This is a genomic window from Nostoc sp. FACHB-190 (genome assembly GCF_014696905.1).
GTDB lineage: Bacteria > Cyanobacteriota > Cyanobacteriia > Cyanobacteriales > Nostocaceae > Nostoc_B.
The window spans coordinates 115,343-230,685 of record NZ_JACJQW010000003.1; the positions used below are offsets into that span (position 1 = coordinate 115,343).

At 41.6% G+C, this 115,343-nt stretch carries 102 protein-coding genes and 1 pseudogene (2 of these 103 running past the window's edge); 62 read left to right on the plus strand and 41 right to left on the minus strand.

The window, feature by feature from the left end:
- Window positions 1–85 carry the beginning of a hypothetical protein gene (locus H6G28_RS05150; RefSeq protein WP_190589646.1) on the minus strand. The gene continues 530 nt to the left of window position 1, outside the view, so 85 of the gene's 615 nt are visible here — the first part of the coding sequence; its start codon is at window positions 83–85; the stop codon falls past the left edge of the window.
- Between the two features lie 318 nt (window positions 86–403).
- On the opposite strand from H6G28_RS05150, the gene H6G28_RS05155 reads away from it, so the two are divergent.
- Window positions 404–973 (plus strand): Uma2 family endonuclease, encoded by a 570-nt coding sequence (locus tag H6G28_RS05155; protein WP_190669407.1) that lies wholly within the window; start codon window positions 404–406, stop codon window positions 971–973.
- 262 nt (window positions 974–1,235) lie between these two features.
- On the opposite strand, the gene H6G28_RS05160 is transcribed toward H6G28_RS05155, so the two are convergent.
- Together H6G28_RS05160 and H6G28_RS05165 are read right to left on the minus strand one after the other, a co-directional pair.
- The gene (locus H6G28_RS05160; protein ID WP_190669409.1) at window positions 1,236–2,570 is read right to left on the minus strand and encodes a hypothetical protein; all 1,335 of its coding nucleotides are present in this window, start codon (window positions 2,568–2,570) and stop codon (window positions 1,236–1,238) included.
- Window positions 2,571–2,761: 191 nt separating this feature from the next.
- Window positions 2,762–3,604: a methyltransferase domain-containing protein gene (locus H6G28_RS05165; RefSeq protein WP_190669410.1), complete on the minus strand. Its 843-nt coding sequence runs from the start codon at window positions 3,602–3,604 to the stop codon at window positions 2,762–2,764.
- A gap of 150 nt (window positions 3,605–3,754) precedes the next feature.
- Here H6G28_RS05165 and H6G28_RS05170 point away from each other — a divergent pair, with 150 nt between their 5' ends.
- From H6G28_RS05170 to H6G28_RS05180, 3 genes are all read left to right on the plus strand, one after another.
- Window positions 3,755–5,089 carry a TrkH family potassium uptake protein gene (locus H6G28_RS05170; protein ID WP_190589642.1) on the plus strand — a complete coding sequence of 445 codons (1,335 nt, stop codon included), beginning with the start codon at window positions 3,755–3,757 and terminating at the stop codon, window positions 5,087–5,089.
- Between the two features lie 486 nt (window positions 5,090–5,575).
- Window positions 5,576–6,271 carry a potassium channel family protein gene (locus tag H6G28_RS05175; RefSeq protein ID WP_190589641.1) on the plus strand — a complete coding sequence of 232 codons (696 nt, stop codon included), beginning with the start codon at window positions 5,576–5,578 and terminating at the stop codon, window positions 6,269–6,271.
- An 84-nt stretch (window positions 6,272–6,355) separates the two neighbouring features.
- On the plus strand, window positions 6,356–6,739 hold the full coding sequence (locus H6G28_RS05180) for a DUF4346 domain-containing protein (protein WP_190589640.1): 384 nt from the start codon (window positions 6,356–6,358) through the stop codon (window positions 6,737–6,739).
- Between the two features lie 70 nt (window positions 6,740–6,809).
- Here the strand turns inward: H6G28_RS05180 and psb32 are convergent, their stop codons facing one another.
- Entirely contained in the window at window positions 6,810–7,550 is a 741-nt protein-coding gene (gene psb32 / locus H6G28_RS05185; protein ID WP_190589639.1) for a photosystem II repair protein Psb32, read from the minus strand.
- A gap of 719 nt (window positions 7,551–8,269) precedes the next feature.
- Here psb32 and H6G28_RS05190 point away from each other — a divergent pair.
- On the plus strand, window positions 8,270–9,460 hold the full coding sequence (locus H6G28_RS05190) for an MFS transporter (protein ID WP_190669412.1): 1,191 nt from the start codon (window positions 8,270–8,272) through the stop codon (window positions 9,458–9,460).
- A 246-nt stretch (window positions 9,461–9,706) separates the two neighbouring features.
- Here H6G28_RS05190 and H6G28_RS05195 read toward each other — a convergent pair whose 3' ends face one another.
- From H6G28_RS05195 to gyrA, 4 genes are read right to left on the minus strand one after another with little or no spacing between them, the layout of a single operon-like run.
- Window positions 9,707–9,886: a DUF6887 family protein gene (locus H6G28_RS05195; RefSeq protein WP_242054452.1), complete on the minus strand. Its 180-nt coding sequence runs from the start codon at window positions 9,884–9,886 to the stop codon at window positions 9,707–9,709.
- Between the two features lie 5 nt (window positions 9,887–9,891).
- Window positions 9,892–10,068, minus strand: coding sequence for a DUF6888 family protein (locus H6G28_RS05200; RefSeq protein ID WP_190589636.1), 177 nt, complete (start codon window positions 10,066–10,068; stop codon window positions 9,892–9,894).
- A gap of 17 nt (window positions 10,069–10,085) precedes the next feature.
- On the minus strand, window positions 10,086–11,765 hold the full coding sequence (gene lnt / locus H6G28_RS05205; RefSeq protein ID WP_190669414.1) for an apolipoprotein N-acyltransferase: 1,680 nt from the start codon (window positions 11,763–11,765) through the stop codon (window positions 10,086–10,088).
- The gene (gene gyrA, locus H6G28_RS05210) at window positions 11,762–14,350 is read right to left on the minus strand and encodes a DNA gyrase subunit A (protein WP_190589634.1); all 2,589 of its coding nucleotides are present in this window, start codon (window positions 14,348–14,350) and stop codon (window positions 11,762–11,764) included. The genes lnt and gyrA overlap by 4 nt, the downstream gene beginning before the upstream one ends.
- Window positions 14,351–14,878: 528 nt before the next feature.
- Here gyrA and H6G28_RS05215 point away from each other — a divergent pair.
- Window positions 14,879–15,091 (plus strand): hypothetical protein, encoded by a 213-nt coding sequence (locus H6G28_RS05215; RefSeq protein ID WP_190589633.1) that lies wholly within the window; start codon window positions 14,879–14,881, stop codon window positions 15,089–15,091.
- Window positions 15,092–15,306: 215 nt separating this feature from the next.
- Here the strand turns inward: H6G28_RS05215 and H6G28_RS05220 are convergent, their stop codons facing one another.
- Entirely contained in the window at window positions 15,307–16,602 is a 1,296-nt protein-coding gene (locus tag H6G28_RS05220; RefSeq protein WP_313933914.1) for a chloride channel protein, read from the minus strand.
- A gap of 212 nt (window positions 16,603–16,814) precedes the next feature.
- On the opposite strand from H6G28_RS05220, the gene H6G28_RS05225 reads away from it, so the two are divergent.
- Window positions 16,815–17,483: a glycosyltransferase family 2 protein gene (locus H6G28_RS05225; protein WP_190669416.1), complete on the plus strand. Its 669-nt coding sequence runs from the start codon at window positions 16,815–16,817 to the stop codon at window positions 17,481–17,483.
- A 7-nt stretch (window positions 17,484–17,490) separates the two neighbouring features.
- Here H6G28_RS05225 and H6G28_RS05230 read toward each other — a convergent pair whose 3' ends face one another.
- Window positions 17,491–18,288 carry an FkbM family methyltransferase gene (locus H6G28_RS05230; RefSeq protein ID WP_190589631.1) on the minus strand — a complete coding sequence of 266 codons (798 nt, stop codon included), beginning with the start codon at window positions 18,286–18,288 and terminating at the stop codon, window positions 17,491–17,493.
- Window positions 18,289–18,403: 115 nt separating this feature from the next.
- Here H6G28_RS05230 and H6G28_RS05235 point away from each other — a divergent pair, with 115 nt between their 5' ends.
- The 3 genes from H6G28_RS05235 to H6G28_RS05245 all read left to right on the plus strand — a co-directional run bounded on the left by H6G28_RS05235 (window position 18,404) and on the right by H6G28_RS05245 (window position 22,426).
- Window positions 18,404–19,726 carry an ABC transporter substrate-binding protein gene (locus H6G28_RS05235; protein ID WP_190589630.1) on the plus strand — a complete coding sequence of 441 codons (1,323 nt, stop codon included), beginning with the start codon at window positions 18,404–18,406 and terminating at the stop codon, window positions 19,724–19,726.
- A gap of 420 nt (window positions 19,727–20,146) precedes the next feature.
- On the plus strand, window positions 20,147–20,821 hold the full coding sequence (locus tag H6G28_RS05240; protein ID WP_190669418.1) for a PEP-CTERM sorting domain-containing protein: 675 nt from the start codon (window positions 20,147–20,149) through the stop codon (window positions 20,819–20,821).
- A gap of 453 nt (window positions 20,822–21,274) precedes the next feature.
- Window positions 21,275–22,426 (plus strand): pyridoxal-phosphate-dependent aminotransferase family protein, encoded by a 1,152-nt coding sequence (locus H6G28_RS05245; protein ID WP_190589628.1) that lies wholly within the window; start codon window positions 21,275–21,277, stop codon window positions 22,424–22,426.
- A 220-nt stretch (window positions 22,427–22,646) separates the two neighbouring features.
- Here H6G28_RS05245 and H6G28_RS05250 read toward each other — a convergent pair whose 3' ends face one another.
- The 6 genes from H6G28_RS05250 to rpsB all read right to left on the minus strand — a co-directional run bounded on the left by H6G28_RS05250 (window position 22,647) and on the right by rpsB (window position 29,965).
- A complete protein-coding gene (locus H6G28_RS05250) occupies window positions 22,647–22,874 on the minus strand; it encodes a DUF2949 domain-containing protein (RefSeq protein WP_190589627.1) in 228 nt (75 codons plus the stop codon).
- 488 nt (window positions 22,875–23,362) lie between these two features.
- On the minus strand, window positions 23,363–23,863 hold the full coding sequence (locus tag H6G28_RS05255) for a DUF192 domain-containing protein (protein ID WP_190589710.1): 501 nt from the start codon (window positions 23,861–23,863) through the stop codon (window positions 23,363–23,365).
- A 258-nt stretch (window positions 23,864–24,121) separates the two neighbouring features.
- Complete coding sequence (gene recG / locus H6G28_RS05260; RefSeq protein WP_190669420.1) at window positions 24,122–26,596, minus strand: ATP-dependent DNA helicase RecG; 2,475 nt, start codon at window positions 26,594–26,596, stop codon at window positions 24,122–24,124.
- Window positions 26,597–26,856: 260 nt separating this feature from the next.
- Window positions 26,857–27,672: a hypothetical protein gene (locus H6G28_RS05265; protein ID WP_190589625.1), complete on the minus strand. Its 816-nt coding sequence runs from the start codon at window positions 27,670–27,672 to the stop codon at window positions 26,857–26,859.
- A 394-nt stretch (window positions 27,673–28,066) separates the two neighbouring features.
- Window positions 28,067–29,011 (minus strand): translation elongation factor Ts, encoded by a 945-nt coding sequence (gene tsf / locus H6G28_RS05270; protein ID WP_190589624.1) that lies wholly within the window; start codon window positions 29,009–29,011, stop codon window positions 28,067–28,069.
- Window positions 29,012–29,167: 156 nt separating this feature from the next.
- On the minus strand, window positions 29,168–29,965 hold the full coding sequence (gene rpsB / locus H6G28_RS05275; protein WP_190589623.1) for a 30S ribosomal protein S2: 798 nt from the start codon (window positions 29,963–29,965) through the stop codon (window positions 29,168–29,170).
- 166 nt (window positions 29,966–30,131) lie between these two features.
- On the opposite strand from rpsB, the pseudogene H6G28_RS05280 reads away from it, so the two are divergent.
- A pseudogene (locus tag H6G28_RS05280) lies at window positions 30,132–30,305 on the plus strand (Uma2 family endonuclease); the annotation flags it as partial.
- Window positions 30,306–30,428: 123 nt separating this feature from the next.
- Here H6G28_RS05280 and H6G28_RS05285 read toward each other — a convergent pair.
- From H6G28_RS05285 to H6G28_RS05295, 3 genes are all read right to left on the minus strand, one after another.
- Window positions 30,429–31,310: a hypothetical protein gene (locus tag H6G28_RS05285; RefSeq protein ID WP_190669422.1), complete on the minus strand. Its 882-nt coding sequence runs from the start codon at window positions 31,308–31,310 to the stop codon at window positions 30,429–30,431.
- 68 nt (window positions 31,311–31,378) lie between these two features.
- A complete protein-coding gene (locus H6G28_RS05290) occupies window positions 31,379–31,972 on the minus strand; it encodes a DUF1517 domain-containing protein (RefSeq protein WP_190669424.1) in 594 nt (197 codons plus the stop codon).
- Between the two features lie 33 nt (window positions 31,973–32,005).
- A complete protein-coding gene (locus H6G28_RS05295) occupies window positions 32,006–33,571 on the minus strand; it encodes a pentapeptide repeat-containing protein (RefSeq protein WP_190669426.1) in 1,566 nt (521 codons plus the stop codon).
- 178 nt (window positions 33,572–33,749) lie between these two features.
- Here H6G28_RS05295 and H6G28_RS05300 point away from each other — a divergent pair, with 178 nt between their 5' ends.
- From H6G28_RS05300 to H6G28_RS05310, 3 genes are all read left to right on the plus strand, one after another.
- A complete protein-coding gene (locus tag H6G28_RS05300) occupies window positions 33,750–34,589 on the plus strand; it encodes a prephenate/arogenate dehydrogenase (RefSeq protein WP_190669428.1) in 840 nt (279 codons plus the stop codon).
- Between the two features lie 377 nt (window positions 34,590–34,966).
- Window positions 34,967–35,776 (plus strand): TPM domain-containing protein, encoded by an 810-nt coding sequence (locus tag H6G28_RS05305; RefSeq protein WP_190669430.1) that lies wholly within the window; start codon window positions 34,967–34,969, stop codon window positions 35,774–35,776.
- 156 nt (window positions 35,777–35,932) lie between these two features.
- Complete coding sequence (locus H6G28_RS05310) at window positions 35,933–36,562, plus strand: precorrin-8X methylmutase (RefSeq protein ID WP_190589617.1); 630 nt, start codon at window positions 35,933–35,935, stop codon at window positions 36,560–36,562.
- Window positions 36,563–36,611: 49 nt separating this feature from the next.
- Here H6G28_RS05310 and H6G28_RS05315 read toward each other — a convergent pair whose 3' ends face one another.
- Both H6G28_RS05315 and dapB read right to left on the minus strand, forming a co-directional pair.
- A complete protein-coding gene (locus H6G28_RS05315) occupies window positions 36,612–37,295 on the minus strand; it encodes a DUF8619 family protein (protein WP_190589616.1) in 684 nt (227 codons plus the stop codon).
- A gap of 88 nt (window positions 37,296–37,383) precedes the next feature.
- Entirely contained in the window at window positions 37,384–38,220 is an 837-nt protein-coding gene (gene dapB, locus H6G28_RS05320; protein WP_190669432.1) for a 4-hydroxy-tetrahydrodipicolinate reductase, read from the minus strand.
- Between the two features lie 283 nt (window positions 38,221–38,503).
- Here dapB and H6G28_RS05325 point away from each other — a divergent pair, with 283 nt between their 5' ends.
- A complete protein-coding gene (locus H6G28_RS05325; protein WP_190589614.1) occupies window positions 38,504–38,713 on the plus strand; it encodes a capsule biosynthesis protein in 210 nt (69 codons plus the stop codon).
- Between the two features lie 57 nt (window positions 38,714–38,770).
- Here H6G28_RS05325 and H6G28_RS05330 read toward each other — a convergent pair whose 3' ends face one another.
- Window positions 38,771–40,417, minus strand: a complete 1,647-nt coding sequence (locus tag H6G28_RS05330; protein ID WP_190669434.1) for a serine/threonine protein kinase — start codon at window positions 40,415–40,417, stop codon at window positions 38,771–38,773.
- Between the two features lie 245 nt (window positions 40,418–40,662).
- Window positions 40,663–42,429, minus strand: coding sequence for an arginine--tRNA ligase (argS, locus tag H6G28_RS05335; RefSeq protein ID WP_190669436.1), 1,767 nt, complete (start codon window positions 42,427–42,429; stop codon window positions 40,663–40,665).
- A gap of 248 nt (window positions 42,430–42,677) precedes the next feature.
- Here argS and H6G28_RS05340 point away from each other — a divergent pair, with 248 nt between their 5' ends.
- Complete coding sequence (locus H6G28_RS05340) at window positions 42,678–43,364, plus strand: Uma2 family endonuclease (RefSeq protein WP_190669438.1); 687 nt, start codon at window positions 42,678–42,680, stop codon at window positions 43,362–43,364.
- Between the two features lie 131 nt (window positions 43,365–43,495).
- Here H6G28_RS05340 and H6G28_RS05345 read toward each other — a convergent pair whose 3' ends face one another.
- Window positions 43,496–43,702 carry a glycogen debranching protein gene (locus H6G28_RS05345; protein ID WP_190589610.1) on the minus strand — a complete coding sequence of 69 codons (207 nt, stop codon included), beginning with the start codon at window positions 43,700–43,702 and terminating at the stop codon, window positions 43,496–43,498.
- A 481-nt stretch (window positions 43,703–44,183) separates the two neighbouring features.
- On the opposite strand from H6G28_RS05345, the gene H6G28_RS37290 reads away from it, so the two are divergent.
- From H6G28_RS37290 to H6G28_RS05360, 3 genes are all read left to right on the plus strand, one after another.
- Window positions 44,184–44,405, plus strand: a complete 222-nt coding sequence (locus H6G28_RS37290) for a peptidoglycan-binding domain-containing protein (RefSeq protein WP_190669440.1) — start codon at window positions 44,184–44,186, stop codon at window positions 44,403–44,405.
- 249 nt (window positions 44,406–44,654) lie between these two features.
- Window positions 44,655–47,186 carry a hypothetical protein gene (locus H6G28_RS05355; RefSeq protein WP_190669442.1) on the plus strand — a complete coding sequence of 844 codons (2,532 nt, stop codon included), beginning with the start codon at window positions 44,655–44,657 and terminating at the stop codon, window positions 47,184–47,186.
- Window positions 47,187–47,909: 723 nt separating this feature from the next.
- Window positions 47,910–48,371 (plus strand): response regulator, encoded by a 462-nt coding sequence (locus tag H6G28_RS05360; protein ID WP_190669444.1) that lies wholly within the window; start codon window positions 47,910–47,912, stop codon window positions 48,369–48,371.
- Between the two features lie 41 nt (window positions 48,372–48,412).
- Here H6G28_RS05360 and H6G28_RS05365 read toward each other — a convergent pair whose 3' ends face one another.
- The 3 genes from H6G28_RS05365 to H6G28_RS05375 form a co-directional block, all read right to left on the minus strand.
- Entirely contained in the window at window positions 48,413–49,540 is a 1,128-nt protein-coding gene (locus tag H6G28_RS05365) for an ATP-binding response regulator (protein ID WP_190669446.1), read from the minus strand.
- A 26-nt stretch (window positions 49,541–49,566) separates the two neighbouring features.
- On the minus strand, window positions 49,567–50,901 hold the full coding sequence (locus H6G28_RS05370; RefSeq protein WP_190669448.1) for an ATP-binding response regulator: 1,335 nt from the start codon (window positions 50,899–50,901) through the stop codon (window positions 49,567–49,569).
- Between the two features lie 246 nt (window positions 50,902–51,147).
- Window positions 51,148–51,579 (minus strand): response regulator, encoded by a 432-nt coding sequence (locus H6G28_RS05375; protein ID WP_190669449.1) that lies wholly within the window; start codon window positions 51,577–51,579, stop codon window positions 51,148–51,150.
- A gap of 846 nt (window positions 51,580–52,425) precedes the next feature.
- On the opposite strand from H6G28_RS05375, the gene H6G28_RS05380 reads away from it, so the two are divergent.
- On the plus strand, window positions 52,426–53,148 hold the full coding sequence (locus H6G28_RS05380) for a response regulator transcription factor (RefSeq protein ID WP_190589603.1): 723 nt from the start codon (window positions 52,426–52,428) through the stop codon (window positions 53,146–53,148).
- A gap of 109 nt (window positions 53,149–53,257) precedes the next feature.
- Here H6G28_RS05380 and H6G28_RS05385 read toward each other — a convergent pair whose 3' ends face one another.
- The gene (locus H6G28_RS05385; protein ID WP_190669738.1) at window positions 53,258–54,610 is read right to left on the minus strand and encodes a lipid-A-disaccharide synthase-related protein; all 1,353 of its coding nucleotides are present in this window, start codon (window positions 54,608–54,610) and stop codon (window positions 53,258–53,260) included.
- A 322-nt stretch (window positions 54,611–54,932) separates the two neighbouring features.
- On the opposite strand from H6G28_RS05385, the gene H6G28_RS05390 reads away from it, so the two are divergent.
- The 3 genes from H6G28_RS05390 (at window position 54,933) to H6G28_RS05400 (ending at window position 59,901) form a co-directional block, all read left to right on the plus strand.
- Window positions 54,933–56,942, plus strand: coding sequence for a BamA/OMP85 family outer membrane protein (locus H6G28_RS05390; protein ID WP_190669451.1), 2,010 nt, complete (start codon window positions 54,933–54,935; stop codon window positions 56,940–56,942).
- Between the two features lie 376 nt (window positions 56,943–57,318).
- A complete protein-coding gene (locus H6G28_RS36720) occupies window positions 57,319–57,414 on the plus strand; it encodes an SDR family oxidoreductase (protein WP_313933917.1) in 96 nt (31 codons plus the stop codon).
- 192 nt (window positions 57,415–57,606) lie between these two features.
- On the plus strand, window positions 57,607–59,901 hold the full coding sequence (locus tag H6G28_RS05400; protein WP_190669453.1) for an FAD/NAD(P)-binding protein: 2,295 nt from the start codon (window positions 57,607–57,609) through the stop codon (window positions 59,899–59,901).
- A gap of 212 nt (window positions 59,902–60,113) precedes the next feature.
- Here H6G28_RS05400 and H6G28_RS05405 read toward each other — a convergent pair whose 3' ends face one another.
- From H6G28_RS05405 to H6G28_RS05415, 3 genes are all read right to left on the minus strand, one after another.
- On the minus strand, window positions 60,114–60,455 hold the full coding sequence (locus tag H6G28_RS05405) for a 4Fe-4S binding protein (RefSeq protein WP_190669454.1): 342 nt from the start codon (window positions 60,453–60,455) through the stop codon (window positions 60,114–60,116).
- A 13-nt stretch (window positions 60,456–60,468) separates the two neighbouring features.
- A complete protein-coding gene (locus H6G28_RS05410; protein WP_242054453.1) occupies window positions 60,469–62,106 on the minus strand; it encodes an FAD-dependent oxidoreductase in 1,638 nt (545 codons plus the stop codon).
- A 345-nt stretch (window positions 62,107–62,451) separates the two neighbouring features.
- A complete protein-coding gene (locus H6G28_RS05415) occupies window positions 62,452–63,507 on the minus strand; it encodes an LLM class flavin-dependent oxidoreductase (protein ID WP_190589599.1) in 1,056 nt (351 codons plus the stop codon).
- A 370-nt stretch (window positions 63,508–63,877) separates the two neighbouring features.
- Between H6G28_RS05415 and H6G28_RS05420 the strand changes: the two genes are divergently transcribed.
- The 32 genes from H6G28_RS05420 (at window position 63,878) to H6G28_RS05570 (ending at window position 96,584) form a co-directional block, all read left to right on the plus strand.
- A complete protein-coding gene (locus tag H6G28_RS05420; protein ID WP_190669457.1) occupies window positions 63,878–64,990 on the plus strand; it encodes an LLM class flavin-dependent oxidoreductase in 1,113 nt (370 codons plus the stop codon).
- A 125-nt stretch (window positions 64,991–65,115) separates the two neighbouring features.
- Window positions 65,116–65,931, plus strand: coding sequence for a hypothetical protein (locus H6G28_RS05425; protein WP_190669459.1), 816 nt, complete (start codon window positions 65,116–65,118; stop codon window positions 65,929–65,931).
- A 486-nt stretch (window positions 65,932–66,417) separates the two neighbouring features.
- Entirely contained in the window at window positions 66,418–67,503 is a 1,086-nt protein-coding gene (locus H6G28_RS05430; protein WP_190669461.1) for an aliphatic sulfonate ABC transporter substrate-binding protein, read from the plus strand.
- A 148-nt stretch (window positions 67,504–67,651) separates the two neighbouring features.
- Entirely contained in the window at window positions 67,652–68,542 is an 891-nt protein-coding gene (locus tag H6G28_RS05435) for a MetQ/NlpA family ABC transporter substrate-binding protein (RefSeq protein WP_190669463.1), read from the plus strand.
- A 24-nt stretch (window positions 68,543–68,566) separates the two neighbouring features.
- A complete protein-coding gene (locus tag H6G28_RS05440) occupies window positions 68,567–69,460 on the plus strand; it encodes a MetQ/NlpA family ABC transporter substrate-binding protein (RefSeq protein ID WP_190669465.1) in 894 nt (297 codons plus the stop codon).
- 35 nt (window positions 69,461–69,495) lie between these two features.
- A complete protein-coding gene (locus tag H6G28_RS05445; protein WP_190669466.1) occupies window positions 69,496–70,473 on the plus strand; it encodes a methionine ABC transporter ATP-binding protein in 978 nt (325 codons plus the stop codon).
- 95 nt (window positions 70,474–70,568) lie between these two features.
- Complete coding sequence (locus tag H6G28_RS05450; RefSeq protein WP_190669468.1) at window positions 70,569–71,423, plus strand: MetQ/NlpA family ABC transporter substrate-binding protein; 855 nt, start codon at window positions 70,569–70,571, stop codon at window positions 71,421–71,423.
- An 18-nt stretch (window positions 71,424–71,441) separates the two neighbouring features.
- Window positions 71,442–72,791 carry an LLM class flavin-dependent oxidoreductase gene (locus tag H6G28_RS05455; RefSeq protein ID WP_190669470.1) on the plus strand — a complete coding sequence of 450 codons (1,350 nt, stop codon included), beginning with the start codon at window positions 71,442–71,444 and terminating at the stop codon, window positions 72,789–72,791.
- A gap of 32 nt (window positions 72,792–72,823) precedes the next feature.
- Window positions 72,824–73,459 carry a glutathione transferase gene (gene yfcF / locus H6G28_RS05460; protein WP_190669472.1) on the plus strand — a complete coding sequence of 212 codons (636 nt, stop codon included), beginning with the start codon at window positions 72,824–72,826 and terminating at the stop codon, window positions 73,457–73,459.
- A gap of 531 nt (window positions 73,460–73,990) precedes the next feature.
- Complete coding sequence (locus tag H6G28_RS05465; RefSeq protein WP_190669474.1) at window positions 73,991–75,229, plus strand: acyl-CoA dehydrogenase family protein; 1,239 nt, start codon at window positions 73,991–73,993, stop codon at window positions 75,227–75,229.
- Between the two features lie 254 nt (window positions 75,230–75,483).
- Window positions 75,484–76,677: an LLM class flavin-dependent oxidoreductase gene (locus H6G28_RS05470; RefSeq protein WP_190669476.1), complete on the plus strand. Its 1,194-nt coding sequence runs from the start codon at window positions 75,484–75,486 to the stop codon at window positions 76,675–76,677.
- An 85-nt stretch (window positions 76,678–76,762) separates the two neighbouring features.
- On the plus strand, window positions 76,763–77,419 hold the full coding sequence (locus H6G28_RS05475) for a methionine ABC transporter permease (protein WP_190589582.1): 657 nt from the start codon (window positions 76,763–76,765) through the stop codon (window positions 77,417–77,419).
- A gap of 284 nt (window positions 77,420–77,703) precedes the next feature.
- Entirely contained in the window at window positions 77,704–78,552 is an 849-nt protein-coding gene (locus H6G28_RS05480; RefSeq protein WP_190669479.1) for a MetQ/NlpA family ABC transporter substrate-binding protein, read from the plus strand.
- Window positions 78,553–78,748: 196 nt separating this feature from the next.
- Complete coding sequence (locus tag H6G28_RS05485; protein ID WP_313949891.1) at window positions 78,749–79,828, plus strand: aliphatic sulfonate ABC transporter substrate-binding protein; 1,080 nt, start codon at window positions 78,749–78,751, stop codon at window positions 79,826–79,828.
- A gap of 89 nt (window positions 79,829–79,917) precedes the next feature.
- Window positions 79,918–81,003, plus strand: a complete 1,086-nt coding sequence (locus tag H6G28_RS05490) for an LLM class flavin-dependent oxidoreductase (protein WP_190669481.1) — start codon at window positions 79,918–79,920, stop codon at window positions 81,001–81,003.
- Between the two features lie 13 nt (window positions 81,004–81,016).
- Window positions 81,017–81,661: a cysteine dioxygenase family protein gene (locus H6G28_RS05495; RefSeq protein WP_190669483.1), complete on the plus strand. Its 645-nt coding sequence runs from the start codon at window positions 81,017–81,019 to the stop codon at window positions 81,659–81,661.
- 44 nt (window positions 81,662–81,705) lie between these two features.
- Window positions 81,706–82,467, plus strand: coding sequence for a class II aldolase/adducin family protein (locus H6G28_RS05500; RefSeq protein WP_190669485.1), 762 nt, complete (start codon window positions 81,706–81,708; stop codon window positions 82,465–82,467).
- A 138-nt stretch (window positions 82,468–82,605) separates the two neighbouring features.
- Window positions 82,606–83,394, plus strand: a complete 789-nt coding sequence (locus tag H6G28_RS05505; RefSeq protein WP_242054454.1) for an ABC transporter substrate-binding protein — start codon at window positions 82,606–82,608, stop codon at window positions 83,392–83,394.
- A gap of 201 nt (window positions 83,395–83,595) precedes the next feature.
- Window positions 83,596–83,742: a hypothetical protein gene (locus H6G28_RS36725; RefSeq protein ID WP_242054455.1), complete on the plus strand. Its 147-nt coding sequence runs from the start codon at window positions 83,596–83,598 to the stop codon at window positions 83,740–83,742.
- 107 nt (window positions 83,743–83,849) lie between these two features.
- Entirely contained in the window at window positions 83,850–85,082 is a 1,233-nt protein-coding gene (locus tag H6G28_RS05510; protein ID WP_190669487.1) for an acyl-CoA dehydrogenase family protein, read from the plus strand.
- A 207-nt stretch (window positions 85,083–85,289) separates the two neighbouring features.
- Window positions 85,290–85,511 carry a hypothetical protein gene (locus H6G28_RS05515; protein WP_190669489.1) on the plus strand — a complete coding sequence of 74 codons (222 nt, stop codon included), beginning with the start codon at window positions 85,290–85,292 and terminating at the stop codon, window positions 85,509–85,511.
- A gap of 380 nt (window positions 85,512–85,891) precedes the next feature.
- A complete protein-coding gene (locus H6G28_RS05520; protein WP_190669491.1) occupies window positions 85,892–87,334 on the plus strand; it encodes an NAD(P)-binding domain-containing protein in 1,443 nt (480 codons plus the stop codon).
- A 39-nt stretch (window positions 87,335–87,373) separates the two neighbouring features.
- Window positions 87,374–88,267 (plus strand): CmcJ/NvfI family oxidoreductase, encoded by an 894-nt coding sequence (locus tag H6G28_RS05525; RefSeq protein ID WP_190669493.1) that lies wholly within the window; start codon window positions 87,374–87,376, stop codon window positions 88,265–88,267.
- 64 nt (window positions 88,268–88,331) lie between these two features.
- Window positions 88,332–89,300 carry a TauD/TfdA dioxygenase family protein gene (locus tag H6G28_RS05530; RefSeq protein WP_190669494.1) on the plus strand — a complete coding sequence of 323 codons (969 nt, stop codon included), beginning with the start codon at window positions 88,332–88,334 and terminating at the stop codon, window positions 89,298–89,300.
- 273 nt (window positions 89,301–89,573) lie between these two features.
- Window positions 89,574–90,218: an HAD family hydrolase gene (locus tag H6G28_RS05535; RefSeq protein ID WP_190669497.1), complete on the plus strand. Its 645-nt coding sequence runs from the start codon at window positions 89,574–89,576 to the stop codon at window positions 90,216–90,218.
- Window positions 90,219–90,238: 20 nt separating this feature from the next.
- A complete protein-coding gene (locus tag H6G28_RS05540; RefSeq protein WP_190669499.1) occupies window positions 90,239–90,586 on the plus strand; it encodes an inorganic pyrophosphatase in 348 nt (115 codons plus the stop codon).
- 369 nt (window positions 90,587–90,955) lie between these two features.
- Window positions 90,956–91,894 (plus strand): ABC transporter substrate-binding protein, encoded by a 939-nt coding sequence (locus H6G28_RS05545; protein WP_190589570.1) that lies wholly within the window; start codon window positions 90,956–90,958, stop codon window positions 91,892–91,894.
- Between the two features lie 104 nt (window positions 91,895–91,998).
- Window positions 91,999–93,024, plus strand: a complete 1,026-nt coding sequence (locus tag H6G28_RS05550) for an ABC transporter substrate-binding protein (protein WP_190589569.1) — start codon at window positions 91,999–92,001, stop codon at window positions 93,022–93,024.
- A 96-nt stretch (window positions 93,025–93,120) separates the two neighbouring features.
- Window positions 93,121–93,915, plus strand: a complete 795-nt coding sequence (locus H6G28_RS05555; protein WP_190669501.1) for an ABC transporter ATP-binding protein — start codon at window positions 93,121–93,123, stop codon at window positions 93,913–93,915.
- A 9-nt stretch (window positions 93,916–93,924) separates the two neighbouring features.
- Window positions 93,925–94,809 (plus strand): ABC transporter permease, encoded by an 885-nt coding sequence (locus H6G28_RS05560; RefSeq protein ID WP_190669504.1) that lies wholly within the window; start codon window positions 93,925–93,927, stop codon window positions 94,807–94,809.
- Between the two features lie 37 nt (window positions 94,810–94,846).
- Window positions 94,847–96,031: a pyridoxal phosphate-dependent aminotransferase gene (locus H6G28_RS05565; protein WP_313949892.1), complete on the plus strand. Its 1,185-nt coding sequence runs from the start codon at window positions 94,847–94,849 to the stop codon at window positions 96,029–96,031.
- Between the two features lie 277 nt (window positions 96,032–96,308).
- Window positions 96,309–96,584, plus strand: a complete 276-nt coding sequence (locus H6G28_RS05570) for a hypothetical protein (protein ID WP_190669506.1) — start codon at window positions 96,309–96,311, stop codon at window positions 96,582–96,584.
- 92 nt (window positions 96,585–96,676) lie between these two features.
- Here H6G28_RS05570 and H6G28_RS37605 read toward each other — a convergent pair whose 3' ends face one another.
- On the minus strand, window positions 96,677–98,374 hold the full coding sequence (locus H6G28_RS37605; RefSeq protein ID WP_313949894.1) for an FG-GAP-like repeat-containing protein: 1,698 nt from the start codon (window positions 98,372–98,374) through the stop codon (window positions 96,677–96,679).
- 1,031 nt (window positions 98,375–99,405) lie between these two features.
- On the opposite strand from H6G28_RS37605, the gene H6G28_RS05580 reads away from it, so the two are divergent.
- Window positions 99,406–102,594 carry a TIGR03032 family protein gene (locus H6G28_RS05580; protein ID WP_190669510.1) on the plus strand — a complete coding sequence of 1,063 codons (3,189 nt, stop codon included), beginning with the start codon at window positions 99,406–99,408 and terminating at the stop codon, window positions 102,592–102,594.
- A 484-nt stretch (window positions 102,595–103,078) separates the two neighbouring features.
- Here the strand turns inward: H6G28_RS05580 and H6G28_RS05585 are convergent, their stop codons facing one another.
- Window positions 103,079–103,522 carry a hypothetical protein gene (locus H6G28_RS05585; protein ID WP_190669512.1) on the minus strand — a complete coding sequence of 148 codons (444 nt, stop codon included), beginning with the start codon at window positions 103,520–103,522 and terminating at the stop codon, window positions 103,079–103,081.
- A gap of 236 nt (window positions 103,523–103,758) precedes the next feature.
- On the opposite strand from H6G28_RS05585, the gene H6G28_RS05590 reads away from it, so the two are divergent.
- A complete protein-coding gene (locus tag H6G28_RS05590; RefSeq protein WP_190669513.1) occupies window positions 103,759–105,132 on the plus strand; it encodes a DUF2252 domain-containing protein in 1,374 nt (457 codons plus the stop codon).
- Between the two features lie 80 nt (window positions 105,133–105,212).
- Here H6G28_RS05590 and H6G28_RS05595 read toward each other — a convergent pair whose 3' ends face one another.
- Window positions 105,213–105,404, minus strand: a complete 192-nt coding sequence (locus tag H6G28_RS05595; protein ID WP_190589561.1) for a hypothetical protein — start codon at window positions 105,402–105,404, stop codon at window positions 105,213–105,215.
- Window positions 105,397–105,621 (minus strand): helix-turn-helix domain-containing protein, encoded by a 225-nt coding sequence (locus H6G28_RS05600; protein WP_190589703.1) that lies wholly within the window; start codon window positions 105,619–105,621, stop codon window positions 105,397–105,399. The genes H6G28_RS05595 and H6G28_RS05600 overlap by 8 nt, the downstream gene beginning before the upstream one ends.
- A 154-nt stretch (window positions 105,622–105,775) precedes the next feature.
- On the opposite strand from H6G28_RS05600, the gene H6G28_RS05605 reads away from it, so the two are divergent.
- Entirely contained in the window at window positions 105,776–106,282 is a 507-nt protein-coding gene (locus H6G28_RS05605) for a hypothetical protein (protein WP_190669515.1), read from the plus strand.
- 67 nt (window positions 106,283–106,349) lie between these two features.
- Here the strand turns inward: H6G28_RS05605 and H6G28_RS05610 are convergent, their stop codons facing one another.
- The gene (locus H6G28_RS05610) at window positions 106,350–107,558 is read right to left on the minus strand and encodes a NupC/NupG family nucleoside CNT transporter (RefSeq protein ID WP_190669517.1); all 1,209 of its coding nucleotides are present in this window, start codon (window positions 107,556–107,558) and stop codon (window positions 106,350–106,352) included.
- A gap of 230 nt (window positions 107,559–107,788) precedes the next feature.
- Here H6G28_RS05610 and H6G28_RS05615 point away from each other — a divergent pair, with 230 nt between their 5' ends.
- Window positions 107,789–108,061 (plus strand): peptidase, encoded by a 273-nt coding sequence (locus H6G28_RS05615; protein ID WP_190669519.1) that lies wholly within the window; start codon window positions 107,789–107,791, stop codon window positions 108,059–108,061.
- Window positions 108,062–108,284: 223 nt separating this feature from the next.
- Here the strand turns inward: H6G28_RS05615 and modA are convergent, their stop codons facing one another.
- A complete protein-coding gene (gene modA / locus H6G28_RS05620) occupies window positions 108,285–109,079 on the minus strand; it encodes a molybdate ABC transporter substrate-binding protein (protein ID WP_190669521.1) in 795 nt (264 codons plus the stop codon).
- Window positions 109,080–109,179: 100 nt separating this feature from the next.
- On the opposite strand from modA, the gene H6G28_RS05625 reads away from it, so the two are divergent.
- Window positions 109,180–109,629 (plus strand): TOBE domain-containing protein, encoded by a 450-nt coding sequence (locus tag H6G28_RS05625; protein WP_190669523.1) that lies wholly within the window; start codon window positions 109,180–109,182, stop codon window positions 109,627–109,629.
- 126 nt (window positions 109,630–109,755) lie between these two features.
- Here H6G28_RS05625 and H6G28_RS05630 read toward each other — a convergent pair whose 3' ends face one another.
- Window positions 109,756–111,513, minus strand: a complete 1,758-nt coding sequence (locus tag H6G28_RS05630; protein WP_190669525.1) for a sensor histidine kinase — start codon at window positions 111,511–111,513, stop codon at window positions 109,756–109,758.
- A gap of 420 nt (window positions 111,514–111,933) precedes the next feature.
- On the opposite strand from H6G28_RS05630, the gene H6G28_RS05635 reads away from it, so the two are divergent.
- Both H6G28_RS05635 and H6G28_RS05640 read left to right on the plus strand, forming a co-directional pair.
- Window positions 111,934–113,286 (plus strand): DUF697 domain-containing protein, encoded by a 1,353-nt coding sequence (locus tag H6G28_RS05635; RefSeq protein WP_190669526.1) that lies wholly within the window; start codon window positions 111,934–111,936, stop codon window positions 113,284–113,286.
- Window positions 113,287–113,619: 333 nt separating this feature from the next.
- On the plus strand, window positions 113,620–113,898 hold the full coding sequence (locus H6G28_RS05640; protein WP_190669528.1) for a Calvin cycle protein CP12: 279 nt from the start codon (window positions 113,620–113,622) through the stop codon (window positions 113,896–113,898).
- Here the strand turns inward: H6G28_RS05640 and H6G28_RS05645 are convergent.
- The 3 genes from H6G28_RS05645 to H6G28_RS05655 form a co-directional block, all read right to left on the minus strand.
- Window positions 113,895–114,713 (minus strand): TlyA family RNA methyltransferase, encoded by an 819-nt coding sequence (locus tag H6G28_RS05645; protein WP_190669530.1) that lies wholly within the window; start codon window positions 114,711–114,713, stop codon window positions 113,895–113,897. The genes H6G28_RS05640 and H6G28_RS05645 overlap by 4 nt on opposite strands.
- Complete coding sequence (locus tag H6G28_RS05650) at window positions 114,714–115,148, minus strand: DUF29 family protein (RefSeq protein ID WP_190589551.1); 435 nt, start codon at window positions 115,146–115,148, stop codon at window positions 114,714–114,716. It lies immediately after the preceding gene.
- 73 nt (window positions 115,149–115,221) lie between these two features.
- Window positions 115,222–115,343: the 3' end of a hypothetical protein gene (locus H6G28_RS05655; RefSeq protein ID WP_190669532.1), read on the minus strand. It continues 355 nt past the right edge of the window; 122 of the gene's 477 nt are visible here — the last part of the coding sequence; its start codon lies beyond the right edge, outside the window — the gene reads right to left on this strand; the stop codon is at window positions 115,222–115,224.

Genomic DNA, 115,343 nt, shown 5'->3' on the forward strand with positions numbered 1-115,343 from the left:
TCGTACTTGGCAACTGACCCGATTGTACTGGCTCTTGTTTAAGAATTGTATCCTGAGTAAATAGCACACGATTTAAGCTTGCCATATTCTGAACCTGAGAACTTACATCAAGTTATACAATATCAAAGTTGAATTTTACGGTTTCTGTGCATCTGGAAGGTGAAGTAAATTTATCCTCAGACTTAGCAAAGTTATATCAGAATCCGGTTTGATTTCTGAATCTATTTGTGTAGGTAGGGAGTAGGGAATGGGGAGTGGGGAGTAGGAAAAAAGCCTGAGCTAGATGTACTAATTTTTTTTATAACTCAAATATGAGTCCTATACTTGTAGAGTAAGGTTGGGTTTTTGCGATCGCTCAACTCACTCGCTACCAGTGAGCAAAAAAGGCACGAGGAAAAGCTAAATGAATACTGTGGTTCTCAATCTAGAACCGATAGCACATTTAAGTGATGAACAATTCTATCAATTGTGTCTTGCTAACCGTGATCTCAGCCTAGAAATGAGTGCAGCAGGAGAGTTGATTATTGTGCCACCAGTTGGAGGAGAAAGCGGAAATCAAGAAGCTGGCTTAATAACTGATTTAGAAATCTGGAACCGTCAAGCTAAATTAGGCAAAGTTTTTAGTTCTTCAACTATCTTTATATTACCGAATGGTGCAAAACGTTCTCCCGATGCAGCTTGGGTAAAATTGGCAAGGTGGGAAGCTTTAACACCAGAACAGCGTAAAAAATTCCCGCCACTTGTACCAGATTTTGCGATTGAACTGCGTTCCGAAACAGATAGGCTCAAATCTCTGCAAGAGAAAATGCAAGAATATATAGAAAATGGTTTGCGCTTAGGATGGCTGATTAATTATCAAGATGGCACAGTGGAGATTTATCGACTCGGAAAACCTGTCGAAGTCATACAAATACCAACAATTCTTTCTGGAGAAGATGTATTACCGGGATTTGAAATGCAATTAATCTTATAGCGTTTTGCGGTTTAGTGCAGTACAAATTAATAGGGGATAGAGACTAGAGAAATGGGGAGCATCCCACTTTTTTATATGTCATTGCGAGGAACGAAGCAATCGCAAAATCTTACCATTCTGAACAAGTGCATGAGATTGCTTCGTCGTTCCTCCTCTCTGCGAGACGCTACGCGAACGCAATGACAATTATCCTCTATGTGAAAAATAAAAACTGGGATGCACCCAGAAAAATGTATCTCATGGAGATGAAAAACGCTGTAAATTAACCTCGTTGAAAACCTTTTGCTGTTTGTTTTTGTCCCTTAGCTTTAGGTTTAGTTTTATTAACTTCTGCCAGTGCTTCTTGAAATAAATTATGCAAATGTAAAGGCACACTGGCTATTTCTGGTAATTCTGGCTCGATAGGTTTACCATAATCTTGCAAGAGTTTATCTAAGTCATTACTCAAGTTAAAATCTGGACGCTGCAAAAAATCTTGTAAAACTTTTTCGAGTTGATTTGGGTATTGTTGTGCTAATCGATGCCAAATATAAGCATTGATACTTTTATCTTCTAGATAATAACGCATTAATTTTTCTGCACCTTCAATTTTGTGCCAATCATCAGCTAATAAAATATTTTTAAATTTAGTATAGGTTGGTAAAAATATCAAACCCCAACGGGGATGAGAAATGGTTGTGACTTGTTCCGCTTTTCGCAACTCGGCAGGTAAATCAACCTTTGGTGCAACCATTTTTTGTTGACCATTTTTACCATTTAGCATTTGCGAAACCACATTAGAGTCTACCCCAACTTCTTGTGCGGCTGTGGCGATTTCATCTTGGCTAATGCCTGCTTCTGCTGCTACCTCATCTAAAGATTTAGAAGTATCTAATCCAGCAGCTTGGAGATATTTTTCACTGATAATTGCTTGAAATTCAACTATTTTTTTATTTAATTGATATCCTGGTAAAGTCACTTCATCACTACCAAAAAAGTCAACAAACTGCTGATGATACTGCTCGACTGAGCGCCATGCTTCTTCTAGTAAGTCGGGAGCATCGCTGTAAAGATGACTTTTATAATTATCTTTAAAATTACCAATAGCCACAGCCAGTTTTGGCTTGCCAAGCTTACCTAAAAATGTGTGAGGCCCAGAAAATATCCATTCATTTTCCGTCAAAGGAGAAATGCGGGTAAGTAATATATCTCCTGGCTGAAAACGAGATATGCCCTGTTGTTTTTCACTACCGTTAGACTTGACAATATAATTTTTAGCCGTCAGCCAGTTCATCAATTCCAAACCATCAGGTAAAATTTGGGTGATGGTAAATAAGCCAATAAAGCTACGATGCCAACTGTTGAGTAAATTGCGATCGCCATCGGTTAAATCTGCATCACTGGCAATAAATAACTCTATAGGGGAACTATCACCAACTTTCCCTTCTGTAATAAACCGATCAATAATTAAATTTTGTTGGTTATTGTCCCCATTTCCCTTATGCGACTGTGCGGCTGCATAAACCTCTAAAGCTTGCGCCAGTTCACCTTCCGCATCTAGGACAAAATCAACTAAGGCTTGTTTAAGTGTGTGCGCTCTTTTTACTAGGACATCCACAAGCGAATCTCTCTGCTCAATAGTTGTAGCCTATAGCGTCTTGGCAGAGAAGCACATCTAGCAATAGCCATATTTCTTTTAGGGTATTTGGGTATTTCACGCGATGTGCAACTTATTCTTGAAACCCCTCTCCAAACCTCTCTCCGCTTCGGGGAGAGGCTTTGAATCAGATATTCAAGAAGTGGGAATTTCTACTTATTCCCGCACACCAAACCAAACTTAATTAACCCACTTTCATAACCGCGACTCATTAACCCTAGTGCTAAGGCTCCTTGAATGGTATTCCAGCCAGAACGCAACAAGCCAAAAATTGCACTAGGTGTGATTGCGGAATCAATTACGACATTCCAAAATGGTGCAACCGCAACTGACCAATCAGCAGTGCGGATATTTTTTAATGGTAGTTGATGAGCGATCGCTTCATACTCCGGTAAGGAAATTACATAAGGCAAACAATACACCCGATAAATATCTTGTAAATGCTTTTGTTCATCTGCTGTTAATGGTGCATCATCTGTGGCTCGATGACACCAAGTCGCCATAATTAAAGTCCCACGCGGTTTTAATACCCGATAACATTCTTGCAAAAACTGAGTTTTATCAGGCATGTGTTCGCCACTTTCCAGTGACCAAACCAAATCAAAAGTATCATCTGCAAAGGGCATAGCTTGAGCATTAGCCACTAAAAACTTACTTCTTACCTGTAACAGCATTTCTTGGGCGCGTTCTGTGGCTCTCGCCGCCTGCACAGGACTTAAAGTAATACCCGTAGTCCGAGCATGAAACTTTTCGGCTAAATATAAAGAACTACCGCCAATACCACAACCCACATCCAAAATGTTAGTTGCTGTTTTGACATCTGCCCAATTCAGCAATTCTTCAATTAAATCAATTTGTGCTTGACGGCGGTCTTTTGGTTGCGTTCCATCTGCACCGTAGTAGCCGTGGTGCATGTGTTCGCCCCAAACTTCTTCCCATAAACCCGAAGAAGCATCGTAAAACTGCTGAATTTGCTGATATAGTGTTGTACTCATAAAACAAATAATGCTAAGACAAAACAATGTTTAAATCAACATACTGGTAGGCTACCATGTGTGTTTTTAATTAAATAAAGATGTTTTTCCTTTCCAGGAAAATTTAATTAAGTAAACCCGCCTGGAAGAATTGAGAGGCTCTACCTTAATATGACTGTTTCGCGGACAATTTGCTTGGGTTTTATGGCTGTCATCACTGTCGGCACGATTTTGTTGATGCTGCCAATTTCAACTAGTGACGGCAGTTGGAATAATTTAGTGGTGGCATTGTTCACCTCAACATCTGCCGTTTGTGTGACTGGTTTATCAGTTGTTGACCCTGGGACTTATTTTTCTTTTTGGGGTCAGTTGTTTATTGCCTTGTTAGTTCAAATTGGTGGTTTGGGATATATGACAACCACTACATTTTTGATTTTGCTGATTGGGCATAAATTTGACCTGCGGCAAAAAATGGCGATTCAACAAGCATTAGACAGACCAGGAATGCAAGGTAGCGCCCAAGTGATTCGCTCAATTATTGCCACGACTTTAATTTTTGAAATTACTGGGATATTTTTACTTTTGCCTGTTTTTGTACCGCAATATGGTTGGTTACAAGGGCTATGGTTAGCGATTTTTCATAGTGTGAATTCTTGGAATAATGCAGGATTTAGTTTATTTAAAGATAACTTGATTGGTTATCAAACATCTGTGTTAGTAGTTTTCACAGTCACGACATTAATTATCTTTGGCGGTATCGGTTATCAAGTTATTTTAGAAATGTATCTTTGGTTGCGCGATCGCATTCTCAAACAAAAGACAATTTTAGTACTTTCTTTAGACTTTAAAGTTGCCACCAGCACAACTTTAATTCTGTTAATTCTCGGCACAATTGCCTTTTTTTGTATTGAAATTAGGAATCCTGAAACTTTTGGTAACTTAGACTTAGGCGGTCAGTTTTTAGTAGCTTGGTTTCAATCAGTCACTCCTAGAACTGCCGGATTCAACACTATAGATATTGCTAAAATGACCACTGCTGGTCTATTCATTACCATTGCTTTGATGTTTATTGGTGCTAGTCCTGGTGGTACAGGCGGGGGGATAAAAACCACAACTTTGCGAGTTTTGACAAGTTGTACAAAAGCAATTTTGCAAGGTAAAGAAGAAGTTTTATTGTATGACCGCAAAATCGCTATCTCTTTAATATTGAAAGCCGTGGGTGTATTGGTTGGTTCTGTAGCTACGGTAATTTTGGCAACGGTTCTAATTTCTTTAACAGATCCAAAGTTAGACTTTATTCAAATTTTATTTGAAGTAGTATCCGCCTTTGCTACCGTTGGTCTTTCTACAGGGATTACAGGTACAGTCTCCACCGCCGCTAAACTAATATTAATTATCACCATGTACATTGGTAGAGTTGGGGTTTTATTATTAATGTCCGCGATTTTAGGCGACCCCCGCCCGACAAGAATTCACTATCCTGAAGAAAACCTATTGGTGGGATAGCTAGATACAAGGCAAAAGTAAAAAGGCAAAAGTAAAAAGAAAGAATAACGATACCACAAGCCTTTTAGCAATTTCTTATGGTCACTGAGTTTCGGCTTCGCGGTAATCGAGCGAAGCGATGCACTGAGCTTGTCGTTCGCGTAGCGTCTCCGGTAGGAGAAGTGTCGAGATTCAACTACCGCCTAGTCGAAGTGTGGTCTGTTTATTTACGCCGAACTGTACTAGATACAAGGCAAAAATTAAACATACCAATTCCATTGAATTTGTAAAAATTGAAAGGCCTAGATCCCCGACTTCTTCAAGAAGTCGGGTATTTATTTATGGATAACGAAAACTAACTGTTGGGATAACCGTACTGAGTATCAATACTATTAACTTAAACTGATAAAATATGAAACACTAGGCAAAAAATAAAAATTGTTACTTTAAGTGAGATTTCAGAATTTTTTGTCCTAAATACAGGGAGCGTTAATAAGGAAAGCAACTGTGAACCTTGCATCACTAGGTTTTTTTCGCAGCCTACGTAAAGATAATCAGCAATTTGCGGTCATTGGGCTAGGTCGGTTTGGTCGGTCTGTATGTTCAACCCTGCATAAGTTTGGTTATCAAGTTTTAGCAACAGATGTTGATGAAAAAAGAGTTTGTGAGGCGTTGACAGAAGAAATCGTTGGTCATGCTTTGCAATTAGATTCTACAGAACCAGCCGCACTGAAAGAAGCAGGGATTTTTGAATTTGATACAGTAATTGTAGCGATCGGTAATTACGTTCAAGAAAGTATTATTACTACTCTCAATGTCAAAGAAGGTGGTGTACCTCATGTTGTGGCGAAAGCTTCTAGTGAAGTTCACCGCAAGTTATTGCATAGAGTCGGTGCAGATCATGTTGTTTTCCCGGAGTATGAAGCCGGCTGTGCTTTAGCACGTACTCTTACCAAACCATCTATATTAGATAGATTTGACCTCGACCCAGACCATAGTATTGTTGAGATGATTGTGCCTGATGAATTTCATGGCAAAACCATTACCGAAATTCAACTGCGTAACCGTTATGGTTTAAATTTGCTGGCTGTTAGTCAAGATGGTAAATTTGCCATCAACCCAAACCCCCACCAGCGACTAGAACGTGGTTCAGCAATGGTGGTAATTGGCTGTAATAAAGATATTAATCGCTTACCCATTTAATGCTCTGATTGAGGAACATAGGAATTACACTTAAGTATATGGTGTAAAAACCCTGAAAAAAGAATTTTGTGTTTGATCGGAGTTATGGATTTAATAGTTAAAGATTTAGCAGCAATAGATGATAGACTTTCTCAGCGTCATATTGACCTTGACCCGGCTGGCTATTTCATCATCTATTTGGATAGAGGGGAGGGATTAATCCACGCCAAGCATTTTACGAATGTAATTGATGAGCATGGTTTAGCTGTAGATCCCGAAACAGGTAAAGTCATTCCGGCGCGGGGTAAGGTGGAAAGAACTCACAGCACAGTTTATAGTGGCAGAACTGCCAAGGAACTCAGTGTGAAAATTTTTGAACAAACTCACCCTTGTCCAGTGTCGCAGTTAAACCATGCAGCTTATTTAGGACGAGAATTTGTCCGTGCTGAGGTGGCTTTAGTGACAGGACAAGAGTATGTTCAAGACTAAAGAAAGTATGAAGTATGAAGTGTGAAGTCTGAAATTTTTGACTTCATACTTCAGCCTTCACACTTCAGAGTTAGCCGTTAGATGGTGGCTGTGGCTGATTTACTTGATATATGTAGTAAGTCGCCATCGGGATGACGGTTGCTGCAATTAACAGACCTATCACCCAAGCAGTTGCACTACCTTTGTCGGTATCCTCTGCTTTGGTAAAGGTGCCTTCTACCGTTTCTTTATCGACAATTTGTGGTGGGCCGGGGTCGGGTTCACCAGAGAGAACTTTCACTAAGCGATCGCTCGCATCCAAAAATGCCTGATTATATTTATCACCGTTGCGTAATGGTGCAGCTAAGGTTTCTGTAGCGACACTTTCAGCAATAGCATCAGTCAACAAAGACTTGACTTGATCTCCGGTAATAATTGCAGTGTTGTTAGTAACAGTATCCAGCACTAACAAAGTTTGGTTTGCTTGCGCCTCTTTGGTGGGAAACCATTTTTCAAACAGCCCTTTAGTAAAGCTTTCTGAGGTTTCACCATAATCTAAACGGCGAATTGTGACAAATCGCACTTCATTGCCAGTTTTCTTGGCTAAATCTTCAAAGGTACCACTAATCTTACCTTCGCTAATGCGACTTAGCACTTCACCTTGATCTACAACCCAGTCACCACCGGGGGTTAAATTCGGAATTTGATACACACCAGTAGCTAACGCCGGGGTAGCCAAAAGTGATGCACCAAGAATAATTGCCAGTATTGGTGTTAGCAGCCAAATGATGTATGTTTTAATGCCAAATACTGTTCTGAGGAGCTGTTTCATTTGATTGATCCTAAGACAGACTAGCACCAAAAATACTACACAATCAATGACAAAATCACCCTGTTCAGGAATTTATCTATGTTGAAGGGAACAGAAAAATTGGGTGAAAGGGTTTGGGTTGTAAGGATTTTGAATAAGTACACCCCTATACCCTAATTTCTCACGTATGGGTAGGGGGTGTGGGGAGAGGGGCTCACAAGTGTAGGTTTTTAACAGAGTGATGAGTAGCGACTCTAAAAATCACGATTTAATCAGAGTTCCACCCCCTCACACCCTTACACCCCTACACCCTAAATCAAGTTTTTTGGGGCATAACGTAAAAAACCTACACCAGTCAGGGGGAGAGGGGGGAGTGTCTTTCAAGGGCAGGCTTTTTTTATTAGACAAATTTTTGGGCTTTTAAAACCAAAATTATTGTCTGAACAGTTAAAACTACGTTTCATAATTGAGAATATTCTCAACTATTTATCGAAGGTTTAAAAACCTGCCCTTGAAAGGGGGGGAGTGTGGGGGGAAAAATTTCTTCACCATCCTCCCACACCCCTGAATTTCTCTCTGCGGACTTTACCGAGAATTGAAGAACTTTATGATATAACCGAATTTCTGTCTTTTTCACTGCTACAAAAAGCTATTTGTCAGAAAAAGGGTGATTTTTTCCGGTTTCTAACCCAGAGTGCAGACAGAATTCTATGAAGAAGCTATTTTATTGATCCAAAAATATGCCGCAGAAATCAGCCGCATTAAAGTTTGTAATATTACTGGGTTTTGTTAGCCTTTGTGCTGATGCTACTTATGAAGGCGCACGCAGCATTACAGGGGCTTATTTGCAAGTGTTAGGTGCAAGCGGCACTGTGGTAGGCCTAGTAGCGGGTTTTGGTGAACTCATTGGATATGGTTTGCGCCTCGTGATTGGTTATCTCAGCGACCAGACGCGCAAGTATTGGGGTATTACAACTTTAGGATTTATTTTGAATACTGCCGTTGTCCCACTATTGGCTTTTGCTGGCAGATGGGAAGTAGCCGCAGGTTTGATGATGGCAGAACGCACAGGTAAAGCCGTGCGGACTCCCCCGCGAGATGCACTCCTATCTCATGGTGTGAGTCAAATTGGTAGAGGTTTTGGCTTTGGTTTGCATGAAGCAATGGATCAAACCGGGGCTGTGATGGGGCCTTTAGCAGTAGCAGCAATGGTTTATTTCCAAGGAGAGTACCGCAACGGCTTCACGATTTTGATTGTACCTGCGGTGTTGGGATTGATTGTGTTATTGGTTTTGCAATTTTTGTATCCCAACCCCAGCGATTTGGAAATTGAAGATGAAACGAGTCAAGAAGACGGAATACCGCGAGTTTTTTGGATTTATCTGGGTGCGGTGGCGATTATTGCGGCTGGTTATGCAGATTTTCCGTTAATTGCTTTTCATTTCCAAAAAGGAGATATTGCTTCTGGGCAAACAATCCCCTTATTTTATGCCTTGGCAATGGGAGTTGATGCCGTAGCTGCGCTGATATTTGGCTATTTATTTGACCGTGCTGGTATTTCGATTTTGATGGTTGCAGCTTTTATTTCATCTTTTTTTGCGCCTTTGGTATTTTTAGGCAATACCCAATTAGCACTGTTAGGTATAGCATTGTGGGGTATTGGGATGGGAGCGCAAGAGTCGATTTTAAAAGCTGCGATCGCAGGACTTGTCCCCAAAAACAAACGCGCCACAGCTTATGGTATCTTCAGTACAGGCTATGGTTTTGCTTGGTTTTTAGGCAGCACTTTAATGGGTATTTTATACGATCGCTCCATCACCTTATTAGTCATCTTTTCGACTGCAACTCAACTACTCGCAATTCCCTTCTTTGCTTGGGTGCAATTGCAAGCGAATAAATCCCAACCAGAGTTAACAGATAAACCCGTTTAAATCAAAGAATCTGGGTCTATAAGCTGTTAATCACTTAATTTGCTTGTTTAGACCGCAGGGGTGCATGGGAGCAGAGGGGCAGGGGAGAGGTTACTGTTAATTCTCCCTTGCGCCCCTGCACCCCTGCACCCAAGATACCTTCACAAGTAAATTCCTTATCCGAAAAGTATTGCCTAGCCTCTATCAATTTGTACTGCACTAAACAGAAAAGCGTTATGCTGTAAACACAACGCTTTAGTTTTTGCTTTAAGCTTGCGACTTATTAATACGTTTTCGTAGTTCAGCCTCAAATTCTTCATCTGTAGTGCAAAGCACACCAGGGCGTTCATTCAATCTGTCCATATATTTGTGAAAAGCTTCTGTGTCATGAGGATGAGTTCTAATGTAAGTCAGCAAATCCTTATCAGACATTTCATCGAAATTCATTTTGCTCATTTAATAAATACCTCTCCATTGGGAAAGATTTCTACTTCAATTGTGTCTCCAATCAAAACAAAAATTCGTTTGGTACGTTCGTCCAATCTAACTATATTGATTGGCTGCATTAAATTACTTGCTGCTACGCATCTACGGTATAACGCTCGTAACTGCTCCGGTGTTGGTTCCATATCCTCCTTATTTTAATTTACGTTGAGCCTCTCTTAGTTTTACCCACAAACCAACCCACAACACCCAAACCCAACAACAACGGTGTTAACCAATCTCCCCAACGCACGTATAAAGTCTGCGTTTGGCGGCGATATATAGTCTCTGCGTGAGTTTCATAGGTGTTATAGCCAGATATCCACAAAGTTCTACCGTGGGGATTGACAAAAGCTGAATAGCCTGTATTTGTTGCCCTTGCTGACCATTTATCAGTTTCAATTGCCCGCATGATATCCTGAGCATGATGCTGGAATGGCATGGCTGCACTGTAATGGGCATCGTTAGAAGAACTGAGGATAAATTGTCCACCCGCCGCAGCTTGACGGCGAAATATTTCAGGAAATGCAGATTCGTAGCAAATACCAACTATCGCCCTACCAAAAGGTGTATCAAATATCTGGTTGGCTGCACCATGAACTTGGTGTTCATCTAACGGTGATAAGCGACTAATTAATTTACCTAAAATTTCTTCAAAGGGTATAAATTCGCCCAAGGGTACTAATTTCGATTTATCGTAGCGGCTGGTGGTTTCACCTTTGCTATTAACTGTAAATAAACTGTTTGTATAACTGCGTCCTTTTTCCCCAAATGCACCAACCCAAATTACTACGCCTGTTTTTTGGACTGCGGAAATTAAGGGCGTATCTCCAAAATTGCGTTCAAAGATAGGTAACGCGCCTTCGGGTGTGAGGACTGCATTAACACCTTGTGCGGCGAGAGTTACATAGCCATTTGTATAGCCTGTAATGGCGCGGCGATAACCTTCAGGTTTGACTTTGATTTTGTTGGGGATGTTACCTTGAATGATGCCAATTTTTAAGGCTGCTTCTGGTGGTTGGGCTATGGGTTGGCTGTATAGGTAAAAGCCTATTAGGTGTAGGGTGATGAATAATGCTGTTGCTGAGGTTAAATATTTATTTACGAACCGCCGAGGCGCAGAGAACGCAGAGGATAGGTAGGCTTCGGCGATGAGGCCATTGATTGAGGCGATCGCAGATGTTACAGTATTAGGGCCAGAGAGTTGACCGAGGTGTAAAATTATCAAGTTATGCGGTGATTGAGTATAAGCTAGAGAACTCCACCACAGCGAACCGGAACTCCACAAACTTTCTAAGCCGCACCATAAGGCTGTACCAATTAAAACACGCAACCAAGGTTTTGACTGATTCAGGTGTGCCATCACCGCACCCCAAATAGTTACAAATAGCCCTCCCCACAGGCTAATAAATCCCCAGCAAAACACGGTGATAGCTAAACTCGGCCACCAAGGTACACCCAACCAATCCATCGGGTGTATACCAGTAATCCAAAATAAGGCGACGCTGTGATAACCGATACCCCAGAGTAAGGGTAAAAGGTAAAAGTGAGCCAGCGCGGTCTTGGGGGTTTCCCCCATGAGCGACTGGCGAACTCCGAAGGAGGTAAAAGGTAGAAGCCAGGGTTTTGGCTTTTTAGCTTCTAAATGATGTTTACTTTTTTGAACAACTATTACCCAAAGTGGGGCTAAGGCTATCCAAGCCAAAAACCACGCACCTACAGGCGCAACGGTTAGCCCCATCAAAACGCCACTAATCAAAGAAAGCAAAAGGTAAAAGGCAAAAGTTAAAAATGAATGATCGCCTTTTCCTTTTTCCTTTTTACTTTTTACTTTTGCGTTCATTCCGCTTCTTCTGTATCACCCGTATCAGGCGGTACGATCGCAACTCCGGTAATGGCATCATCCTCATCCAAGCGTTGAACTCTCACACCTGTTGCCGATCGCGATTGTATTGAAATCGCATTGGTCGCCTGCCGGATAATAATACCGCGATTTGTGACCATCATGATTTCGTCGTCGTTGTTGACGATTTGCAAGGTGGCTAATTTGTCTTTGGTTTTGCGGTTTTTGAATTTAGTCGCCATTAAACCTTGACCTGCGCGGTTTTGCAAGCGGAATTGCCCGACGGGAACACGTTTCCCATAGCCGCCCATTGTAATAACTAGCACCCAAGGGCCGACACTACCGTTAGCTGCTACTTCTGTGGTTTCTTCGATAATTTCGACTTCTTCGGTTTCGATTTCTTCGATGTCTGACTCTTCTGTTCCCGTGTCGAGTGTGTCTAAAATAGCGGCGGGAATAATATCCATCCCCACAAGTTCATCGCCGGTTTTGAGTTTCATTGATTTCACACCACGGGTCGCCCTCCCTAGAGGACGCAGTTGTTCGTGGGTACATCTAAAGTGAATGGCCATCCCCAGACGTGAACCAATGATGATGCTATCTTCAACTCTGGCGCGACGTACCCACCGTAGTTGATCCCCTTCTTCTAAGGAAATAGCAATTAAACCATTGGCGCGAATATTACTAAAGGCGGCTAATGCGGTTTTCTTGATATTGCCACCTTTAGTTAGCATGACTAAATATTCGTCGTCGCTGAATTCATCAACGGGGACAATGGAGGTGATTTTCTCTTCTTTGGGAATGGGTAACATCTGGACGATGGGTGTACCGCGACTGGTGCGAGAACCCACAGGAATTTGATAAGCTTTGAGACAGTAAACTACACCGCGATCGCTAAAGAATAAAACACTGTCGTGGTCGCAGCAAGTTAAGAAATGCTCTACAGTATCATCATCTTTGACTTTGGCTGCGGCTTTCCCTCTGGTGGCGCGGCTTTGCGCTTCAAAGGTATTCACCGGCATCCGTTTGATGTAACCTTGTTCTGTTAACAGAATAATTGCCTTTTCGTTCGCAATTAAGTCACGTTCATCAATTTCGCCTTCGGCGTGGGTAATAATTGTGCGTCGGGGTGTGGCGAAGTTGGTTTTAATTTGGGAAATTTCGGTTTCAATAATTTCTAAGATTCTTTCTCGCCGCGCCAAAATATCTTGTAAATTAGCGATTTGTTTTTGCAAATCTTCGTGTTCTAGGCGAATTTTATCGGCTTCTAGGGCTGTCAATCGCCGTAGCTGCATTTGTAAAATTGCGTCGGCTTGGACTTCCGAAAGTCCATAATTTGTAATTAATTCACCTTTGGCTGTGGGTGCATCCGGCGCATGACGAATTAAGTTAATAATTGCATCTAAATGGGATAAGGCAATCAATAACCCTTGCAAAATATGGTCGCGTTCTTCGGCTTTTCGCAGTTCGTATTGGGTGCGTCTGGTAATGGATACGATGCGGAAATCGAGAAAGACTTCTAAAAACTGTTTGAGGGTGAGGATTTGCGGTTCCCCGTTCACCAACGCCAGCATATTTGCCCCAAAGTTGGCTTGCAGTGGGGTTTGCTTGTAAAGGTTGTTCAATACCACGCGGGGATAAGCATCGCGCTTGAGTTCGATGACAATTCGCATCCCGTCGCGATCGCTTTCGTCACGGATATCTGCAATGCCTTCGATGCGCTTATCATTCACCAATTCGGCGATTTTCTCAATTAATGCTGCTTTGTTGGTTTGATAAGGCAGTTCGGTAACAATAATTGCTTCCCGTTCAGGACGACCACGCTGTTCAATGGTTTCGATATTGGCAACACCGCGCATGGTAATCGAACCACGCCCAGTGGTGTAAGCTTCTTTAATTGCTGCCGTGCCGAGAATGTGCGCCCCAGTCGGAAAGTCTGGCCCAGGGATATACTGCATTAACTGGAGGTCGGTGATTTCGGGGTTGTGAATCAACGCGACTACCCCGTCAATCAGTTCGCCTAAGTTGTGGGGCGGGATATTTGTCGCCATCCCCACCGCAATTCCCGATGAACCATTGAGTAGCAGTTGGGGAATGCGCGATGGTAAAACTGTGGGTTCTTGTTGGGAACCGTCGAAGTTATCCGCAAAGTCTACGGTTTCTGATTCAATGTCTTGGAGTAGGGCGGCGCTGGTTAAAGCTTGCAAGCGACATTCTGTGTATCGCATTGCGGCTGGGGGATCGTTATCTACCGAACCAAAGTTACCATGTCCGTTGATTAAGGGCGATCGCATGGAAAAATCCTGCGCCATCCGCACCAAGGCATCATAGACTGCTGTGTCGCCGTGGGGGTGATATTTACCCAACACTTCCCCAACCACACGGGCGCATTTTCTAAATGGGCGATCGTGCGTTAAACCTAGCTCGTGCATAGCGTAAAGAATACGGCGATGCACAGGTTTCAGACCATCCCTGGCATCTGGTAGCGCCCGACCTACTATCACACTCATGGCGTATTCCAGATAAGACCGGGACATTTCGTTCCGCAGATCCGTTGGGATAATCCTCTCCTGTGAGGTTGTCATAACCTAAAAAACTCCAAAAATCGTAGTATTTAGCCTTTATAGTTGGCAAAGCGTAAAATTATTCCAAATTACTCTTGAATAATTGACATATTTTGATACAATTCTAGCACGTATTGTTTTTTTTTGCCCGCAGAGTTATCATCAAGCCTCTGGTTTCATAGCTGCTGCGAATGTGTGAAATCAGGCTTAACTAAGCAAGCGGGAGTTAAACAAAAAAAATATCCAAATTTTACCCAAAATAAACGTAATTTGCCAAAATACTCGTTATACCCAACCTCAACCAACAAGAGGTCAAGAATGATCGACAGTTAACGACTCAAGCTATAGCAATCCTAGTTTGATGTGCGAACAACAGAGATCAGGGCGACAAGGTAGACAAGGGCGAGATGTTGGTAATTCATTTAGGACTGCTAGAGACAAAACCAACAGCAATCACGCCAATGTAACGGGATTTTAATATCATTTGTTGGTTATCGGTTGACCGGGGCTATCATAATACAGTTCAATTATCAATATTGAGTTTGACAGATGACATTTCAACAATTAGCGATCGGTAGCTATTTCCGTCTTCCTGGAATAAGTTACAGTTGTGTATATCGCAAAGCCAGTTATTCTTATTGCAGTCTCAATAAACTATTACAACCAATTCGTCCCACAACAAAAGTTATTCCTTTAAATGCCAAAGAAATTGCTAAATATTTTGCCGAGCAGAAAGAATTTATGAATCAACTCAAGAGATAAAGGCTAATAATATAGCAGTCATTGATTTAGACACACAAAAGACAAGGAGGAAAAGGGAGACAAGGCAGAGATATTTGTAAATAATTTAGGATTGCTATATGGCGTTTACTAGTTGACTGAAGGACAAATCTATCTGCGTCCATCTGCGTTTATCTGCGGTTAATTATTTTTGCCTATACATCACTAGGCGAAGAAAAGCTATATTCAGTGATTAATTAATGAATCGCTTCTGGCTGCGACTTCATTTGAGCCGCAATCAAAGGTACTTTAGGTGCTAGAAAAAATCCCACCAAACTAGCAAATAAAATTGGTGTAAATGGACTGAAACTAGTGAGTTTTGAGAGTAACAAAGTTGTACTAATGGGTGTGCGTGTTACGGCTGCATTTAGCGCCGCCATTGTACAAATCATGGCTAAAGCAGGATTAACACCCGGAATCAAAACTACCACAGCTTTACCAATACAAGCACCAGTGAAAAATAAGGGGATAATAAATCCACCACGCCAGCCACCTGTAACTGTCATACTAATAGCTGCCATTTTACCCAAAGCCAGTGTTAACAGAAAAATCCCCGAAAAACTAGTTGTCAGAACAGTTTCTAACTCTTCATGGCCAAAATAACGGGTGAGAGGTAAGAAAGTGGCTAAACTACCAATTCCCAACCCGGCTAATGTGGTGCGTAAATAAATGGGGCCGGGTATGCGGTGAACAACATTGTCGCAGGTGCGAAAAATCCAGATGAAAATCCATCCTGCGATCGCCCCAATCATCCCAAACAAAATCGCCAAGGCAAAATCATCGATATTTTCTAAGCGATATTGGGGAAAATGCCAAGTTGGTGCAATTCCTAAATGAGTAATCGCCGTAAATACCAAATAACTCGCACAACTAGACACAATTGCCGGCATTAACGCTTCGTAATATTCCACAACATGCTGATGATGCAAGATTTCTAAAGCAAACATCGCCCCGCCTAGAGGTGCGCCAAACAAAGCCGTAAAACCAGCCGCCATCGCGGCCAAACTCATCGATCGCAAATCTTCACCTTCAAGTTTCAGGCGATCGCCTAGCCAAGTCCCAAAGGAACCTGTAACCTGCACCAATGGCGCTTCTGGGCCAGCACTTCCACCAGCCGCAATACTAACTAAAGAAGCTAGAATCATCGAGGGGTTTTTTCGTCCATCCAAGCGTCCACCGCGAAAATGAATATTATCCACAATCACGGCAATTTCCCCAGGATTACCCAAAAAATGAATCACTAGCCCCACAATTAAACCAGCCAGTGGCATCACAATTAACAAACTTAAACCTTGGAATCTTTCCAACTGGTGAGTTAACAGTTCTAAAACATTCCAGTACAACCCAGCAAACAAACCACTAACCGTCCCTACCACAACCCAACGCAACACCCAGCGAGAAATCATCAAGGGATTACGCCTTGACAGTCCAAACAGTTGCGTTAATGCCCAACTTTGGGGTTGATTATTTGGGGGTGGCGGATTTAATGGCACTGTTAATATCCTTTTGAGAAAACTACAAATAATGAAGATTTACTACTATCTTGTATAATACTTCCGTTATCCCTGCTCACTCTAGCAGTCATAAATCAGTTATAAACAAAGCCACTGACTCAGCCCTAGTCTCTATTTGCTGCTGAGATGAGTTATAAATCCCATCAAATTGGTATATCATTGAGCAATTTAGATTTTTGAGGGGTTGCATCATGACTAATGTAATTTTTGACTTACTGCCAGAAATATCAATTATTATTTGTACCTACAATCGCGGCAAATATTTAAATCGTTGTATTAATAGCGTACTTGCCCAAACTTTTCAAGATTGGGAGTTAATTATAGTAGACGATGGCAGTAACGATAATACGTTTGAAATTGTAGATCAATATATTAATGTTTTTCCGAATGTTCGTTATTTAAAGCATCAAAACAAAAAACAATGTCATGCTAAAAATGCTGGCATTCAAGCATCTTTTGGGAAATACATCACGTTTTTAGATAGCGATGATGCTTATTTGCCAGAACATCTAGAAACTCGCCTTAAATATCTACGGCAGTATCCAGAAATTGATTTAATTGAAGGTGGATTTCTTACCGATGAAGAAATTTGGGTTGCTGACTATTTTCAACCCGGTAAAACCATAAATCTGCGAGAATGCGTACTTGGCCCGACATTTTTTGGCAAGAGACAAGTCTTTTTTGATTTGCAAGGTTTTAATAATATGACTTACGGAGAAGATACTGATTTTTGGGAACGGGCAGAGAAATTATTCAGAACTCAAAAATTACCTGATTTGCAAACATATATTTATACAAGAGCAGAAACTAGTGTGACTAAAAGTTTCTTAGAATCAACTTCCCAGTCCCCATTGCCATAAACAATATTTAAAGACTAGCATGAGTATCATACCAAGGCTCTTTTAGTTGCAGACTTTCTAGTAATATTTTTCCCAAAGGGAATTTTAAAATCCCATTTGTACCCAAAAGTCTATATTCCAGAAAAACCCGTTTGTAGACCTTGAGTACTTCAGTTTCAGACAACCAAACTCCTGGGGCTTCTTCCCCAAAAAGTCCACTAGCACCGTATTCAAATTGATGGCTGATATATTGACCTTCTTTCGCTGGGAAGGGACAGATTTGTCGAGGTACATCTGGTTGTCTGATAGCTTTAAATTTCTTGTATCCAAGTTCCTTTAACAGCGCAAATTCTTTTAACAGGTCATGCCAAGACGCTTTTGTAGATTCTATAGATAGAAACTGCGGTTTGCTTTCAACTTTCTGTAAACCCTGTAAGCATAATATATCAGCACCTTCAATATCAACTTTTAGATAATAGGGAGTGCCAAACTCCTGTAAAATATCTTCAAATCTTCGCCCTTCTACTGTTATAGCTGTAGAGCGTGTGCCAAAAAACTCGTTACGCTGGACAAAATCGGGTGAAGTTGTACTCCAAAAACTTCTGTCTAGGTTGACATATAGAGTAATTGGTTGATTTAGAGGGGATACAGCAATATTTAAGAGTAGCAACTGACCAGTTTCTATATAAGAATTTAGTTTTTGCTTAGTGTCACTATAAATATTGGGGTTAGCTTCAATACCAATAACTCGAAATCCTTTTTTGAGATAAAACTCAGTATCTTCTCCTGTATGAACACCAACATCTATGACTAAATTTTTATCCATCTTCGACCTATCCTAATTGCAAATACATAATATTTTAATCTAAATTAGTATTTTTAGAGATACTTTATAAATAGGCGTTTAGCGATCATACAGACTGTGTATAACGGAAAGTTATATGAAACTTACTATTTTTTCGTTCTCCAATCTTAAAATTCTTTATCAGTTTCTTGGCTCTATTTGGCGAATTACTATTTTTCTATTTATCTTGAGTATCAGCATTGTTTTGTTATCTAGTTGTGAGGTAAGAGAAACTCAAAATGAGCAAATTACTCGCATCACACTATGGCATGGAATTAATCCACCTGTAAATCGTGATGTATTCCAAAAATTAGTAGATAAATTCAATCAAACTCATGTTGATGTCCAGGTAGAATCTATTTACGCTGGTCAACTGGGTCAACAACTACCAAAAATCTTAACAGCAGTTGTTGGTAAAGTACCGCCCGATATTCTCTGCTTTTACCCCCAAATTACTGGTCAGTTAGTCGAACTTAGTGCAGTTCGTCCGTTAGAAGGTTGGTTTGACAAACTACCTTTAAAATCAGAACTTAGCCAGAAGCTTTTAGACGAATTAAAGTTAGATGGGCATTTATGGTCAGTACCACTGTATACAAGTAATATTGGCATTTTTTATCGTCCCACATTATTTAAAGCTGCGGGGATTACAAATACACCCAAAAATTGGGAAGAATTGCGACAAGCTGCCAAAAAATTAACTGTAGACCGCAATGGAGATGGACGGCCAGAACAATATGGAATGTTGCTACCTATGGGTAAGGGAGAATGGACGGTTTTTAGTTGGTTTCCCTTTTTATCGAGTGCTGGCGGTGAAATTGTCAGCAATGGTGTCCCGAATTTAAATAACCCCCAAGCAGTACACGCGCTTCAATTTTGGCAAGACTTATTAAAAGATGGTTCCGCCACTCTTTCGCCACCAGAACGCGGCTATGAAGAAGATGCTTTTCTTCAGGGACGTGTAGCTATGCAAATTACTGGCCCTTGGACTTATATCACCAAGTCTCAGACAGACTATCAAGTTTTCCCTATACCCAGAGATGTTGAATCAGCGACTGTCACAGGTACAGGTAACTTTTATGTGATGAAAACTACGCCAGAGAAAGAACAAGCTGCACTGAAATTTTTAGAATATGTTTTGAGTGAAGAATTTCAAACAGAATGGTCTATTGGTACAGGTTTTTTGCCAGTGAATCTCAAATCTGCCCAAAGCGAAGCTTATCAGCAATATATCCAGCAAAAACCTTGGATCAAAGTTTTTTTAGATCAAATGTCTGTAGCCCGATCTCGTCCTACTTTAGCTGGATATAGTCGTATATCTGAAAGTCTTGGTCGAGCAATTGAGGCGACGTTGCTAGGTGATTCTCCCCAATCTGCACTTAAGCAAGCCCAAGAACGTTTAGAACTGATTTGGGGAAAGTGAAACAGAGCAAATTTACACCAATTTTATAGAAAATTATGAGTGATGAAGTCTCTCATTGCGATCGCCACAATACAGCAATGAATGAATATTGTATTTGCCAGCAGTGCTTTTGAGAATTTGCCGAACTATTTGATTTTCAGTTTCTGCCCTAATTGATGATGGCTGATAGCAGCTTATCTAAAAACATGATTTATGTTTTTAGATATAAAAATTTTATGAAGCTTCAGTAAAAACACTTGCTTCAGATGGTTTTTTAGAGAAAAGTGTTGTGTATCAGCATCAATAGCATAACTTACGTATAAAGATTTTCGATTGAGATGAAAGGGATGTAAGAGTTCTGCACACCTACACCCCTTTAAAGCCTCATACCCTTATACCTTTCTGCGTATCAACTTTGTCATCTTCACAAGCGTAAATACAATGAAAAATTTTGGTTTGACGAATACTTTACTAGTGGCTGGTACAGGAGCAGCATTTGTTTTTACTGCTAGTCCATCTCCAGCAGCAGTGATCAATATTTCAGATTTTACAGAATGGGAAAGTATTGGAAATGTTAACTTGAGTGGTGAGCAAGCTGCTCTGTTTACTGGTGATGGTGTTTCTGACACTAATCTAGAGAACTTCTTGGGACTAGCGTCTGGAACTTTAGATACTTTTAATGGTCAAAATGTCACTGATGGTTCTGCTATCAAAAACACGCTGACAGTCCAAGCTGGAGATGTTTTGACATTTGATTGGCTCTTCCAAGCTGGTGATTATCTACCTTACAATGATTTTTCTTTCTACTCTATTGGTACTTCTCTAAATAGACTGGCTGATGTGCTTCAGGTAGGTAATTTTGGCCAAACTGCATCTCGAACTGCTTACACATTCACCACAGGCGGCACTTACACTATAGGATTCGGGGTGGTAAATACATTTGATCGGTTTTCTGGTGATCGGTTTTCTGGATCAAATCTGACTGTTCGCAGTTCTCGGAATGATGAGCCTGTTCCTGAACCTATGACTATTGTCGGTTCATTGGTAGCAGGTGCTTTTGGTGTGGCTTTACGCCATAAGAAAAAGCAACAACAAAAGGTTGACTCGGATGTGTGACCAAACAATCTCTATGGTTGTGTGTAGTAATGCAGTTAAATGTAAATAAATATTAATATGAGAGCGATCGCCCATCGCTCTTATTTTATGGATTAAAAACTAGAAACTACAAAATTTGATAAGTCATTGTACCTGTACCCAATTTGTGAGATTCTAGATAATCGCTGCTATTAAACTTCAATTCACTGGGTAATAAACTTAGATGTCTTCTTTACGTTAGCTACAGATACGCCCCTCCCAGACTCTCAGACGTGGGTATTGATGCGTCTAGTGAGATTGCTGACAACCAGAGTTTCAGGTTATCGAAGGTCAAGCTGACCCATAATTTTAGAGATTTGGAGAATACAGAAAATACTGGTGCAACCCGCAAATAAATATGTGTCGATTTTGCTCCAGGATTAACCATCCCCTAAACTTTTAACTGTTATTTGACTATTAGGATAGGACAAAGATATGGAAAATAAGCTGATGCTGATGATTCCTGGCCCCACACCAGTGCCAGAGGCTGCTTTACTTGCTTTAGCTAAACACCCCATCGGACACCGTACCAATGAGTTTAGTAACATTTTGGCAGATGTGACAGCTAATCTAAAATGGCTGCACCAAACCGAAAGCGATGTGCTGATGCTGAATGTTAGTGGTACAGGTGCGGTAGAAGCCGGGATCATTAATTTTCTATCCCCTGGCGATCGCATTTTAGTTGGTAGTAATGGTAAATTTGGTGAACGCTGGGCGGAAGTCGGTCAAGCCTACGGGTTAAATGTAGAAACCATTACAGCAGAATGGGGTCAACCTTTAGACCCAGCGCAGTTTGCGGCCAAACTACAAGCCGACACAGCCAAAGAAATCAAAGCTGTCATTGTCACCCACAGCGAAACCTCCACTGGCGTTCTCAACGATTTGGAAACCATCAACCGCCACGTTAAAGAACATGGCGAAGCTTTAATTATTGTGGATGCTGTCACCAGTTTGGGCGCATTTAATTTACCTGTGGATGCTTGGGGATTAGATGTCGTCGCGTCCGGTTCTCAAAAAGGTTACATGATTCCCCCTGGCTTGGGTTTTGTGTCTGTCAGCGCCAAAGCTTGGGAAGCTTACAAAACAGCTAAATTGCCGAAATATTATCTAGATTTAGGCAAATACAAGAAATCCACCGCTAAAAATACCACTCCTTTCACTCCCCCAGTAAATCTGATTGTGGCACTGCATACCACCTTGGGCATGATGAAAGAAGAAGGCTTAGAATCTATTTTTGGCAGACACGAACGCCAAAAGAATGCGACTCGCGCCGCTATTAAAGGTTTAAACTTGCCCTTATTTGCAGCCGATAGCCATGCTAGTCCAGCCATTACAGCCGTAGCACCACAAAATATTGAAGCGGATAAAATTCGCTCATTGATTAAAAAACGCTTTGATATTGCCTTAGCTGGTGGTCAAGACCATTTGAAAAATAAAATTTTCCGCATTGGTCACTTGGGTTTTGTGAGCGATCGCGATATTCTTAGCTGCATAGCATCCCTAGAAGTTGTACTGTTAGAACTCGGTTATGAAAACTTTACTCCGGGTGCTGGTGTAGCGGCAGCAGCTAAAGTATTGAATGGTTAATCGTCAATGGTCAATGGTCAATAGTTATTCATCAAACTTCTGACCAATAACCAATGACCAAAAATTAAAAGAGCGAGTAGAATTACCATCTTTAACTCGCTCTTTCAACCTGGACTTACATAAATAGGCTTGGTAAAAGTCAGTTTTCCTGTATATCAGCCTTGGAACAAGGCCGTTTGGATGTGACATACCTGATTTTCTCCTGCAAGAGTTTTCATACTTAAACAGTTTCTAACCAATCGTAAATTTTTTCTAACTGTTCCATCGTAATCAACCCATACTGCCAAAGAATCATCGGTAAAGGCCCTGGGTCTTGCTCCCGATGCCGTAAAGCTACTGCCAAAGATGCTGCCGAAATTGACAAATCTTCCTGTAAAAAATGAATCAGCCTTGAATATGTTGATGGTGACATTTGTAACTCACCTCCTTGTCTAGTGTGTACGCTCATAAATCAATTCACCATTCCTCTTTTGTCCGCAGCTACTATTTCAGTTGAGACTGTGCAATTACCGGATGAAGATCCGAAAATATTGCTTGATTATCCGCAAATAGAACAATTTTCCTAAAAAACTAGGAAATTCCTGGCTTTCAATCATCCGTTTGCTCAGTTTTTTAGTAGCATCTTCGGCAAGTTAAATAAGTATCATGCTGAATTTGCCTGAGTGTTCTATTTAATTACACATTGAGTAACAAACATTCCATAGCCTATGCTCCCTTATGCCAGACTGTTTACACTTACGCCAAAAGGAAGATTTTTCACTATGGAACCTTAAGATTGTTATTTTACCTCTTAAGTAGTTTTTTTTACTATTTTTGTCATCATATTAGATGCTTGAAAAATAATTTGCGAGTTCACATCTACTTAACAGTTTTTTTACAGAAAAATTATTGATGAAATGTTGCTATGGCTAATTACACCAAGGTTTTTAAGTCTGATTACCGTAAGCTACTGTGATTTAAAAACTTAATTTTGACATTATCTCCTATTTTGAGTTTCAGTTCTTTGGCTCGCCCTGCACGTAATTCTATTACAGTATCAACAGGTACATTTGGCCCGTAAGTGGCACAAGGCTCACTAGCACAAGGTGGCGCAGAAGCCTGAATATACTTGATTACGCCATTTTGTAAAAAGACCATATCCAGTGGCACAGGTACATTTTTCATCCAAAACTGCACAGGCTGTGCAGACGGAAACTTGAATAACATCCCGCGATTATCTGGCAATGCAGGTCTATTCATCAAACCTTTTGCTTGCTCTTCTGGAGTCACCGCTACTTCTAATTCAATGGTTGTCCCGTTGGGAACAACTGCTTTAGCTGAAATTGGTAGTGTTTGTCCAGTTTGCACTGCAATGGGAGTTTTGGCTGTTGTCTGCGTAGAACATCCCATGAGAAACAGACTGAGCAGAATTGGCAGTAAACTTAGCCAACGTATCATAAAATTTGCCATTTGGTTATTTAAATTTTGATTTTACAGAATTTACCCTAGAAAGCCCACTTCTTTTTGTATCTTTTTTGGTCTTATGGCAATGACAGCGTTGTTTATTTGAGTGCATGGGAAGAGTGGGAGGTGTGGGAGGTGTGGGAGGTGTGGGAGGTGTGGGAAGTGTGGGAAGTGTGGGAAGTGTGGGAGGATGGTGAAGAGATCGCGTAACCCAACAAAGTCTTGAGGATGTTGGGGTTTAGGGGCGTGTAGTTAAGTTAAGATAGCGCCTCCCATTAACCTGTCATACCGATATTTCAACTCTTCTTTCATCAAATACCAGCGTTCTAAGGTAACATCAATCTCGATAACTTTCTCGGCAGCTTGCCGTGCTAAGATTAATACTTCTTCATCTTCAACTAAACTGGCTAAGGTAAAATCTGGCACACCTGATTGGCGAGTCCCCAACACTTCACCAGGGCCACGGAAACGCATATCCATTTCGGAAATGAAGAAGCCATCCTGAGATTGTTCTAAGACTTTCAACCGTTGTTGAGCATCAGGGCTTCTAGAACTACTCATCAACAAACAATAAGACTGAGCCGCACCCCGACCGACACGCCCCCGTAGTTGATGCAGTTGAGATAAACCAAATCGCTCTGCATTTTCAATGAGCATCACAGTAGCATTAGGTACGTCCACACCAACTTCAACTACTGTTGTTGATACTAAAATTTGGGTTTTGTTGTCTCGAAATTTGGTAATTGCTTCGTCTTTCTCGGCGGAACTCATGCGCCCGTGGAGTAAGCCGACTTGAAATTCAGGAAAGACGGTTTCTTGTAATTTTTGATGCTCTTCTACTGCCGATCGCAAGTCTAATTTCTCAGATTCTTCTACCAAAGGCAACACCACATAAGTTTGCCGACCTTGAGCAACTTCGCGGCGGATGAGGTCGTAAGCATGGCTACGCTGCTGGCTTGTCAATGCAGTGGTTTGAATTTTCTGCCGTCCTGGTGGTAATTCATCAATTTGGCTGACATCCAAATCTCCGTGAATTGTCAAGGCTAATGTCCGGGGAATGGGAGTCGCGGTCATTGTTAAGACATGGGGTTGTTCGCCTTTTTGTTGTAGTAACGCCCGTTGCTTTACCCCAAAGCGATGTTGTTCATCAATGACTACCAAACCCAAGCGGTGAAAGTTTACCGGGTCTTGAATTAAGGCGTGAGTTCCCACTAACAAAGGTAATTGCCCTGTGGCTAACAATGAATGAATTTCTCGACGTTTGGCAGTTTTGGTGGAACCTGTGAGCAATTCCACAGGCAAATGTAATAAATTAAACCAGCTAACTAACTTGCGATAATGCTGTTCTGCCAAAACTTCTGTTGGAGCCATCAAAGCGGCTTGGTAGCCAGATTGAATCGCCGCTAAAATTGCTACCACAGCCACGACGGTTTTCCCGGAACCAACATCGCCCTGTACTAGACGATTCATTGGTGTGGTTTTTTGCAAATCATTCAAAATATCATTCAGGACTCGTTGCTGTGCGCCGGTGAGTTGAAAGGGTAAGATTTCGTAGAATTTGCCAATTAACTGCCCTTTAGGCGCAAGTATGGCACTGGTTTGAATGGCTTTGGCTTGTTGCTGACGTTGGAGTAAGCCGAGTTGCAGGTAGAAAAACTCATCAAAAACCAGACGACGACGGGCAGCTTGTAAAGTATCGCTATCAGAGGGAAAGTGAATATTAGCGATCGCATCTTTCAATTCCATCAAATTATACTTTTCTCGCAAACCCTTGGGCAGTGGGTCTTTGAGATGGGCTGCTGCTGGTAAGGCTGCTATCACCGCCTGACGCACCATATTCGCCATCACCCCTTCAGTTAAGGCATAAATTGGCACTACCCGCCCAATAGTCAAGGACTCAATGGTGTCTCCTGGATGTGCCAAAACTTCCAGTTCTGGGTTATCCAATGTCAAGCCATATTTACTTTCTTTCACCAACCCACAAGCCGCCACCATACTACCGACTGGGTAACGGCGTTTCATACTTTCTTGCCAAGCACGACTCGTAAACCGCGCCCCTGCCGAAAAGCGACCGACTTTAATTTGTCCGGTATTATCTTTGAGTACCAGTTCTAAAATTGATAATTTTTGATTTTTCGGGCTAGTGAAACAATTGCAACGCTTCACACTAGCCACAATAGTGACTGTCTCACCCGCCTGTAACTCGCGGATATTTACTTGACGCGCATAATCAATATGGTCACGGGGATAGTAAAACAGCAAATCTCGCACCGTGTACAAATGCAAAGCCGCTAATTTATCAGCTTTCCGAATACCTATTTCTGGCAAATCGCTGAGTTTTTGGTCAATTCTGGGTGCTAGTCTGCGACTGACTTCATTCACCACAGGCGTAGAATTAGGGATTTTCGCTTTATAATTTCTTCCCTGCTTCTCTAACTCCTCTGGGTCTTCTAGTTGTTTTTGCAGCTGGTCAAGATACCTACGAGTGGTAGCAATTAAGTTTTGTCTGTCTTTGACTGCCAAATTGGGATAGTCGGCAAATTTTGTGGCTAATTCTTGCCAACGACGACGCTCCACAGCAGGCAAAGCCGACGGAAATTTCCCAAAAGTCAAACTGAGAAATTCACTAAAGCGGTATTGTCTGCCCATCAAGTCTGTAAAGCCATTTTCTGCCTCTACAGCCAAGGCTTTATGTAAGCGTATCCAATCTGGTGTGTCATTAGTCATTGGTTATTTGTCATTAGTCATTGGTCATTGGTTATTTGTCATTAGTCTAGGACTTACGCACCAAGATTGTCTGTGGGGATTGGGTGTAGGGGTGAAAGGGTATGGGGTTTAATGGTTTTGAATACTTACACCCTTACACCCTCATACCCATGTACCCTGTTCTAAAACCTTATTTTTTCGTTTTTTTGCGTAAGTCCTATAGTCATTGGTCATTAATATTTATACAAATTGACAAATGACGAAGAACACATGACAAATCACTAATCCTCATACCAACTTGAGCGCCAAGCTGCTTCGGCTTCAGCAATTGAACGTTCCCGTTGCTTCTTTTGATATTCTCGGCCGAGTTTTTGGAGTTGTACTAATATATTCCGAATTTGTTTGCGGCTAGATGCTAGGGTTGCGTCGGCAAATTCAATTTCTCCCAGTCGCAGATTAATTGTCATAATCTGTGTCAAACTCGATTCTTCCTCGTCTTGCTCGTTGTCAATTTCAATGACCAAGTTGAGGAGATTTGGCGGCCCTGGCATCACTTCGGCGGCTGCTTCTGAGGCGGCGGCGGCGGCTTCTAAAATTGGTTCTGGGACTTTTTTGGGCAGAATATCAGCTTGTTGCAACAACACATTTGTATCATGAGAAACTTTTTTGAGCGCCTGTTGTGTTAATTCTTCCAAGTGATTTTGCCATTTGGCTATTTCTACAGGGTTAGAAGAATCAGGAGGATTGAGTTTTGGGTTCTCCGTCACCGCCTCTTCTTCTGTCTCGTTTCCCTCATTTTCCTCTTCTGTAACTATTTCACCATTCATATAGGTGATTAATTCTTCAGATAGCTGTTTTCCGAGTTGGCGGATGGCTTGTTGCAATTTTTGACGTTGATTCAACGACAACTTTAAAAAGTTTTCGGGATACCCCTGAGTACACAGATGGTAACTTGCCAGAATCAACTGCTTCCGCACAGCTTCACCTAAGAGGGTGAGATAAACAGTATAAGCACTTTGGAGTTCTGCTGCGATCGCACGTATCGCTTCTTCCAGCATCGCCAAATCCCGTTCAATTCGCTCAATTGCTCTCGCCATATCTTTTTTTAATTGCCCATCATCCAATTTTAGATTTGAGATTTGAGATTTGAGATTTTGGATTGAGAATTGCTGTATGTAAGCAGGTCGGTGGAATTAAAGATAACTAGTGAGGGCTGTCATTTGTGATTTGTCGTTGGTCATTTGTAAGTGTTTCCAGGCTATTTACGCTTCGTAATATAGTTTGGTTTATTTCCACCGACTTACTTATCTAGCTTCTATCAATCATTTTCTAAATTGGTATTACGATTATTATGGTACAAATGTACCCAGCTATCTTCTAATAATAAAATACAGGTCAGCTTAGTGTAAAACTGACCTGTCTTAAAAAAGTTATTGGTCATTTGTTCATAACTAATGACCAATGACCAATAACTAATGACTAAAAACCAAATTACTTCGCCCCGATTTGAGCTGCAACTTCATCAGCAAAGTTAGTTTCTTGTTTTTCAATACCTTCGCCGAGGATGTAGCGCACAAAGCGGCTAACTGTTACTTCTGCACCGACTTTAGCCTTGACTTGCTTGACCAATTCTTCAACAGAAATACTTTGGTCGCGGATATAAGGCTGATCGAGCAAAGCTATTTCTTTAAGACGTTTTTCAATTCGTCCTTGAACAATCTTTTCTCGGATGCTCTCTGGTTTGTTTGCCAAATCATCCTTGCCCATTTCGATGTCCTTTTCTTTTTGGACAACTTCGGCTGGGATTTGGTCTACGCTGACATACTCAACGTTGGGACAAGCTGCAACTTGCATAGCAACGTTCCGTGCCAACCCTTTGAATTCTTCGTTACCCGCAGCCGACTCAGAGGCAGATTCTAGCTCAACTAATACACCAACACGACCGCCAGTGTGAATATAGCTATCTACTACTCCGGTTTTACCGCCTGCTACTGTAAAGTTGACAAAACGACGTACTTGGATATTTTCACCGAGTGTAGCAATGGTTTGCTTGATGAATTCATCTACAGTTACGCTCTTATCTCCAATGTAAGGTTGAGCCAGTAAAGACTCAACACTTTCAGCAGTGGCGGCTTGCTGTGCTAGGCTCTTAACCAAAGATTTAAAAGCTTCATTGCGAGCCACGAAATCTGTTTGGCAGTTAACTTCTATTAGTACACCTACTTTGCCATCAGCTTGAATGTAGGTGTCTACTAGACCTTCAGCTGCAATGCGATCGCTTTTTGTGCCCGCAGAAGTGATACCTTTTTTACGTAGCCAATCTATCGCTTGTTCGATGTCGCCGTCATTTTCTTTTAGCGCCTTCTTGCAGTCCATCATGCCGGCACCAGTTTTTTGGCGTAGCTCTTGGACGAGTTTTGCAGATATGTCCGCCATGTTGCCTCAATTCCTAACTTGACCTAGAGTTTTTATCGCTTACGGGCGTTGAGTATTTCTATCTTACTCAGAAAGTGAAGACACTCTGAAGTCTGAAGTGAGAAGTATGAAGTATGAAAAATAAAATTTCATACTTCATACTTTATCCTTCATACTTTATTCTTCTTCGTCTTCGTCGTCAGGAATTAACGAGTCTGAGTAATCACTTTCGTCGTAATCGTAATCTTCCTCAGCGCCTTCGTAATCGTCGTATTCTTCTTCTACATCCAGTTGGCCATGACGACCTTCATAAATTGCATCTGCCAACTTGCCAACTATCAGCTTAATGGATCTAATAGCATCATCATTTGCTGGGATAGGAATATCAACTACATCTGGGTCGCAGTTGGTATCCAACATAGACACAATGGGAATTGACAGTTTTTGACATTCTTGAACTGCGTTATATTCCCGGCGTTGGTCTACAATGATCACCACATCAGGGACTTTCCGCATGGTTTTAATCCCACCCAGGTATTTTTGTAGCTTCGCCATTTCCCGACGCAGCATCGAAGCTTCTTTTTTCGGCAACAAATCTAAAGCACCGTTTTCTTCCCGGCGTTCTAAATCTTTCAGCCTTTCTACCCGTGTTTTAATAGTTGACCAGTTGGTGAGCATTCCACCCAACCAACGCTGGTTAATATAGTGAGCGCCACAACGAGATGCTTCTTGAGCAATAATTCCTGCTGCTTGACGCTTCGTACCAACAAACAAGAATTTCTTACCTTGCTCCGCTTGGGTTCTCATATAGTTGTACGCGTTATCCATCAACTGGGCTGTTTGCACCAAGTCGATGATATGTACACCATTGCGGGCAGTGTAAATGTACGGGGACATTTTTGGGTTCCAGCGACGGGTTTGATGCCCAAAGTGAACCCCTGACTCCATCATTTGAGCCAATGAAACGACTGGCATATATTCTTAACTCCTATTCGGGTTAAACCTCCACCCAGGTGTATTTTCCCAAAAGAAAACACCCGAACTCCTGGATGTGCGGAATTTAGACAACTCTACTAGGGTAACACAAATCATTCATGTCGGTTAACCTCTCCTTCCCAATGTTCCACAGCAACACCAGCCGTTGGGTGGACGTAATTTTATTGGTAATCCCAAACAACCGACAATCTCTGTTTGTAATTTAGTTGATGGAGAATATCAGATTAGTAAGTTTAGAGATAGCGATGCCATTATCTCCCAAACTTTTCCTGAATTACATCTGACTCCAAATCAAATTTTTCAATCTGGGTTGGTATAAATTTTGAATTTGTAATTCAACTGAAAAAATCAGCTAAAAAATGCGTAGATTGGATTTTACTCAGTACCCTACAAAAAGCCAGCAAAAATCCAACCTACACAAATTTAAAATTAATTCAATTAATTAACGTCGTCTACTACCAAAACCACCGCTACGGCTGGGAGTCCGACTCCGGCCACCACTACCAAAACTACTACCGGAATTACGTCTAGTAGTACTCGATTTGCCTGATGGTTGCAGTTCACTAGCGCCATAACCAGAACCACTAGGACGATTTGTAGTTCTTGTTGGGGTTGTGCTGCGGACGTTAGAACCACTGGGATAGGTGTTTCTAATATTGCCTGTAGTACGGAAAGCTGTACGATTTCTTACTGCTGCGGGTGGTGCATTATAGCGGCTGCGGTAACTGCTAACTGCTTGGTCGTAGCTAGAACCATAACCACCAAAACCAGTTAATCCGCCTGGTTGATAAACAGGGGGTACATAATATTGGGGTCTAAATAACAGACTACCAATTGCTTGACCTGCTATACTCCCAGCCAGAGAACCAGCAAAGGGCGACCAAAAACTGTTTTCTTGTCGAACGACAACCGTTTCTTGTCTTCCTGTTTGGGGGTTAGTTTGGGTTTGAGTTACGTTGTGGACGTACTCAATTTTGAAGTCTTCTGTCAGGTATAAAGCTGGCTGGCCTTTTTCTACTTTCAGGTAAGATTTTTTACCTGCTTTAATTTCGTCATCAGTCAGCCTGGCCATTTGCAAGTTTTCGGTTGTAAAGGTGGGAGGTGTGCTGTTTAGTAAAAACAGTGTATATTCTCCCGTTCCATCGTCATAGGTAGCCTGTTGTACTTGATACTGACCATCAGTTAATTTGGTGGCAGTAGAAGTTTGGCTAACATTCCGGCCTGTAGGAGTAGTTTGCTCTCCACCGCCACAGGCAACAGTTGTTATACACAAACTCAAGGCTAAAACAACAACTGTAAATTTACGTAATATGGTCATGATCATTGCAGTATTGTCTTATCTCCGAGCTTAACAACTTCTTAAAATGGTTGGTGTGCGGACAACCCAACAACTTACAAAGGTATCAATTCTGGGTAATATTGCAACAATTCATCGTTGCTCAGTTCATCGCCTAGCTGTGCTGGCGAAAAATGTACTTGAATGGCTCTGAATTTGTGTTTGTAGTGCAGATTAATCAGGGCTTTTAACCCTTCTTTGAGTGCGCGAATATTCGATAGGTCGGTTTCTAACTCTGGTACTTCACCTTCCAAAGCGACGGTAATCATCACCACAACATTGCGTGTCACGGGAATAGATAAAGGTTCATCAAACCCAGAAGGAGAATCCCAATCAATATCAGCACCGTACCTTTCGGCCGAGTCAGTAAATAACTCGTTGACATAATCACCTGCTTCGCCTTCACTCCAAAATACGTCGCCTTCGTTGGCAGCAGACATCCAATCTTGATCGTAGCGCAGAAGGGTTTCGCTCAGTTCGACTAATGATTCTCCTAAAACCTGCATATCGCCTTCAGAATCGATCGCATCTCTCGCACCACGATTTAATACACCTAAAATTGGCGCAACATCTGACCCACCCAAGTGAATAAATAACCGAGAGACTACATAGCGAGTCCGACCAACCATTTTGTTAAAGGTATCACGCATTTGCTACCTCCAAAAATTCGTTTGAGTTTTTCTTTATTCATTGATATAGTGAAAGCTTTTGAGAAAATCTACAACTATATTTAACGAAAGTGATGCAATTGTGGCAGTATCAGAGGATTTATCTGCTAAAAATGCGGCATCAAGTTGCGAGGTATGAATAAATTTTTTCCCAAAGTAGGGGTTATCATATACTGTCAGGGTTTGGGCACTGGTATTAGTTAAGATTGTTTGCGTAGGCGCTCGAAAGAAATTTAATTTTGCTGCTAGTTCCAGATTTTTTTTCATTTGCCGAATGGTTTGCGCCTGACTAATAGCTTCTTCGATGAGTGTGGTCAGTGTCTTCACCCGATGGGAGATTTTGATGTCTAAGTCAGGTACATCTTTTTTATTCAGAATCTCTACCACTTGATAAATGCTTTTGTGGGTATTAGTCGCATCTCTAAAGGGAAGAATTGCCAAACAGGCTGTAGGTAATAAAGCTTCATCGCTGTCTACTCGAAATGTGAATACAGTCCGGCGACGGCCAATTTCCATGCTGGGGGGTTGTTTGATGATGCGATATTCTTGAGCAATGTGGAAATAAGCACCCGCAAGGGCAAAGTTCGCTTCTGGTTCTAAGGCTGCATCGACGATAATTCTAATGGTTGGGGGGGTTTCGTTAAAAAATTCCCGTGGGTCGTCGGCTTCAAATTTTTGGATGATCGAGCGATCGCCTTTTGGACTAAGATCAACCCATTCACAAATCATTCCTTCTGTTTTTAACCCAAACCGAGACGCAGAATGCAGTTTTGCCCCAGTTAAGGTTGCGCCTGTTAAATCAGCACCAACCCATTCGGCTTTAATTAATGTCGCCTCTGTTAAGTTGGCATGGACAAAACTTGTATTGGTTAAATTAGCATTGCTCAAGTTTGCCCCCATCAAGGTCGCACCACTCAATTTTGCACCGCTTAAATCAGCCCAACTGAGGTTTGCGCCACTCAAATCAGCCCAACGCAGGTTTGCGCCACTTAAATCAGCCCCACTGAGGTTAGCATGGGTGAGATTTGCCTGTTTCAATTCTGCATCACGTAAGTTAGCACCACTGAGGTCGCTACGGTGTAAGTCGGCGGCGTTTAAGTTCGCCATTTCTAAGTTCGCACCAGCTAAGGTACAACCTTTTAAGATTGTTTCATGCAAGTTAGCGCGGCGAAGATTGGCTTTACGTAGGGTGGCTTCACGTAAGTCAGCATTACTGAGATTAGCTTCAAATAAGTCAGCGCGACTCAGGTCTGCCCGAATTAACTCCGCACGTACTAAAGAAGCACCACGCAATTGAGCGCGGCTGAGGTCAGAACGAATCAAGTTTGCCACATTCAAACTAGCGTGATTCATGATTGTACCCACGAAATTCACGCCACTCAGTCGGGCGACATTCAACTTAGCATGGCTCAAATTAGCCTCGCTGAGATTTGCCCCACTGAGATTAACGACACTCAAATTAGCATGACTCAGGTTGATACCATTGAGTTTGACACCACTCAGGTTCGCTTCGCCAAGTTCGACTCCGCTAAAATCTGTAACCCCTGCTGCGTATTGTTCGAGTAATTCCTCTACAGTCATTGATGCTACCCATACAAAGTTAAGGGAATAGGGAGTGGGGAGTGGGGAGTAGGAAATGGGGCAGGGAGTAGGGAGCAGAGGGGAGAAAATTTTCCCCTTGTCCCCTGCTCCTTGTCTCCCTTGCTTCTTCTCAATCCTTAGCCCCTAAAATGTACATAAAAATAAACTGTCTAAATTTATGAATATTGGTATTTTGGGTTTGGGATTGATAGGCGGTTCTTTGGGTTATGATTTGCGATCGCAAGGTCATCATCTCTTGGGGGTCAGTCGCCGGGAATCTACCTGTCAAACAGCTGTAGCCCTTGGCAGTGTGGATGAGGCATCTGTGGAAATGAGTTTGTTAGCAGCCGCAGACGTAATTTTTATTTGTACGCCTATCGCCCTTATTGTTCCCCAAGTTGAGCAGTTAATTACACATCTTTCTCCCGCTACGATTATTACTGATGTGGGTTCGGTGAAAGCACCTATAGTCGAGGCAATTTCACCGATGTGGGAACGGTTTGTGGGCGGTCATCCAATGGCGGGAACGGCTGATAGTGGCATAGAGGCGGCGCAAAAAAATTTATTTGTCGATAGACCTTACGTACTCACACCAGATACCCATACACCCCAAGATGCGATCGCTATTTTAGAGGAGATTGTGCGATCGCTGGGCGCAAAAATTTACCACTGTCAACCAGCCCAACATGACCGCGCTGTTAGTTGGATTTCCCATTTACCTGTAATGGTGAGTGCGGCTTTAATTACTGCTTGTATGGCTGAAACTGACCCCGCAGTTTTACAATTAGCGCAAAATTTAGCTAGTTCTGGGTTCCGCGATACTAGCCGAGTCGGTGGTGGAAACCCTGAGTTGGGAGTGATGATGGCAAAATATAATCGTCAAGCCTTGTTGAGTTCATTACAACAATATCGCCACAACATTAATGAAGTTATTAACTTGATTGAACAAGAAGATTGGAACACCTTAGAAGCCAAGTTGCAGTCAACCCAACGAGCAAGACCTTTGTTTACCGAGTAAGTAGGAATTTGAATTTTCGCATTCCAAAATACTGAAGCAAAAAATAGCGATCGCTATCATGGTCTATGAGTAGAAGGACTAAATTAAATCTAACTGGAGATTACCGGGTTTCGACACTTCGACAGGCTCAGTGACCACGCTTCGACAGGCTCAGTGCATCGCTCTAATAGTATTTTTCTTTTTCCCCCTGCACCCTGCACCCCTGCCCATTTCCTACTCCCCACTCCCCACTCCCTACTCCCCACCCCTGACTTCCCACTTTTCCTCGACCCTAATATTAGAGTAAAGTAAACAAGTGTAAAGAAGTATCACTTTTCTCTCCTACTTTTTAAAACAACTTGTTCACTTTTAGTGTTGATATTTGTATAAGAGAATCCATGCAGTCTTGTTTTTGGCGACGAATTTTAGTATCTATTGGCATATTTTTGGTGGCTGGGTCAATTTGGTTAACAAATCCTTCCGCAGCACTGGCTTATGACAATCCTGATTTATTACCTAACTTCCAAACTCCGGTTATTGACTTAGCGAAAACGCTTACTGACATTCAAGAAGACAAGCTAGTTTCAGATATCAAGCAATTTGAAACCGATACTGGCTGGAAACTGCGCGTATTAACTCAGTACGATCGCACCCCTGGTCGAGCAGTGATCAATTATTGGGGTTTAGATGATAAAAGTATCCTGCTAGTTGCAGATTCTCGTGGCGGTAACATTCTCAGCTTTAGTGTGGGCGATGACGTTTATGAGCTTTTACCCCGGACATTTTGGATAGAATTACAAACTCGTTTTGGTAACTTGTACTTTGTGCGAGAACAAGGCGAAGACCAAGCAATTTTACAAGCCCTCGACTCAGTTAAAGGCTGCTTACTCAAAGGCGGTTGTAACGTTGTACCTGGGCTACCCAGAGAACAGTGGATTCTTACCTTAGTGACCTCAGTCATTGGTGGGATAATTTGTGGATTTGCCGCCCAACCCCGCAATGATAAACAAATTGTTGCTTGGCAATGGGCATTAATTTTCTCGCCATTATGGGGGATTTTGTTTATCGCCTTCGGTATTGGGCCAGTCGTAACGCGCACTAGTGATTGGCTACCCCTAGTGCGAAATATTTCTGGCTTTTTCATTGGTGCTTTAGTGGCTTACCTATCCCCTGTGTTCAGCCGTCCTTCTTCGAGTGCGGAGTTGTGATTGTTGGTAGTTATCACAAAGGGTGTAAGGGTTTAGAACACCTACACCCTTACACCAGCCTGAAATGATAACCTAGTGTGGAAGTCCTGTTGATTTTGACTCAGCATTCACTCTTAGCTGATAAGCTGAAAGCTGGTATATCGGCGCTGAATAGTGATGGAATGGCACGTAACTGATGCTCAAAGTTTAGCAATCATCGACAGTGAAATTGGCGATCATGTCTTTTCACCCGCAGAGTATGAAATTGTGAGGCGGGTGATATACGCCACTGCTGACTTTGAATATAAATCTTTAATTCGGTTTTCGGAACATGCTTTACAAGCTGGTGCAGCAGCATTAGCAGCACGCACCACAATCGTAGTAGATGTCCCAATGGTACAAGTAGGTATTGCTTCCGACATCCAAAGCACGTTTGCTAACCCAGTCTATTGCAGCATGGAAACTGTCACACGTCCGCAAAAGGAAAAAACACTGGCAGCATGGGGAATTGAAACTCTCGCCAAACGTTATCCAGAGGGCATTTTTGTAGTTGGTCAGGCACAAACAGCACTAACAGCACTAATAGATTTAATTGAAGCGGAAGAAATTCGCCCAGCTTTAATTATTGCGACTCCAGTCGGATTTATTGATGTAGATACTGATAAAAGCCGCCTGCAAGATTCTCTAGTTCCCTATATTACTATTGAAAGTCGTAAAGGAAATGCCGTTGTTGCTGCTGCTGTTGTTGATGGATTGGTAGATTTAGCTTGGCAAGCTTACGGACAGAATGCGAGTCGGGGAAGTTAGGAGAAGGCAGGAGGCAGAAGGAGAAATATTAAATTTCATACTTCATACTTCACTCTGTTTTCCGCCGCCTTCGCCGTGGTCTATCTTGTTGGTCTTCGCGGATGCGGCGGCTGGCTTCTGAAAAGAAGTCTCGGCGGAGATAGGGATAATCGTTAACCCAGATGTCGCGGCTGGGAATGTAAACATCGCTGAAATCTTCAATGGTGCCTAAATCGGCACGGTTGGACATAACAATCATTTCCGCTATTTGACCACGGGCGATCGCTTTATGATAAGGCCGCAGAGGTGCATCTAACTCAACGCTAAACCCTGTATCGTCACCTACCTCTAGATTTATTCGTTTCTCCCGGTTTTCAACAATTACCAATTCGCCTTTGCTGTTGACAGTTTCTTGTTTACCCATCAATCTATCTGTAATCCACCAATCTAATATGCGTCCCCGGAAAAAGCCACTGTACTTATAACGACGACATTTGGCATTCCGAATACTGGCTTGGAACACTGGGTACCACAGCCAAAACATCGCCCCAATAACCCCCAAGAAAAATAGGAGGGGGCCAAAATCCAGGCCAAACAGGGCTTTCACTAGTAAAACCACAACTACAGAAACTACCGAAACTAATAGTCGCTGTAGAAAATTAGAAAATTTCCCCCAGTAGTACTTGTACTGCTGACCAGTAGCAATGAGGGGGATAATTTGTTCAAATTTCTGGCGAGTCAGTGGAACAAGCATGGGTGCTGGGTGTTGAGTGCTAGTGTTTAACAAGGAGTCAGAATTCAGGAGTCAGAATATTCTGGATTCTGCATTCTGAATTCTTCTTTTAAAGTATCTTTTCTAAACCATACACTAACGACTTTAACTGTGAGACTTTGCGAATTGCCAGTAACACTCCAGGCATATAGCAGGCGCGATCGCTTGTATCATGGCGTAAGGTATAAATTTGACCAGCAGCACCAAAAATTACTTCTTGATGGGCAATTAATCCTGGCAAGCGTACGCTATGAATTCTAATTCCTTCATCGGCTAGGCTGCCTCTGGCTCCCGGTATTTTCTCGGTTTCATGGACAATTGCTGGGTTAAAAGTTTTACCGATTTCTGCTAGTAACTGAGCAGTTTGAATTGCTGTACCACTGGGTGCATCAGCTTTTTGGTTGTGATGCAATTCGATAATTTCTACATGGTCAAAATATTGTGATGCGGTGACGGCGGCTTGTTGGAGTAACACCATCCCAATGGAGAAATTAGGAATAATCAAGCAGCCAGTACTGGCTTTTTCGGCGAAGTCGGCTAAATTTTGAATTTGTTCGGGACTTAAGCCTGTAGTTCCGACAACCGGACGAATGCCATAGGCGATCGCACTACGTACATTGTCATAAACTGAATCAGGGTGGGTAAAGTCTACTATGACTCCTGGTGGTAGCTGTCGCTCACCCGCCACGTACCCTAACATCGGTTCTAATTGGTCAGTAATTGGTACTTCTAAAGGTTCACTTAAACCAGCAAGTTCCCCAGCATCTTTACCTTGAAGTTCGGGGTTACGGTCAATTGCACCCATCAGAGTTAAATCAGGTGCTTGGGCGACTGCTTTGACTACCTCACGACCCATTTTGCCAGCAGCACCGTTAATAATCACCGGAATCGGAGTTTGATTTGTCATAAGTCAATGGTCAATGGTCAATTATTCATTGTCCATAGTAAACTACTTACGCTCCAAGATTGTCTGTGGAGATTGGGTGAAGGGGTTTGAGGGCTTCGCCGTGAGCTTCAGCCGAACGGTGAAGGGGTAAAAGGGAAGGGTCTTGAACACCCCTATGCGGAAGTCAAAAATCAGAGAATTTTTGACTTTGAACTTTTTACTTTTGACTTGATTTTGCCCTTACATCCTTGCCAAGTTCCGGTTTTGTTGCAGTAAACTAATACCATCTTTTGAGGAGTGCATTATGGCCAACCAAAAATTGATGCAATTACTTTCTTTTGGTTTTATTAGTTTTTGCTTTTGTTTTGGCTTGGGAATTGGTGTTTTCATTCGTTTTGGACAGTTGCAACCATCTAACGCTGCGACTACATCTGAACCCCCCCAGATATTACCCTTTGTTATCCCTGCCCCTACACCGTCACCAGATGATAGCGTTTTTACCTTAAACCCTTAGAGTGCTGAGTTGAAAGTGCTGAGTGCTGAGTCAAATCCTTGTGTTCACAACTGGTACTTAGTTACTAGTGTTACTTTCTGTTGTTGACTTTTCATCTTTTGGGGATGGGCTGTCAGGAGCAGAATTTTGCTTATTTTCTACAGTTGGGACAACTACAGCCGAAGAATCTGGGCTTTTTGATTCTGTGGTAGGTGGTGGTACTGGTATCACCACAGGATTCGATCGCTTGCCTGATGGATTGGGTGTAGTTTGATTGGTGGTGGCAGGTGGGGTATTATTTGGCGATCGCTTGGTTGCACTTTCCCGATTAACTTCTCGATTAGAACGATAGGCTCTCAGTTTATCTACTAATGATGGTGTCGGTAAGGTATTCGGTGTAACAGATGCTTGTTCGGGATTTTGCTGAGACGAAGTTTCGGAGTTGGTGGCGGCAGTATTTTCTGAGGTTGGGTTGCTGTTGGTTGTGGCTTGTGGTGTAGGTGCTGGGCGGTTTTGTCGGCGGCGTTTGGAAATATACGCTGATTCGGTTGCAGTGGTTGTTTGGGTATTTTTATTAGTATTATTTGCTTCCGCCGTTGACTGTGAACCCTTGGAATCAGAATTATTTCCCTTTGATTGTGTGACTGGGTTAGTAAACAGGGGTGTGGCGGATGAATTTGGCTTGTTATGGGAGGACAATAAATTAGTGATGCCAAAACCCGCACTCGCGGCAAATAAAGCCACACCTACACCAACTAAGGCTTTAGACCCTGCGAGTGTTTTAGTCAAGGCTGCCATCGGGTTTTTTGTCCGATATTCCTTGTGTTTCTTGCCAAAAACTCCTCGTCCTGGCTGCATTGATAAATCAACGGTGGCGACTGTATTAGTGGCAACGCTTTGGGTAATATTCTTGCTCTCACTACCCGGTAGTAGTTGTAACCATTCAGCCACGGTTGAGGGACGGAAGCGAGAATCAACCGCCATACCGCGCATCACAGCTTGATTGACGGCGGCACTCAGATGGGGTTGTAATTCTTTGGGAGATGCCATTTTTTCGCGATCGCGCAATAATGCTGGCATGGGAACCTGTGCTGTTAACAAAGCATACAAGGTTGCTGCCAAACCATAAACATCTGTAGCTGGTGTGCGCGGCGCTTGTGTCAAGTATTGTTCAATGGGTGCGTAGCCTTCGGAAACTATGCCGGTGTGAGTTTGTTTGACACCACCATTAAATTCTCGTGAAATCCCAAAATCAATTAATATGACTTCTTGAGTGCCTTGGCGGAGAATAATATTATCTGGTTTGATGTCGCGGTGGAGCAAACCATTATTGTGGACTACTTGTAGGGCTGCACCAATTTGGCGGATGTAGTGAATAGCTGTTGCTTCCGGTAAGGGTATCCCTGGTAGGACAAAAGCATTGCCCAAAGTTTCCCCAGGAATGTATTCCATCACCATGTAGGGTAGACCATCTTCAATAAAAAAGTCACTTACCCGCACAATATTGGGATGGATACAAGTAGCTAGTCTTCTAGCTTCATCTTGGAATTGGCGCTCGAACTTGGCAAAATCTGGATGTTGCCGCAAGCGTTCGTTAATAGTTTTCACCACTACATCTTGACCTAAGTAGTGATGTGTAGCTTTAAAGGTAATACCAAAGCCACCATGTCCGATTTCTTGGGTGAGGGTATATTTTCCACCCTGCAAAATTTTGCCTGCTAACATAGATGTTCTGCGTTTTGAGTCCTAAATCCTGAATGAGCAGATATATGCCACCCGAAATTGAACAGCCTCCACCTCATTGCCACCGCTTAATCTTTTTCATGATACAGTAGGCTCACACATTGCATCTTGAAAATTAGGTGAAGGAAAGCAAGTTGCTAAGAAAAACACCGACTAGTCAAGGTAGTTATTTGTCACTTGTCCTTAGTCATTCGTTGTTCTTTCCTACTCAACACTTCCTTTGTAACCTACATTCTCTCTAAGACTTGAATTCCCAACAGCGATAATCCGAGTTTTAAGGTTCTGGCGGTTAAATCACACAATACTAAACGGGATGTGCGCTGTGGTTCTTCTGCGTCTAATACCCTAACTCCATGATTGCGATCGTAGAACACATTAAACTTTTTACTCAATTCGTATAGATATTCACATAAACGATTTGGTAACAAGTCTTGTTCCACAGTACTAATCACTTCGCCCAATTGCAGTAAATACTTGGCAAGAGCAAATTCAGTTTCATGCTCTAATACAAGTTGTGCTTGATCACCTAATTCTTCAAAGTTAATTCCACCCTTGCGGCTAATACCTTGAATTCGAGCGTAGGCGTAAAGCATATAAGGGGCTGTATTGCCTTTGAGATCCAGCATTTTGTCATAGCTGAAGATGTAATTACTGGTGCGGTTTTGGCTCAAGTCAGCATACTTAACGGCGCTAATACCAATAATTTGGGCAACATGAGCAATAAATTCTGTTGTTTCTGTACGCTCATCTGCTTGTAATCTCTTTTCTAAGTCAGCACGAGCGCGGATAATTGCTTCATCGAGCAAATCTCGTAACCGGACAGTATCTCCAGAACGGGTTTTGAATTTTTTGCCATCTTCCCCTAACACCAAACCAAAGGGAACATGCACTAGTTCGACATCATCAGGAATCCAACCAGCTTTGCGTGCAACTTGGAAAAATTGAGCAAAGTGATTACTTTGTCCCGCATCGGTTACATAAATGATGCGTTTGGCTGCATCTTGTTGAATGCGGTAGCGCAATGCAGCTAAATCTGTGGTGGCGTAGTTATAACCACCATCGGATTTCTGCACAATTAATGGTAACGGTTCACCTTCTCTGTTGGTATAGCCTTCTAAGAAAACAACTTTTGCGCCTTGATCTTCTACAAGTAAGCCAGAGTCGGCTAAATCTTCCACAATTTTGGGTAATAAGGGGTTGTAAAAAGATTCGCCGCGTTCATTGATATGGATATCCAGCAAGTCATAAATAACCTGAAATTCTTTGCGGGATTGTTCACACAGCAGTTTCCACGCATGAATTGTATCTTCTGCGCCTGCTTGTAATCTCACGACTTCTTGGCGTGCTGCTTCTTGGAAGGTTTCATCAGCATCAAAACGCTGTTTTGCTTGGCGATAAAAGCTGACTAAATCGCCGATATCTAAGGCGTTGGCGGTGGTTAACGCTTGGGGGTAAACTTCTCGCAGGTAAGTGATGAGCATTCCGAATTGTGTACCCCAATCACCCACATGATTTAACCGCAAAACATCATGTCCGCGAAATTCCAAAATCCGGGCGATAGAATCACCAATAATGGTGGAACGCAAATGTCCGACGTGCATTTCTTTGGCAATGTTCGGACTGGAAAAATCAACAATTTCTCGCTGTGGCGTTTTCGCTGGGGGAACACCTAACCGGGAGTCGGCGTGAATTGCTTTGAGTTGTGCTTCTAGGTAAGCGGTTTTAAGTCTGAGGTTAATAAAACCGGGGCCAGCAATTTCTGGTGATTCGCAGATTTGGGCAACATCTAACTTGTCAACTATAGCAGCAGCGATCGCTCTTGGTTGCTGTCCTAATTTTTTACTCAGGGATAAAGCCACATTCGCTTGATAATCACCAAATTTCGGATTCCCCGCAGGTACTAAAATTGGGTCAACGGTGGCGTATTCATCACCAAAAGCAGCAACCATCGCCTGCTCAAATTTAACTTTTAATTGTTCTTGTGTAGCATTCATATATAAATGTTATCTGTGACAGGCAAAACGCGACTGCTGAGACCTGGATTTCTCTCTTGTGAGAAATACAGGGGTGTGGGAAGGGTGGGAGGATAGTGAAGAAATCTTTCCCCCCACACTCCCCACACTCCCCTCTCTCCCCACACCCGCTACCCATACGTGAGAAATTCGGGTGAAAGTGAGGTATTCTCAAAGGCTTGATTATTTTAACCTTAAAATATAATCACCTAATTTAACTGAGGATTTTCATGGTACAGTACAACCCCCTCAGCTGCCTTCCGTCCTCGGCAGAATTACCCGACTCTGATGATACGCCAGTGGATAACGAACTACAAAACCTGATTCCCAATTTACTAGAAGCTATTTTAGCTTTAGTCTGGAGTCAACGCACCGATTGGTTTTTCGGCGTTGATATGGGGATTTATTATGCACCCGACACTCCGCAATTAGTACCTGATGGGTTTCTCAGCATAGGTGTAGAACGTTTTATTGGTGAAGAGGGACGTTTAAGCTATGTTCTCTGGGAAGAAGATGGTATTGTTCCTATTTTTGCCTTAGAAGTTGTTTCACAAACCTACGGCGGCGAATACGAAAAGAAAAAAATCGACTACGCGAAGTTAGGCATTTTATATTATGCAATTTACGTCCCCAACCGGAGATATCGGCGTAAACGAGAACCTTTAGAAGTTTATCGTTTAGAAAATAGTGAATACATCTTACAACCAGGTTCACGGGTGTGGATGCCAGAAATTAATTTAGCACTTGGCAGAGAACGCGGTACTTATCTGGGAAGGACGCGCGAGTGGTTATATTGGTATGACGAAGTTGGACAGAGATTACCTACACCAGAGGAGTTAGTGCAGCAAGAAAAGGAACGTGCTGAGAGACTAGCACAAAGGTTGCGGGAGTTGGGCATTAATCCAGATGAGATTTAAAGATGGTTCAGGGATGTAGGGGTATAAGTGTATAAATGAGCAAAACCCTTACCCCCTGTCTCAACAAGCAGACTTTCTGCGTCAGCCGTGATTCTCACTAGCCTCTAGCTCCTAACCTCTAACCTCTCGCCTCAATTGAGCTTTAAAGCATTAACTGGTACTTCATCCCAAGAATCAACTATCCGTAATCTAGCTATCCAACCATCTGTTTTTTGTTGCTCTGTCAAATTTTTTTCAAACGACTCATGACAATCTTTGGCTTGAGACTCATTACAACAAGCAATGCAGGCATAGATCATACCCGATGGATCAATTTGCTCATTTACCCAAATAGTCATGGTGTATCCTCTCGAAAGCTATAAATTAACAAGGCATTTGGTCATTTTAGAATACTAGCAAAGCTAAAAACCCATTCATTGTGGGGCTGATGCCAAAAATTTATCCATCTTAAGTTTTTTAACCGAGTTTTTTCTATTCTGATCGCTAAGTTAGTTTTGTGTAAGTTGAAAAACCAGCCACTAGCTTAATAAATTGCAATATGTTACGCCATACATTTCTTGCGTAGTTTAACTGATGACATTCGCTGATTGGCGAACAAAAATATACTTAATTTCTCAAAAATGAAATTCCCAATTAATTCACAATTTCAAATTTATATCGAGTTAGCTTGATAGGATTTGGTGGTGAGATTTGGAATTTGTCATCAGTCAAAGTTTGTGATTAATCAAGTATTTTACTATCTCTGTAACAGGGATGTAAATAACATCATTAGTCATAAATACTTGTCAAAAAAAGCGCATTTTAAGCATAGGAGAGAAAATGTCTTATCCAGGTTATTTTTTGCAACAAGGCTGTGAAACCGCAGATGTATATATGGTTCAGCAAACTTTACAAGCGTTAGGTTATTCGATAGCGGCTGATGGTTCATTTGGCCCGATGACAGAAAATGCTGTCCGACAATTTCAAATGTCTAATGGTCTAGTGGCTGATGGTGTTGTCGGCCCTAACACTTGGTATGCGTTAATGAACCAAGGCTGCTAAATAACTAGGATTTTTAACGAATAACTTGAGAGGTGATGTACCTTTATTCTGATTTTGGCAGCACAATAAAAAATAAAAGGTAAAGCATTTACTGTGGCAAATATAGATATTAGTGTCATCGTTGCGGTGGCACTAATATTTGTGATGTTTTGAAGACGGATGCTTGTGATGAAGTAGAAGAAATGCAGAGTATATAAAAACATAAAAATCGCTCATACAAATATAGCTTAGTCAAGGAATATCCAAATAATGGTTCATACAAATGGACAACCTTCAGTATCAGCAAAATCGCAATTAGATATAGCACTTGATGTTTATGAGGAAGCTTTAATTGCATTAGAAGAAGCGCCTTTACAAGCAACATTTGACCAAAAAGTGACTGTATTAGTAGCGCGTGATGGGGTAGAGAAGAAAAGGCAAATTGATCAAAACCCCACTGGTAGTAGTTACGCGAGGTTATTAAGTTTAGATGAGCGCCTGAAAGCACAAGCCAAAGTGCTGAGTGAAGATGATGAATTAGCACAATGGAAAGATAGCTTAAATGCACCGCCGAATATGTGGTGGTGGCATTTAAAATATCCGTTAGCGATGTCACCAATCCAAGTGGCAAAACGCTATCAACAAGCTATCTCTGCATTGTCAGCGTCGCTTCCCCATCCGACTCAAGAACAAATTTTAGAAGTATTACTAGCACGGGACGCAATTGAAACTTCCCGTGATAATCAACCTTTACCAGAGCATATCGCTAAAATTGTCATTGATTTAGATGAAAGTTTGCGATCGCTCGCCGATGTAATTACTAAAGATGGTAAATTAGAGTACTGGAAAATCAGCTTAAGTAAAACTACACCTAATACTTGGTGGTGGGAACTCAGCGATACAGAACCACTACCAGCACAAGCTATCCAACGTTACGCAGCAGCTTTAGAGGAGATGGAATCTCCACCAACAGCGACTTCGGAAGAACTTCTAGAAGTACTACTAGCACGGGACGCAGTGGAAAAAGCTTGGAATAAGCAACAACAACCACCACGTCATTTAACCGAAAAAATCATTGAATTAGACAAGCGGTTAAAAGCGCAATCTTGGTCTTTTGCTAACGATGATATTGTTGATGAATGGAAAAACAACCTGAAACCACCGGAAATGAGTTGGTGGTGGTCTTTTACCCGTTCTGTTCCGTTACCGAATGAAGCGATCGCACGTTACGAAAAAACAGTTGAAATCGTTGCAACTAGTAAACCACCTTCTTCTGATCAACTTTTAGAAACGCTCTTGGCGCGTGATGGAGTAGAAGAAGCTTTAGAACAAGCCTATCGCAATAAACCCGTCCCCGAAAAACTAGCCAGACAACTCATTGCTTTAGACAACAAATTAAAACAATATCGTCTTGATTTCAACAAAGATAACCAAATCAAACAATGGAAAGATAGCTTAAAACGCCAAAATCGCTGGTGGTGGGAACTCAAACCTGCGATCGTTGGTTCGGAAGAAGAACCAGGGACACGCCGTGACTGGTTACTCAATACTTTGGCTGTGCTTTGTCTAGGTATTGGTGCAGCGTTTACAGCTTATAGTAGCCAAGTATTTTTCCAGAAGGTTGAAGGACAAGAAACTCAACAAGCCGACTTATCACAAAACATGGCGGCGGTATTGCAAGTCATTGGTTTAGGTGCAGGTGGCGCAGCAGCTTTGACTAGTGGTGGTCGAAAAACCCTCGAAAAACTCTTTACTAACTTACAGTTACCCCCCACCAAACAAGCACCCACAGCCTTAGCGATCGCGGCGGGAATGACGGCTATTACAGGTTCTGTCGCTGCATCATTACCCGCCTGGGGAAAAGTTTATATTGCTCAAGGACAAGGATATTTACATAATACTAATTGGCTGAAAGCTCAAGATAGTTTTCTTCAGGCCAAAAAATTCATTAGTAGTGATGAAGACAAAGCAAAAGTAGAAATTGGTTTAGGAGATTCTGCGGAACATTTAGGAGATTTAGTCAAAGCAAAAGAATATTATAAAAAAGCGGCGGCTCTGGACAATATTGAAGGTATGACTCGCTATGCGCGGCTCAGTATGGTAGATTTCTTTCTCAAAAATCCACCTGATTCTAGAATTCAACCTTCAATCACTGATGAAAACTTCAGACAAGCTCATCTTTTTAACCAGCGTGCTTTGCTGAAAATCTTCAAATTGTTAGCTAAAAATGAGCAAACTCCCGAAAAACTCAACAAAGAGTTATTGAATTTGACGCAATTAGCTCGCACAAATGATGCACTGATCGCCGCAGTTAGAGATTTACACGTATCTCCCAAAGAGAATGCAGCTTCGGATGAAGAATATCGTCAGCGTTATTGGACTGAAGCTGTAGCGGGTCTTTACAAGTCTAATTTGGATGAGTTGAACTATCTGAAAATTTCTGACAAGGACGCTCTAAAGATTCGAGCTTTGTGTTTTGCACACATCACAACCGAGCAGATGAGATATACAGAAAACATTCAGAATGTTCCCGAAGCACTCACAAGTCTTGTACCGGAGATGATGACTAAATCTCCCGATGCTCCTAATTGTTACGATGATAAAGCTCTGAGCGTCTATGATTTTTCGTTGATTGAAGCTTTGGCAAAAATATATAAAATGCCAAAATTCAAAGTTGCTGTGACAAATAATAATCCGCCACCGCAAACAAATCCTGCGCCAACCCCAGAAGCCGTGCCGAACCCGGAAGCAGAAGCTTATAATCAAAATCCGCCAACGCCTGAGACTCAGCCGCAATATTAAGTTTAGGGGTATCACAGGGTGTAAGGGTGTAAGGGTGTTCAAAACCTTTGCACCCTTTAAACTTTATGGGACGAAGTGGAGTGAGTAATGAGTAGTGAGTAGTGATACCCATTTGAAATAAGAATGCGACAGATATAAATCAGGAAAGTCTTACTTGAGCTAGATTTCTTAATTGCGTTAGCGCAGCGTTAGCGAGCCTGCGAATTGCGAATTGGTATGAGTAGTGAGTATAGGACTTACGTAAGAAATCTCTCAAAATCTCATAACTTTTTTCCTACTCTGCGGGTAGCCGAAGAACGCGTCTACGTTTTTTCATAATTTTGCGTAAGTCCTGATAAGTAATGAGTATTTCTACTAACTCATTATTCATTACTCCTAACTCCTTACTCATTTATACCTATAAGTTTGTATCTTTAATTGTGATAGCGATCGCCTCACCATAGACCATAGCCTAAATTAAATTTTTTTATATCAAATTATGATAAGCTCTTGCCAAAAAATTATGTAATTTTGCGTATAATCAAAAAGTGTCTGCTCAACCTATAAAAGTCTGTCAATTTGAGACATTGAATTTAAGATTGTAGATAGACTGTACTCATAACTCAACTGGCAAAAAATAATCTGAACGCAATTCTCAAGTCCCTCCATCCTATCCCTTGTGGGATGGCTCGTCTGCAAAATCACCAGAGACGATAAATCCCCATTGATTTTTCTGGAGAAAAGATGTATCTAGCACATTCATTCATCAGTGATAGCAAGCAGCAGCACTCTCAGCAGCCTTTAATTTTGGCAGTGGAAGATAATGATGATAATCTGTTGCTGATTAGTTATGCTCTTGAGTCACTTGGCTGTCAATTTATCTGTCAATCAGACAGTTCCTCAACATTGTTGGTGGCTAAAGAGTATCAGCCAGACTTGATCATGTTAGATATTTTGTTACCTAGTTTCAGTGGCATTGAAGTTGTACATTATCTCAAGGAAAATCCCCTAACTCATAAAATTCCCGTACTCGCAGTAACGGCTTTAGCCACCAGAGAAGACAAAGAACGCATTCTCAAGGCGGGATTTGATGACTACATTAGCAAGCCATTTTTGATTGAAGATTTAGAAAGTGTGGTTCGCCGTCTTTTGAAGGGAAAATTAGAGCCTTGTTCCAATGATGAGCGGCTAGAGGCTAGGGAGTAGGAAAACAAGGCTGAAGTCTGAATCATAACTCAGAACTTTGCTTAGATTTTTGGTAGTCGCACTGTAAACACACTGCCTTTACCCAGTTCCGAAGCAACGGTAATATCACCACCGTGAGCTTCAGCAATTCTGTAGGAAAGATGCAACCCTAAACCGCTACCAGAGCGTTTATTTCTCCCTTGACGAAATCGCTCGAATATACCTGCTTGGTCTTCGGGGGCGATACCATAACCTGTATCTTCCACGGCGATGATTACCCAGGTTTTGCCTTGGGGGTTGTCTGCTTGTTCGGAAATCCGAATTGTAATTTTGCCTGTATCGGTAAATTTGATGGCGTTACCCAAGAGGTTGTTGAACACACGGCGCAGTTCTAAAGGATCACCCATCACCACTCCGAGATTTGTGGGATTGTTGGCTAAACCACTGCTGTCTACTGTGACATTTAAATTTTTCTCACTCGCCAGGGGTGCTAATTCGCTGACTACTTCTTGTATGATTTCGGGTAAGTTGCAAACATCATCGTTGAAGGTCTTTTTCCCTGCATCCATACGAGACACTTCTAGCAAGGTATTGACCATTTGCATTAAGTTTTTGTTGCTGCGAATCATCACGGAGATGGCTTGTTTCATTTCCGGCGAAATTTTGCAGAATGTTTCTTCAAGAAACAACCCCAGCATTCGATCTGCGGCTACCAAGGGAGTACGCAAGTCATGGGTAAGACGCGATACAAAGTCTTCCCGTTGACGAGCCATCTTATCTTGTTCGTCTAAACTGCGCTTGAGTCGCAAAAGCGATCGCACTCTTGCTAGTAGTTCATCTGTATCAAAAGGTTTGCGAATAAAATCATCTGCACCTGCATCTAGTCCCTCTACTACACTAGATTCATGAAAGGCTGTAATCAGCAGAATGGGAATATAAACTTTAATTGCTGGGTTCTTGCGAATGCGATCTGTCACTTCATAACCATCCATCCCTGGCATCATCACATCCAGCAAAATCAAGTCTGGCGGAGATTTTTCGACATATTCTAAAGCAGATTTACCGTCAGTTGCTAAATCGATGTGATAGCCTTCACTTTCTAAAATTGTCTGCACTAAGATCAGGTTATCTTTAGTGTCATCAACGGCAAGAATGCGATCAACTTTTTGAGACTTTTCCACAACAGACATGACTAATTTACTTTTGTGCTAGGGATTTATAGTTTGAGGTTGGGATACCTCATCGATGAACGACGAGATGGGGGAGAAGACTTATGGGGATTATGCGCCGAGAAAAAAATATGTTCACCATCAACATTTAAAGCCGGGATTTTTCCGGCTATCTCTTTGGCTAATATTTGTCGGGGTAACTCGACTTTAAACATCGAACCGATTCCCAATTGACTCTCGATCAAGATTTGGCCATTCATCATTCGCACCAAGGAATCGACAATTGCCAAACCCAAGCCTGTACCTGGATATTTCCGTGTGAGGCTTTGATCAACTTGGCGAAAGGCTTCAAAAATATGCTGAAAATCTTTGGGAGCGATCCCAATACCTGTATCACGAACTGCGATCGCTATGCGATTTTCTGGCAGTTCTTCAATTTCTAACCAGATAGAACCTGTTTCGGTAAACTTAATTGCATTTGACAGCAAATTTACTAAAATTTGCCGCACACGTACCGAGTCATTAAATACCCAAGGATTTTCTAAATCTATCTCGACTTGCAAATCTAATTTTTTCGCTTCTGCTAGAGATTGCATTTCTTTGACAGTGCTATTGATCACTGTCGTTACATCAAATAATTCGGCTTTTAGTTCCAGTCTACCTGCTTCTAATTTAGAAAAATCTAGAACTTCATTTAATAACATTAATAAATGCTTGCCATTATTCAGAATGCGCTCGACCATATCGGTTTGTTGAGGCGATAATTGCCCGAATTTTGGTCGCAATAAAATTTGCGAAAACCCAATAATTGCATTCATTGGTGTCCGTAATTCATGAGACATTGTAGCTAAAAACTGGGTTTTTAACCGTGATGCTTCGATTAATTTTAAATTTTGGATTTGAATTTGTTGTCTTTGTCTTTCGAGTTCTTGATTTTTGCGGATGAGTTGTTCGTTACTTTCTTTTAACTGTTGTAGTGCTAAATTTGCTTGCATTTCAGCACGATATACTCGCATAGCATTGCGTAAAATTTGTGCCAAGATTTCTGAAGATACCCGTGATTTTGCCAGATAATCTGTCGCACCAGCTTTCATCAACTCGACTGCAATTTGTTCATCACCTTGTGCTGTCAAAACCACTAAAGGAACTTTGATTTCTGATGCTTGTACCCGATGAATCAGTGTTAAACCATCTTGATCTGGCAAGCGATAATCTAGGAAAACACAATCAAAGGTGATACTCGCCAACGCTAACAGTGCTTCATGGCCATTACCAGCCTCTGACAGTTCCATTTTGACACCTGCTTGCATCAAGGCACGGCGTACTGCCATCCGGTCTACTTCATCATCGTCTACAACCAAAATTCTCAGCGTTTCTTCCATTTGTTTTTATTTTCGCTGTCCAATGCGGTTTAATGTCTATCATTTTTATTTTCTGTCTATCCAAATAAAAAGTTTGAGATTTGAGTTACAGGTTTGGATATACGAATTAAAGAAACATCTTTAGTGGACATTATTATATTGATTAACAAAATAATATCTCAATTCGGTAATTATCTTGACTCTGATTATTAGTCTTTGTTTAAAGAAAATCTAAATTATACATATTCCCTATCAGGTTTTAGTTGTTTAAGGTATTTCGCACAGTACCCAGTATTTATTCAAGGTAGCCATTGTCTCGACAAACTTATTGAATGTGAGTGGTTTGAGGATATAGCCAGCAACGTTTAAGTTGTAGGCTTGTACCCTATCTTGATCCTGATTTGAGGTAGTCATCACTACTACAGGCGTGGTACATAATTTTGGATCAGAACGTAATTCTTGCAGAAATTCGATGCCACTCATTTTTGGCATATTTAAATCTAATAAAATCAAGCGACGCTCTGTTGGTACACTTGGGTTTTGACCATACTCGTTCCGCAACATTTCGAGAGCTTCTAAGCCATTACTTGCTAGATACAGTGGATTAGTAATATTAACTTTTTTAAAGGCACGCTTGACATTCATGACATCAACTTCATCATCCTCCACTAGTAATATATTAATCACTCTTTCCAGCATGTTTTTCGGCAACAACTCAACTTTTGTAATTATGAGTTAAATCACTTATGAAAATAAACTTGATTATTAATAATTAATTAATTACACTATCTTTATGATTAGTAATTAATAACTTAATAATCTATAAGCAAAAAAGCATGATTTAAGCTCACTATCATTGTAAATGAGCCTGTTAATGCCTGTCCTCAGCCATTAGTGAGAGTTGTAAACAAATATTTTGCTTCATCAGCTTGAGCCGTTCGACTGTCTTACCTCCATCTTGGCCAATGGCCTGCTAATTCATACTATTGTTGATTCAAAGGCTGTTTAAAAGTAAATATTCAGTAGGGTGGGTTACAGCTATATCAGGATTTGGGAAATTAAGAGAGTGAGATGTTGATAAATCATGGAGGATGGCTCTAGCAATTCTAGGCGAAACTGAACTCTAAAAATGATCTCAAGACTTGGTATACAAGGTCTCGACAACAACTATAGGAATAGGGTTTGACTCCTGAATCTAGTTGTTTAGGCAGGGAGTAGGGAGTAGGAAAGAAGGCTGAACTGGGTGTACTGATTTTTTTCCCAAATCAAATATGAGTCATATATCAATTATTTCGCTAAATATTACGAAAGGTTGTTAAAGACGATAAATTGAGATAAATATTTCATATTTGGTTGTAGAATATCCATACATCTCTGGCTAGATATTTGTATCTATCCATTTGAAAAACTGGGAAAATCATACTTCTATCGGTGGATGCAAGAGCATTGCCATATCATCTATCTTTGGTTTGGAAAAACTTAGATTAAGTGATTGACAAAAGCGCAGTTGAACAGACGCGAATATATAGAAGAGTGAGTTTAGTGATGAACGAAATCAGCATTATTTTAATTGAGGATCACGATTTAACTAGAATGGGGCTGAAGGCTGCATTACAGTCGCAAAGCGGGTTGAAAGTAATTGGAGAAGCTGCTAACGCTACCCAAGGAATGAAACTGTTAGAAACGGCAAAGCCAGATGTCGCAGTGGTAGACATTGGCTTACCTGATATGGATGGGATTGAACTCACCCGTAAATATAGACGTTATCAAGCTGAGACTGGACAAACAGCTACCAAAATCCTGATTTTGACAATGGATCATACAGAGGATGCAGTATTGGCGGCGTTTGCGGCTGGTGCAGACTCTTACTACATGAAAGAAACTAGTATTAGCAAGTTAACAGAAGCCATCCAAGCAACTTACAGTGGGAACTCTTGGATTGATCCGGCGATCGCTAATGTAGTATTACGTAAGATGCGCCAAGGCATACCAGGGGAAAACCAAAAGGGTGATCAGCCCAAGACCGTAAAAATTGAAGCCTTAGCCACAGAATACGAACAAGTTCTAGAAACCTATCCCCTCACCCAACGAGAATTAGAAATTCTAGAATTAATTGTTGCTGGTTGCAGTAACGGTCAAATTGCCGAAAAACTTTACATTACAGTTGGTACAGTTAAAACCCACGTCCGCAACATCTTAAACAAACTCTGCGCTGATGACCGTACTCAAGCCGCCGTGCGTGCTTTACGTTCTGGGTTAGTTGCATAGAGAAGTTAAAAGTTAAAAGGCAAAAGGCAAAGGTTATAGCTGTAGTTACTAGATTATTGATGCTCAAAAATCAGCACTTTACTCTCAAACAAGAGAATCTTTTACCTTTTTACTTTTTGCTTTTTAAAACTAATCTTTCGGCTAAACAATCAGCAATTCGTCTAGCTGCGCCTGGTTGACCCATTCGCCGCAAACCATTTTCGGCGATGATTTGTAACCTGTCAGGATGTTGTAGCAGCGATCGCAACACCTTCGCTGCTTGGGATGGTTTCTCAATTAAAATCAAAGAAGATCCTAAAAGACGGCTTTGGGCTTCAGCAAAGGCATAATTATATTGTGGCCCTTGACCGGGAATTGCGATCGCAGGCTTGCCTAGACCAACAAATTGTTCTGTAGCAGTCCCCGCCATAGCGATCGCCACATCTCCCAAATGTATACAATCGTTATAAGCTTGTTGAGAGATTAGCAAATAAGCATGGCGTTGCTGATAAATTAAAGTATTGGTATCCGGGAGAGAAATTGGTGATGTTGTGTGGGGTCGCCAACCTTGAATTTGTAAGTTAGAGGTAAGTTGACTGGTATCCAGACTGGGTGCGATCGCTGCTAAAAACACTACATTACCAGAAGTATGCCCTGCTGCATCTCGTTCTTGAAAACTAGCCAGCAGTGCAGATACAGCCTCCATAATTAATTGCCAATTTTGATAAGCTTCTGGTGGGCGAGAACCCGGAAGCAGCGTCACAACCAATGGTCTGGCTAATTCTTGTTGTTGGATATCAGCAGTGTAAAATCGTTGCATGGGAAAACTCGGTTCCAAGTTATCCATCATCGGATTCCCCACATCAACGGCGGGAATCGGCCATTGTTTTAAAATTTCCGTAGTCAAACTATCTCTGGGAAACACCGCCCGACAACGGCGACGACTCATTAACCAACGTTCCCAAGGATGGTAAATTGAACCAGAAAAATTTTCCCAACGTGCAGATTTAGATGAGCGTGGTAACAATCCTGTTTCATCCTGCACATAATACTCAGATTTTGCTGTGCCGACAAAAGCATAATTCGCGCCACTAAAATAAGCAAACAATAACGGGACAATATCTCCCACCGCTAAAATTGCTGCTTGTTTACCTGATTTTGGTTGCGAACTCACCCACCGCCGCATTGCTTGAATTTGGCTGAGAGTCAACTGTACTAAACCGCCGCGCACATCCCGCATCAGTTGGCGGTTATCCATATATATAAAACCACCAGAAGGCATTGTTTGTACTGCACCAATCAAAGGAATACCCAAATTTTGATAAGCATGTCCTTCACCCACCAACGGTAAAGCAAACATCTCTGGTGGGTTTGATAGTTGCTGGAATGCTTGCACAATGCGGACTGCGATGATATCTTCGCCATGACCGTTACTTAAAAATAGTAAGCGTAACCGAGAACTTGCAGATGGTGAATGACTCATAAGAAACAAAACATCAAGATTAACTGTCAAAATAACTTGTAATTGATAATTCGTAATTAACACCAAATCTCTGTCAGCTTGCACTAAATAATTATTTTTGTCTTCCTTGGCGCTCTTGGCGTTCTTGGCGGTTCGTAAAAAAATTAAGTGCATCTTCACGGAGAATTGGTATAACCCATAGAAGTTAGCTAGGGGTTTGAAGCTTATTACTTCCGTCAATAAATTGAGGGAACTGATGTGGTTTTGGGTAAACCCAATCAACACAGTGGTAGCGTAGGCTTGCATACTTCAATTACGAATTACGAATTAGTAATTATTTGTTATGCAAATTTCTAAAACTGCAATTTTAACTTTAGCTACTTTAGCGGCTAGTAATGTCACTCAACAAGCACTAGCTGTAACAACTACCCCAGCCAAAGAAACTAAAAAAGATGTCATAGTTCCGGTAATTGAAGAAACTCCCCTCCGTACCGAAGCCATTTCAGCGCCGGAAACTGTGGTTACGCCGCAATTTACCCAAAAATCCACAGTTATTAACAAAAAATCTCCTGTAGTACTCACTCCAGTTAATCAAAGTAAGACTACTTTACCAACAGATAATAATTTAGTTGTTACAGCAATAGATGTACAGATAGTAGGCGCAACTCCCGAATTGCAAGAAATTGTCCGCCGCGTGATAAAAACCCAGCCTGGGGGAGACACCAGCCAAAACCAGCTACAAAAAGATGTCGCCGCAATTTTAGAGACTGGTTTATTTACCACCGCCAATGTTAATAGCCGCAGCACAGCCGCAGGGTTGAGTGTAACTTATCAAGTGCAACCAGTAATAGTGCGATCGCTGCAACTTTCTGGTGCAAAGGTACTAACTTATCAAGTAGCCCTGGAACAATTTCAACCGCAATTCAATAGCGCCATCAGTCCCACCGGATTGCAAAAAGCCGTGCAACAGGTCAATAAATGGTACAGCGACAACGGTTATAACTTGGCGCGAGTCCTATCAATTAAACCCAGCCGGGAGGGAATACTTAACATCAACGTCGCCGAAGGTTTAGTAGGTGATATTAAATTCCGATTTGTCAACGATGAAGGTCAAACTGTTGATAGTAAAGGTAATCCCGTCACCGGAAGGACTAAACCAGAGTTTTTACGGCAGCAAATTAAACTACAAACTGGGCAAATATTTCAAGAAAAGTTAGTCCAGCAAGATATTCAGCAATTATATCGCACAGGCTTATTTGCTAGTGTGAATGTGGCTTTAGAAGGCGATGCTAATAAATTAGATTTAGTGTATGAACTCAAAGAAAATGGCGCACGGGCCATTAATTTAGGCGGAAGTTATAACGCTAATCAAGGCATTATAGGCACTGTTAATTATCAAGACCAAAACGTTGCCGGAAAGAACAATATTTTAAATTTGAATGTAGGTGTTAGTAGTCGTGATTTGCAATTTGACGGGAAATTAATTAATCCTTATCGTCCTAACAATCCTGACAGTTTAGGCTACACCGTTAACGGGTTCCGTCGCCAAGAACTTTCCGACACCTTTGATGACACCATTAAATTAGCTAACGGTGATAAAGTGCGAGAAGGGCAAATTGGCGGGAGTGTCAGCTTGCAAAGACCGATTGATGGTTGGGATGCGTCTTTAGGATTGAATTATACAAGAACAACAATCCGCGATCGCCAAGGTAATATTAATTCAACCGATGCCCAAGGAAATCCCTTATCTGCCAGTGGTACAGGTATTGATGACTTAACGACCGTCTCTTTCACCGCCGCTAAAGACAAACGCAATAACCCACTCAACCCCACTCAAGGTTCCTTACTCAAATTAAGTACAGAACAATCTATACCCATCGGTCAAGGAAATATCTCCCTCAACCGCGTCACCGCCAATTTCAGTCAATATGTACCAGTCAAAGTATTCGACAGTAAACAAACGCAAGTATTCGCTTTAAATGTCCAAGCAGGGACAGTCATTGGCGATTTACCACCTTACGAAGCCTTTAATTTGGGTGGTTCCAACTCTGTGCGCGGTTACGATGCAGGTAAAGTTGGCAGTGGACGCAGTTACGTTTTAGCTTCCGCAGAATACCGCTTCCCCATTCTACCCATAGTTGGGGGCGTGTTATTTGCCGACTTCGGCTCAGATTTAGGTTCTGGTAGCACCGTTTTAGGAGACCCGGCGGGTGCGCGTGATAAACCCGGTTACGGGTTTGGCTACGGTGCAGGTGTGCGCTTAGATTCCCCACTGGGGTTAATTCGTGCTGACTACGGCATTAACAACCAAGGCGAAAGTAAAGTGCATCTGGGTATCGGTCAGCGATTTTAACCAGTCGATTTCTCAGAACTAATACCAATTGGAAAAATGATTGCGACAAATGGGTTACTGAAAAGCTCACCAGTAAGCAATTTCCCAATCCAAAATCTAAAATCCAAAATGGTATAACCGAAGCGTAAATCCTATTTCTGCCAAACTCTCACTTGCAAACTACGATATTCCGATATACAATAAGGAGTATCAAAACTGTTATAAATCCAAAATTTAGATTTGATCGTCAGCGTTCTTCTTTCCTAAATGCGTAACCTGTTGCCCTTGAGTAAGGGCATTTTTATTATTAGCAGCAGTTATTGTGACTTGATCAGAGTTTACTTTAGTCCAAAAAATTGCTTTAGTAACTGGAGCAGGACAAGGCTTAGGGCTAGAAATTGCAGGTGCTGTTGTCTTCCTCGCTTCTCCAGCCGCGTCATATATCACAGGCCAAGTTTTAGCCGTTGATGGTGGCTACCTGACTCATTTGTGATGTATTGATATTAGCTGTGTAATTTTACAAATACGGTTTTTCTACCGATAAAATGTATTTTTGGACTGAATTCAGAGTATTATGAAACTTTATATGAGATCAAGTCTGAATTTTGTTGGCTGGGCTGGAAATAGATTTATCCCTAGTAAACAGACTTGATCAACTCTCTGTAACTATTGATACGAGACTACTATGCAGCCTAATTCTTTAACTACCCACACTCCAACCACGATAGTTATTGTTGGCGGAGGCTTTAGTGGTTCTCTAGTGGCTACGCATCTGATGAAAACTGCCAGCCAGCCCCTCATTATCAAGCTGATTGAGCGTAGCCATCAAATTGGTAAAGGCATTGCCTACAGCACAGATACCAACTGTCATTTGCTGAATGTGTCCGCAGGAAATATGAGTGCATTTGCTCATGATCCAGGACATCTGCTGCGGTGGTTGTATTACAACCAAAACGAGTTAGAACCATTTTTTACCGAAGAAGTTAATCCTAGTAGTTTTATTCCGCGTAAAGTTTATGGTTTATATATTCAATCAATTTTGGCAGAAGCCGAAGCAACTGCACCTAATGACGTACATCTCGAACGCTTAACAGATGAAGTTGTCGGAATTGAACCAGAAGACAAGGGAACAATTGTTGCTTTACGTAGCGGCCGCTGTTTTTATGCAGATAAAGTAGTTTTGGCTTTAGGAAACTCGCCTTTTACACCTCCAGCCAGTGATCATCCCAATACTAACAACGAAAGTCATCGGCGGAATGCTTGGTCAGCCGATGCCCTAGCAGGACTTGATCCTGATGCTTCTGTGTTGCTGGTTGGTACTGGGCTAACAATGGTGGATATGGTGTTATCTCTGCACGATCGCCAGCATCAAGGCAAAATTTATGCTGTGTCGCGTCGGGGATTATTCCCCCAACAACATCAAGCCTCTCAACCTTATCCAGCTTGGTTAACTCTCGAAACTGCACCCAATACAGCACGAGGTTGGGTACGACGACTACGACAAGAGGTCAAACATGCCACAGCCCAAGGTTACGACTGGCGGGCTGTGATTGATTCTCTGCGCCCTCTGACACAACAAATCTGGCAAAAACTACCAACTTTAGAAAAGCAGCGTTTTTTGCGTCATATTACACCTTATTGGGATGTCCATCGTCACCGGATTGCCCAAAAAGTCGCAGATGTGATTAAAGAAATGGTGGATTCTGGTCAATTAATCATTGCCGCCGGACGAATTCAAGAATATCAACCATTATCCAAAGGTGTAGCAGTCACCATATCTGAGCGCAAAACCCAGAATAACATCGTTTTACAGGTGAATCGGGTGGTGAACTGCACAGGGGTAGCCGCAGATTATCGCCACTCGCCTCATCCGCTAATTGATAATTTGCGATCGCAAAAATTAGTCCGTCCCAATAGCATTGGTTTAGGGTTAGATACAAATACAGATGGTGCTTTATACACCGCCGATAATTCTGTTTCCAATTTACTTTATACCTTGGGAACTCCGCGCAAAGGCGACTTATGGGAAACAATCGCGGTTCCAGAATTACGGGTACAGGCACAGAAACTAGCAAAAACATTATTGGATTCATTACCAGTGCGGGTGCGTTCAATTCCGACAATGCCGTTATCCAATAGCCAAGCCAGCGATCCCAATTCATCCCCATCAAACTTTTTATTTCGGCAATTTTTTGACCCAGAAAGCAGCACCTATACTTATTTAATTGCTGATCAACAAACCGGAGATGCAGTATTAGTTGATCCTGTATTAGAACAAGTTGACCGCGATTTGCAATCCTTAGAAGAATTGGGATTAAAACTACGTTATTGCCTAGAAACTCACCTTCATGCTGACCATATTACCGGGGCAGGTCAACTCCGGCGCAAAACTGCTTGTCAGGTAATTGTGCCGCAAAATCCGGCGGTGACAAAAGCCGATCGCTCCCTTGTGGGTGGTGAAATTCTCGAAATTGGCTCAGTAATCATTGAAGCAATTTTTACGCCAGGACACACTGCCAGCCACATCGCATATTTAGTCAACAAAACTCACCTGTTAACTGGTGATGCTTTATTGATTCGGGGTTGTGGACGCACAGATTTTCAAGAAGGTGATCCAGGCACTTTATATGATGCGGTAACACAACGCCTGTTCACCTTGCCCGATGATACCTTGGTATATCCAGCCCACGACTACAAAGGACGCACAGTTTCGACAATTGGTGAAGAAAAACGCCTCAACGCCAGATTTAGAGATCGCAACCGCAGCCAATTCATCACTATCATGAATAATCTGAAATTGAGTTATCCCCAAAAAATGAATGCAGCTGTACCTGCAAATCAATACTGTGGTGACTTTATTCCTCAAGAAAGCGTGGATACAGTTACAACCTCTGTTACAGATGCAGAACAAAAACAAATAGAACTAACTGTCATGACGAATACAGAAATCTACAACGATTACTTTGCTATGTATATCTAAAACAGAGTGAAATTTTGAAACTTTTACATATCTGAGGATTGGGTGTAGGGGTGAGAGGGTTTTGCATACCTAACCCGAATTTCTCACGTATGGGTAGGGGAGTGGGGGGTGTGGGGGGAAAGATTTCTTCACCATCCTCCCACACCCCTGGATTTCTCACAAGAGAGAAATCCAGGCTAAACCCTTTCACCCAGTTTCCCCAGAAAATTTGATTAACTTTGATATGGGCGCGGTAATTGGCGTAATTTATGCGCCGTATCTAATTCACTATTATTTTTTCTGCCATATCCCCAACCTAATATCCGGCGATATTCACCCATAATGCCACTTTCAATCAAATCATCCTCATTAACTGCAATCTCTGTATGAGACTGGGGTGCAACATAAAGCGCATCCGCAGGACAATAAGCTTCACACATAAAACAAGTTTGACAGTCTTCTTTACGAGCAATTACAGGTGGTTGGTTGGGAACTGCATCAAAGACATTAGTCGGACAAACTTGAACACAAAGATTGCAATTAATACAGAGTTTATGGCTGACAAGCTCAATCATAATTTTATTCTGGCTATAACTTTGATACAACGGGTGTGGCTTGAGTGGTTTCTACTGGTGATGTAATGGAAGCATCCGTAATCCAATCGCGTCTCACCCACAGCTTATCTAAACCGCCTGTGGCTTGGTAATATCGCTGGTTGGGATCAGTTTGGGGATGATCTATGCGGATATGTTCGCTGCGGGTTTCTGTACGATGTAAAGCACTAAAATAAGCCCATCTGGCGACGGCAGTCAAAGCAACTGCACGCCGAGAAAATTCAATATCGCGGACACTATCTTGTTTGGGATTCCCTTGTACTTGTTGCCACAGTGTTTCTAATTTGGCGAGAGAGTCTAGAAGTTTCTGTTCCGAACGCAAGTAGTTTTTCTCTAATGGGAACATCTGGGCTTGCACACCACGCACGATCGCCTCATGATCAAAAGTATCAGAAGACGTGGAGGGCGATCGCATTGCCACCTGACCAGCTGCACGTACAGTTCTTTCATCTGTATGTGCGCCCAAACTCTTGGCAAACTTAGCCGCCCCTTCTCCTGCCCACTGCCCTGTAGAGATTGCCCAAGCCGCATTAGGGCCACCACCGCCAGAAGCTAAACCAGCTAAAAATTCTCGTGATGCCGCATCCCCAGCCGCATACAGTCCAGGTACTTTTGTCGCGCAACTATCATCGATAATCCGAATACCACCTGTACCCCGGACTGTCCCTTCTAAAATTAATGTCACAGGTACTCTTTCTGTATAGGGATCAATCCCAGCTTTTTTATAAGGTAGAAAAGCAATGAAATGGGACTTTTCAATCACGGCTTTAACTTCTGGTGTAGCTCTATCTAAACGAGCATAAACAGACCCTTTCATCAAAGCATTTGGTAAGAAGCTAGGATCACGACGACCATTAACATAGCCACCAAGGTCATTACCCTCTTCATCGCTATAACTTGCCCACCCAAAGGGAACACCCCGCGTCACTGTGGCATTAAAAGCAGTGGAGATTGCATAGTGATTAGAAGCTTCCATACTAGAGAGTTCGCCGCCAGCTTCTACCGCCATTAGCATTCCATCACCTGTGTTAGTGTTGCAACCTAATGCTTTACTTAAGAATGCACAGCCACCATTTGCCAATACTACTGCACCAGCACGAACTGTATAAAAACGATGATGTTGCCTTTGTACGCCCCTTGCCCCAGCCACAGAACCATCTTCAGCGACTAAAAGCTCTAAAGCCGGACTTTGGTCGAGAATCTGCACCCCAGAACGTAGCAGGTTTTTTCGCATTACCCGCATATATTCCGGGCCATAGTAACTCTGACGCACAGATTCCCCATTTTCTTTCGGGAAACGATAACCCCAATCTTCTAATAAAGGCAAACTCAGCCAAGTTTTTTCAACTACACGCTCTATCCAACGCAAGTTAGCTAAGTATTTTCCTGCACGATAACGCTCTGAGACAACTTTTTCCCAGTTCTCTGGAGAAGGAGCCATGATGCCATTACCACTTGCAGCAGCAGCACCACTCGTACCCAGAAAACCTTTATCAACAATGATGACTTTGACACCTTGAGATGCTGCTGACCATGCTGCCCATGCTGCGGCAGGGCCACCACCAATCACCAGCACGTCAGCATTTAGTTGTAGTTCATTTTCTGTGAGCAATTTTTTTCTCCTTTTTGGTATTGCCTTAGCGGTAGTCGCTGATTTGTTTGTGATCAATGGGTGAGGTTTTGTCGGACTAATTATGCAGAAGATAGAGTCTGCATAATATACACAAAGAGTCAGGACTTACGCAAAAGTATGAAGAAACGAACCGCAAAGGACGCATAGACGCGATAGCGGCTTCCCGAAGGGTAGGACACGAAGTTATAAGAGTTAGAGAGAGTTTTTGCGTAAGTCCTAAGAGTATGTAAAACGAATTACAGATAGTATGATACCCTAACTGTTAGTTTGTCAAACATTAAGTAACACAAGTTAATTTTGTTACTGTTGCCTGCTGAGAAATTCCTAAGCAACTTTCTGCAAGTGTCGCACACGCGGCATGATTTCTTCGGCAAAGCGTGTCATCTCTCGGACAAAGGGATTAAATTGCAGCATGAAAGTATCGATCCCGGCATCCACAAAAGCTGCAACGCGAGTGGCAACTGTATCATAACTGCCAACTAAACCTGCGGCTGTGCCACCATTCCCGCCAACAGCAGGATTTTTGGCAAAGAGTTGAAACATAACGGCTTCTTTGTCAACGCCTTTGGCCACGCTTAATTTATATTGTTCTTCTAGCTTTTGTAGTGCCATGAGGCGTTCTAGTTCTGCTTGTGCTTCTTCGTCGGTGGGACGCGCAATCACAAAGGCTGACAAACCAAAACGCACTGGTTGGGGTAAGGAACGGGGACGACTGATAACTTGTTGAATTACTTTGCGGACATCTTCAATCGGTTGACCGTTGATAAAGTAAACATCAGCTTGTTGCGCTGCTAATATCTGCGCTGGTTCTGATGCGCCGCCAAGATAAATCCGTGGATAAGGTTGAGCAACAGGGAAGGGTCGAAAACTTAAATCTTGAATTTTGAAATATTCACCTTCAAAGTTTACTTTCTCACCACTCCATAAGGCTCTGACTACTTGCAACCATTCTCCTGAATAGCGATAACGTTCATCGTGGGGGGGGAAGGGAATATTCGTCCGTTCCATTTCTGGACGGAACCAAGCACTAATTAAGTTAATGGCAAAACGTCCCTGACTAATGGCATCAATACCTAAAGCCATCTTGGCTAAGACGGCTGGGTGAAATAATAAAGGTTTAATGGCGGCGATAATTTCTATAGTTTCTGTGGCTTCTGCTAAGGCTGCACAAGCTGTCCAAGTTTCTAACTGTTCTAAATCTAAACTGCGGGGGTTGGCAATGTGCTGGGCTACTAAGGTTGTGACATATCCTAAACGTTCTGCTTCTAATACTAGCGATCGCGTGCGCTCATAACTAGCATCTATCGGTTCCTCTGGTGCGTTGAGAGGGCCAAAGTTACCGCCAACAGGCGACCAAATACCATAACGTGGTTCTGACATCTTTACCTCCAAATTCAACAAACACAACAGAAATAAGGCTGAGATATTAATCAGCAAAATCAAGGGTTTGAATCAGGGTGAATGTATGGTCTAAATCTTCGCCCTGCCTCCTGCACAAGAGCTAGGTCTACACAGCAATTTTGGGTTAGTGAACTACTATTCCTCTACACCCTGAAACCCAACCTGAACCAACCTCAACAGACAACTTTTGTACATAAGCCCTAGGAGATAAAAATCTCAATATCCCCTTGTTTTTTATGCTCATATATGCAAACCTCATAGTATACTACTATAAATCTACCGATTTACCGTAGGATATCTGGGTACAAAACTTTAGTTTTAGTGCCGACTACAAAGGTTCTAGAAAACTATGTCTGAACCACGCTATGGGATATGGATTCCCGTTTACGGCAACTGCGGCGTGATGAACCATCCTCTTGAACCTCGTGATGCTAGTTACTCACGAGCTAAGAGTTTAATTCGGTTGGCCCAAAGGTGTGGATTTACCACAACTTTAATAGCGCAACATATCATCAATCCCAGGAACCAACAACTTGACCAATTAGAAACCTGGACAGCAGCCGCCGCCCTTGCAGAAGCTACAAGTTCTATTGAGATTATTGCAGCTGTTAAGCCATTACTATTTCATCCCGCCGTCTTAGCCAAGATGGCTTTAGGGATTGATGCAATTAGCCAAGGACGTTTTGCCATTAACTTAGTGAGTGCTTGGTTTAGGCCAGAAATGGAAAAACCAGGGATCAATTTTTTGTCTCACGACGAACGTTATCGCTATTCTGATGAATGGATAAGAGTTGTCAAAGCTTTGTGGAGTGGAGAAACAGTCAACTTCCACGGCGACTATTTTCACATCAATGATTTAAAGCTAAATCCCCCACCTATTGCTAAACCCCATCCGCGTGTGTATGTCGGGGGAGAGTCAGAACCAGCGCAAGAACTAGCCGCAAAACAAGCGCACACATTCTTTCTCAATGGTCGTCCGATTGAAGTTATCCGCGAAACAATTGCTCAAGTGCGGCAAAAAACTCACTCTCGCTCTCAACCTATAGGCTTTGCAATGTCAGCCTTTGTCATTGCTCGACCGACAGATGCAGAAGCCGAAGCAGAGTATCAGAACTTAAGAGCAATGGTACTCGCCCAGGACGATCGCACAGAACTACTCAAAGGCGTAGATTCCGAAGTGGTTATGTTTAAAAACATGGCGAAATACCCAGGTGTGGGGAGCAATGGCGGGACTGCGGCTGGTTTGGTTGGGAGTTATGAAACTGTAGCCCAGCGTATTGCTGAATTTACCAAAGTAGGAATTGATACTTTTATGCTGCAATTCCAACCTTTTACGACAGAAATGGAGCGTTTTGCTGCGGAGATTATACCAAGAGTAAGAGCATTAACAGAAGAAAGTGAAGCGATCGCCAACGCCAAAATAGGGGCTAATACCAATTCGCAATTCTCAATTCGCAATTAACAAAGCCTGATTAATCAAGGCTTTGGGGATTGACATCTGTTTCGTAATTTTAGTGAATTGGTATTAAGAATTTTAGATTGAATCCAAACATCTTTTCCTAATCCTTATTACCCAAAGGTAACTTTATGACTGCAATCTTAACTCGTCCAGCTTGGACTACAGATTTAGAACTGGAAATCTTTGATAAATTAGTTGATAAACACGCACCGCACATTCCCAAAAAGCGATTAGTTGAACCAAGACCACCGGAAACTGATGAAGAAAGAGAGAATTTTTATCGTTTTCGTGTAGCTGGTGCAGCCCATGATTTATTTATTGTGCAAGTCTGCGCTAAGATAATTGACCAAATTCCAGACCCAGAATTACAGTTATTTTTGAGCAGACAAATAGGAGATGATGGCGCACACGCTCAAAACACCCGTTTAAGAGCGCAAGCAATATCTGGACATGACCCCATTGAAGATATCCAAAAACAAGTGCAGAAACATTGGGATTATATGGGTGATTTACCCATTCGTAATTGGCAAGGCTTTTTAGCATTTGAATTACATTATGAACTGCATATTGTGGCTTTGTTATTTATCAATAGCCGTACTAGCAAAATCAATGACCCAGACTCTGCCAAATATGCAGCAGAAAAAATCTTACCAGATGAAGCAGTTCATCGTTTAGGTGTGGTTGATTGGTGGCAACGTAAATTTGATCAGGCTTCACAAGCAGAGAAAGAAGATTTAATTGCCCAAGTTTTAGAAGCTGATGAAGAAGGTCAACGTCGGCGGAATCCTTATCTTCGCAATCATTGGCAATTAAGTCAAAAAGGCATTGGAGTTGAAATTGATAATTTGCCAGTACTTTATGACACTTGGCGGCGAGAGGTACTTGCTTATTTCTTAGATATACCTGTATCTAAGCTACCCAAACTTGTGAGTGTTAATGATTAATAAATATTAAATCAAAAGTAGTATAAAACTACTTTATGATTTATTGAAGCTGTATTCATAACGTCTTTAAGTATTACTAATTATTTCCATAATTAGTAATCTTTTCTTTGTTTAATGACAGAAAAATTTGGATTTAAATTTAAGGATTTAAATTTAATATGTTAAGCTTTTAAATTTAGTCGCAACGAACACAACAATTGTTTAGAGAGTAGATATAGCAATCCTACCCCAATTGTGAGAAAATACGTAGACAAAAATCCTTGTTTTATAAGCATTTGAGGCTTATTGAACTCTCATGTATCATTTAGGATTGCTATATATTATATCCTTTCTAATAGAACTAATTTGCAGACAGGTTTCAACCAGCTTTAACGATATTTTTGGCATAGAGAAAAGACATTTTTCTATGCCTAATATTAGTTCGGAATACTTGCAAAAACCCCAAGATTTGCATTGGAATAATGTGACACAAAGGAGGGTTAATTTATGATAGGGCAAATACTAAATAAATTGTTAAGTTTTTTCAGAAAGTGGGGATTATTTCAGAATCAAAGAATTAAGACTTTTGTTGTATTGTTTGTGGTGGGTATAGGATTGAGTTTAGCGATCGCATCTTGCGCCCCCAGTAATTCAGCTGATACATCTACCCAAAAAGCCCAAGCACCCAAGCTCACAGTGCTGAAAATGGGTCATCAAAAAGGGATGGCGTTGTTGAATATTATCAAAGCCCAAGGAAGTTTAGAAAAGCGATTACAACCCTTGGGGATATCTGTAACGTGGAATGAATTTTCCTCTACAGCACCGCTTTTAGATGGGATGGGAGCAGGTGCAATTGTATTTGGTGGTGGTGGTGGCACAGGAAGCGTCTTTGCTCAAGCCGGTGATAAACCCTTTGTTAGAGTCGCAGCCGGTACAGGTAGCACCAGAGGTTCCGCTATTTTAGTTCAAGAAAATTCTCCAATCAAAACACTTACTGATTTAAAAGGTAAGAAAGTTGCGTTTGCCAAAGGTTCTGGTCAGCACTACATTATTGTGCGTGCTTTAGAAAAAGTTGGGTTGAAATTTACTGATATTAAACCTCTTTATCTAACCCCAGCCGAAGCCTTACCAGCATTTGAACGTGGTGATATTGATGCGTGGTTAATTTGGGACCCTTACACAGCTGAAGCTGAACGTAAACTCCGCACTCGCTTACTGGCAGATAATAGCGCCGTCTTTGGAGATAAAGCAGCACTCGAAAGCCCTAGTTTTTATTATGCTGCTCCAGATTTTGTCCGCGATCATCCCGACGTTCTCAAGATAGTTTTACAAGAGCTAGAAAAAGCTGGTACTTGGTCGAGAGAAAACTACAAAGATTCTGCCAAACTGCTTTCTAAACTGTACAAAATTGACCTAAAAACAATGGAAACAGTAGAAGAACGGGGTGGTCAACGGGAAGTATTACCAGTCACAGATGAAGTTTTAAGTGGTCTGCAACGTATGGCAGATACATTTTATGAACTCAAAATCATTCCGAAAAAAATAGATGTCAAAGATAAAAACTACAACTGGATTCCTGACCAAAAATGGTAAATCAAACTTAAGAATTCAGGAGTCAGAAGCCAGAATATTTAAAGAATCTGAATAATATATATAAATCAGGCTACATTCCTGATCAATATCTGACTTTTGATTCCTGGGTGCTGAGTTCTTACAGTCAAATTAACTCGTAATTACAACTATGAAATTACCTACTAACATTAACCGCCGATTCTTTTTAATTGCTATCACATCATTTGCAGCTTCTACAGTCTTTGCTAGTTGTAGTTCACCGCAAAATAATTCGGCTGTGAATAATGTGAATCCTTCAGCCACCACAGCAGCCAATACAACCACAACTCCAGCCAAAGAAAAAATCAAAGTTGGTGTCACACCAGTACCAGCAGGTGAAATTTTAGAATTTGTCAAAAAGAATTTAGCACCAGAAGCGGGACTAGATATCGAAATAGTTACATTCAATGACTTTGTGCAGAATAACACTGCTTTGAAAGATGGTGTGATTGATGCCAATTATTTCCAGCATATTCCTTTTATGGAGGACTATGGCAAGAAACATAACTTTGAAATGTATGCTTTTACGCCACAAATTCATTTAAATCCGGTGGGACTCTTTTCTAAAAAATATAAGTCCCTTGATGACGTACCTAACAAAGCTCTGGTGACAATTCCTGATGATCCTAGCAATGCTCATCGGGCTTTAAAAGTCTTGGAATCATCAGGCTTAATCAAACTTAAAGAAAATGTTCGTCCGGCGAGTCCTAAAGATATTATTGCTAACCCCAAAAACATCCAAATTAAAGAAATACCAGGAGCGCAAGCAATTCCGAGTCTTCCTGATGTAGACTTAGCCGGAGTTACAGGTAATTGGATTGTGCAAGCTGGATTAAAAACCGATAAAGATGCTTTAGCTTTAGAGACTGCTAAAGACCCAATTTATGCGGTGACTGTCACAACATTAAAAGGGAAAGAAACCGACCCCAGAGTGCAGAAACTCTATAAGTTGTTGCGGGACGATAAAGTTAAACAATTTATTAGAGATAAATACCAAGGCGCAGTGATTCCAATCCCTTAATTTTCATTATTTGTAATTAAATCAATGACTTTGCTTAACAACATCAATCGTCGGTTTTTTCTTCTAGCAGTTGTCTCTTTTACAGCTTCTACTGTTTTTACTAGTTGTAGTTCACCGCAAAATAATTCTGCTAATACAAATACTAATCCATCTGCTACCTCAGCCTCTAACACAACAACAACAGCAACCAAAGAAAAAATTAAAGTTGGAGTTTCACCAGTTCCAGCCGGAGAGATTTTAGAGTTTGTCAAGAAAAATCTCGCACCACAGGCGGGATTAGATATTGAAATTTTCACCTTTAGTGACAGTGTACAAAATAACTTTGCGCTGAGAGATAAACAAATTGATGCTAATTACTTTCAACACGTTCCTTTTATGGAGGATTTTGGCAAGCAACATAATATTAAAATGGTGGCTTTAAATCCGCCGATTCACTTAAATCCAGTGGGTGTATATTCCAAAAGACACAAATCTTTGGCAGAAGTGCCGAAAAATGGCACTGTGATTATCCCTGGTGATATTAATAATGCTCATCGGGCTTTGAAGGTAATTGAAGAAGCTGGATTAGTAAAGTTAAAAACTACTGCTAAAGGTTTAGTTAGTCCTAAAGATATTGCCGAAAATCCTAAAAACTTACAAGTCAAAGAAGTACCAGCAACTCAAATGATTCCTTCGCTTCCTGATGTTGATTTAGCTGTTATGACAGGTGCAACAGTGCTGGCAGGAGGACTAAGAACAGATAAAGATGCCTTGGCGTTAGAATCCAGTAAAAATCCGATTTATGCGGTGACTGTGACAACATTACAAGGGCAGGAAAATGACCCCAGAATTCAAAAACTTTATAAGTTGTTACGGGATGATCAAGTCAAACAATTTATTAGAGATAAATATCAAGGCGCAGTGATTCCCATTCCTTAAAAAATAGTCATGATTAATTGTGGGGTAATTCTGAAATGATCACATTTACTGATGTTCGCAAAATTTATCACCAAGGTACTCAAAAAGTTGTCGCTTTAGATGGAGTTAGCCTGTTTGTTAAACCAGGCGAAATTTTTGGCGTTTTAGGTCAAAGTGGCGCAGGTAAAAGTACATTAATTCGTTGTGTGAATCAACTAGAAAAACCAACATCAGGTTCAGTTGTGGTTGATGGACAGGAAATCACAAAATTGTCGGGAGATAAATTACGCATCGCCCGTCAACATATTGGCATGATTTTTCAACATTTCAACTTACTAAGTTGCAGAACGGTGGCGGAAAACATTGCTTTTCCTTTGGAAGTGATGGGTCTGAGTAGGCTACAACGTCGGGCGAAGGTAGAAGAATTAATTTCACTGGTGGGTTTGCAAGGTAAAGCTGATGCTTATCCGGCGCAACTGTCTGGGGGACAAAAGCAACGAGTCGGTATTGCTAGGGCTTTGGCGGGAGAACCGAAAGTTTTATTGTCTGATGAAGCGACATCTGCGCTTGACCCGCAAACAACTAGGTCGATTCTGGACTTGTTACGTGACTTGAACAAGCGTATGGGTTTGACAATTTTACTCATTACTCATGAAATGGGTGTGGTCAAGCAAATCTGCGATAGTGTGGCGGTACTCAATGCTGGCAAAATTGTTGAAAAGGGATATGTGAGTGATTTAATCGCTAGACCGGAATCATTTCTCGCCCAAGAAGTTTTTCCTCGTCGGAATGGTTATAGAGCAAAACCTGGTGCTGTCCTCGCCACGATCGCCTTTGCGGGAGAACAAGCCAGTCAGCCAATTTTCGCCACCTTAGCCCGACGGTTTGATGTAGATGTCAATATCCTGAGTGGGAGTGTGGAGACAGTAGGCGATCGCCGAGTTGGTCAGTTCCACATTGAATTAGCAGGACAAAAGATAACGCAAGCTTTGAACTATTTACATGAAGCCGAATTTGAAGTGGAAGTACATTGATCATGGCTAGTTTAACAAAAACCTATCAAGGCACGATCGCCCCTGCATTTTAGAGCTAGAAACATACATTATTAAAGTATTCAGTAATTCGGATAATGGGAATCAACCGCCGCTATTTTTTACTTGCCACAGTCACTGCGATCGCATCTATTTCTTTCGCCAGTTGTACACCAAAACAACCTGCATCTACTAGTCAATTAGTGAGTCAATCAACTAAGACAACATTACTCAAAGTTGGTTCTCGCAATACCACCACAGAAGATGTTTTAAAATTCATTCAAAAAGAAATAGCCCCCAGTCACGGTTTAGACTTTCAAATTGTGACTATTGCTGATTCTGTCAAAATTAATGATGCTCTTAAAAATGGCGAAATTGATGCTAACTTTTTCCAACATGAACCATTTATGAGACAAGCTGCTAAAAGACTTAATGCTGATTTTGTCATGTTAAATCGCAGCTATACCACCATCACAGGGCTATATTCAAAAAAAATCAAAACAAAATCCCTTAAGGACATTCCTACTGGAGTAACCATCGCTATTTCTAACGATGATAGCAATCAGGATCGGGCGTTGAAATTTCTCAAACAAATTAACTTAATCAATTTAAAAGAAAAGACTGGAGAGTATTACAGCGTCAAAGATGTAATTAAGCATCCTAAAAATCTGCAAATTCAAGAATTAGATAATTACGCGATCGTCAGAGCATTGGATGATGTCGATTTAGCCGTGACCTCGGCATCTTTTTTAGTCCAAGCAAAGGTATCTTTAGACCCGATTGTATTAGACGAAATTGGCATAGCTAACAAAAATTATGCAGTGGGTTTAGCAACTGTACAATCAAAAGTAAATGATCCAAATATCCAAAAGCTAAATCAATTGGTGGTCGATCCCAAATTGAAAGACTACATCAATAACTATCTCAAAGGGACGATCGCCCCTGTATTCTAAACATGATATGGAGGGATAATGAGCAGAACAAAGCAATTAAAACTAGGTGCGTTCATGCGCCCCGTCAGCATCCATACAGGTGCTTGGCGTTATCCAGGAGCTATACCTGATGCTAATTTCAACTTCCCAGCACTGAAAAAATTCATCCAAAAACTTGAAGTAGGCAAGTTTGACGCATTCTTCATGGCAGATCACTTAGCCGTGCTGAATATGCCCATAAATGCCCTGAAACGCAGTCATACTGTTACCTCCTTTGAGCCGTTTACCCTGCTTTCTGCCCTCTCTACCGTCACCGAACACATCGGATTAGTAGCTACAGCTTCTACAACTTATGATGCGCCTTTTCATATTGCGCGTCGCTTTGCCTCTCTTGACCATATTAGTGGCGGTCGCGCTGGCTGGAATATTGTCACCACAGCCAATCCAGACGCAGCACTCAATTTTGGTTTAGAAGAAGAGGTAGAGCATGATGAACGCTACCGTCGGGCAAGGGAATTTTATGATGTGGTTACGGGGCTTTGGGATTCCTTTGCTGATGATGCCTTTGTTCGGGATGTGGAAGCCGGGATTTATTTTGACCCCGAAAAGCTTCACGTTCTGAATCATAAAGGTAAATATCTCTCGGTGCGGGGGCCATTAAATATTGCTAGACCCGTCCAAGGCTGGCCTGTAATTGTCCAGGCTGGTGCATCGGAAGCGGGACGACAATTAGCCGCCGAAACTGCCGAGGCTGTGTTTGCTCCGGCTGGTAATCTGGAGGCTGGCAAAGCTTTATTTGCAGACATCAAAGGACGGGCGAAAGCAATTGGACGTGACCCCGATAGTATAAAAATTCTCCCTGGTGCTTTAGTTGTGGTTGGGGAAACTGTTGCTGAAGCTCAAGCCAAGCGCGTTTATTTAGATAGTCTCGTACATTATGACAGTGGAATCGCTAGTTTAAATGGTGCGCTGGGCTACGATGTTTCCGGTTTTGACCCTGATGGCCCCTTACCAGAAATTCCCCCAACCAACGCCGGACATTCTTCACGAGAAAGAGTCATCGCCTTAGCGCAGCGTGAAAACTTGACGATTCGACAACTAGCGCAACGTGTCGGTAGTTACGGCGGGTTGGCTTTTGTGGGAACACCCCAGACCATCGCCGATGAAATGGAGCAATGGCTGAAGGAAGAAGGCTCGGACGGCTTTAATATTATGTTCCCTTATCTGCCGGAAGGGTTGAACGATTTTGTTGACAAGGTTGTGCCAGAACTCCAAAGCCGGGGAATTTTCCGCACCGAGTATGAGGGAACAACCTTGCGGGAAAATCTGGGACTTCCCCGCCCCGCTAACCGTTTCTTTGAATCAGAGCGATCGCCAGCAGTTATTTAGTTAGTAATCAACAGTCCTCACAGGAGAAAACCTTGTCATCCACATCTCTTCTTCTCTATGTCGATACCCAGTACCTCAGCCCTTATGCACTGTCGGCATTCGTGTCTCTGCATGAAAAAGGACTGTCATTCGACATCCAGACCATTGACCTTGCGGCTAAAGCCCAGCATGAACCAGGCTTTGCCACTAAGTCTTTGACGAGCCGCGTACCGACCTTAATTCACGATGGATTCTCATTGTCGGAGTCTTCGGCGATCGCAGAATACATTGATGAAGTTTTTCCTGGTACTCCGTTATACCCAGCAGAACCACAGAATCGGGCAAGAGCGCGTCAGGTGCAAGCATGGCTCCGCAGCGATCTTAACCCGATCAAACAAGAGCGTCCTACTGAAGTGATATTCTACGGGGCAACAAAGCCACCTTTATCACAAAAGGCGCAAACCGCCGCCGAGAAATTGTTCTTCGCCGCCGAGTTACTACTATCTGCCAATACGGAAAACCTCTTTGGTCAGTGGTCTATCGCCGATGTTGACCTCGCACTCATACTCCATCGCCTAATTTTGAATGGCGACCCAGTACCAGAGAATTTGGTGACATACGCTAAACATCAATGGCAACGGCCATCTGTTCAGTTATGGGTCAATCAGCAACGCCAGCCCTTGGGTTGATAAAAGATTGACAACTTAGGGAAAATTTAGGATTATCAATCTACGGTATTTCAGTAGATTTTTAGTTCTTTCTTGGTGTTTAGCTTAACTTAAATTTGTTACCAGAGGTAATCGCCGCAGATATAGAAGCATTCTTGACATTCTCTCCATATATAACACCGTGTGCAACTTTCTCTCAAACCTAACCCCCCAGCCCCCTTCCCTACGAGGGAAGGGGGAGTCAAACTCCCCTCTCCTACGAGGAGAGGGGTAGGGGGAGAGGTTCTTTCAAGATTACTGAATTGGTGTTCTAGGCGAATCAACAAAACGGCGATGAAAGTTTATTTACGCCGCACTGTACTAGTAGTGTACCAACCCAAAATTGCTACGTGGAGGTAAGCAAGGGAGCAAGGGAGCAGGGGAGAAACTTGCAGTAAGTCTTTCCCCCCTGCCCCTCTGCTCCTCTGCTGACCACAACGCAAAGTTTCCTTGGCAGACTACTAGTTGCTTACAACTTGCCAACATAGATTTTCTACATCGGAGATAAAAATAATGATTAAAAGTCTAGAAAAAGTTGCAGATACAACAATCCAGTTTTCGGCTCCAGTCAGAACTAACTCGCCGGAACTCCAGCAGTTGTTTGATCATATAGCTCTGGGAGCAAGTGAACGCGATCGCGATCGCATCTTACCTTTTGATGTAGTTGAATTAATCCGGCGTTCTCGGTTAGGCGCATTGCGAATCCCCGTTGCTGAAGGTGGTGGCGGTAGCACAGCGCGGGAATTATTCGAGGTGGTGATTAAGTTAGGCGATGCTGACCCGAACGTGGCTCACATTGTGCGGAATCATTTTTCTGTCACGGAGCGAATTTTGCGCTCAGAACGCACCGAAAGAAATCGTCGCTGGCTAAAGGAAGTAGTTGATGGGGCAATTATTGGACTCGCTTCCACCGAATTAGAAGTTAAACGGGCTGGCGGTGGTCAAGTCGTGAATACAAAATTAACGCCCGATGGCGACGGCTATCGTCTGAATGGTACGAAGTATTACAGCACTGGCAGCCTTTATGCAGACTTGATTTTTGTGCGTGTACTAGTACCAGATGACACTACGGCGTTTATTCTCATCCCGACAAACCGCGATGGGATTGAGCTTATAGATGACTGGGATGGATTTGGTCAAAGGCTTACAGGCACAGGAACAACTAACTTTACTAATGTCCGTGTTGAGAGAAGTGAAGTATTTTTTGAGACGGACACAGACAAAGACAATTTGCCATACAATATCATCCCGCAATTATTTTTGACTGCTATCAACGCTGGCATTATTCGTAGCGTGCTGCGTGATGCCACAAACCTCGTTCATAAACGTCCTCGGACTTTTTACCATGCTGTATCCGAGCAAGCAGCAGAAGACCCCATCTTACAGCAAACCGTCGGACAAATTGCGGCTAATGCCTTTGCAGCAGAAGCGATCGTTTTAGCCGCCGCCGATGGACTCGATCGCCTGCCTGCGGCTAAAGCCCAAGGTGAAGAAACAGAAACGGCTGTAGCGTTAGAAACTTCTTTGAATGCAGCCAAAGCCAAATTAATTGTTGATGATTTAGCTTTACGTTCAGCCACCTTACTATTTGAAGTTGGCGGAGCTTCGACAACCAAGAAAAGCTCAAACTTTGACCGTCACTGGCGCAATGCCCGTACTTTATCCTCACATAATCCCAATCACTTTAAGGCTCGTGCGATTGGAGACTATGAGATAAACGGTACGCCATTACCGCAGAGAGGATTTTTTTAAGGGGTGTAGGGGTGTAGGGGTAAGAGATGAACTTGATATGCGATTTATTTTTGTTACCCCTCTCCAAACCTCTCCCCTACACTTAGCATAGAGGCTTTAAAAAGTCAATTCTTCATTCATAATTTGGGGATGTTAAAGCCCCTCTCCGCGTCGGAGAGGGGTTGGGGGTGAGGTTCATCAAATTCACGTTAATTCTTACTCCCCTATACCCTCACATCCTTTCTTAACAAGACTTTTATTTGTGAAATTCTACTATGAGCGTAATTGATACTACTGCTGTCAGAACGGAGATAAAAGCGATCGCCTCTCCCACAGACTATCCTGATAGTCCATTATCTCAAGCTCTCAAACAGCCTGTATTACTAGGGTTATTCTTACCAATTCATCACGGTGGCTGGAGTTCATCATATTTACCTCGCACTACCGATTGGTCGTTTGATTACAATGCCAAGTTGACCCAAAAAGCTGAGGAATTGGGATTTGACCTCGTTTTTGGTTATTCCACATGGCAACCCAAGGGTGGACAGGGGCCGACTCGCACGGAAGCTGGTTTAGATGCCTTCATTGCAACAGCTTCTCTGGCGGGGATGACTTCGCGGATTCTCTTAATTTCTACCATTCACGTTCTTTATGGGCCTTGGCATCCCATTCATTTAGCTAAATTTGGGGCGACATTAGACCACATTTCCAAAGGTCGGTGGGGAATTAACGTTGTCACGGGACACCGGGCTTATGAGCATGAATTGTTCGGTTGGAGTCAAATTGAACACGATCGCCGTTACGAAATGGCTGATGAATTTGTCACTGTCTTAAAGAGACTTTGGTCAGAAACTGAGAACTTTTCTTACCAGAGTCAAAAAAGCTCTTGGCAATTCAAAGATGCTTACATTAGCCCTCGTCCACTTTATGGTCGTCCTGTTTTAGTTAACGCCACTGGTTCAGATGCAGGTATCGAGTTTGCAGGCCGTCATTCTGATATTGTGTTTATCACCAGTCCGGCTGGCGGAGATATAGACAGTGCTTTGTCATCCTTACCCGCCCATACAGAACGTGTAAAACAATCTGCGATCGCCCAAGGTAGACAAGTCCGCACGCTGCTAAATCCGTTGATTGTCCTGGGTGAAACGGAAAAAGAGGCAGAAGCATACGCCCAAGCCATTGTTGACCAGGCTGATCATGAATCAATTGCGGGACGTTCCCTTGTTAGCAGCGATGCACACGCTTGGAGAGGGCATAAAAAAGGAAATCTGCGTCATAGCGTTGGCAGTGCGATCGGTGGGAACGTGCAACTCATTGGTTCACCAGAACAAATCACCGAACAACTTGTGCAACTCAATAAAGCTGGTGTTGATGGTTTTCAGATAGCTTTTTACGATTTCGAGCCGGATTTAGATTTATTTGGTAAGCGTGTTCTACCACTATTGAAACAGGCTGGACTTAGGTTTTAAACGCAGAGGAACACAGAGGTAAGCGCGGAGGAACGCAAAGTTTATTTGAGTCCATTCACTAAAAATTATGTTGAGAGGTGTATGAATGCAAGGGCAAGAATTACTCCAAAGTTTACTGCAAGCCACTAGTGAAACTTTTTATATGGTTGGGATATCTGCCCTAGTTGCAATCTTTTTAGGCTTGCCCTTGGGCTTATTGTTGGTAATGACTGGCCCTGGTAACTTATTAGACTTTCCCAAATTGCATAAAGTTTTAGGTGCGATCGTGAATACGGGACGGTCATTTCCGTTTATTATTCTGCTTGTCGTTTTAACACCACTCACCCGCTTAATTGTTGGTACTTCCATCGGTAGCACCGCCGCCTTAGTCCCCCTTACCCTCGCCGCCATCCCATTTTTTGGACGCATTGCAGAAACCAGCATTTTAGAAGTTGATAAGGGACTCATCGAAGCCGCCCAAGCAATGGGATGCAATTATTGGCAAATCGTTCTCAAAGTCTTGATTCCTGAAGCCTTTCCATCACTGATATTAGGGATGACAATTTTAATCGTGAGTTTACTTAACTCCTCCGCTATGGCTGGGGCTGTAGGTGGTGGTGGATTAGGGAATTTAGCCATTCAATACGGCTACCAACGCTTTGATGTAGGGGTAATGTTTTCTACCATTGTGGTTTTAATTGCATTGGTGCAAATTATTCAATTCTTAGGTGATTTAATTGCTCAACGTATGCGAAAACGCTAAACAAAAACCGGCATTGCTGATTATGGGGATGAATTTTTTTCGCGCAAAGGCGCAAAGACGCAAAGAGTAAGAGTTTTAAAAGTGGAATTTTATGATTTCATTCCGTATTTATGCAATGCTCAAAAACTGTAAAACCATTTCTTTGCAAAACTGTACCAAACCCTCTCTTCTTCTTTTCTTCTCTTCGTGTACTTTGCGCTCTTTGCGGTTCGTTTCTTATTAATCGCAACTTCACACAGAATTGGTATAAGAAATTTCCATCATCCTTCTTAATTAAAATTTTTATGAATACACGCAGATTTTTCTTAACAGCTTTAGGTTCTCTAACTGCTTCTTTAATATTTGCCAGTTGTAGCCAACCAGCAACCCAAGAATCTAATAATAGTACGCAGACAATTAGCCAAAAAGAGCAAAAAGAAATAATTAAAGTCGGCGTAACTGGTGTAGTTTCTCAGGATATCTTGAAATTTGTCAATAATAATCTAGCAGCAGCAGAAGGCTTAGAAATTCAAGTTGTTACCTTTAATGACTGGATACAACCCAACACAGCTTTGAGAGATAAGGTAATTGATGCCAATTTCTTTCAGCACAGACCATTTATGAATAATGCTGTGAAGGAATTGAAAATAAATTTAGTAGCATTAAATACAGTTTATTTAAACACACTTGGTCTTTTCTCAAAAAATCTCAAATCCGTCGGCGAAATTCCGCAAAATGCAACTGTCACAATTGCGAATGATGTCATCAATAACGACCGAGGATTGCGATTATTAGCAGCAAATGGTCTAATTAAGTTAAAAGAAAATGCTCCACAATTTGTTACCCGAAGAGATATTGCTGCTAATCCCAAAAACTTGCGAATCAAAGAAGTCGAAGGTGTACAAGTAGTCCGCGCCATTAATGACGTAGATTTTATTGTATCTTCGGCTCAAACTGTTGCTCTGGCAGGGATAGAACCTAATTCTATGGGTCAAGAAACAGCCAAAGATAAAAAATATGCGCTGGCGTTCGTGACGTTGCAGGGTCGAGAAAATGAAGCCAAAATTCAAAAGTTAAATAAGCTACTCGTTGACCCTAAAGTCAAAGATTTTATCAATCAGGAATATAAGGGTAGGCTTGTACCAGTTTTTTAGCAAAAATGTCTCATGCCAAGGTTTTATTCTCTGGTTCAGAGATAAAGAAATATTGATTTGGTTTGGGCAGTCTATCGAAAGATGGTATGCTGATTTTTATTAAATACGGTAAATCGGTCGATTTAATGTATTTAAGTTGCTATCATCATCAATATGGCTGCTTAAACTCCTAAAAATTGACATCAAGGAGTAAATTGTGGTGAATAATGACCAAGACCACCGCTTTGCGGATACAAAAAAATATTCTACTGGTAAGATATTAGCGATCGCAGTTTCTTTGATAGGATTGATCGCTTCTAGTTGCAGCCAACAAACAGCTACAAATGTCTCAGCTAAGTCCGATACAACCTCAAATTCAAATACTGTTGCTACCAAAACAACAGAGAAAAACAATGTCATTCGCTTAGGCTACCAAAAAGGCGGCATTATTCCCCTAGCCCGTCAAAGAGGTGAGTTAGAGCGTCAGTTAACAGCACAAAATATTAAAGTTGAATGGAGTGGCCCATTTGACCGTTGTGCTACGCTGTTAAGTTCTCTCAATGGTAATCGAGCCGATATTGGCGGGTGTGGTGATATTCCTACCATCTCTGGAATTGCGGCGGGACAGCCTCTTTGTATTGGTTCTGTACAGCGTCCGAGTCCTGATTCTTTGGGCAGTGCTATTTTAGTTCGTGGTGATTCTCCTATTCGCAAACCTGCTGATTTAGTCGGTAAAAAAGTAGCCGTGAATCAAGGTGGCGCAGGCGAATATCTCTTATTAAAAGTTTTGGAAAAAGAAAAGATTCCCAAAGAAAAAGTCCAGCGAGTTTATCTATCACCAAATGACGCTGCGCCTGCTTTATATCAAGGCTCTGTTGATGGTTGGGCAGTTTGGGAACCTTATATTTCGATTGCGGAATTAGAACATAAAGCCAGAAGAATTACCACGACACACCCTGCACCGACCTACGGCATTATGGTTGTGCGCGGTGATGCAGCCAAAGAAAATCCTGTAGCAGTTAAAGCTGCTCTGACTGCTTTAAGTGAAGATGGTGATTGGCTAAATAAAAATACTAATGCTGCATCAGATTTTTTAGTTAAAGAATTAAAACTTTCGGATGCAGTAGCCAAACAAGTTACTAAAAATCGCGGCCCTGAATCTTACGTCTTTCCCAATAGTGAAGATGTCGCCAATCTCCAAAAAACGGCTGATTGGTTATTAGAACAAAAAATTATTCCCCAAAAAGTAGATATTGCTGCATCTGTGTGTCCCTTGGGAACTACTGCTTCTAGGTGAGGTAGGGGGAAAAGAGAGACAAGGGGGACAAGGGAGACAAGGGAGAAGAATTTTTGACTCATGATTAATAACTTGGAGTAAAGATATTTATGCCTGTTGAATTTATTGGCATGATTGGTACGCGAAATGCGTCAGAGTTACATAGTCCTACCGTATCAATTACGGGGGGAAGTATAGATTTAAACTATGTGCGTAACTTTGCCAAAGTTCATGAAGATGGCGGCTTTGACAGGGTGCTAGTTGGTTATAGTTCCACAGGGCCAGATGGTTTTAACGTTGTTAGTTATGTGGCTGCTGCAACAGAACGACTCAAGTTTTTACTGGCTCATAGACCGGGTTTTGTGTCTCCTTCTTTAGCCGCACGTAAATTAGCTACATTAGATCACTTTTCTCATGGTCGTGTTGCCGTACATATCATTACTGGTGGTAGTGATGCTGAACAACAGCGTGATGGTGACTGGCTTGACCATGATACTCGCTATCGTCGAACTGATGAATATCTTGATGTTGTGCGACGAGTATGGACAAGTCAAGAACCCTTCGATTATGAAGGCGAGTTTTACCAATTCAAAGGCGCATTTTCGGACGTTAAACCCTTACAGCAACCACATATTCCTATATATTTTGGTGGTGCTTCTGGTGCGGCTGTGGGTGTAGGTGCAAAGCACAGTAATGTTTATGCGTTTTGGGGAGAACCCATAGGCGCGATTAAACAACGCATTGCTGAAGTGAAAGCCGCAGCACCGCCAGGGAAAGATTTACGTTTCAGTATTTCCTTGCGTCCAATTTTGGGCGAAACCGAAGCAAAGGCCTGGGAAAAAGCCCATTATATTCTCTCGCGGATTAATGAAATCCGTGGTCAGGCTCCGGCAGTACCTGAAGCTGTGGGTTCCTTGCGGTTGCTGGATTTTGCCAAAGAACGGGAAATCCACGATAAGCGTTTATGGACACCAATTGCAGCTGCGACTGGTGCGCGGGGTAATACTACAGCCTTGGTTGGGACTCCAGAACAAGTAGCAGAATCATTATTTGATTACTACAAAGCTGGGGTAACAACACTCTTGATTCGTGGTTTTGACCCAGTGGAAGATGCTCTAGCCTATGGTCGAGATGTAATTCCTTTGGTGCGTCAAGAAGTCCAACGACTAGAAAGACAAACAGCAACCGTAGCTTAAATCAGCTAAATCTATGCCTCAGACAACTGTTCTTGAACCTCTACAAGCAGACCAATGGTTTGTTGATAGCCCTGATTTGCGTGAGTTTGTAGCAACAGCTAAAGACATTATCTCTAGCACGACTCATAACCGCGCCGAAACTCTCAATACTCTAGAACCGTACTTTGCAGCACTGCTAAAAAAAGAGAACTGGCTACCAACAAATTTTGCCCAGCCAAATCCTGACAGTGGTTTAGGCGGGGGAATCGGACAATGGTTACTGTATCGTTCTCAGGATCGCTCCTTAACTATTTTTAGTTTGGTGATTCCTCCCGATGAAATTACACCTGTCCACGATCACTTATCTTGGGGACTAGTTGGACTGTATCAAGGTAAACAAGAAGAAACAGTATATCGTCGCGTAGATAACGGTGAATTAGAAGGATACGCCTATTTAGAAACGGTAGGAACTTATCAAGTGAAAACTGGGGATATTTATCATTTATTACCTCCAGATAACGATATTCACTCTGTCAAAGCTACTAACGTCTTCGCGCCATCAATCTCAATTCATGTTATGGGGAATGATACTGGTAGCATTTGGCGACATCATTATCATCCCCAACAAAAGAGTGTGCGGTCTTTTCGCTCTGGATATTCCAATGTACTTTTCAAATAAAACAAGGAAAACCCACACATAGCTGTTCAGCACTGGAAAAAATTATGCCAAATTTCACTAGACCCGAACCACCAGTATTTGAACGGGTGGAAGAAGAACGTCTTTATCGCAAACAACGCCTAGCAGCAGCTTTTCGCCTGTTTGGTCGTTTTGGCTTTAGCGAAGGGATAGCAGGCCACATTACCGCCCGTGACCCTGAATTTACCGACCATTTTTGGGTGAATCCCTTGGGTAAATACTTTGGTCATATCCGTGTTTCTGATTTGTTATTAGTTGATAGAGAAGGGGAAGTGGTCAAGGGTGATGCGCCTGTAAATCGCGCCGCCTTTGCGATTCATTCCCAGGTGCATGAAGCGCGACCGGATATAGTTGCAGCTGCTCATGCTCATTCGCTACACGGCAAAGCTTGGTCAAGTTTGGGTCGTTTGCTTGACCCTTTAACTCAAGATGCTTGTGCTTTTTATCAAGACCATACGCTATTTGACGACTACAAAGGCGTAGTTTTAGATACTTCCGAAGGTAAAAGAATTGCTGAATCTTTGGGAGATAAAAAGGCTGTCATCCTGCGGAATCATGGCTTTTTAACTGTGGGTCAGACAGTAGACGAGGCGGCTTTTTGGTACATCTCTTTTGAGCGATCGGCTCAAGCCCAATTGTTGGCAGAAGCGGCTGGCAAACCACTGCCGATTGATCATGAAACTGCAAGTTTTACTCATGGTCAAGTAGGAACTCATACGGGCGGTTGGTTTAGTTTTCAGCCTCTCTATGACCGGATTGTGCGGGAAGAACCAGACTTGTTGGAATAGTCGGTGATGATTGCAGAGAAAAGGAGTGTAGGGAACAGGTAATAGATGCGGGTGACAGGGTTAAAAGCTTTGTACTGTCTAAGTTTTATTATTTATCGATGCCCTAACCAACTTGCTTACTGCCATAACTAGAAAAAATTGCCTCCTACCTGGTTGGTGAGCGAAGTCGAACCACTGCCTTCTTTAATTGTCTTTTTATACCTAAAAATTAACGTGTCTACTAATTGGTTGCGGCAGAATTTTATTTTATCTCTGGGTTGTTTCCTGGCTTTAGCAACAACGGCTTGCTCAGAGGTTAAGTCTACCAGTCCAACAACGATCGCAGCAAATCCCACCCCCTCTGAAGTGGCAGCATCGGATACAACTCAATTACGTGTGGCTAAGTACAAAGGTGGTTGGGATTTGAGTTTAAAGTTAGCTGGACAAGATAATTTCCCCTACAAAACGCAGTTTACTGAATTTACTGGTGGCAATTTGATGGTACAAGCCATCAACGCTGGTGCAATTGACTTGGCTTCGGCTAGTGAAATTCCGCCGATTTTTGCGATTGAATCGAAAGCATCGGTCAAAATTATCGCTACTCTCAAAGGGCCGACGACTGGTCAAGTTGTGCTTGTACCCAAGAACTCAACGGCCAAAACCATTGCTGATCTCAAAGGTAAAAAAGTCGGTTACGTTAAAGCCACAACTGCCCACTACTTCTTAATTAAAATGTTGGAAAAAGTCGGGCTGACGATGAAGGATATCAATGCGATTCCGTTGTCGATACCCGATGGACTTTCGGCTTTTCGTAAAGGCGAACTAGATGCTTGGGCGACTTACGGTTACTCTATTCCCCAAGCCCAAAAAGAAGGGGCGCGGGTGTTGGAATCGGCACAAGATATTTTAAGCGGTAATTTTGTGATTATTGCTTCACCAAATGCGTAGGCGTAGCCCGTCGAAGACATCGCAGATCCACAAAAAAAAGGAGCGATCGCAGATTTCTTATGTCGCTTACAAAAATCCCAAAACTGGCGGGAATCTAACCTCAAGCAATGGTCAAAGACATATTCAACCGCCATTAATGTTGACGAAGGCATAGTTTATCAAGATGCCCAACAAGGTCAAAAACAACGTCGTCAAGAAATCTTGCCTATTTCTGATGAAGCCATAGCTTCTCAACAAAAAGTTGCAGATACCTTTTTTCAAGCAGGTGTAATTCCTGCCAAGGTTGAAGTCAAACAACTGTGGGATAACAGTTTTAACGAAGATATTAATAAATGCAAATCAAACTAAGGGTGTAGGGGTGTAGGCGTATAGGGGTATAGGGGAAAAATTGCACCCTTGAACCCTAACGCCCCTACACCCTAACCCCCTTACACCCCCAATTCAGGATTAGCTAAATGTCCAAACCACCTGTTTTAGAAGCAGCTACCACAACAGCAAAATTCTTACCCAATCTGTTTGAACTTGTGGATTCTCTGGCTGCTGATTTTGCCACTCGTGCCGCTATCCATGACAGTGATAGTTCTTTTCCCTTTGAAAACTTTGATGCCCTGCACAAAGCTAGATTATTAAGTCTGACTGTACCCGTAGAGTTTGGCGGGTTAGCGGTGGGATACACTACAGCCTGTCGGGTGATTGAAAAGATAGCTAGTGGAGATGCTTCTACTGCTTTAGTGCTAACAATGCACTACTTACAACACGCTAACGCCGCCCGACACCGACGTTGGCATCCGGTTGTTTATGAAAGATTGTGTCGAGAGTCTGTGCAAGATATTGCGTTACTCAATGCTGCCCGTGTGGAACCGGAATTAGGCACACCAGCCAGAGGCGGATTACCAGCTACCATTGCTAAACGGACAGCTGATGGTTGGTTAATTACTGGTCACAAACAATACACTACAGGCAGTCCGATTTTGCGTTACTTCGTAGTGTGGGCGCGAACAGAAGATGAAGAACCGCAAATAGGGAGTTTTTTGGTTCCGCGACATCTTCCAGGGATCAAGATTGTGGAAACTTGGGATCACTTGGGGATGAGGGCAACGGGCAGTCACGATTTGATTTTAGAAGATGTTGGCATTCCTTCAGAATATGCCTTGGATGTGCGTCCTTTAAAAGCTTGGTCACAACCCGACCCCTTAATGCTGGCTGCTGGCAGTTTATTGTTGAGTGCTTTGTATCAAGGTGTAGCAACAGCCGCCAGAGATTGGTTAGTGGAATATTTGAATGAGCGATCGCCTACTAATTTAGGCGCAAGTCTCGCAACTTTACCCCGCTTTCAAGTAGCTGTTGGTGAAATTGAAGCCTTACTTTATGCTAACCAGCGATTAATTTATGGTCTAGCAACAGATATTGATAAAGGTGAACCAGATCCGAAGGTAAATTTACAAGCACAAACAGTTAAATATTTAGTCACCAATAATGCAATTAAAGCCGTAGAAACTGGTTTACAACTAATCGGAAATCCGGGTTTATCGAAAAAAAATCCCCTGGAAAGACATTATCGAGATGTGCTGTGTAGTCGGATTCATACGCCACAAAATGATGTGATTTGTTCCTCTTTGGGTAAGTCAGCTTTAAAGGTGGGAGTAGGGAATGGGGAGTTGGGAGTAGTAAAGCAGAAATCAAAATAAATAAGGAGTAGGGAATGGGGAGTTGGGAGTAGTAAAGCAGAAATCAAAATAAATAAGGAGTAGGGAATGGGGAGTTGGGAGTAGTAAAGCAGAAATCAAAATAAATAGGGAGTAGGGAATGGTGAGTTGGGAGTAGTAAAGCAGAAATAGGATATGAATCTTATCTAGCAAAGTACAGATTCTCAAAATTTTATTCATGGTGAAAATATGTTTCACGAAATAGAAAGAGAATTATTAGACGGTGAATTTGGAGCAATTAACGAACATTATCCTTTAGCAGAACGGGAAGGATATAAAAGCCGTGATATTTGGGAATTACCACCACAAATATCTCCTGATGCTCAATTTTTTCCTCCACCAAAACCCAAGAAATTGGGATTTTTTAGTAAGCTAAAAGGCCTTTCTTTTACTTGGTTTCATGAACCATAAGCTGTTTGCAAAACTTAATATTAGATAAACTAATTATTAGGGTCACAAAGATTGTGATCGTCAGTACATATTTTTGGTATCAACAGATGTAAGCTGTATCTGCTGAGTAAATTACTACAAAAATTTGTGGTCAATCACTCACAACACGAAATCCTTGGGACTTATCTCACTCTTGGCGCAGTAATTAGTAAATTAGGACTTACGCAAGAACTCTCTTAAACTCTCATTCCTCCATGACCTCCCGAAGTTTGCTCGTAAGTCCTATAAATGTCTGCAACTAACTTTGGTTGTAATAAAACATTATCTTGGCATCAGACAAACGATTATTTTTCTTCCAGTACGAATCTCGCTTAAACCTCGTTTCATCCTGAAAGACCGATATGACAACAACGACTGACGCTGATTTTGCCGCACGCGAAGCGTTGCGCCTCATCGGCCCCGATCCCGAAAACTGGATACCTGATCATCCAGAGATTGACCACAATGTCACCATAGTAGGTGGTAGTGGCAGTGGTAGCACTTTTGCATTTGCGCTGCGACGTGCAGGTATTGGCCGCGTGACAATTATCGATGCAGCTGAAAACGAAGCTAATGCAGGCGTATGGCTGACACGAGCGCGGATGAAAAAGCTACGCACACCGAAAAATCTCCCAGGGCCAGAACTGGGAATCCCCGAACTGTCGTTTCAGGCTTGGTACGAGGCGCGACACGGATCTGAAGCATACGCCGCTATTGACCGCATTCCCAGAGTATTATGGGCAGAGTATCTTAGTTGGTATCGGCATTTCTTAGACATTCCAGTTCGGTATCAGACAAAGTTGGTGCGAGTTGAACCCGCCGCAGGTTTCTTTCGCCTACATCTGGAAGTGAATGGTGTCACACAGGTAGAAACCACACGTAAGATTATCTTTGCTAATGGTGTAGCTGGTACTGGTGGGGCAAACATCCCCTCTGTATTAACATCTCTGCCACGCAATTTATATGCACATACCTCGGAAGAAATTGACTTTGAGGCGTTGCGTGGTAAGAAGGTAGCTGTTTTGGGTGCGGCGGCTTCGGCTTTTGATGCGGCGGGTGTGGCACTAGAATCAGGTGCAAAGGAAGTGCATTTATTTGCACGCCGATCGCAAATTGCATCTTTGCCTGTGATTCGTGTGCGGGGTTATCCTGGAGCTTACAATAACTATTGGCAATTACCTGATGCAGCGCGGTGGTTCCAAGCTTGGCGGTTTAATCAAGTTGGCTCAACACCACCACCGGATGCGATTGAGCGAGTCACAGCCTTTGCTAATTTCCATCTGCATTTATCTGCACCTTGGAAAGAAGCGAATCCTCAAGACGATCGCATTGTGGCGCAAGTGAATGATGATGTGTTTGAGTTCGATTTTGCGATCGCGGGGACTGGCTACTTTGTCGATCCCACCAGACGGCCAGAACTAGCTGATTTTGCTCATCATATTGCCCTGTGGCGCGATCGCTACGAACCGCCAGCCGACCAACGCAACGAGCAACTTAGCACCTATCCTTACCTTGGTTCTGCTCATGAATATCTAGAAAAAGTCCCTGGTACGGCTTCTTATCTCAAAGATATTCATGTGTTTAATCCGGCTGGCTTCGTCAGTTTTGGTCTACCCATCGGCGATGTCCCCAGCATCCGGCGGGATGTGCCAGCAATTGTCTCACGCATTAGCCACGACTTATTCTTTGCTGACTGGTCACTACACGAAGCCCGAATTACCAGTGACAATGTTGCACCAGACTTTGAGCCATCACTGTATGCTAATGCCGTGTGGCAACAGCCAGCTAAGGCGGGAGTCGGCTAAATCTGCGTAGTTTTGATAATTTTCCAATAGGTATAACCTATGAGCTTCAATCATCAAGTTCTAGATAAACCGCTTGCTTATGGTTTGCCATCGGTAGAAGCTAATCTCAGCTATCTTATCCCGATGGCAGAAAAGCCTGTCAACTATACTTATGAACCACCACCAGGAGTTACCCGTACCAACGGCACTTTCCAGACTTATCAACTACCTATTTATAATGCTCGTGCCATCGCGGAAAAAATCTCTTTAGATCAGCAAGGTTTTGCCTTTAATGCCTACAATACCAGCGTCCGCGACTTTTATGATGAAGACGAAATCCGTCAAATCTATTACCCAGAAGCCGAGCAAATACTCAAAGAACTAACGGGTGCAACTCAAGTGGTGATCTTTGATCACACTTTGCGGAATGCGGCACAATCAAAGCCCGGTGAAAACAATATTAAAGAGCCTGCCAAGCGTGTACACAACGATTTCACCGCTAAATCTGGTTATACCAGGGCTTATAAAGAGTTGGGCGCAAGAGGTATACAAGACATTGGTAGTTTATTACAAAAAAGGTTTGCCATTATCAATGTTTGGCGGGGGATTGCTCAAACAATTCAAGAGTCACCGTTGGCAGTGTGTGATGCTCAAAGTATTGCACAAAGCGACCTTGTAGCCGGAGATTTAGTATACCGCGTAGACGCTTTGCGGCTTGTCGCTAGACATCGCATTGGTGAAACCTACGCAGTTACGTATAACCAAGAACACCAATGGTTCTACTTTCCGCAAATGCAAAGAGACGAACTACTGTTTATCAAATGTTTCGATTCTGCGGAAGACGGACGCGCTAGATTTGCGGCTCATACAGCTTTTGAAGATCCTACCAGTCCTTCAGATGCACCACCAAGAGAAAGTATAGAGTTACGGACATTCGTTTTCTATCCCGATTAGTGGTGCAGCAGATTTCATCAGGGTTGTTTTCTACCTTCTGTTATACAAACTTTGGAGAATAAACATGGGTTACAAACATATTGAAGTTAAACCTACTTCTGGATTCACTGGTGCTGAAATTAATGGAGTGGATCTTTCACGTCCTTTGCAAGATGAGGTAGTTGCCGAAATTCGCAAAGCATTATTGAAGTGGAAAGTCGTATTCTTTCGCAATCAAAACATAGATCATGCTGCCCAAATTGCCTTCACGGCTCGTTTTGGTGAAGTGACCTACGCACACCCCCACGAAGACGAGCCAATAGAAGGCTTTTCCCAAATCTTACCAATTGACCGTAGCCGCTTTGAGCGTCGCAATGGTCTACGCCGTACCAGCTACGAAAGCCGTTGGCACACCGATGTGACTGCGGTTGTAAATCCTCCTGCGGGTTCAATTTTACGGGCGGTGAATGTTCCTAGCTTTGGTGGTGACACACAATGGACTAATCTAGTTGCAGCTTATGAGGGTCTATCAGAACCTATACGGAAGTTAGCTGATGGATTAAAAGCCGAACATCGGTTTAATGCACGCTTACGCTTACCCAGCAACAGCAAATATGCCCAGCGTATTGCCGCTAATCCCCAAGTTTCAATTCACCCAGTAGTGCGCGTTCATCCTGAGACTGGTGAAAAAGCCTTGTTTGTGAACCCTGGCTTTACTTCACACATTCTTGATGTCTCACCACAAGAAAGTGAATTATTACTGGAGTTATTCTTCAACCAAATCACCAAACCTGCTTACACCACTCGCTTCCGGTGGAACAATGGTGATATTGCCTTTTGGGATAACCGCGCCACCTCACATTTAGCACCCCAAGATTTAGATCATGTAGAAGTAGAGCGCGTACTCTATCGCACTACGATTACAGGTGACATTCCCGTCGGGCCTGATGGCTTTAAATCACAAATAGTTGAAGGTGAGCCATTAACTAGTGATTTACCAACAGTCCTAAAGCAAAAATCTGAGAAAGTATTAGCAGAATCAGCACTCAATTAAGCCAGGATTTACGCACAAAGATTATCTGTGGAGATTGGGTGTAAGGGTGTAAAGGTTTGGGGTGTAAGGATTTTGAATAAGTACACCCTATACCCATGAACCCCTACACCCTTGATTTTTCGTTTTGATGCGTAAATCCTATAAACTAAATGCAATTCAGCAGTAAATTATAGAGAGACGTTGTATATAACGTCTCTCTATAATTTATGGAGAGCAGTTTCAGCTTAAATTGGTATTATGTCATTGGACAAAAATCAAAATTTTGACTAATTCATGGACAGATTCAATTTAATTATTTTTGATTGTGATGGTGTGCTGATTGACAGTGAACGAGTTGCCAATCAAATTTTGTTAGAAATGCTGACAGAAATAGAACTCACGCTAACTTTAGACGAGATATTTAAGATTTTTGTGGGCAAATCAATGTCTCAAGCTATCGAGATAATTGCAAATATGCTTGGTAAAGCTCCACCGGATAATTTTAGCCATGAATTTCATCAACGGGTTTTAGAAGCTTTTGACAGCGATTTGCTACCAGTAACAGGAATACATGATGTTTTAAGCAATTTGAATATTCCTTACTGTCTAGCATCAAATAGTAACTATGATTGGATTTATAAAGCTCTAGATGTCACAAAATTATCATCATATTTTGTAGGAAAAATATTTAGTGCTGAAGATGTTCAACGCAGTAAACCTTATCCTGATGTATTCTTACATGCAGCTAAAAAAATGGGCTTCTTACCCCAGGAATGTGCGGTGATTGAAGATACACCCACTGGCGTAAAAGCAGGAGTTAATGCAGGGATGACTGTGTTTGGTTATGCAGAATTGACGAATCCAGAAACATTACTAGAAGTTGGTGCATCTGTTGTATTTAATGATATGAGATTATTACCAAACCTGTTAAGTCAATAAGATATCTAATGAGCATCGTTATGACGCAAAGCAATGACTTCTGGAAGAAATTAGATCAGTTAGTCGCTACTAGTAATATCAAAATTGAGCGTTCAAAAGGAAGCACACATCCCAAATATGCCTCCTTCATTTACCCTTTGGACTATGGATATTTGGCAGATACTCAAGCTGGGGATGCCTCTAATATTGATGTCTGGATCGGAAGTTTATCTCATAAAAGAGTAACATCTGTTATCTGTAGTGTAGATTTGGAAAAGCGTGATACAGAAATCAAGATACTTTTGGGCTGTACATCAAGTGAAAATCAAGTTATTTTGAATATTCACAATATAGGTAATCAATCAGCAATATTATTAGTCAGAACTTAGTCTCTACCAATTTGATGTGAGTCTAAAATTTCCAATAATAATCATCTATAGAAATTGTAATCTATAGGACTCATATTTGATTTGGGAAAAAAATCAGTACACCCGGATCAGGCTTATTTCTTACTCTCTGCGTATCGCGCTTGCGCTGCGCTTCTCTGCGAGACGCTTTGCGAACGCGCACCACACAACTAGATTCAGTAATCAAACCGTATTCCTATAGTTTTATATACGTATGTTTTTTGATAACTGAAGTTTGACTGCTTCATTAGAATCATCTGCACTACTGTAAATAAATATTTTTAATCTTGACTAAATCCGTGTATTTACCGGAGAATAATTCTTGACCGATAAAAATCAGGAGACAAACCCTTGAGTAACGCAAATTTGGCACTCAAGAAAATTACCACCGAGATTAGTGGCACAGTGTTCTCACTACCTTACTATGTGGCTCGTGATCAAGGTTACTTTGCTGAATTAGGGCTGGAGATTGAGTTTGTCAAACGCAATTATGGCGATCGCCCAGCTAACATCACCCTAATTGATGATCATCGTCAAGTTAGTTCTTTTGGTGGCCCCTCTTTGTTTGAGCAAGGCCAAAGCAGCCTTTACCGCGCCTGTGAATGGGGACAAGTACGCCGCACATACGACAGTTCTCGTGGTGGACAGGTAATTGCTAAACGGGCGGCGATCGCCAGTCAAGCCATTATTGTCCGTCCAGACTCACCCTACAACATCCCCCAAGACCTCGCTAATGTACCGGTGGGTGTGAATTTTCATCACGGTTCCCACTACATCGCCATCCAAACACTTGAAGGCTTCCTTCCCCAAGAAGAGATTAAAGTAGTTCACATTGAAGGCGGTAGTCAACCCAAACAATTCAACCGCTTTCTCGCTTTGCGTGATGGCCTAGTTGATGCAGTGGCGGTGATGGAACCTTGGATTACAGTCGCTGAAAAACTCGGCTACAAGATTATTGCCGAGGCTCACTATGTAGGTCTAGAAATTGCTAGTCCAGAAGTAGATCAAGCCAGCTTTGAAGCCATTAACAAAGCTATCCGTCGTGCGGTGAAGGATTTACAAGAAGACCCCACCCGCTATGTGAAATATCTGATCGATGACGTATCTGAAGAGATTGTTCATCTAGAACCGTCAGACTTCCGTCGCAACCGTTTGCGCTATGCAGACCCAGCACCATACTGCGAGGCGGATTTTCATCGGACTTACAACTGGATGGTGAAATGGGGACTGATTCAACCTGATGCAACCTTCCAGCAAATTGTTGATAACCGAGTTTTGACTGTTGGTTAATTTTTGAAGAAACTGCCCGATAAACGTGGGCTGATCCAAATTTGGCAACCCCACGTTTTTCTGTTGAATAAGTGGTGCTGATTGAATAAACCTTGAATAAGCCAATGCCTACACGTAGAGACTTTTTAAAATATGCTTCTTTAGGAGTAACAACTGCTCTAGCGACACAAGCCTGTAATAATATCACCCAGCCTGGTGCTAATCAAGGAACTATCAGCGTCAAACTGGGGGCGGTAAGCGGAATTAACTCGATTGATGTGTGGATTCCACAAGATTTAGGTTATTTCAATGCGGCTGGTTTAAATGCGGAAGTCATTACCTTTCAAAGTAGTGCAAAGATGCGCGATGCGCTGATTGCAGGGGAAATTGATTTTACAGCCCAAGCACCTTTACACGTCTATCTTTCGCGCCTCAAGGGTGTGCCGTTAAATGTTGTAGCCAATCGTCGTAATTTGGTAGATACTTCCTTAATTGTGCGCTCTGATTTGCAATCTCAAATTAAAAGCGTTGCTGACCTCAAAGGTAAAAAAGTTTCTGCCGGTGAAATTGGGACTTGGAGTTGGGCCGTATTCGTTAAATATCTGCGTCAAAATGGTTTGAGCGATAAAGATGTGGAGTATGTTCAAAGTACCACTGCTTCTACTTATACATTAATTAAATCTCGGCAAGTAGATGCAGCGATCGCAGGTGCGCCAGACTTGCACAAACTCATCAAAGAAGGAGCAGTTTTTCAACTATTAAATGCTTTAGATCCAGAAGTACATAAAAAATACTTTGGTGCTAATGAGGCGATGACTCGTGCTTGGTTGAGCCATGAACGTGTAACTTCCCAAAAATCTGAGGCGGTGAAAAGATTAGTTGAAGTTGCCAATCGGACTTTTACATATATGCACCAAACCCCACCAGAACAAATTTTGCAAGTGGTGGGTAAACGGTTTGATAGCAAAAATTTAGATGCTATTTTGACAGGGTTAAATACAGAACTTAAACGCTCTGTTCCTAAAGATGCTTCTATTAGTCAAGAGGCTTATCTGGCTGATCAAAAAGTATTCTTTGACACCGGAATTATTAAGAAAATGGTTCCTTATACTGAAGGAGTATTTGATAAATTTGCAGGTCGTCGCGCTTAGTAGTTTGTCACACAAACTTTGCATAGTGGCAGACCAGGGAGGAAATTTTTCCTCCAGCAAAGTTGGCTTGATCAAGTATGAGGAATAAGCAAAAATATGTCAGTCCCGACAATCAGCACCCACAATCTCAGCATTTCTTACTGGAGTAAGAATAAACGGATTGAAGCATTGCAAAATGTGAGTTTGACTATCAATGCTGGTGAATTTGTCAGCTTAATTGGCCCTAGTGGTTGCGGCAAGAGTACATTATTAAATGTGATTGCGGGATTAATTAATAGTGGTACAGAAGTAAATGGTAGTTTTAATATCAGTGGCATCAAAGAAATTGGTTATTTATTTCAAAAGCAAACTTTGTTACCTTGGCGGACAGTTATAGATAATGTGACCGCGCCTTTAGAAATTCGTGGTGTACCCCGGTATGAAAGAAGAAAAATCGCCTTGGCTATGCTGGAAAAATATGGCTTATCAGGTTTTGAAAATAGTTTTCCGAGGGAATTATCAGGAGGAATGCAGCAGCGTGTATTACTGATTCGGACATTAATTTATCAACCTGATGTCGTATTACTTGATGAGCCTTTGAGTAGTTTGGATGCCCAAACACGCGCTCTTTTACAAGATGAATTCTTACGAGTTTGGCGTGATACGGGATGTACATTTGTGTTGGTAACACATGACCTAGATGAAGCGATCGCATTATCACAGCGTGTATTTTTATTGAGTGCGCGTCCTGGCAAAATTGTCAAGGAATTTCAGATTGACTTACCTCCAGAACGCTCGGCGATCGCCATTCGGACTGACCCCAAATTTCAACAAATCCAGCGTGAGATGTGGTCAGAGTTAACCACGCAAGTATTACAACCAGACCGAGGGATTTCCCTGTTAAAAACTTAATTGCATAATATGAAAACCACCCGCGATCGCAGCTTAACCCTGGGACAATCTGCTCTTGCTTTTAGTAACAATAAATCAAAAAATATCAGTTCTCTTCCTAATCAAATTAGTTGGGAAAAACGCATCATACAACTAGCCATCCAAATCACACCATTGGTTGTCATTTTACTGGTGTGGGAAATCGGCACAGGTGCATTTAATATTTCTCCCTTTATTGAACCAGCACTTGTTGGTAAACCTAGTTTGATTGTGCAGCAGATATGGCAACTACTATCTAGCGGGAGTATATTTCAACATATTTTTGTGACGTTCCAAGAAGCAATGACTGGACTAGTTTTAGCCATGACTGGCGGTGTAAGTCTGGGAATAGTTTTAGCATATTCACCATCAGGAGCTAAAATTACCCTTCCTTACGTTCAGATATTTAATTCTTTACCAAGAATTGCTTTAGCGCCATTTTTTATTGTTTGGTTTGGCATTGGATTACTCTCAAAAGTATTATTGGCAGCTTTAGCCGCGTTTTTTCCAATATTTTTTACAACATATCAAGGACTCCAAAGTATTGAACGCGAGTTAGTTTCTGCATTTCAAGTAATGGGGGCAAATCGCTGGCAGATGTTGTATATGGTTGTATTACCTTCAGTGCTGAGTTGGGTAATTGCGGGGATTCGTACTAGTTTAGGTATGGCATTGGTTGGTGCTTTAGTGGCTGAGTATATCGGTTCAACCCAGGGATTGGGTTATTTGTTAATGTCAGCCCAGGGAACTTTAAACGTTGATCAAGCCTGGGCAATATTGGTAGTTTTGGCATTTATTAGCGTTTTACTCGATTGGGGTGTGCGCGTTTTAGAAGCTTATGTTTTACGCTGGCGACCCAATCCCCAAGAACTGTAAAAGTATTGATTAATTCCCCAGTCATAGGAGAAGTTAGGTGAGAGAAATTCAGCGTCAAAAAATCTCTGCGAAAGCGCAACAATTTACAGAATCTGTAATTCGAGAAATGACTCGATTAGCTGTCCAATATGGTGCAGTGAATTTAGCGCAGGGATTTCCTGATTTTTCCTGTCCATTAGAGTTGAAACAAGCAGCTTATCAAGCAATTGAAGCTGATGTTAATCAATATGCAATTACTTGGGGAGACAAAGCATTTCGAGAAGCGATCACGAGTAAAGTGAGGTGGTATTTAGGACTAGAAATTAATCCAGAAACACAAATCACTGTCACCTGTGGTTCTACAGAAGCAATGGCGGCTGTGATGTTAGCAACTATTGATCCAGGTGATGAAGTAATTGTCTTTGAACCTTATTACGAAAACTACGGGCCTGATGCAATTCTCGCAGGGGCAACACCCCGATACATTACGCTACATCCCCCTGATTGGAGATTTGATGAAACTCAGTTACGTCAAGCTTTTAACAACAAAACCAAAGCAATTATTATTAATACTCCACACAATCCCACAGGTAAAGTTTTTACTCGTGAAGAACTAACCATAATTGCTGAACTTTGTCAAAAGTGGGATGTTCTAGCTTTCACAGATGAAATTTACGAACACATTCTCTATGACGGAAATCAACATATTGCCCTAGCGACACTTCCGGGAATGGAAGAACGCACAATTACTATCAATGGTCTTTCTAAAACATACAGTGTGACTGGCTGGCGTGTTGGCTATATTGTGACAACACCAGCATTAACAGGAGCTATCAGAAAAGTTCATGACTTTCTCACTGTAGGCGCACCTGCACCATTGCAACGAGCCGGAGTTGCTGCCATGCAACTACCGCCATCCTATTATGAAGAACTTGCTAAACTTTATCATCAAAAAAGAGACAATCTGTTATCGATTTTAGATCAGGCAGGTATTCCTTATTTTGTACCGCAAGGCGCTTACTATATATTTGCTGAAATTGCCAAATTTGGTTACAAAACAGATATTGAATTTACTAATTATTTAATTAAAGAAATTGGGGTGGCTGTTGTTCCTGGTTCTAGCTTTTTCAGTCAACCAGAAAAAGGCAATTCATTCATCCGCTTTTGTTTTAGTAAAAAAACCGATACCTTGCAATCAGCCGGAGAAAGATTAGTGAAATTGACAGCTAAAATTAACCTCTGATTGCTACAATCAAATATTATTCCAATAAATTAATTTTATGAATTAGACAATTAAACCAAATTGCTGATTTTCAATTCTCTGCATATACTGAATCTACAACACTGAGGATACTGTATATCTTTTGACGTACCCTAGCAAATATCTGCTCTGCGGTAGAGGTAAAATATCTCAAAACCGACTAATGATTTTGCTTTCGGCTCAATAATATTTAGTTATTTTTCGCAATCCCATTTTTGAAGGCTTATTTAACTTTTGATCCAGCAAATATACTGAAAATATGAATAACGCTACTTCTATATCTGATCCAGTTGGTGAAACCACCGATGTCGAAGTTTGGCTGGCTAGGGCTGGTCTAAAATTTACAGATTTAGGTAACAATGCTACAAGTGCAGTTATCCGTAGGCAATGGCGAGAATACCAAGCTGCTGTCTACAAATGCTGTATACTTCTGCACTTACCACCAGAGGCTGTCCAACTGAGCGATGCTTATGCTCATTTGAGGATACCTTGCATAACAGGAGACAAAAAGCAGGAGTCAGCAGGTAGAGGCTAAAAGTCTTACTAGTAGTTTGCCAAAATTATTTTGACAGGTTGTGGGTGTTTAGCTCCCCGACTTTTTTGAAAAAGTTGGGTAGCTATGACACATTATAAATTTTGCGTCGGAGCAGTTAAATTAATTTTGACAATGACATCGTTGAAATCATTGTCACCACCACCAACCAAATCCTCAAAGCCGAAGGTATTATCACCTAATATCCGCACATGCTGAGTTTTGTCAGAGTTGGCACCTAAAAACGTAAAGAATACCGTTGGGTCATTGCTGGTATTGCTATCTAACAAAGCATCAATACCACCATTAATCACCAAGAATGGTACATAAATGCCACCACCAGTAAAATTAGACTCACTATTACCAGTACTTTGATTACCGACTGATAAACCAATACCTGTCACCCGTTGGTTAATTGCGGCTTGCAGATAACCAGCGTCTCCAACAAGAACATCGGCTGTACCATCACCATTGGTATCAATACCACCGCTTTCATCAACAACTTTATAAAAGCCGACATAGTTGTTGTATGATGCTTCGCGGTAAACGCTAAAAGTGCCAGCAATTAAGCTATCACCGCTATATTCACGCAAATCAATCGCTTCACCTTCTGATTTTCCTTGTAAACCAATGCCGATGGGTAAATCTTCATCGGTTTCTTGGATAGTGATTTGCAAGTCATCAAATACTGAGTTACCACGGGAACCATCTTTCCAACCGATGGAGAAGCCACCTTCACTTGACGAGGTGATTTGTTGGGTGGTGGTGCTGGAGAAGATGATGCTACCTTGGGATTTTAAGTAAAAGCGTAGTTGTGTACCACCTTCAAATTCTAGGATGCGGCTGAGGTTTTCGGGTGCAAAGCCTGTGGGGTTATTGTTTAAAACTGAGAAGATGGTTTTGGCGCGTGCTAGGGCTTTTTCTTGATAACCTGCTGCGCCTGGTAAGATACCTTCGATTTTGCCTTCGTCGTCATCAACGTTGAAGACACCAAGTTCGTTGAGTAAGGCGGTACTGCGTCCTTTGATTTGGATTTTGATTTTGACTTTTGTAAGTTCGCTACCACCGATTTCAAAAATGTCGTCGTTGGGGTTGGTGAAGTTGCCTTGGATGATGGTGTTGTTTAACAGTACTGATATCGTACCATTATCGTTTTGTGTGAAAATATCATCCTTGCCATCGTTGTTAAAGTCTCCTACTTTTAAACGGTATGGATAATCCCCAACAGCTAAATTAGTCACAGTGCCAAAGCTACCACTACCATCACCTAACAGCACAGATACAGTATTGTTATTTGGTTGGGTGCTGACTAAATCTAGGATACCATCGTCGTTGAAGTCTCCTACTGCTACATCACTGACAGCACCTCCAACGCTGTAGTCACTTGCAGTACCGAAGCTTCCTGAGCTATTGCCAAGTTGTACTAAAATTCTGTTCCTATCTGGACTTGCTACATCTAGATAGCCGTCACGGTTGAAGTCTCCTAATGCTGGGTTGCCATAACCTATTTCGGAGTAGGAGAAGGTTCTCAGAGAGCCGAAGCTACCAGAGCCATTACCTAACAGCGTTGATAGGCCGCCACTAGAGCCTGCTGCGGCAATGTCATCTTTGCCATCGTTATTGAAGTCTCCTATTTTTATCGAATAAGCATAATTTCCAACGCTGGAGGTAATGGCAGAGCTAAAGCCACCAGATTTATTGTTGAGTAGCACCGAAATTGTGCTACTGCCTGGGTTGGCGGTTGCTAAATCTAGGTAGCCGTCACCGTTGAAGTCTCCTACTGCTACGTCAATGGGATAATAGGCTGAATTATATCCAAACCCAACGCTGTAGCTTTGGGCACTAGCAAAGTTAAAGCTCCCTGAGCTATTACCTGATGCGACGAATAATGTAGGAAAAGAAAACCCTCGTTTTCGGTGTCGGGGATTATGTACGCCAAATCTAGGATGTTATCTTTGTTGAAATCTCCAACTACTGTTGAAAAAGAACGGATACCACTGTAGTTAATGACTGGGGCAAAGGTTACTGATGTTGTCATTGTTTGTTAGTGTGTAGATGTTTACTGAGTAACTAGCTAAAATCTTGGTACATTCCAGAGTTGCGAATGGGTGCGTGAGGTATTTCTGTTGAGTGTTTCAGCACAACCTGGTTTGCTTAACCTTCAGTTAGCTGTATCTTTAATAACTCTTACTTAGGATAGATGTCAAAATAATTCCTAATATAAAAAAATGAATTTTCCTCTGCTGGGAAGATTTCGACAGAGATGAAGCTCAATGATATTTTACTACGTATATTTACGTATTAGCCTTAAAGTGATTGTTGTTAGACAGTAATCATACTGATGTTATTTCTCTGTGACTGGAAGGTAAAATCTGCGGTTAGTTAGTCAGGTAGGTGTAAAGCGATTGAATGCCTATCTATAGCCCAATACGCTTCAGTAAAGCCTTTGATCCCCCCTAGCCCCCCTTTTCAAGAGGGGAATAAGATTCAAAGCCCCCTTTTTAATGGGGGCTAAGAGTCTCTTAAAGTCCCCCTTAAAGGGGATTGAGGGGGATCTTCAAGAATTAAATCTTACTAACTGAAGCGTATTGCCTAAAAAAGGGGGGAAATTTTCTTCAAGTCCCCCTTTTTAAGGGGGTCGCCGTAGGCGGGGGGATCTTAACGGAAGCGTATTTATCTATAGCCATACACTCGTCCTGATTGAATATTTTCAAGCTCCGCCCTGACTTCCTTTTTAAAGGGAATTAATAACTTACAACAACCCTCTTATTATGGGGGTGGATGTAGGTGAGGGATTTCCATCTACCTTCCTAAACTGAAAAATATGATTGTCACACCCGCACTTAAACGCCAAATCGCTCTACAAATTTCTGCTTCCCCTAATTTCGTGAATTGGTTACAATCTCAACAGATTAGCCTTGCGATCACTACACCTCAAAGTTCGCGGTTAATATTGTTGGGTGTGAATCACCAAGGGCAAATTTCGGGATTTGAACGGGTGTTTGAGCAAGCTGCGGGGTTATACATAACTGATGACAGGATTTATCTGGGTACTAAAGGGCAAATTTGGCAGTTAGATAATTCTTTAGTACCGGGGCAAATTTATGATGGCTATGACAAGTTATATATCCCGCGAGTTGGCTATACTACTGGGGATTTAGGAATTCAGGATTTAGCGGTAGAAACAGAAAATAACCGCATTGTATTTGTCAGTAGTTTGTTAAACTGTGTAGCAACAGTGAGCGATCGCTATAGTTGCATTCCCTTATGGAAGCCTCGTTTTATCTCTCATTTGGTGAATGAAAATCGCTGTCAGTTGAATGGTTTAGCGATAGTGAACGGTAAACCCCGCTACGTGACAGCTTATAGCCAATCTGATGTGGCGAATGGTTGGCAGCAGACATGGCAAAATAACGGTTGTGTGGTAGATATTCAGTCTGACGAAGTTGTGGCGACAGGTTTATCTATGCCGCATTCGCCACGATTTTATCAAGATAAGTTGTGGTTGTTGAATGCTGGTACCAGAGAATTTGGCTATATCGATATATATAGTGGAAAATTTCAAGCGGTGACTTTGGGTTCTGGTTGGTTGCGGGGGTTGGCGTTTGTTGGAGATTATGCGATCGTTGGGTTATCTAAAACTAGTCATCATAGTGTCAAGCTAGTCAATAACAACGCTGAAACTGAATGCGGTTTGATGGTAATTGACCTAAAAACTGGTGCAATGGTTCACTGGTTGCGGTTAGAAGGGGAAGTCACTGAAATTTTTGACGTGCAGATATTATCAAAGGTTAACTGCCCTCAAGTTATGGGATTTCTCTGTGATGAAATTCATCAGTTAATTAATCTAGATCCTCTTTCGCCTTTAGTTAAACAAAATCTGCCATCATCTGCAATCAAATTAACTGAAAATAAATCCATCATCCCTATTCCCAATTCCCAATTTCCCACTCACCAATTCTTAGATACATCGCAACCTGAATTAATTTGGCCGACGGCAGAACATTTGTACGCAGAAGCATTAACATTACAAAAACAAGGGAAAATTCTCGAAGCGATCGCGCAATACGAAAAACTCATTGCTCAACATCCTCGCTATGCTCCGGCTTGGTATCAACTAGGAGTAATTAGAGAAAGTCAGAGACAAACTGAGGCAGCTATTTTAGCTTATCAAAAAGCTATAGAAATTAATCCTCATCATGCTCAAGCATATAATAATTTAGGTATTTTGCGAGTAGATGCCCAAGATTTAGATGAGGCAATTAAATGTTTGACTGCTGCTATTCAAAGTAAACCAGATTATGCTTTTGCTCATAATAATTTGGGTCTGGTTTTGCAAATGCAAAGTAAATTACCCCAAGCAGCAACGAAGTTTCGGGAAGCTTTGCAGATAAATCCCGAATATGCTGAGGCTTATTTAAATCTAGGGATTGTCTTAGAATCACAAAATAATTTAGAAGGTGCGATTGCTTGTTTTCGTTCCGCAATTCAATCTAAACCAAATTATATTAAAGCTCTCAACCGTCTTGGGATAATGCTAACAATGTTAGCTATGTTCGGCAAAGGCGAGGTTAACGAACCTAAGCGGATATTTGAGCGAATTTTAGAAATGCAGCCCGGTTCGGCTGAGGCGTTTACTAATTTATTTTATCTCAAAGAGATGACTTGCGACTGGCGATCGCGTCAAACAGATTTAACTAAGCTTTGGGAACAAACTATTCAAGAATTAGCAACTGGTAAGCAAACAACCCTTAATCCATTCAATTCATTAAACAAGCCTTGGGATAGAAAGTTATTTTTGCAAGTAGCTAAGACTTATGGCAGTTCCATATCTCAAAAATGGGAACAATTACGGCAAAGTTTAAATTTTCAACATTCACGCTCTTTGAAAGGTAGATTACGCATTGGCTATTTATCCAATGATTTTCGCGCCCATGCTACTAGCCACTTAATGAAGAATTTATTCCGTTTACACAATAAAGCAGATTTTGAAATTTTCACTTACTCTTGTGGTGAAGATGATAATAGTAAATATCGTCAGTATATTGCAAATTATAGCGAACACTTTCAAGATATTGCAGATTTATCTATTGAAGAAAGTGCCGAACTTATTTTTAATGATGGAATTCATATTTTAGTTGATATTAATGCTTATACATTTGGTTCCCGCAGCCAAATTCTTGCTTTGCGTCCAGCACCCATTCAAGTCAACTATTTGGCTTTTCCTGGAACAATGGGTAGTGATTTTGTAGACTATATTATTGGCGATGCAGTAGTTACTCCACCAGAATTTGCTAATACATTTAGTGAGAAAATTGTTACTTTACCACACAGTTACCAAGTTAACGATTACCAACAAGTAATATCGGATCATCCTGTCACCCGTTCGCAATACGGTTTACCAGAATCAGGTTTTGTTTTTTGCTGCTTTAATAATCACTACAAAATTGAACCAACAATCTTCGATGTTTGGATGAGAATTTTAGCGGCTATACCAGGAAGTGTTTTGTGGTTAATTGCTCGCTCTGCTGTTAATGAAGCTAATTTGCGCCGAGAAGCCGAATCCAGAGGAATAAATGGCGATCGCTTAATTTTTGCCCCACCCGAAGCCAAGGCTAAACACTTAGCTAGGCATAAATTAGCAGATTTATTTTTAGATACTTTATACTGCAATGCTCACACAACTGCGAGTGATGCTTTATGGGCTGGATTGCCAGTAATTACCTGTCCTGGGGAAACTTTTCCTTCGCGTGTAGGCGCTAGTTTGTTAATGGCAATTGGTTTACCTGAGTTGATAACTAACAGTTTAGAGACTTATGAACAGTTAGCAATTAATTTAGCTAAATCTCCTGAAAAATTACAACAAATTAACCAGAAATTAGCCCAAAATCTTACCACATATCCACTGTTTGATACTCCGCTTTATACTCGCAATTTAGAGCAAGCTTACCTGAGAATGTGGAAGATTTACGCATCTGGTCAACCAGCAAAAGCGATAACAATTAATAGGTAATTAGCCCTGGCTGAATCGAAGTTCGTTAGGGGTAATATCGTGTCCGGTAAAAGACTTATCATAACAACCGCAGGGGGCAGGAGGAGAAAGAGTTTTGTCTTTCTGCACAGATGTGTTGAATCATAACTGATTTACCGGATATGATTAGGACTTACGCACAAAGATTATCTGTGGAGATTGGGTGTCAGGGTGAAAGGGTTTGGGGTGTATGGATTTTGAATCAGTACACCCCTATACCCCTGAACCCCCACCCTCGCCAAAACCCTTGATTTTTTGTTTTGATGCGTAAGTCCTAATGATATTAGATTAATCAATTGGTGATGGTTATCAAAGCAATAAATTTGTTTTTATTGAGAATGAGCAACTAAATAAATCAGTATAGCAATAGTGAGTGTATACACTGGCAACTATGAAGAATTAAATATCAAGTAAACTTACTCAGGTGATCACGCAGAGACACTGAAGCACAGAGCAAGATAAATACTTATTTAGTATGTGGTTTTAACAACACTATCGATAATACTTGATAACCTTCACCTTGAGGCAGACATTCACCATCAGCATCTAAAGGACAAGCAGCTTCAGTAACTTTTGGGCGAGTCCCTAGAACATATTTGGCTGTAATTTCTACTTGTTGATTATGTAATGATTGCAATGTGTTGTGAGATACTTCCTCTGATGGACGCAAGACTAATTTAGTATGGTTTGATGTATCGGTAATCAGAAAAAATTCTTCGCCTAAATAAGCGCGAACCGACATGAACGGCGGAATTTCTTCGTAAACCAATTTTCCTCGGAATGTAGATATTTGCGATTGATTCACCACTCTATTTATTTCCTGGTTTGGGTTATCTTTTACTTGAATTTTCTGTGTGTCTACAATTCCCATTGTTTGACCTAACACTAAACTTAGTTGTAGTAAATCCATAGATTACTTTGTATGTTTTTCTATAAAATTACTAATTTTATTTCAGTAATCAGGTTACTGCTGTGATAGAACTCACAAGTTCTAAAAAGAATGAATATACAAGTATAAATCAGGATGTACTTTCATAAGTAATACTTGCATTTCAAACAATAGGTTAAGAACTGATTATTGGATAATAGTAAGACTTTAAGGTAATCTAGCTAATATAAATTGATTTACAAGTCTCAGGCAAGTTTATGTTTAAAGTAATACAGACAATTGTCGTTTTGGTAATTGTAACTTTAGGGTTTGCATCTACGGCTAATGCGGCAAATCCTCGTCAAAGTTGGTTAGAAACTGAAATCTACCAATACAACCATCAATTTGCAACTCAACTACCTCAAGAATTAGCCACAAAAATGCAGAAAATGTCGGCTAGTCCTTTCGCCTTTTATCGCGGAACTGCTCATATCTTTTATCATGATATGCAGACATTACCTAGTTCAGCATTTGTTAATTCTTCCACCTCAGCTATTTGGTTAGAAGGTGATATGCACATGCAGAATCTTGGGGGAATGAGAGATAGTAATGATAACAATGTTTTTGATACTACCGATTTTGATGAAGGCTATCTTGGCCCCTACGTTTGGGACTTACGACGTATGGCGGTTTCGATTCTTTTAGCAGCTAAAGAAAATGGCCTTAGTTCTGCTGATGCTCAGGATGTTGTACGGAATTTTCTAGATAATTATCTCAACAAAATGAGCGACTTTAAGGGAACTAATGATGAATTATCTTACCGTTTAGACTCTGGTAATACAAACGACGTTGTGAAAGATTTAATTCAACAGGCTGCGAGTAAAAGTCGCTCTAGTTTATTAAACAAGTATACGCTGATAAATAGCAGTGGTAATCGCGTTTTTCAGACAACCTCTGAACTGCAAACTTTATCTAGCAGCACCTATTCTAGTATTAGTGCTGCGATGAGTAGTTATGTAGCTTCTATTCCTAGCAGTAAGCGATACAGCAATAGTTATTACAATCTCAAAGATATTCGGTTAAAATTAGGCTCAGGAACTGGTAGTCTTGGTAGATATAGATATTACTTGCTAATTGAAGGCCCTAGTTCTGCAACGGATGACGATCGCATTTTAGAAATGAAGCAAGAAACCAGCAGTGCAGTAGCAATTGCGGTTCCAGGTTTATTACCAAGTTCTGTATATAGTAGTCATGAAGGCGCAAGGGTAACAATTGCCGCAAAAGCAATGTTGGCTAACACTGATCCTTTAGTGGGCTATACTACTGTAAACAATCTCTTCTTTATGCTGCATGAAAAGTCGCCTTACCAGGAAGACTTTGACTATACCTTGCTTACCACCAAAACAAAATTCATGGATGCGATGGGATATGCAGGGAAAATTGTAGCTAAAAACCATGCTATTTCTGATAAGGATTATAATGATGCGATCGTTCCCTATAGCGTGGATAAAGAAGTAACTCATATTGTCAGTGGTAACAAAGCTGCATTTAAAAACGAAATTGTCAACTTTGCTGTAGACTATGCAACTCAAGTTGAATATGACTATGCAAGTTTTTTAAATGCTTTAAACCAAGGAGTAACACTTTACTAAGCATTTTGTTTTAGTTTCTCTCAATTTGCAAAACTACAAGATATCACCCTCCCAAATTACAGGAGGGTGATTTTTATAACTTAAACTTTGCGGTCTAAATATTTCTCGATAATCTTTTTGGCCTTACTTGCATCTTTCTCAAGCACAAATTCATAGAGTGCTGTATACCCTTGCATTTGCAAGAAACTGATAAAATCATCAAAAAAAGGTTTGTTTAAGTTAGCAACTATTACTAATTCCTTAAGGCGTATATTCTGTGGAATGCTATTCATCAAAAAACTCTCTCGGTGAAATACACAAAGCATCCGCAATTTTCTTAATATTTAGAAGGCTAACGTTCCTTTCCCCACGCTCAACACCTCCGATATAGCTTCTATCTAAGCCACATAAGTGTGCCAAGTCTTCTTGGGAAAGTTTACGAATACTTCGTAGGTAACGGAGACGTTCACCAAATTGTTTTCTAATATCTTTTTCGTTAGATGCTGTCATAGTCATCATTAAAAATGAAATGATGCTTTTAAGTCCACGGACTTTAAGTACCAATTGGGTAGTAAGAAGCATTACAGACTGTGATGTGTGCGATCGCTACCTTTGCCCCAATTGCTAAAATAGAACAGCAACAAATAGTCTAAGTATCCCAACAGTGCGAAGATATCAATTCTTTTATTTAATATTTTTTCTTACCTTAGCTGCTATTGTTAGCTTTTGTTTATTCACTGATGTTTCACCGTTGGTTAGTTGTGATAAGTGGAAATATTCTAGTAATTACCCACCAGAAAAATATTATGCTCATCCTGTAGATTTAGTGGTGACACCTTGGCGGGGACAACATAATGTATATGGGACATTTATTATTCCCAATGGTTATAAAAATGATGGTTTTTTTACTCTCACATTACCAGGAGATAAAACTTACTGCGGACAACTGTTAAATGTGAGTGGTTTTGTCATTCCTGGAATTTACCCAAAACCCAAAGAGCGCGTTCTTAGAGGATATTTAAATACTCGTATTGCGCTTTGGTTGATTTTGCAGGGACATATTAACGATTTAAAACAGCCAAACAATTGGAAACTAGGTTATTTCGAGAGCAAAAAAGTTAATAAAAATAGAGATAATGTTTATCACCATAGTAATACAAAACTGATATAAATAAGCATAGATTTATAACTTATTTTTGCCTTTTTACTTTTTACTTTTGCCTTATGTCAGTCATTTTTCAAACTAATACTCCCGCAATACAAGCAGTAATAAAACCTGCTAATAATCCGCCAATCATTGTCCTCACGCCCAAGCGAGCTAAGTCATGTTGGCGGTGAGGAGCCATACCTGTCAGTCCACCAATTGTAATGCCAATTGAGCCGATATTGGCAAAGTTGCATAATGCGTAAGTCGCAATAATTACGGCACGTTGAGAAATTTTGCCGTCTTGAATTAGCTGTTTTAAATCTAAGAAAGCAATAAATTCATTTAAAATTGTTTTTGTTCCTAATAGCGCCCCGACTTGTTGACAATCCTTCCACGGTACACCCATCAACCATGCTACAGGAGCCATCACAAAAGATAATATCAACTGTAAGGATAATTGCGGCAAATTTACAAGCGAACCAAACCAACCCAGTAAAGCATTTAAAGCCGCAAGTAATCCTAAAAAAGCAATAATCATTACCCCTACATTCACAGCTAATTTTACGCCATCAATAGCGCCTGTTGTAGCCGCATCAATGACGTTAACATAGTTGGTTTCGACATCAATTTTGGCTTGTCCTGCTGTTTGAGAAACTTCGGTTTCCGGGTACATTAATTTTGATACAACTAATGATGTAGGCGCAGTCATAAAAAAAGCTGCAATTAAATGTTCTGCGGGAATACCAAAGGAAAGATACGCACCTAAAACTCCACCAGCAATTGTGGCAAAACCACCTGTCATCACAGCATGGAGTTCGGATAAAGTCATACTGCCTATATATGGTTTAACCATCAGCGCAGCTTCTGTCGGCCCTAAAAAAATATTACCTGCACAAGATAACGATTCTGAACCTGATGTTTTCATCGTTTTAATCATTATCCAGGCAAGTATATTGACGACTCGCTGTAAAATTCCGTAGTAATACAAAACACTAATAAAAGCAGAGAAAAAGATAATAGTTGGCAGTACTTGAAAAGCAAATAAATGGTCTTTAAAATTTTCACCAAAGACAAATTTTGCACCAACATCAGAAAAAGCTAGAAAATTACTGATAATATCTCCCAAAGATTTAAATATATTTAAACCCCAAGGTGTTTTTAAAATTAGCAACGCAAAAATAAACTCTAATCCCAAACCCCAAGCTACTGTGCGCCAACGAACTGCTTGACGTTCTACAGATAAAGCATAAGAGATGCCAATAAAGACTAATATTCCCAGTATGGAGATAGCGCGTTCCATAATAACTGCCAAAAATGTATAGCTATCATACTCGGCTATCCAGCATACATAAAAATCTAACTTTTTTAACTTTTGTATTTGACTGTCTTGGGATCAAAGGAAAATGCGATCGCTCGTTAATTGAGAGTTAAACTCTATAAAAGCGCAAAGTTAAAAATTTTTAATAAAACTTCGGTATTAAACAATGGCAAAACTGATACCTTAAAACTTACCTTGTTCAAAAACAGTTTATGAATCGCATGTTTCGCCGCTATCATCGTCAGATAGCCATTATTCTGTGCTTGCCTTTATTTTTAACTGTATTAACGGGTATGGGTTATACCATAGCCCATGAATTGTTACACCAAGACGAGATAGGTCAATTCCTTTTAGGCTTGCATACCTTAGAAATCATTCATTTAGAAAAAATTTACCCACTTTTGAACGGCTTAGGGTTAGTTGGCTTATTGATTACTGGCGTAACTATGACGGGTTTATTCCGCAAACGAGCTTCACAAGAATGATTTTGTGGTTTTGGAGATTAACTTCTCTTCGCTAACTGTACTTGCAGTGTATTTATTAGGGTTTAGAGATGGTTTATCAAGTAAACTTTGGATTTTAGGGTACGTTAAGCGCAGATTCCGACCTACTTTATCACAAAATAAATCGCCTAACGTACCATCATAATTTGGCGGTGCGTTATGGCGGAAGTATAACGCACCCGAATTTTATTCCCGACTTCCTTTTTTAAGGCAGGATGAAGCCGTATTTTTTGAGTATCCCCTTAGCTTGACTGCTGGATAAAAATTGGCTAAATTCCTTGGCTGCACTGGCATTCTTAGTGCGTTTCACCACCGCCAGTGGATAAACTATCGGTGAGTGGTATTTCTCATCAGCCGCCACAACTACTTTTACTTTGTCAGAAATTTTAGCATCGGTGGCATATACTAACCCGGCATCAGCATTGCCACTTTCGACAGCCGCCAAAACTTGACGCACATTGTTGGCGTAAACCAGTTTAGAGCTTACTTGCCACCAAATATTTAACTTCTGTAAAACTTGCTGTGCATATTGACCAGCCGGAACGCTTCTGGGTTCACCAATAGCGATGCGCTTGATTTTCGGTTCTTTCAGATTGTAAAGGCTGGTGATGCCTGTAACATTTTTGGGTACAACTAGTACAAGGCGGTTTTTTGCCAAAACCGAGCGTGTCCCAGGAAGCAACAACCCTTTTTGTTCTAAAGCATCTACTTGCCTTTTTCCGGCGGAAATAAAAATATCTGCTGGTGCGCCTTGCTCAATTTGTTGTTGCAATGCCCCAGAAGCCCCAAAGTTATAATTGATGTTGACGTTGGGGTTACTTTGTTGATAAACCGGTTTAATTTCTTCCAGTGCATCTTTTAAACTAGCAGCAGCAGAAACAAGTAAAGTAACGTTCGACTGTGCTGTGACAACAGAAGGTACAATGAATGTTGAACAAACAGCAAGTAACAAACTAGCGAGTGCTGTGCCAAAAAAGGAAAGAACTTGTCTTCTTTTCATAGAAAAATGGTGTAGCAATAGATTCTTCTGCAATTTAATGGCGCTTGGTAGGATCATACCGAGCGTCATTCCAGTCTTTACCAACTGAATTGGTAACATTATGCCAAGAAAAGAACAAGGATGGATCACATTTCAAACATCAGAAGAGGAACGGAAAATTCTCGAAGAGTTTTGCCAGGACTCTCAACGCACGAAAACCGAGATTCTGCGGGAACTTGTGCGTGGTCTGAATAAACACCAAGCATCACGAGCCTCAATACCAACTTCCCAAACAACTACACAGGTAAATCAGGAAAATTCGGAAATACCTAATGTAGAAGTTGGTAGTTCTAAAAAGGCTTTAAAAGTTAGCTCCCGTAATATTCTCAAGGGTGTGGTGAAAAAAGTTGTCATTGGAGCTGTTAATTGTGAGGTGACACTAGAAATTGTTCACAGAGTAGAGCTAACCTCAATGATTACGAGAACATCTGCTGAAGAGTTGGGTATTGTTGCGGGAGAGGAAGCCTATGCAGTGATTAAATCTAACGATATTGTGATTGCTAGAGAATAAAAATGATGAGATTTATTTGATATATGAACAAGGGGGATAAGGTAGACAAGGGAAGGGAGACAAGGGAGACAAGGGGGAGATATTGATTAATCATTGAGGATTTGAGAAACAATCGTACAACCATTCCTACACCCGACTTCTGACTTCTGACTCCTCTGTTTGTACAGGAATTTGGATGATAAATTCGGTTCCTTGTTCAACGGTGGAATGACATACAATTTTGCCGCCGAGTTTTTCGGTGATAATTTGATAGCTAATTGATAAACCTAATCCTGTGCCTTTACCGACAGGTTTGGTAGTAAAAAAAGGGTCGAAGAGTTTAGCGCGAATACATTCAGCAATCCCAACTCCATTATCAGCGATCGCAACTTGCACCCAGTTAGCATCAATCATAGAAGTGCGAATGGTAATTTGGTTCGGGTTTTGCTGAATTTCTGACAAACATCGCCCTCTATTAGATTCTTCTAGGGCATCAATAGCGTTTGCCAAAATATTCATAAACACTTGATTCAGTTGTCCAGCGTGGCACTCAACTAAAGGCACAATACCATAGTCCTTAATTACCTGAATTTCTGGGTGTTTGCCTTGGGCTTTAAGACGATGGCTTAACAGTACCAAAGTGCTATCAAGACCTTCGTGAATCTCTACTTCTTTGATTTCTGCTTCATCCAAACGAGAAAAATTGCGTAGAGACAGCACAATCTGGCGAATTCGCTCAGTTCCCACCTGCATTGATTGGAGAATACTGGTTAAATCTTGGATGAGGAAAGGTAAATCGGCTGCTTGGAGTTTGGCTTGCAGGGTGGCTGGTGGGTCGGGATATTCTGTTTGATAGTCTTGGAACAAACTCACCAAATCTTGGATGTAGCTATCAAGGTGGCTGAGATTACCATGAATAAAGTTGACTGGGTTGTTGATTTCATGGGCAATTCCGGCTACCATCTGCCCCAATGCTGACATTTTTTCGCTTTGAACTATTTGGGTTTGGGTTGTTTGTAGTTGAGTGAGGGCTTGTTGTAAGTCGGTAATTGCTTGTTCGAGGCGGTCTGACTGGATGAATGTAACTTGCTCAGAAACATCTAATAACTGTGTGAGTGTGGCAATTTGAGAATTTAACTGTGCAATTTTGCGATCGCCCACAGAAGTCACTGGTAAAGAATCTACAAAGGTTTTACCATCATCAAAGGGTAGTAGTGCAGTTTTCACACTTAATGCTAAGGGACGTAGCAAATCTACAGTTGTATGGGAAATTGCCACTTTTAAAAACATCATCACCACAAACATATTTCCTGAAGGCAAAATCCCGCCAAAACCCACCACCGATTTAATGTTGAAGGGAATCACAAATTCATGTTGTGCGGGGATATGGGGACTACCGAGCGCATCAGGAATGTGAAAGACGTTGTACATCTGCTGTTCTATATCAACCATCAACGATGGATCAGGCTTGATGACTGTACCTGGATCGAGTCCTAGTTGGTGAATTAGTTGTGAAACCATTGGAATACTAGCGATCGCATTTTCATTCGCCAAGGGAATTGCTTGGTGTCCACGGGATTCATAACGAGAATTCCATTCTGGCTGCTCACCAACCGTTGCCAACAAAGTTAAACACTTCAAATCAGGTAAAATCTCACCATCACCCAACAATTCACGAGCCGATGCTTGTAGTTTTGGAGTCAAATCACCATAAGAATGGGTTTTGAATAATCTAATCAAAGCGCAAGATTGATTTTGGGTTTTGTCATCAACTAAGCTTTCATATAAATAATTAATAATGGCTCTACCAGCTTCTTCCATTGTTGTCACATTCTGCCCTAGCTGGCGTAACGCTAAACCACATTCAGACATATTTCTGAGTGTGAATTGATTGAGGTTGTACATGACAAAACCTTTCTACCAAAACTACATTTACAATTTGCGTGGAGTTTATATTTCCCCAATTTCTAGCTGTAAATTTTGGTCTTTATGCAATTTTTACTGAAAATTTATACGCTAAGGTATATCTATGAAAGAACCCGGAAATAATGAATTCTTGTTAACGAGGCAGGAGGCAGTAAGGAAACGGATTGTAGCATTGTTTACCTTGCCCAACTTAAGTTCATGTTTTCATACAGACTTACTTAAATTCACGGGACTTAGTAATGACACTGTATTTCTTCCACTGTGCGTCTCGAAATATACATTAGTTATTCATCAATCCTGAGACCTTTTTAGTATTGGAAAGAATTATTTTCGCAACCCTTTTGCCTTCTGCCTTGATCTGTAAACATATTATTTTCACCCTTAAGTCAAGCAAACGCTGTGCGTAATAACCTGGAAGAAACTCATTTAAACCGCGCCCGTGCTAGTCTCCGACAAGCATTATCTTGGTATGGATATCTTCGCAAGTCAGGGCAGTTATCATCTAACCCAGAATTGGCAGGTTTGGTCAAGCCAGAATTAGACGCTTTAAATGCCACACTCAGTAAACTAGACGCGAATTTAATTAAAATTGCGGTGTTTGGTTTGGTGAGTCGGGGAAAATCCGCAGTCTTAAATGCTTTACTGGGAGAGAAGATTCTGCAAACTGGCCCTTTAAACGGGGTGACTCAATGGCCGAGGTCTGTGCGATGGCAACCACCAGGCGGTAAAATTATTGTCGAATTAATTGATACACCAGGATTAGATGAAATTGCGGGGGAAGCACGGGCGAAAATGGCGCGGGAAGTGGCGCGTCAGGCAGATTTAATTTTATTTGTAGTTTCTGGTGATATTACGCGGACAGAATATCAAGCGTTACTAGATTTACGTCAGGCGCAAAAACCGTTGATTTTGGTGTTTAACAAAATTGACCTTTACCCAGATACAGACAGAGGCGCAATTTATCGCAATTTACAACAACTGGGCGCAGGAAATCCCCAAGCGCCGCCTTTGTTACCTGATGAAATTGTCATGGTGGCGGCGGAACCTGCACCAATGGAAGTGCGGGTAGAATGGCCGGATGGACGTGTGAGTTATGAATGGGAAACTCTACCACCAGAAATTACCGAACTCCAGCAAACATTACTCAAGATTCTCAATCGTGAAGGTAGGTCACTTCTAGCGTTAAATGCACTCGTTCAAGCCAGGGACGCGGAAGCAAAAATCGCGCAAAAAACTCTAGATTTACGTGAAAAAGAAGCAGAAGAAATTATCTGGCAGTTTACTAAATATAAAGCGTTAGCAGTAGCATTAAATCCGATCGCAGTTTTAGATATTCTCGGTGGAACCGTGGCTGATTTAGCTTTAATTCGGGCTTTGGCCAGGTTGTATGGTTTACCGATGACTAGCTATGAAGCAGGGAAAATTCTCAAAACGATTTTAATGAGTTCTGGCGGTTTGTTGCTAGGAGAATTAGGCAGTAGTTTTGTATTAGGATTAGGTAAAAGTACTGCGGCGATCGCTAGTGGTGATAATCCAGTCAATATTACTAGTTTTGCTGGCAGTGCGATCGCTCAAGCGGGAATTGCTGGTTATGGTGCTTATGCTGTTGGTAAAGCCGCCCAAGTTTATCTCGAAAAAGGCTGCACTTGGGGACAATTAGGCGCGAGTACCGTAATTCAAGAAATTCTTTCGCAAGTTGACCAAAATACAATTCTGTATCGGTTGCAACAAGAATTAGGTTTAAAGTATTGAGAATTTCTAAGAATTATTTCCCTAATTGTTGCTGTTCATCAGCCTTCATCAACTTGTATCAAATTCTGCTGATAATTGCGCTAGATTCCTAATTTACAATGCACCATAAAAGGGTGAAGGGAAGAATTCAGAATCCAGAATTCAGAAGTCAGAATGTTTTATTAACCATAATTCAGGCTTTTTACCTTTTTGCATCAAAAATGACAAGAGGGAAAACCCAATCAATTTAGTTTATTAACAGAGGGTGTTCCCCACAGCAATTTTTTTTGAGTTTATCTAAACTGAAAGTATTGGCTCCTACACTCTATCCCAGTAAACAAAGGTAGATTTATCATGACAGCAACCTACGACAGATTCGATACCGTACAGCAATCTGAGCAAAATGGCTCTAAAACCATCGAGCAAGCAATTTTAGAAGCCATCTCCGAAGCTCGTTCAACTTGTGAAACCAATGGCGATGGCTCTCCTAACTGTGCTGTAGCTTGGGATATCGTTGAAGAATTACAAGCGGAAAAAGCGCATCAACAACAAGCAAAACACCGGAAAACTTCTCTAGAAAGCTTCTGTGATACCCATCCAGACGCTTTAGAATGTCTCATGTACGATGTTTAATTCTCCCGTAAATCAGTTATTGCTGATTTCGTCAGTTGTTTAATTAGCTCTAAATTTGGCGGTGGTGTTTCACTTTCCATCCCTAACCATAAAAGATATTCCACATTCCCAGCCGGGCCTGTAATGGGCGACCAAGTTAAGCCTTTGTATTTCCAGCCTAATTGATCTGCGGCTTGTAATACCTGAAAAATCGCATCAGCTTGGTCGTCAGAATCGCGTACTACACCTTTTTTGCCAACACGGGATTTTCCCACCTCAAATTGTGGCTTGACTAATAAAACCGCTTCACGGGGAGCTTGAGTTAATTGCCACAGTGCAGGCAAAATCTTGGTTAAGGAAATAAACGACACATCTACCACCGCCAAATCGGGAATGCGATCGCCTCCAGCGTATAATTGTTGGGGCTGTAATTGGCGTAGATTTGTCCGTTCTCGCAAAATCACCCGCGCATCATTTCGTAAGCGCCAATCAACTTGGCCATAACCAACATCAATACCATAAACTAAGCTGGCTCCAGCTTGCAGCAGACAGTCAGTAAAACCGCCTGTAGAAATTCCCCCATCTAAACAAATTCTTCCATCGGTAGGAATCGCAAATAATTCCAAAGCTTTTGCTAGTTTATCGCCACCACGAGACACAAAGCGCGATCGTTCTTTGACTTTGATTTGCGCCGCTATATCTACTTCTGTCCCTGGTTTATCAATTATCTGCTGATTAACAGTCACTTCTCCCGCTTGAATGAGTCTTTGTGCTAAAGCACGAGAAGCGCATAAATTTAACTCTACTAATAATGTATCCAGCCTTTGTTTAACCAATTAATCTGCTTCTCCTGGTAAAATTAAATCTAAACCATAATTAATAATTTCTTCACTGTTAATTAGCTTTTCTAATTCTTCGGGTTCATAACGTCCTTCTTCTACTTCTAAAGAAGCTTGATCAATAGCATTTAAATAAGCTTCGGTTAACGTTTCTCTTAATTCTTCCGGGGTGAGGTAATATCCTCCTGCTTTCCGGCGTTTATTTTCTCGTTGAATTTCTCGAATTGAATTCCGAATAGAAACATCCCAAGAACGAGTTGAGCGATTTTCAGCTTGTTGTTTAATCAGATGTAGCAGCAAAATCACTGCATAACTCCGAATTGTTTTGATAATATCATTGCGGCTCATTTCCTCTAATTCTTCGACAACAATTAATGCTTCTGGAATATTACCTTTAAGCAACAATTCTTTGAGATTTAATAATTCTTCCATAATTAGTACCTCAAAAAAGACGTTGCAATGCAACGTCTTTACATCTAAATTATTACATCAAAATTTGAATTTACTAATCTAAACCATCATTACCTACAGCCGCCCTGACAAGTGCTGCAAATTCATCCAGTGTTAAATTACCATACCTGAGCCTTTCGACTATGGCTCCTCGAATAGAACCTTCTGGTGTTGTAT

Excerpts from the sequence above, each read along its gene's own strand:
- H6G28_RS05415 (WP_190589599.1), bottom strand. The coding sequence starts at position 63,507 with ATGTCAGAACCACGTTATGGTATTTGGTCGCCTGTTGGCGGTAACTTT.
- H6G28_RS05325 (WP_190589614.1), top strand. The coding sequence starts at position 38,504 with ATGGCCAACCAAAAATTGATGCAATTACTTTCTTTTGGTTTTATTAGT.
- H6G28_RS05465 (WP_190669474.1), top strand. The coding sequence starts at position 73,991 with ATGATTAAAAGTCTAGAAAAAGTTGCAGATACAACAATCCAGTTTTCG.
- psb32 (WP_190589639.1), bottom strand. The coding sequence starts at position 7,550 with ATGAAACAGCTCCTCAGAACAGTATTTGGCATTAAAACATACATCATT.
- H6G28_RS05470 (WP_190669476.1), top strand. The coding sequence starts at position 75,484 with ATGAGCGTAATTGATACTACTGCTGTCAGAACGGAGATAAAAGCGATC.
- H6G28_RS05165 (WP_190669410.1), bottom strand. The coding sequence starts at position 3,604 with ATGAGTACAACACTATATCAGCAAATTCAGCAGTTTTACGATGCTTCT.
- H6G28_RS05390 (WP_190669451.1), top strand. The coding sequence starts at position 54,933 with ATGCAAATTTCTAAAACTGCAATTTTAACTTTAGCTACTTTAGCGGCT.
- H6G28_RS05370 (WP_190669448.1), bottom strand. The coding sequence starts at position 50,901 with ATGGAAGAAACGCTGAGAATTTTGGTTGTAGACGATGATGAAGTAGAC.
- H6G28_RS05455 (WP_190669470.1), top strand. The coding sequence starts at position 71,442 with ATGAGCAGAACAAAGCAATTAAAACTAGGTGCGTTCATGCGCCCCGTC.
- H6G28_RS05235 (WP_190589630.1), top strand. The coding sequence starts at position 18,404 with ATGAAACTTACTATTTTTTCGTTCTCCAATCTTAAAATTCTTTATCAG.
- recG (WP_190669420.1), bottom strand. The coding sequence starts at position 26,596 with ATGACTAATGACACACCAGATTGGATACGCTTACATAAAGCCTTGGCT.
- H6G28_RS05290 (WP_190669424.1), bottom strand. The coding sequence starts at position 31,972 with ATGCGTGATACCTTTAACAAAATGGTTGGTCGGACTCGCTATGTAGTC.
- gyrA (WP_190589634.1), bottom strand. The coding sequence starts at position 14,350 with ATGACAACCTCACAGGAGAGGATTATCCCAACGGATCTGCGGAACGAA.
- H6G28_RS05625 (WP_190669523.1), top strand. The coding sequence starts at position 109,180 with ATGCCAAGAAAAGAACAAGGATGGATCACATTTCAAACATCAGAAGAG.
- H6G28_RS05170 (WP_190589642.1), top strand. The coding sequence starts at position 3,755 with ATGACTGTTTCGCGGACAATTTGCTTGGGTTTTATGGCTGTCATCACT.
- H6G28_RS37290 (WP_190669440.1), top strand. The coding sequence starts at position 44,184 with ATGTCTTATCCAGGTTATTTTTTGCAACAAGGCTGTGAAACCGCAGAT.
- H6G28_RS05385 (WP_190669738.1), bottom strand. The coding sequence starts at position 54,610 with ATGAGTCATTCACCATCTGCAAGTTCTCGGTTACGCTTACTATTTTTA.
- H6G28_RS05200 (WP_190589636.1), bottom strand. The coding sequence starts at position 10,068 with ATGGAACCAACACCGGAGCAGTTACGAGCGTTATACCGTAGATGCGTA.
- H6G28_RS05445 (WP_190669466.1), top strand. The coding sequence starts at position 69,496 with ATGATCACATTTACTGATGTTCGCAAAATTTATCACCAAGGTACTCAA.
- H6G28_RS05195 (WP_242054452.1), bottom strand. The coding sequence starts at position 9,886 with ATGAATTTCGATGAAATGTCTGATAAGGATTTGCTGACTTACATTAGA.
- H6G28_RS05425 (WP_190669459.1), top strand. The coding sequence starts at position 65,116 with ATGACTGCAATCTTAACTCGTCCAGCTTGGACTACAGATTTAGAACTG.
- H6G28_RS05265 (WP_190589625.1), bottom strand. The coding sequence starts at position 27,672 with ATGGCGAGAGCAATTGAGCGAATTGAACGGGATTTGGCGATGCTGGAA.
- H6G28_RS05450 (WP_190669468.1), top strand. The coding sequence starts at position 70,569 with ATGGGAATCAACCGCCGCTATTTTTTACTTGCCACAGTCACTGCGATC.
- H6G28_RS05600 (WP_190589703.1), bottom strand. The coding sequence starts at position 105,621 with ATGACAGCATCTAACGAAAAAGATATTAGAAAACAATTTGGTGAACGT.
- H6G28_RS05650 (WP_190589551.1), bottom strand. The coding sequence starts at position 115,148 with ATGGAAGAATTATTAAATCTCAAAGAATTGTTGCTTAAAGGTAATATT.
- H6G28_RS05255 (WP_190589710.1), bottom strand. The coding sequence starts at position 23,863 with ATGATACGTTGGCTAAGTTTACTGCCAATTCTGCTCAGTCTGTTTCTC.
- H6G28_RS05515 (WP_190669489.1), top strand. The coding sequence starts at position 85,290 with ATGTTTCACGAAATAGAAAGAGAATTATTAGACGGTGAATTTGGAGCA.
- H6G28_RS05405 (WP_190669454.1), bottom strand. The coding sequence starts at position 60,455 with ATGATTGAGCTTGTCAGCCATAAACTCTGTATTAATTGCAATCTTTGT.
- H6G28_RS05530 (WP_190669494.1), top strand. The coding sequence starts at position 88,332 with ATGGGTTACAAACATATTGAAGTTAAACCTACTTCTGGATTCACTGGT.
- H6G28_RS05610 (WP_190669517.1), bottom strand. The coding sequence starts at position 107,558 with ATGGAACGCGCTATCTCCATACTGGGAATATTAGTCTTTATTGGCATC.
- H6G28_RS05225 (WP_190669416.1), top strand. The coding sequence starts at position 16,815 with ATGACTAATGTAATTTTTGACTTACTGCCAGAAATATCAATTATTATT.
- H6G28_RS05180 (WP_190589640.1), top strand. The coding sequence starts at position 6,356 with ATGGATTTAATAGTTAAAGATTTAGCAGCAATAGATGATAGACTTTCT.
- H6G28_RS05285 (WP_190669422.1), bottom strand. The coding sequence starts at position 31,310 with ATGATCATGACCATATTACGTAAATTTACAGTTGTTGTTTTAGCCTTG.
- H6G28_RS05540 (WP_190669499.1), top strand. The coding sequence starts at position 90,239 with ATGACGCAAAGCAATGACTTCTGGAAGAAATTAGATCAGTTAGTCGCT.
- H6G28_RS05480 (WP_190669479.1), top strand. The coding sequence starts at position 77,704 with ATGAATACACGCAGATTTTTCTTAACAGCTTTAGGTTCTCTAACTGCT.
- H6G28_RS05330 (WP_190669434.1), bottom strand. The coding sequence starts at position 40,417 with ATGTTAGCAGGCAAAATTTTGCAGGGTGGAAAATATACCCTCACCCAA.
- H6G28_RS05475 (WP_190589582.1), top strand. The coding sequence starts at position 76,763 with ATGCAAGGGCAAGAATTACTCCAAAGTTTACTGCAAGCCACTAGTGAA.
- H6G28_RS05520 (WP_190669491.1), top strand. The coding sequence starts at position 85,892 with ATGACAACAACGACTGACGCTGATTTTGCCGCACGCGAAGCGTTGCGC.
- H6G28_RS05375 (WP_190669449.1), bottom strand. The coding sequence starts at position 51,579 with ATGCTGGAAAGAGTGATTAATATATTACTAGTGGAGGATGATGAAGTT.
- tsf (WP_190589624.1), bottom strand. The coding sequence starts at position 29,011 with ATGGCGGACATATCTGCAAAACTCGTCCAAGAGCTACGCCAAAAAACT.
- H6G28_RS05245 (WP_190589628.1), top strand. The coding sequence starts at position 21,275 with ATGGAAAATAAGCTGATGCTGATGATTCCTGGCCCCACACCAGTGCCA.
- H6G28_RS05340 (WP_190669438.1), top strand. The coding sequence starts at position 42,678 with ATGGTACAGTACAACCCCCTCAGCTGCCTTCCGTCCTCGGCAGAATTA.
- H6G28_RS05615 (WP_190669519.1), top strand. The coding sequence starts at position 107,789 with ATGAATCGCATGTTTCGCCGCTATCATCGTCAGATAGCCATTATTCTG.
- H6G28_RS05355 (WP_190669442.1), top strand. The coding sequence starts at position 44,655 with ATGGTTCATACAAATGGACAACCTTCAGTATCAGCAAAATCGCAATTA.
- H6G28_RS05380 (WP_190589603.1), top strand. The coding sequence starts at position 52,426 with ATGAACGAAATCAGCATTATTTTAATTGAGGATCACGATTTAACTAGA.
- H6G28_RS05215 (WP_190589633.1), top strand. The coding sequence starts at position 14,879 with ATGACATTTCAACAATTAGCGATCGGTAGCTATTTCCGTCTTCCTGGA.
- H6G28_RS05300 (WP_190669428.1), top strand. The coding sequence starts at position 33,750 with ATGAATATTGGTATTTTGGGTTTGGGATTGATAGGCGGTTCTTTGGGT.
- H6G28_RS05525 (WP_190669493.1), top strand. The coding sequence starts at position 87,374 with ATGAGCTTCAATCATCAAGTTCTAGATAAACCGCTTGCTTATGGTTTG.
- H6G28_RS05305 (WP_190669430.1), top strand. The coding sequence starts at position 34,967 with ATGCAGTCTTGTTTTTGGCGACGAATTTTAGTATCTATTGGCATATTT.
- H6G28_RS05590 (WP_190669513.1), top strand. The coding sequence starts at position 103,759 with ATGTTTAAAGTAATACAGACAATTGTCGTTTTGGTAATTGTAACTTTA.
- H6G28_RS05360 (WP_190669444.1), top strand. The coding sequence starts at position 47,910 with ATGTATCTAGCACATTCATTCATCAGTGATAGCAAGCAGCAGCACTCT.
- H6G28_RS05400 (WP_190669453.1), top strand. The coding sequence starts at position 57,607 with ATGCAGCCTAATTCTTTAACTACCCACACTCCAACCACGATAGTTATT.
- H6G28_RS05585 (WP_190669512.1), bottom strand. The coding sequence starts at position 103,522 with ATGGATTTACTACAACTAAGTTTAGTGTTAGGTCAAACAATGGGAATT.
- H6G28_RS05570 (WP_190669506.1), top strand. The coding sequence starts at position 96,309 with ATGAATAACGCTACTTCTATATCTGATCCAGTTGGTGAAACCACCGAT.
- H6G28_RS05310 (WP_190589617.1), top strand. The coding sequence starts at position 35,933 with ATGGAATGGCACGTAACTGATGCTCAAAGTTTAGCAATCATCGACAGT.
- H6G28_RS05630 (WP_190669525.1), bottom strand. The coding sequence starts at position 111,513 with ATGTACAACCTCAATCAATTCACACTCAGAAATATGTCTGAATGTGGT.
- H6G28_RS05440 (WP_190669465.1), top strand. The coding sequence starts at position 68,567 with ATGACTTTGCTTAACAACATCAATCGTCGGTTTTTTCTTCTAGCAGTT.
- H6G28_RS05315 (WP_190589616.1), bottom strand. The coding sequence starts at position 37,295 with ATGCTTGTTCCACTGACTCGCCAGAAATTTGAACAAATTATCCCCCTC.
- H6G28_RS05535 (WP_190669497.1), top strand. The coding sequence starts at position 89,574 with ATGGACAGATTCAATTTAATTATTTTTGATTGTGATGGTGTGCTGATT.
- H6G28_RS05365 (WP_190669446.1), bottom strand. The coding sequence starts at position 49,540 with ATGTCTGTTGTGGAAAAGTCTCAAAAAGTTGATCGCATTCTTGCCGTT.
- modA (WP_190669521.1), bottom strand. The coding sequence starts at position 109,079 with ATGAAAAGAAGACAAGTTCTTTCCTTTTTTGGCACAGCACTCGCTAGT.
- H6G28_RS05430 (WP_190669461.1), top strand. The coding sequence starts at position 66,418 with ATGATAGGGCAAATACTAAATAAATTGTTAAGTTTTTTCAGAAAGTGG.
- H6G28_RS05640 (WP_190669528.1), top strand. The coding sequence starts at position 113,620 with ATGACAGCAACCTACGACAGATTCGATACCGTACAGCAATCTGAGCAA.
- H6G28_RS05155 (WP_190669407.1), top strand. The coding sequence starts at position 404 with ATGAATACTGTGGTTCTCAATCTAGAACCGATAGCACATTTAAGTGAT.
- H6G28_RS05435 (WP_190669463.1), top strand. The coding sequence starts at position 67,652 with ATGAAATTACCTACTAACATTAACCGCCGATTCTTTTTAATTGCTATC.
- H6G28_RS05550 (WP_190589569.1), top strand. The coding sequence starts at position 91,999 with ATGCCTACACGTAGAGACTTTTTAAAATATGCTTCTTTAGGAGTAACA.
- H6G28_RS05420 (WP_190669457.1), top strand. The coding sequence starts at position 63,878 with ATGTCTGAACCACGCTATGGGATATGGATTCCCGTTTACGGCAACTGC.
- H6G28_RS05580 (WP_190669510.1), top strand. The coding sequence starts at position 99,406 with ATGATTGTCACACCCGCACTTAAACGCCAAATCGCTCTACAAATTTCT.
- H6G28_RS05560 (WP_190669504.1), top strand. The coding sequence starts at position 93,925 with ATGAAAACCACCCGCGATCGCAGCTTAACCCTGGGACAATCTGCTCTT.
- H6G28_RS05555 (WP_190669501.1), top strand. The coding sequence starts at position 93,121 with ATGTCAGTCCCGACAATCAGCACCCACAATCTCAGCATTTCTTACTGG.
- H6G28_RS05295 (WP_190669426.1), bottom strand. The coding sequence starts at position 33,571 with ATGACTGTAGAGGAATTACTCGAACAATACGCAGCAGGGGTTACAGAT.
- H6G28_RS05190 (WP_190669412.1), top strand. The coding sequence starts at position 8,270 with ATGCCGCAGAAATCAGCCGCATTAAAGTTTGTAATATTACTGGGTTTT.
- H6G28_RS05595 (WP_190589561.1), bottom strand. The coding sequence starts at position 105,404 with ATGAATAGCATTCCACAGAATATACGCCTTAAGGAATTAGTAATAGTT.
- H6G28_RS05490 (WP_190669481.1), top strand. The coding sequence starts at position 79,918 with ATGCCTGTTGAATTTATTGGCATGATTGGTACGCGAAATGCGTCAGAG.
- lnt (WP_190669414.1), bottom strand. The coding sequence starts at position 11,765 with ATGAACGCAAAAGTAAAAAGTAAAAAGGAAAAAGGAAAAGGCGATCAT.
- H6G28_RS05510 (WP_190669487.1), top strand. The coding sequence starts at position 83,850 with ATGTCCAAACCACCTGTTTTAGAAGCAGCTACCACAACAGCAAAATTC.
- H6G28_RS05500 (WP_190669485.1), top strand. The coding sequence starts at position 81,706 with ATGCCAAATTTCACTAGACCCGAACCACCAGTATTTGAACGGGTGGAA.
- H6G28_RS05345 (WP_190589610.1), bottom strand. The coding sequence starts at position 43,702 with ATGACTATTTGGGTAAATGAGCAAATTGATCCATCGGGTATGATCTAT.
- dapB (WP_190669432.1), bottom strand. The coding sequence starts at position 38,220 with ATGACAAATCAAACTCCGATTCCGGTGATTATTAACGGTGCTGCTGGC.
- H6G28_RS05240 (WP_190669418.1), top strand. The coding sequence starts at position 20,147 with ATGAAAAATTTTGGTTTGACGAATACTTTACTAGTGGCTGGTACAGGA.
- H6G28_RS05250 (WP_190589627.1), bottom strand. The coding sequence starts at position 22,874 with ATGAGCGTACACACTAGACAAGGAGGTGAGTTACAAATGTCACCATCA.
- rpsB (WP_190589623.1), bottom strand. The coding sequence starts at position 29,965 with ATGCCAGTCGTTTCATTGGCTCAAATGATGGAGTCAGGGGTTCACTTT.
- H6G28_RS05230 (WP_190589631.1), bottom strand. The coding sequence starts at position 18,288 with ATGGATAAAAATTTAGTCATAGATGTTGGTGTTCATACAGGAGAAGAT.
- H6G28_RS05495 (WP_190669483.1), top strand. The coding sequence starts at position 81,017 with ATGCCTCAGACAACTGTTCTTGAACCTCTACAAGCAGACCAATGGTTT.
- argS (WP_190669436.1), bottom strand. The coding sequence starts at position 42,429 with ATGAATGCTACACAAGAACAATTAAAAGTTAAATTTGAGCAGGCGATG.